Annotated in this window: 126 protein-coding genes and 1 other RNA gene (2 of these 127 only partly in view); 62 read left to right on the plus strand and 65 right to left on the minus strand. The window is 65.8% G+C overall.

The genetic code is table 11. The features are described 5' to 3' along the window. Positions 1-181 carry the end of an S-methyl-5'-thioadenosine phosphorylase gene (locus tag BM075_RS10715; protein ID WP_093360674.1) on the plus strand. The gene continues 689 nt to the left of window position 1, outside the view, so only the last 181 of its 870 coding nucleotides appear in the window; its start codon lies beyond the left edge, outside the window; its stop codon occupies positions 179-181. A 137-nt stretch (positions 182-318) separates the two neighbouring features. On the opposite strand, the gene BM075_RS10720 is transcribed toward BM075_RS10715, so the two are convergent. The 3 genes from BM075_RS10720 to mgtE form a co-directional block, all read right to left on the minus strand. Further along, positions 319-1,131 carry a TIGR00282 family metallophosphoesterase gene (locus BM075_RS10720; RefSeq protein ID WP_093360675.1) on the minus strand — a complete coding sequence of 271 codons (813 nt, stop codon included), beginning with the start codon at positions 1,129-1,131 and terminating at the stop codon, positions 319-321. A gap of 72 nt (positions 1,132-1,203) precedes the next feature. Then, positions 1,204-1,770 (minus strand): 5-formyltetrahydrofolate cyclo-ligase, encoded by a 567-nt coding sequence (locus BM075_RS10725; RefSeq protein WP_093360676.1) that lies wholly within the window; start codon positions 1,768-1,770, stop codon positions 1,204-1,206. After that, positions 1,767-3,155, minus strand: a complete 1,389-nt coding sequence (gene mgtE / locus BM075_RS10730) for a magnesium transporter (RefSeq protein WP_093360677.1) — start codon at positions 3,153-3,155, stop codon at positions 1,767-1,769. Before mgtE ends, BM075_RS10725 begins: the two co-directional genes overlap by 4 nt. Before the next feature lie 107 nt (positions 3,156-3,262). Between mgtE and guaD the strand changes: the two genes are divergently transcribed. Continuing rightward, on the plus strand, positions 3,263-4,630 hold the full coding sequence (gene guaD, locus BM075_RS10735) for a guanine deaminase (RefSeq protein WP_093360678.1): 1,368 nt from the start codon (positions 3,263-3,265) through the stop codon (positions 4,628-4,630). A 150-nt stretch (positions 4,631-4,780) separates the two neighbouring features. On the opposite strand, the gene BM075_RS10740 is transcribed toward guaD, so the two are convergent. The 3 genes from BM075_RS10740 to BM075_RS10750 all read right to left on the minus strand — a co-directional run bounded on the left by BM075_RS10740 (position 4,781) and on the right by BM075_RS10750 (position 7,391). Beyond that, entirely contained in the window at positions 4,781-6,118 is a 1,338-nt protein-coding gene (locus BM075_RS10740; protein WP_093360679.1) for an 8-oxoguanine deaminase, read from the minus strand. 1 nt (position 6,119) lies between these two features. After that, positions 6,120-6,959, minus strand: a complete 840-nt coding sequence (locus BM075_RS10745) for an inositol monophosphatase family protein (protein ID WP_093360680.1) — start codon at positions 6,957-6,959, stop codon at positions 6,120-6,122. Positions 6,960-7,031: 72 nt separating this feature from the next. Continuing rightward, on the minus strand, positions 7,032-7,391 hold the full coding sequence (locus BM075_RS10750; RefSeq protein WP_093360681.1) for a helix-turn-helix domain-containing protein: 360 nt from the start codon (positions 7,389-7,391) through the stop codon (positions 7,032-7,034). A gap of 327 nt (positions 7,392-7,718) precedes the next feature. Between BM075_RS10750 and BM075_RS10755 the strand changes: the two genes are divergently transcribed. After that, positions 7,719-8,681: an NADPH:quinone oxidoreductase family protein gene (locus tag BM075_RS10755; RefSeq protein ID WP_093360682.1), complete on the plus strand. Its 963-nt coding sequence runs from the start codon at positions 7,719-7,721 to the stop codon at positions 8,679-8,681. Here BM075_RS10755 and BM075_RS10760 read toward each other — a convergent pair. Next, positions 8,635-9,537 carry a LysR family transcriptional regulator gene (locus BM075_RS10760; protein ID WP_093360683.1) on the minus strand — a complete coding sequence of 301 codons (903 nt, stop codon included), beginning with the start codon at positions 9,535-9,537 and terminating at the stop codon, positions 8,635-8,637. The two genes, BM075_RS10755 and BM075_RS10760, sit on opposite strands and share 47 nt — an antisense overlap. A gap of 125 nt (positions 9,538-9,662) precedes the next feature. Between BM075_RS10760 and BM075_RS10765 the strand changes: the two genes are divergently transcribed. Together BM075_RS10765 and BM075_RS10770 are read left to right on the plus strand one after the other, a co-directional pair. Next, a complete protein-coding gene (locus BM075_RS10765) occupies positions 9,663-9,878 on the plus strand; it encodes a DUF1127 domain-containing protein (RefSeq protein ID WP_093360684.1) in 216 nt (71 codons plus the stop codon). A 128-nt stretch (positions 9,879-10,006) separates the two neighbouring features. Beyond that, positions 10,007-10,786, plus strand: coding sequence for a Bax inhibitor-1/YccA family protein (locus BM075_RS10770; protein ID WP_093360685.1), 780 nt, complete (start codon positions 10,007-10,009; stop codon positions 10,784-10,786). 127 nt (positions 10,787-10,913) lie between these two features. Here BM075_RS10770 and BM075_RS10775 read toward each other — a convergent pair whose 3' ends face one another. After that, a complete protein-coding gene (locus BM075_RS10775) occupies positions 10,914-11,285 on the minus strand; it encodes a hypothetical protein (protein ID WP_093360686.1) in 372 nt (123 codons plus the stop codon). A gap of 175 nt (positions 11,286-11,460) precedes the next feature. On the opposite strand from BM075_RS10775, the gene BM075_RS10780 reads away from it, so the two are divergent. Then, positions 11,461-12,111: a Crp/Fnr family transcriptional regulator gene (locus tag BM075_RS10780; protein ID WP_245758817.1), complete on the plus strand. Its 651-nt coding sequence runs from the start codon at positions 11,461-11,463 to the stop codon at positions 12,109-12,111. 40 nt (positions 12,112-12,151) lie between these two features. On the opposite strand, the gene BM075_RS10785 is transcribed toward BM075_RS10780, so the two are convergent. From BM075_RS10785 to BM075_RS10825, 9 genes are all read right to left on the minus strand, one after another. Beyond that, the gene (locus tag BM075_RS10785) at positions 12,152-12,646 is read right to left on the minus strand and encodes a GNAT family N-acetyltransferase (RefSeq protein ID WP_093360688.1); all 495 of its coding nucleotides are present in this window, start codon (positions 12,644-12,646) and stop codon (positions 12,152-12,154) included. An 85-nt stretch (positions 12,647-12,731) separates the two neighbouring features. Further along, positions 12,732-12,899, minus strand: coding sequence for a 50S ribosomal protein L33 (gene rpmG, locus BM075_RS10790; protein WP_093360689.1), 168 nt, complete (start codon positions 12,897-12,899; stop codon positions 12,732-12,734). A 182-nt stretch (positions 12,900-13,081) separates the two neighbouring features. Beyond that, complete coding sequence (locus BM075_RS10795; protein WP_093360690.1) at positions 13,082-13,798, minus strand: DUF533 domain-containing protein; 717 nt, start codon at positions 13,796-13,798, stop codon at positions 13,082-13,084. Positions 13,799-13,894: 96 nt separating this feature from the next. Next, positions 13,895-14,277, minus strand: an RNA gene (gene rnpB, locus BM075_RS10800) — RNase P RNA component class A. An 11-nt stretch (positions 14,278-14,288) separates the two neighbouring features. After that, on the minus strand, positions 14,289-14,927 hold the full coding sequence (locus BM075_RS10805; RefSeq protein WP_342741245.1) for an N-acetylmuramoyl-L-alanine amidase: 639 nt from the start codon (positions 14,925-14,927) through the stop codon (positions 14,289-14,291). Positions 14,928-14,993: 66 nt separating this feature from the next. Beyond that, positions 14,994-15,710 (minus strand): hypothetical protein, encoded by a 717-nt coding sequence (locus BM075_RS10810; protein WP_093360692.1) that lies wholly within the window; start codon positions 15,708-15,710, stop codon positions 14,994-14,996. 34 nt (positions 15,711-15,744) lie between these two features. After that, positions 15,745-17,232 (minus strand): Asp-tRNA(Asn)/Glu-tRNA(Gln) amidotransferase subunit GatA, encoded by a 1,488-nt coding sequence (gene gatA / locus BM075_RS10815; RefSeq protein WP_093360814.1) that lies wholly within the window; start codon positions 17,230-17,232, stop codon positions 15,745-15,747. Continuing rightward, a complete protein-coding gene (gene gatC / locus BM075_RS10820) occupies positions 17,232-17,519 on the minus strand; it encodes an Asp-tRNA(Asn)/Glu-tRNA(Gln) amidotransferase subunit GatC (RefSeq protein WP_093360693.1) in 288 nt (95 codons plus the stop codon). Before gatC ends, gatA begins: the two co-directional genes overlap by 1 nt. A 98-nt stretch (positions 17,520-17,617) precedes the next feature. Continuing rightward, positions 17,618-18,130, minus strand: a complete 513-nt coding sequence (locus tag BM075_RS10825; RefSeq protein ID WP_093360694.1) for a DUF1697 domain-containing protein — start codon at positions 18,128-18,130, stop codon at positions 17,618-17,620. A 114-nt stretch (positions 18,131-18,244) separates the two neighbouring features. Between BM075_RS10825 and BM075_RS10830 the strand changes: the two genes are divergently transcribed. After that, positions 18,245-19,564, plus strand: a complete 1,320-nt coding sequence (locus BM075_RS10830) for an MFS transporter (protein WP_093360695.1) — start codon at positions 18,245-18,247, stop codon at positions 19,562-19,564. A 22-nt stretch (positions 19,565-19,586) separates the two neighbouring features. Here the strand turns inward: BM075_RS10830 and BM075_RS10835 are convergent, their stop codons facing one another. Then, positions 19,587-20,243, minus strand: a complete 657-nt coding sequence (locus BM075_RS10835) for a ceramidase domain-containing protein (RefSeq protein WP_093360696.1) — start codon at positions 20,241-20,243, stop codon at positions 19,587-19,589. A 59-nt stretch (positions 20,244-20,302) separates the two neighbouring features. On the opposite strand from BM075_RS10835, the gene BM075_RS10840 reads away from it, so the two are divergent. Continuing rightward, on the plus strand, positions 20,303-20,995 hold the full coding sequence (locus BM075_RS10840) for a metal-dependent hydrolase (RefSeq protein ID WP_093360697.1): 693 nt from the start codon (positions 20,303-20,305) through the stop codon (positions 20,993-20,995). A gap of 8 nt (positions 20,996-21,003) precedes the next feature. Here BM075_RS10840 and BM075_RS10845 read toward each other — a convergent pair whose 3' ends face one another. After that, positions 21,004-21,453, minus strand: coding sequence for a nucleoside deaminase (locus tag BM075_RS10845; RefSeq protein ID WP_093360698.1), 450 nt, complete (start codon positions 21,451-21,453; stop codon positions 21,004-21,006). A gap of 62 nt (positions 21,454-21,515) precedes the next feature. Between BM075_RS10845 and BM075_RS10850 the strand changes: the two genes are divergently transcribed. Then, positions 21,516-22,310, plus strand: a complete 795-nt coding sequence (locus BM075_RS10850; RefSeq protein WP_093360699.1) for a pseudouridine synthase — start codon at positions 21,516-21,518, stop codon at positions 22,308-22,310. 81 nt (positions 22,311-22,391) lie between these two features. Here the strand turns inward: BM075_RS10850 and BM075_RS10855 are convergent, their stop codons facing one another. Both BM075_RS10855 and BM075_RS10860 read right to left on the minus strand, forming a co-directional pair. After that, positions 22,392-23,147, minus strand: a complete 756-nt coding sequence (locus BM075_RS10855) for a hypothetical protein (protein WP_093360700.1) — start codon at positions 23,145-23,147, stop codon at positions 22,392-22,394. Beyond that, on the minus strand, positions 23,147-23,470 hold the full coding sequence (locus BM075_RS10860) for a 2Fe-2S iron-sulfur cluster-binding protein (RefSeq protein ID WP_093360701.1): 324 nt from the start codon (positions 23,468-23,470) through the stop codon (positions 23,147-23,149). The genes BM075_RS10855 and BM075_RS10860 overlap by 1 nt, the downstream gene beginning before the upstream one ends. 123 nt (positions 23,471-23,593) lie before the next feature. Between BM075_RS10860 and BM075_RS10865 the strand changes: the two genes are divergently transcribed. From BM075_RS10865 to BM075_RS10875, 3 genes are all read left to right on the plus strand, one after another. Then, positions 23,594-23,986 (plus strand): OB-fold nucleic acid binding domain-containing protein, encoded by a 393-nt coding sequence (locus tag BM075_RS10865; protein ID WP_093360702.1) that lies wholly within the window; start codon positions 23,594-23,596, stop codon positions 23,984-23,986. 66 nt (positions 23,987-24,052) lie between these two features. Continuing rightward, positions 24,053-24,550: a peptidoglycan-binding domain-containing protein gene (locus BM075_RS10870; RefSeq protein ID WP_245758818.1), complete on the plus strand. Its 498-nt coding sequence runs from the start codon at positions 24,053-24,055 to the stop codon at positions 24,548-24,550. A 244-nt stretch (positions 24,551-24,794) separates the two neighbouring features. Further along, complete coding sequence (locus BM075_RS10875; protein ID WP_093360704.1) at positions 24,795-25,337, plus strand: hypothetical protein; 543 nt, start codon at positions 24,795-24,797, stop codon at positions 25,335-25,337. Between the two features lie 88 nt (positions 25,338-25,425). Here BM075_RS10875 and BM075_RS10880 read toward each other — a convergent pair whose 3' ends face one another. From BM075_RS10880 to rpiA, 6 genes are all read right to left on the minus strand, one after another. Beyond that, positions 25,426-26,919 carry a DegQ family serine endoprotease gene (locus BM075_RS10880; protein WP_093360705.1) on the minus strand — a complete coding sequence of 498 codons (1,494 nt, stop codon included), beginning with the start codon at positions 26,917-26,919 and terminating at the stop codon, positions 25,426-25,428. A 388-nt stretch (positions 26,920-27,307) separates the two neighbouring features. Next, positions 27,308-27,502: a DUF2065 family protein gene (locus tag BM075_RS10885; RefSeq protein WP_093360706.1), complete on the minus strand. Its 195-nt coding sequence runs from the start codon at positions 27,500-27,502 to the stop codon at positions 27,308-27,310. After that, entirely contained in the window at positions 27,502-28,728 is a 1,227-nt protein-coding gene (gene hflC / locus BM075_RS10890) for a protease modulator HflC (RefSeq protein ID WP_093360707.1), read from the minus strand. The genes BM075_RS10885 and hflC overlap by 1 nt, the downstream gene beginning before the upstream one ends. A gap of 1 nt (position 28,729) precedes the next feature. Beyond that, entirely contained in the window at positions 28,730-29,875 is a 1,146-nt protein-coding gene (gene hflK / locus BM075_RS10895) for an FtsH protease activity modulator HflK (RefSeq protein WP_093360708.1), read from the minus strand. An 88-nt stretch (positions 29,876-29,963) separates the two neighbouring features. Then, complete coding sequence (gor, locus tag BM075_RS10900; protein ID WP_093360709.1) at positions 29,964-31,322, minus strand: glutathione-disulfide reductase; 1,359 nt, start codon at positions 31,320-31,322, stop codon at positions 29,964-29,966. Between the two features lie 29 nt (positions 31,323-31,351). Beyond that, positions 31,352-32,140: a ribose-5-phosphate isomerase RpiA gene (gene rpiA / locus BM075_RS10905; protein WP_093360710.1), complete on the minus strand. Its 789-nt coding sequence runs from the start codon at positions 32,138-32,140 to the stop codon at positions 31,352-31,354. Between the two features lie 244 nt (positions 32,141-32,384). Between rpiA and BM075_RS10910 the strand changes: the two genes are divergently transcribed. Continuing rightward, positions 32,385-33,758, plus strand: a complete 1,374-nt coding sequence (locus tag BM075_RS10910; protein ID WP_093360711.1) for an L-serine ammonia-lyase — start codon at positions 32,385-32,387, stop codon at positions 33,756-33,758. Positions 33,759-33,926: 168 nt separating this feature from the next. On the opposite strand, the gene BM075_RS10915 is transcribed toward BM075_RS10910, so the two are convergent. Then, the gene (locus BM075_RS10915; RefSeq protein ID WP_093360712.1) at positions 33,927-34,607 is read right to left on the minus strand and encodes a thiamine diphosphokinase; all 681 of its coding nucleotides are present in this window, start codon (positions 34,605-34,607) and stop codon (positions 33,927-33,929) included. A gap of 146 nt (positions 34,608-34,753) precedes the next feature. Between BM075_RS10915 and BM075_RS10935 the strand changes: the two genes are divergently transcribed. Then, positions 34,754-38,692, plus strand: a complete 3,939-nt coding sequence (locus tag BM075_RS10935) for a hypothetical protein (RefSeq protein ID WP_143089860.1) — start codon at positions 34,754-34,756, stop codon at positions 38,690-38,692. Between the two features lie 442 nt (positions 38,693-39,134). Here BM075_RS10935 and BM075_RS10940 read toward each other — a convergent pair whose 3' ends face one another. Together BM075_RS10940 and BM075_RS10945 are read right to left on the minus strand one after the other, a co-directional pair. Then, positions 39,135-39,410 (minus strand): DUF2842 domain-containing protein, encoded by a 276-nt coding sequence (locus BM075_RS10940; RefSeq protein WP_093360717.1) that lies wholly within the window; start codon positions 39,408-39,410, stop codon positions 39,135-39,137. Between the two features lie 10 nt (positions 39,411-39,420). Then, entirely contained in the window at positions 39,421-40,713 is a 1,293-nt protein-coding gene (locus BM075_RS10945; protein WP_093360718.1) for an adenylosuccinate synthase, read from the minus strand. Between the two features lie 170 nt (positions 40,714-40,883). On the opposite strand from BM075_RS10945, the gene secG reads away from it, so the two are divergent. The 13 genes from secG (at position 40,884) to BM075_RS11010 (ending at position 52,105) form a co-directional block, all read left to right on the plus strand. Further along, positions 40,884-41,243 (plus strand): preprotein translocase subunit SecG, encoded by a 360-nt coding sequence (secG, locus tag BM075_RS10950; protein WP_093360719.1) that lies wholly within the window; start codon positions 40,884-40,886, stop codon positions 41,241-41,243. A 197-nt stretch (positions 41,244-41,440) separates the two neighbouring features. After that, positions 41,441-43,084 (plus strand): CTP synthase, encoded by a 1,644-nt coding sequence (locus BM075_RS10955; RefSeq protein WP_093360720.1) that lies wholly within the window; start codon positions 41,441-41,443, stop codon positions 43,082-43,084. A gap of 118 nt (positions 43,085-43,202) precedes the next feature. Next, entirely contained in the window at positions 43,203-43,508 is a 306-nt protein-coding gene (locus tag BM075_RS10960) for a DUF1330 domain-containing protein (protein WP_093360721.1), read from the plus strand. Positions 43,509-43,550: 42 nt separating this feature from the next. Next, positions 43,551-44,012, plus strand: coding sequence for a tellurite resistance TerB family protein (locus BM075_RS10965; protein ID WP_177208314.1), 462 nt, complete (start codon positions 43,551-43,553; stop codon positions 44,010-44,012). A 57-nt stretch (positions 44,013-44,069) separates the two neighbouring features. Further along, a complete protein-coding gene (locus BM075_RS10970; RefSeq protein WP_093360815.1) occupies positions 44,070-44,510 on the plus strand; it encodes a tellurite resistance TerB family protein in 441 nt (146 codons plus the stop codon). Position 44,511: 1 nt separating this feature from the next. Further along, positions 44,512-45,261, plus strand: a complete 750-nt coding sequence (locus tag BM075_RS10975; protein WP_093360723.1) for a phosphate/phosphite/phosphonate ABC transporter substrate-binding protein — start codon at positions 44,512-44,514, stop codon at positions 45,259-45,261. A 108-nt stretch (positions 45,262-45,369) separates the two neighbouring features. Then, on the plus strand, positions 45,370-46,149 hold the full coding sequence (locus BM075_RS10980) for an ABC transporter ATP-binding protein (RefSeq protein ID WP_143089861.1): 780 nt from the start codon (positions 45,370-45,372) through the stop codon (positions 46,147-46,149). Positions 46,150-46,196: 47 nt separating this feature from the next. Continuing rightward, a complete protein-coding gene (locus BM075_RS10985; RefSeq protein WP_093360724.1) occupies positions 46,197-46,919 on the plus strand; it encodes a transporter substrate-binding domain-containing protein in 723 nt (240 codons plus the stop codon). A 43-nt stretch (positions 46,920-46,962) separates the two neighbouring features. Continuing rightward, a complete protein-coding gene (locus BM075_RS10990) occupies positions 46,963-47,841 on the plus strand; it encodes an ABC transporter permease (RefSeq protein ID WP_093360725.1) in 879 nt (292 codons plus the stop codon). Continuing rightward, positions 47,838-48,677: an ABC transporter permease gene (locus BM075_RS10995; RefSeq protein WP_093360726.1), complete on the plus strand. Its 840-nt coding sequence runs from the start codon at positions 47,838-47,840 to the stop codon at positions 48,675-48,677. The genes BM075_RS10990 and BM075_RS10995 overlap by 4 nt, the downstream gene beginning before the upstream one ends. Before the next feature lie 45 nt (positions 48,678-48,722). Beyond that, complete coding sequence (locus tag BM075_RS11000) at positions 48,723-50,057, plus strand: glutamine synthetase family protein (protein WP_093360727.1); 1,335 nt, start codon at positions 48,723-48,725, stop codon at positions 50,055-50,057. Between the two features lie 43 nt (positions 50,058-50,100). Beyond that, a complete protein-coding gene (locus tag BM075_RS11005; protein ID WP_093360728.1) occupies positions 50,101-50,778 on the plus strand; it encodes a type 1 glutamine amidotransferase in 678 nt (225 codons plus the stop codon). 124 nt (positions 50,779-50,902) lie between these two features. After that, entirely contained in the window at positions 50,903-52,105 is a 1,203-nt protein-coding gene (locus BM075_RS11010) for a DegT/DnrJ/EryC1/StrS family aminotransferase (protein ID WP_093360729.1), read from the plus strand. Positions 52,106-52,110: 5 nt separating this feature from the next. Here the strand turns inward: BM075_RS11010 and BM075_RS11015 are convergent, their stop codons facing one another. The 4 genes from BM075_RS11015 to phaC form a co-directional block, all read right to left on the minus strand. After that, complete coding sequence (locus BM075_RS11015; protein ID WP_093360730.1) at positions 52,111-53,079, minus strand: LysR family transcriptional regulator; 969 nt, start codon at positions 53,077-53,079, stop codon at positions 52,111-52,113. Between the two features lie 69 nt (positions 53,080-53,148). Beyond that, entirely contained in the window at positions 53,149-53,697 is a 549-nt protein-coding gene (gene phaR, locus BM075_RS11020; protein WP_093360731.1) for a polyhydroxyalkanoate synthesis repressor PhaR, read from the minus strand. A 178-nt stretch (positions 53,698-53,875) separates the two neighbouring features. Beyond that, entirely contained in the window at positions 53,876-54,325 is a 450-nt protein-coding gene (locus tag BM075_RS11025) for a phasin, PhaP (protein ID WP_093360732.1), read from the minus strand. Between the two features lie 149 nt (positions 54,326-54,474). Next, positions 54,475-56,274, minus strand: coding sequence for a class I poly(R)-hydroxyalkanoic acid synthase (phaC, locus tag BM075_RS11030; RefSeq protein WP_093360733.1), 1,800 nt, complete (start codon positions 56,272-56,274; stop codon positions 54,475-54,477). Between the two features lie 115 nt (positions 56,275-56,389). On the opposite strand from phaC, the gene phaZ reads away from it, so the two are divergent. Further along, positions 56,390-57,673 carry a polyhydroxyalkanoate depolymerase gene (phaZ, locus tag BM075_RS11035; protein WP_093360734.1) on the plus strand — a complete coding sequence of 428 codons (1,284 nt, stop codon included), beginning with the start codon at positions 56,390-56,392 and terminating at the stop codon, positions 57,671-57,673. A gap of 47 nt (positions 57,674-57,720) precedes the next feature. On the opposite strand, the gene BM075_RS11040 is transcribed toward phaZ, so the two are convergent. Beyond that, positions 57,721-58,722 carry an SLAC1 anion channel family protein gene (locus tag BM075_RS11040; protein ID WP_093360735.1) on the minus strand — a complete coding sequence of 334 codons (1,002 nt, stop codon included), beginning with the start codon at positions 58,720-58,722 and terminating at the stop codon, positions 57,721-57,723. Between the two features lie 281 nt (positions 58,723-59,003). Between BM075_RS11040 and BM075_RS11045 the strand changes: the two genes are divergently transcribed. Both BM075_RS11045 and BM075_RS11050 read left to right on the plus strand, forming a co-directional pair. Further along, the gene (locus BM075_RS11045; RefSeq protein ID WP_093360817.1) at positions 59,004-59,444 is read left to right on the plus strand and encodes an Rrf2 family transcriptional regulator; all 441 of its coding nucleotides are present in this window, start codon (positions 59,004-59,006) and stop codon (positions 59,442-59,444) included. Positions 59,445-59,529: 85 nt separating this feature from the next. After that, positions 59,530-60,288 carry a YbaY family lipoprotein gene (locus tag BM075_RS11050; RefSeq protein WP_093360736.1) on the plus strand — a complete coding sequence of 253 codons (759 nt, stop codon included), beginning with the start codon at positions 59,530-59,532 and terminating at the stop codon, positions 60,286-60,288. On the opposite strand, the gene BM075_RS11055 is transcribed toward BM075_RS11050, so the two are convergent. From BM075_RS11055 to BM075_RS11090, 8 genes are all read right to left on the minus strand, one after another. Next, positions 60,279-60,995: an HAD-IA family hydrolase gene (locus BM075_RS11055; protein WP_093360737.1), complete on the minus strand. Its 717-nt coding sequence runs from the start codon at positions 60,993-60,995 to the stop codon at positions 60,279-60,281. The genes BM075_RS11050 and BM075_RS11055 overlap by 10 nt on opposite strands. Beyond that, a complete protein-coding gene (gph, locus tag BM075_RS11060; RefSeq protein ID WP_093360738.1) occupies positions 60,992-61,660 on the minus strand; it encodes a phosphoglycolate phosphatase in 669 nt (222 codons plus the stop codon). The genes BM075_RS11055 and gph overlap by 4 nt, the downstream gene beginning before the upstream one ends. Next, complete coding sequence (locus tag BM075_RS11065) at positions 61,657-62,211, minus strand: thioredoxin family protein (RefSeq protein WP_093360739.1); 555 nt, start codon at positions 62,209-62,211, stop codon at positions 61,657-61,659. Before BM075_RS11065 ends, gph begins: the two co-directional genes overlap by 4 nt. A gap of 68 nt (positions 62,212-62,279) precedes the next feature. Beyond that, the gene (locus BM075_RS11070; protein ID WP_093360740.1) at positions 62,280-63,203 is read right to left on the minus strand and encodes an MBL fold metallo-hydrolase; all 924 of its coding nucleotides are present in this window, start codon (positions 63,201-63,203) and stop codon (positions 62,280-62,282) included. Positions 63,204-63,308: 105 nt separating this feature from the next. After that, positions 63,309-63,644 (minus strand): response regulator, encoded by a 336-nt coding sequence (locus BM075_RS11075; RefSeq protein WP_093360741.1) that lies wholly within the window; start codon positions 63,642-63,644, stop codon positions 63,309-63,311. A 128-nt stretch (positions 63,645-63,772) separates the two neighbouring features. Further along, a complete protein-coding gene (gene rpe, locus BM075_RS11080; RefSeq protein WP_093360818.1) occupies positions 63,773-64,471 on the minus strand; it encodes a ribulose-phosphate 3-epimerase in 699 nt (232 codons plus the stop codon). Between the two features lie 105 nt (positions 64,472-64,576). Continuing rightward, positions 64,577-65,578 carry a type I glyceraldehyde-3-phosphate dehydrogenase gene (gap, locus tag BM075_RS11085; RefSeq protein ID WP_093360742.1) on the minus strand — a complete coding sequence of 334 codons (1,002 nt, stop codon included), beginning with the start codon at positions 65,576-65,578 and terminating at the stop codon, positions 64,577-64,579. Between the two features lie 722 nt (positions 65,579-66,300). Continuing rightward, complete coding sequence (locus BM075_RS11090; RefSeq protein WP_093360743.1) at positions 66,301-66,651, minus strand: phasin family protein; 351 nt, start codon at positions 66,649-66,651, stop codon at positions 66,301-66,303. A 226-nt stretch (positions 66,652-66,877) separates the two neighbouring features. Between BM075_RS11090 and BM075_RS11095 the strand changes: the two genes are divergently transcribed. After that, on the plus strand, positions 66,878-67,504 hold the full coding sequence (locus BM075_RS11095; RefSeq protein ID WP_093360744.1) for a 50S ribosomal protein L25/general stress protein Ctc: 627 nt from the start codon (positions 66,878-66,880) through the stop codon (positions 67,502-67,504). Positions 67,505-67,621: 117 nt separating this feature from the next. Here the strand turns inward: BM075_RS11095 and BM075_RS11100 are convergent, their stop codons facing one another. The 4 genes from BM075_RS11100 to hmuQ all read right to left on the minus strand — a co-directional run bounded on the left by BM075_RS11100 (position 67,622) and on the right by hmuQ (position 69,662). Beyond that, positions 67,622-67,861 carry a thioredoxin family protein gene (locus tag BM075_RS11100; protein ID WP_093360745.1) on the minus strand — a complete coding sequence of 80 codons (240 nt, stop codon included), beginning with the start codon at positions 67,859-67,861 and terminating at the stop codon, positions 67,622-67,624. A gap of 12 nt (positions 67,862-67,873) precedes the next feature. Continuing rightward, on the minus strand, positions 67,874-68,935 hold the full coding sequence (locus BM075_RS11105) for a permease (protein ID WP_093360746.1): 1,062 nt from the start codon (positions 68,933-68,935) through the stop codon (positions 67,874-67,876). Continuing rightward, positions 68,932-69,222, minus strand: a complete 291-nt coding sequence (locus BM075_RS11110; protein ID WP_093360747.1) for an ArsR/SmtB family transcription factor — start codon at positions 69,220-69,222, stop codon at positions 68,932-68,934. Before BM075_RS11110 ends, BM075_RS11105 begins: the two co-directional genes overlap by 4 nt. 128 nt (positions 69,223-69,350) lie before the next feature. Next, positions 69,351-69,662, minus strand: a complete 312-nt coding sequence (gene hmuQ / locus BM075_RS11115) for a heme-degrading protein HmuQ (protein WP_093360748.1) — start codon at positions 69,660-69,662, stop codon at positions 69,351-69,353. 105 nt (positions 69,663-69,767) lie between these two features. Here hmuQ and pth point away from each other — a divergent pair, with 105 nt between their 5' ends. The 3 genes from pth to BM075_RS11130 all read left to right on the plus strand — a co-directional run bounded on the left by pth (position 69,768) and on the right by BM075_RS11130 (position 71,895). Continuing rightward, entirely contained in the window at positions 69,768-70,448 is a 681-nt protein-coding gene (gene pth / locus BM075_RS11120) for an aminoacyl-tRNA hydrolase (protein WP_093360749.1), read from the plus strand. A gap of 86 nt (positions 70,449-70,534) precedes the next feature. After that, positions 70,535-70,918, plus strand: coding sequence for a DUF2237 family protein (locus tag BM075_RS11125; protein ID WP_093360819.1), 384 nt, complete (start codon positions 70,535-70,537; stop codon positions 70,916-70,918). A gap of 92 nt (positions 70,919-71,010) precedes the next feature. Continuing rightward, on the plus strand, positions 71,011-71,895 hold the full coding sequence (locus BM075_RS11130) for a mechanosensitive ion channel family protein (RefSeq protein ID WP_245758819.1): 885 nt from the start codon (positions 71,011-71,013) through the stop codon (positions 71,893-71,895). Positions 71,896-71,905: 10 nt separating this feature from the next. Here the strand turns inward: BM075_RS11130 and trpB are convergent, their stop codons facing one another. Beyond that, positions 71,906-73,138, minus strand: a complete 1,233-nt coding sequence (trpB, locus tag BM075_RS11135) for a tryptophan synthase subunit beta (protein WP_093360750.1) — start codon at positions 73,136-73,138, stop codon at positions 71,906-71,908. Positions 73,139-73,279: 141 nt separating this feature from the next. Between trpB and BM075_RS11140 the strand changes: the two genes are divergently transcribed. After that, positions 73,280-74,932, plus strand: a complete 1,653-nt coding sequence (locus BM075_RS11140) for a tannase/feruloyl esterase family alpha/beta hydrolase (protein ID WP_093360751.1) — start codon at positions 73,280-73,282, stop codon at positions 74,930-74,932. Between the two features lie 21 nt (positions 74,933-74,953). On the opposite strand, the gene BM075_RS11145 is transcribed toward BM075_RS11140, so the two are convergent. The 9 genes from BM075_RS11145 to aroA form a co-directional block, all read right to left on the minus strand. Further along, positions 74,954-75,403, minus strand: coding sequence for a GNAT family N-acetyltransferase (locus tag BM075_RS11145; RefSeq protein WP_281244939.1), 450 nt, complete (start codon positions 75,401-75,403; stop codon positions 74,954-74,956). Further along, positions 75,400-76,044: a phosphoribosylanthranilate isomerase gene (locus BM075_RS11150; RefSeq protein ID WP_093360752.1), complete on the minus strand. Its 645-nt coding sequence runs from the start codon at positions 76,042-76,044 to the stop codon at positions 75,400-75,402. The genes BM075_RS11145 and BM075_RS11150 overlap by 4 nt, the downstream gene beginning before the upstream one ends. A 6-nt stretch (positions 76,045-76,050) precedes the next feature. Continuing rightward, positions 76,051-76,419 (minus strand): LapA family protein, encoded by a 369-nt coding sequence (locus tag BM075_RS11155; RefSeq protein WP_245758820.1) that lies wholly within the window; start codon positions 76,417-76,419, stop codon positions 76,051-76,053. A gap of 11 nt (positions 76,420-76,430) precedes the next feature. Further along, positions 76,431-76,718 (minus strand): integration host factor subunit beta, encoded by a 288-nt coding sequence (ihfB, locus tag BM075_RS11160; RefSeq protein ID WP_093360753.1) that lies wholly within the window; start codon positions 76,716-76,718, stop codon positions 76,431-76,433. Between the two features lie 323 nt (positions 76,719-77,041). Beyond that, positions 77,042-78,721 (minus strand): 30S ribosomal protein S1, encoded by a 1,680-nt coding sequence (gene rpsA / locus BM075_RS11165; RefSeq protein ID WP_093360754.1) that lies wholly within the window; start codon positions 78,719-78,721, stop codon positions 77,042-77,044. A gap of 229 nt (positions 78,722-78,950) precedes the next feature. After that, positions 78,951-79,163, minus strand: a complete 213-nt coding sequence (locus BM075_RS11170) for a GNAT family N-acetyltransferase (protein ID WP_093360755.1) — start codon at positions 79,161-79,163, stop codon at positions 78,951-78,953. 1,077 nt (positions 79,164-80,240) lie between these two features. Further along, entirely contained in the window at positions 80,241-81,251 is a 1,011-nt protein-coding gene (locus BM075_RS11175; RefSeq protein WP_093360756.1) for an aldo/keto reductase, read from the minus strand. Positions 81,252-81,260: 9 nt separating this feature from the next. After that, positions 81,261-81,881, minus strand: coding sequence for a (d)CMP kinase (locus BM075_RS11180; protein ID WP_093360757.1), 621 nt, complete (start codon positions 81,879-81,881; stop codon positions 81,261-81,263). A 115-nt stretch (positions 81,882-81,996) separates the two neighbouring features. Beyond that, a complete protein-coding gene (gene aroA, locus BM075_RS11185) occupies positions 81,997-83,349 on the minus strand; it encodes a 3-phosphoshikimate 1-carboxyvinyltransferase (protein ID WP_093360758.1) in 1,353 nt (450 codons plus the stop codon). Between the two features lie 195 nt (positions 83,350-83,544). Between aroA and BM075_RS11190 the strand changes: the two genes are divergently transcribed. Continuing rightward, entirely contained in the window at positions 83,545-84,375 is an 831-nt protein-coding gene (locus BM075_RS11190; protein WP_093360759.1) for an aldo/keto reductase, read from the plus strand. A gap of 98 nt (positions 84,376-84,473) precedes the next feature. Next, positions 84,474-84,737, plus strand: a complete 264-nt coding sequence (locus BM075_RS11195) for a hypothetical protein (RefSeq protein WP_093360760.1) — start codon at positions 84,474-84,476, stop codon at positions 84,735-84,737. 123 nt (positions 84,738-84,860) lie between these two features. On the opposite strand, the gene BM075_RS11200 is transcribed toward BM075_RS11195, so the two are convergent. The 5 genes from BM075_RS11200 to BM075_RS11220 form a co-directional block, all read right to left on the minus strand. Next, positions 84,861-85,424: a F0F1 ATP synthase subunit B gene (locus BM075_RS11200; RefSeq protein WP_093360761.1), complete on the minus strand. Its 564-nt coding sequence runs from the start codon at positions 85,422-85,424 to the stop codon at positions 84,861-84,863. Then, positions 85,424-86,095 (minus strand): F0F1 ATP synthase subunit B', encoded by a 672-nt coding sequence (locus BM075_RS11205; protein WP_245758821.1) that lies wholly within the window; start codon positions 86,093-86,095, stop codon positions 85,424-85,426. Before BM075_RS11205 ends, BM075_RS11200 begins: the two co-directional genes overlap by 1 nt. Before the next feature lie 41 nt (positions 86,096-86,136). Beyond that, positions 86,137-86,373, minus strand: coding sequence for a F0F1 ATP synthase subunit C (locus tag BM075_RS11210; protein ID WP_093360762.1), 237 nt, complete (start codon positions 86,371-86,373; stop codon positions 86,137-86,139). 61 nt (positions 86,374-86,434) lie between these two features. Continuing rightward, on the minus strand, positions 86,435-87,184 hold the full coding sequence (locus BM075_RS11215) for a F0F1 ATP synthase subunit A (RefSeq protein WP_093360763.1): 750 nt from the start codon (positions 87,182-87,184) through the stop codon (positions 86,435-86,437). Positions 87,185-87,187: 3 nt separating this feature from the next. Beyond that, on the minus strand, positions 87,188-87,568 hold the full coding sequence (locus BM075_RS11220; protein ID WP_093360764.1) for an AtpZ/AtpI family protein: 381 nt from the start codon (positions 87,566-87,568) through the stop codon (positions 87,188-87,190). A 331-nt stretch (positions 87,569-87,899) separates the two neighbouring features. On the opposite strand from BM075_RS11220, the gene BM075_RS11225 reads away from it, so the two are divergent. The 3 genes from BM075_RS11225 (at position 87,900) to BM075_RS11235 (ending at position 89,528) form a co-directional block, all read left to right on the plus strand. Further along, on the plus strand, positions 87,900-88,667 hold the full coding sequence (locus BM075_RS11225; RefSeq protein ID WP_093360765.1) for an SDR family oxidoreductase: 768 nt from the start codon (positions 87,900-87,902) through the stop codon (positions 88,665-88,667). Between the two features lie 238 nt (positions 88,668-88,905). After that, entirely contained in the window at positions 88,906-89,103 is a 198-nt protein-coding gene (locus tag BM075_RS11230; protein ID WP_093360766.1) for an RSP_7527 family protein, read from the plus strand. Between the two features lie 83 nt (positions 89,104-89,186). Beyond that, the gene (locus BM075_RS11235; RefSeq protein WP_093360767.1) at positions 89,187-89,528 is read left to right on the plus strand and encodes an ArsR/SmtB family transcription factor; all 342 of its coding nucleotides are present in this window, start codon (positions 89,187-89,189) and stop codon (positions 89,526-89,528) included. Between the two features lie 84 nt (positions 89,529-89,612). Here BM075_RS11235 and BM075_RS11240 read toward each other — a convergent pair whose 3' ends face one another. Both BM075_RS11240 and BM075_RS11245 read right to left on the minus strand, forming a co-directional pair. Continuing rightward, on the minus strand, positions 89,613-90,461 hold the full coding sequence (locus tag BM075_RS11240; protein ID WP_093360768.1) for a DMT family transporter: 849 nt from the start codon (positions 90,459-90,461) through the stop codon (positions 89,613-89,615). A 50-nt stretch (positions 90,462-90,511) separates the two neighbouring features. After that, a complete protein-coding gene (locus tag BM075_RS11245; protein WP_093360769.1) occupies positions 90,512-91,390 on the minus strand; it encodes a LysR family transcriptional regulator in 879 nt (292 codons plus the stop codon). 205 nt (positions 91,391-91,595) lie between these two features. Here BM075_RS11245 and BM075_RS11250 point away from each other — a divergent pair, with 205 nt between their 5' ends. From BM075_RS11250 to BM075_RS24645, 5 genes are all read left to right on the plus strand, one after another. Continuing rightward, positions 91,596-92,474 (plus strand): EF-hand domain-containing protein, encoded by an 879-nt coding sequence (locus BM075_RS11250; protein ID WP_177208315.1) that lies wholly within the window; start codon positions 91,596-91,598, stop codon positions 92,472-92,474. Between the two features lie 321 nt (positions 92,475-92,795). Then, positions 92,796-93,386 (plus strand): FMN-dependent NADH-azoreductase, encoded by a 591-nt coding sequence (locus tag BM075_RS11255; RefSeq protein WP_093360771.1) that lies wholly within the window; start codon positions 92,796-92,798, stop codon positions 93,384-93,386. Positions 93,387-93,699: 313 nt separating this feature from the next. After that, on the plus strand, positions 93,700-95,304 hold the full coding sequence (locus BM075_RS11260) for a GMC oxidoreductase (RefSeq protein WP_093360772.1): 1,605 nt from the start codon (positions 93,700-93,702) through the stop codon (positions 95,302-95,304). 13 nt (positions 95,305-95,317) lie between these two features. Continuing rightward, positions 95,318-95,638: a hypothetical protein gene (locus tag BM075_RS11265; protein ID WP_093360773.1), complete on the plus strand. Its 321-nt coding sequence runs from the start codon at positions 95,318-95,320 to the stop codon at positions 95,636-95,638. Further along, a complete protein-coding gene (locus BM075_RS24645; protein WP_093360774.1) occupies positions 95,635-95,847 on the plus strand; it encodes a hypothetical protein in 213 nt (70 codons plus the stop codon). Before BM075_RS11265 ends, BM075_RS24645 begins: the two co-directional genes overlap by 4 nt. Before the next feature lie 154 nt (positions 95,848-96,001). Here BM075_RS24645 and BM075_RS11275 read toward each other — a convergent pair whose 3' ends face one another. Beyond that, positions 96,002-96,688, minus strand: coding sequence for a lysozyme inhibitor LprI family protein (locus BM075_RS11275; RefSeq protein WP_093360775.1), 687 nt, complete (start codon positions 96,686-96,688; stop codon positions 96,002-96,004). Positions 96,689-97,543: 855 nt separating this feature from the next. On the opposite strand from BM075_RS11275, the gene ffh reads away from it, so the two are divergent. From ffh to BM075_RS11360, 17 genes are all read left to right on the plus strand, one after another. Continuing rightward, positions 97,544-99,052, plus strand: a complete 1,509-nt coding sequence (gene ffh / locus BM075_RS11285) for a signal recognition particle protein (protein WP_093360777.1) — start codon at positions 97,544-97,546, stop codon at positions 99,050-99,052. 4 nt (positions 99,053-99,056) lie between these two features. After that, positions 99,057-99,584: a GNAT family N-acetyltransferase gene (locus tag BM075_RS11290; protein WP_093360778.1), complete on the plus strand. Its 528-nt coding sequence runs from the start codon at positions 99,057-99,059 to the stop codon at positions 99,582-99,584. Between the two features lie 132 nt (positions 99,585-99,716). Then, complete coding sequence (locus BM075_RS11295; protein ID WP_093360779.1) at positions 99,717-100,232, plus strand: GNAT family N-acetyltransferase; 516 nt, start codon at positions 99,717-99,719, stop codon at positions 100,230-100,232. Further along, on the plus strand, positions 100,229-100,762 hold the full coding sequence (locus BM075_RS11300; protein ID WP_093360780.1) for a GNAT family N-acetyltransferase: 534 nt from the start codon (positions 100,229-100,231) through the stop codon (positions 100,760-100,762). Before BM075_RS11295 ends, BM075_RS11300 begins: the two co-directional genes overlap by 4 nt. After that, positions 100,759-101,841: a GNAT family N-acetyltransferase gene (locus tag BM075_RS11305; protein ID WP_093360781.1), complete on the plus strand. Its 1,083-nt coding sequence runs from the start codon at positions 100,759-100,761 to the stop codon at positions 101,839-101,841. The genes BM075_RS11300 and BM075_RS11305 overlap by 4 nt, the downstream gene beginning before the upstream one ends. Beyond that, complete coding sequence (locus BM075_RS11310) at positions 101,838-102,377, plus strand: GNAT family N-acetyltransferase (protein ID WP_093360782.1); 540 nt, start codon at positions 101,838-101,840, stop codon at positions 102,375-102,377. The genes BM075_RS11305 and BM075_RS11310 overlap by 4 nt, the downstream gene beginning before the upstream one ends. 37 nt (positions 102,378-102,414) lie before the next feature. After that, the gene (locus BM075_RS11315; protein WP_093360783.1) at positions 102,415-103,020 is read left to right on the plus strand and encodes a GNAT family N-acetyltransferase; all 606 of its coding nucleotides are present in this window, start codon (positions 102,415-102,417) and stop codon (positions 103,018-103,020) included. A 66-nt stretch (positions 103,021-103,086) separates the two neighbouring features. Further along, complete coding sequence (locus BM075_RS11320; protein WP_093360784.1) at positions 103,087-103,383, plus strand: chorismate mutase; 297 nt, start codon at positions 103,087-103,089, stop codon at positions 103,381-103,383. Between the two features lie 48 nt (positions 103,384-103,431). Then, positions 103,432-103,815 carry a 30S ribosomal protein S16 gene (rpsP, locus tag BM075_RS11325; protein WP_093360785.1) on the plus strand — a complete coding sequence of 128 codons (384 nt, stop codon included), beginning with the start codon at positions 103,432-103,434 and terminating at the stop codon, positions 103,813-103,815. A gap of 23 nt (positions 103,816-103,838) precedes the next feature. After that, entirely contained in the window at positions 103,839-103,991 is a 153-nt protein-coding gene (locus BM075_RS24420; RefSeq protein ID WP_177208312.1) for a hypothetical protein, read from the plus strand. Next, the gene (gene rimM, locus BM075_RS11330) at positions 103,984-104,487 is read left to right on the plus strand and encodes a ribosome maturation factor RimM (protein WP_425445191.1); all 504 of its coding nucleotides are present in this window, start codon (positions 103,984-103,986) and stop codon (positions 104,485-104,487) included. Before BM075_RS24420 ends, rimM begins: the two co-directional genes overlap by 8 nt. Further along, entirely contained in the window at positions 104,487-105,419 is a 933-nt protein-coding gene (locus BM075_RS11335; protein ID WP_093360786.1) for a hypothetical protein, read from the plus strand. The genes rimM and BM075_RS11335 overlap by 1 nt, the downstream gene beginning before the upstream one ends. Continuing rightward, positions 105,412-106,221: a tRNA (guanosine(37)-N1)-methyltransferase TrmD gene (gene trmD, locus BM075_RS11340; RefSeq protein ID WP_093360787.1), complete on the plus strand. Its 810-nt coding sequence runs from the start codon at positions 105,412-105,414 to the stop codon at positions 106,219-106,221. The genes BM075_RS11335 and trmD overlap by 8 nt, the downstream gene beginning before the upstream one ends. A gap of 360 nt (positions 106,222-106,581) precedes the next feature. Then, positions 106,582-106,953: a 50S ribosomal protein L19 gene (gene rplS / locus BM075_RS11345; RefSeq protein WP_093360788.1), complete on the plus strand. Its 372-nt coding sequence runs from the start codon at positions 106,582-106,584 to the stop codon at positions 106,951-106,953. Between the two features lie 11 nt (positions 106,954-106,964). Then, positions 106,965-107,186, plus strand: coding sequence for a 50S ribosomal protein L31 (rpmE, locus tag BM075_RS11350; protein ID WP_093360789.1), 222 nt, complete (start codon positions 106,965-106,967; stop codon positions 107,184-107,186). A gap of 228 nt (positions 107,187-107,414) precedes the next feature. Further along, positions 107,415-107,624 carry a hypothetical protein gene (locus tag BM075_RS11355; RefSeq protein ID WP_093360790.1) on the plus strand — a complete coding sequence of 70 codons (210 nt, stop codon included), beginning with the start codon at positions 107,415-107,417 and terminating at the stop codon, positions 107,622-107,624. Continuing rightward, on the plus strand, positions 107,624-108,449 hold the 5' portion of the coding sequence (locus BM075_RS11360; RefSeq protein WP_093360791.1) for a 5-bromo-4-chloroindolyl phosphate hydrolysis family protein. 62 nt of this gene lie beyond the right edge of the window; 826 of the gene's 888 nt are visible here — the first part of the coding sequence; its start codon is at positions 107,624-107,626; its stop codon lies off the right edge, out of view. Before BM075_RS11355 ends, BM075_RS11360 begins: the two co-directional genes overlap by 1 nt.

A 108,449-nucleotide genomic window follows, 5' to 3' on the forward strand; every position in this document is an offset into this window, starting at 1 on the left:
GGGCAACTCGGAGAACGCACGTGGCCTGATTGCACGCCTGCCCGCCCTGCTGAAAACGACGGAGGACCCCTGCCCCCACGGCTGCGATCGTGCGCTGGAATACGCGCTGATGACGGCACCGGAAAAGCGCGACCCGGTTCTGGTGGAAAAGCTCGACGCGATCGCCGGAAGGCTGCTCTGACCCGGGCGGGGGCGCTCCCGCCCGTCGTCAGGGCATCTGCCGATGCCCCTCCTCCCGTTGGGCGTGGCCGCGCGCTTTGCGCGCGGCGGGCGCGCAGGCCGACTGGCCCCGAATCAACTCCAAGTCGAAAAATGTGGCTAGGGCGCGTTGCCCTGAAGCCGCCCGCCCTGGCGAACCATCTCGACGCGTATCGCCTTGCCTGTGGCATCATCCGTTTCCACGTAGAGACCCGCGAGCGTCGCGTCCCCAAGCGCGGGACTGAACCGGCCCTTCGGCATGCCCGTCACGAATCGGCGCATGGGTTCGGTCTTTTCCATGCCGATGACGCTGTTGTAGTCGCCGCACATGCCGGCGTCGCTCTGGAACGCGGTGCCGCCCGGCAGGATCTGCGCATCGGCCGTGGGTACGTGGGTATGGGTGCCGACGACGACGCTGGCGCGGCCGTCGCAGAAATGGCCGATGCCCATCTTCTCGCTCGTCGCTTCGCAATGGATGTCGATCAGGCTTGCCGAAACCATGCCGCCGCGCGGATGGGCGCGCAGGACCTGGTCGAGGGCCGAAAACGGATCGTCGAAGGGGCGTTTCATAAAGATCTGCCCAAGAACCTGCGCGACCAGAACCTTCTTTCCGTTCGCCGCCTGGAAAATCGCTGCGCCGCGGCCCGGCGCGCCCTTGGCGAAGTTGAGCGGCCGTAGCACGCGCGGTTCGGAGCCGATGAACTGGAGCATGTCCTTCTGGTCAAAGGCATGATCGCCGAGGGTCACACAGTCGGCGCCGGCATCGAGCAACGCTCGGGCATGCGCTCCCGACAGCCCCACGCCGGAGGTCGCGTTCTCGCCATTCACGACGACGAAGTCGAGCTTCCAGTCCTGCCGCATGGCAGGCAGGCGGTCCGCCACGGCTGCGCGCCCGGCGCGCCCCATCACATCACCTAAAAAAAGTATCCGCATACGACTTCCCTAGGCGCGTTCCGCCACGTCCACAAGGCCCGGGTTCCGGAAGGCCACTCCGATCCGCCGGGGTCAGTCTTCTGCGGAAAAGGCGCCGCGTTCGGTGACCAGCACATCCAGCCGCTCATCGGTCCGCTCGCGCGGCAGCGCGTCGTCCCGCTGGCCAGAATAGGCAAAGCCGATCGCCTGCACCGGACCCGCGGTCCGAAACAATGAGAGGGTGCGGTCGTAAAACCCGCCTCCATAGCCGAGGCGGAACAGACGCCCGTCAAACGCCACCAGCGGAACGATGACCACCTGGGGGCGGATCGTCTCGCCGCTGATCGGCACCATCACCCGGAACGGCCCCTCTTCGAGCGCGCATCCCGGCGTCCATTCCCGGAATGACAACGGCCGCCCCGGCGCGTCGATGACGGGCACGCATATACGGTTTCGGACCGCCAGCGCGTTCATCGCCGGGAGCGGATCCGCCTCCGTGCGGATCGGAAGGTATCCTGCGACGACCTTGCCGGAAAGGTCAGCCATATACGATTGCAGCACAGAGGACGCGGCCTGCCGATGAACCGCGTGAGCCTCTGCCCGCCGTGTCAGCGCCGCCTTCCGCGCCTCGGCCTTCCGCTCGGACAGCGATTGCGTCACAGAAGAACCATCGAGGCGGTTCCGAGGAACGCAAAGAAGCCCACGACGTCGGTCACGGTCGTCACGAATGTGCCCGAGGCAAGCGCAGGATCAACGCCCAGTCGCTCCATGGTCACTGGCACCAGGATGCCCGCAAGGGCCGCAACCGCGAGATTGACCACCATAGCCAGAGCAATCACGAGACCGATCTGCGCCGATCCGAACCACGCCAGCGCGACAACACCCATGACGATCGCGAAAACCACCCCATTCAGCATCCCAACGAGCAGTTCCCGGCCAACGACCCGCCAGAGGTTCGAGACTGTCAGGTCCTTCGTCGCGATTGCACGCACCGCGACGGTCAGCGACTGAGTTCCCGCATTGCCCCCCATGGAGGCAACGATTGGCATCAGCACCGCCAGCGCGACAACCTGCGCGATCACGTCTTCGAACAGCGCAATGACAAGCGACGCTAGGATTGCCGTGCAGAGGTTCACTGCAAGCCACGGCAGGCGCAGCCTCGTCGTCTCGATGGCGCTGTCGCTCAGGCTGCTTTCCTCGGTCACACCGGCGAGGCGAAGCATGTCTTCCCCGTGCTCCTCGTCCAGCACAGCCATGGCGTCATCGATCGTGATGACACCGACGAGTCGGTCGTCCTTGTCGACAACCGGCACGGAGATCAGGTGATACTGGTTGAAGATGTAAGCGACATCGCCCTCGTACATCTCCACCGGCACCGTGCGGAAGGAATGCTCGGTGATGGATTTCAAAGCTGTCGCGCGCGCCGAGGACAGGAGCTTGCCCAGCGTCACGTACCCCGTCGGCGTCATGGTCGGGTCGACAAGAATGACGTGGTAGAACTGCTCCGGCAGGTGCCGATCCTCGCGGCGTAGGTGATCGATGGTTTGTCCGACGGTCCAGTGCTCGGGTGCGGTCACAACCTCGCGCTGCATCAATCGGCCGGCGGAGTACTCTGGCCAGTTCAGCGCCTGTTCGACCGCAACCCGGTCGGCCGCCGGCAGCGCATCCAGCACCGCGTCCTTCCGGTCGTCTTCGAGGTTTTCGACGAGATCGACGATGTCATCCGATTCGAGATCCAGAACGGCCTCGCTGAGCACCGAATCAGGCAGCGCCTCGATCACCTCGGCGCGCACGCCCTCGTCCAGCTCCGAGAGGATCTCGCCGCCGATGTCACGGCCCCAGAACCGCAAGAGCAACTGCCGCGTCCGATCCCCCACCTGTTCCATCAGGTCGGCAACGTCCGCAGGGTGCATCTCGTCGAGCAGGCGTCCAAGCCGGTGCTCGTCGGCCGCGTTTATGGCGAGCAGGACTTCCTGAATCCGTTGCTGGCGGAGGGCTTCGGCGTCGTCTTCGCGACCTGCCGCTTCTTCCTGTTCTTCGGCCATCGCACGCCCCGTTTCTTCTCGTTCGGCGCCAGAATAGGCCGCCCGCCGTCCGGTGCAACCGAACGATGGCCGTTGCGGGGGTGCAGACGCGCGCCTAGGCTGACGCCATGAGTGAAGACAGCCTTCTCCTGCTCGGCCAGGTGCTCGACATCCGGTCCAACCCGTTCGACGCCCCGCCGGACACGGCCGCGGTTCACCTGAGCCGGGGCGGCTTGCTGGTGGCCGGCGGCCGGATCGTGCGAGTTGGCGACGCTGACGCCCTGCGCGCTGACGCGCCGCGGGCCCGCGTGGTCGACCACGGCGAGGGGCTGATCCTGCCGGGTTTCGTCGACTCCCATGCGCATTATCCCCAGACGGCCATCATCGCCTCCTGGGGTAAGCGCCTAATCGACTGGCTCCAAAGCTACACCTTTCCCGAAGAGATGCGCTTCGGCGACCCGGCCTATGCCGCGGAGATCGCCGAGAGATACCTCGACCTGCTGCTCGCGCACGGCACCACGTCCGTCGCGAGTTTCTGCACCATTCATCCGGCCTCCGTCTCGGCGTTCTTCACCGCTGCCGAAGCGCGGAACATGGCGGTGGCCGCAGGGCGCACCTGCATGGATCGCAACGCACCGGACGGTCTCAGGGACGACGCCCAGGCGGCGTACGACGAGAGCAAGGCGCTACTCGACGCATGGCATGGCAAGGGCCGCGCGACCTATGCCATCACGCCGCGCTTCTCACCGACGTCGACGCCCGAACAGCTCGAGGCGCTCGGGGCGCTCTGGGCCGAGCACCCGGACTGCCCCATGCAAACCCACCTCAGTGAACAAACGGACGAGGTGGCTTGGGTCCGCGATCTCTATCCGCATCGGAAGGACTATCTCGACACCTACGAATCCCACGGTCTGCTGCGCGAAGGGGCCATGTTCGGCCACGCGATCTGGCTGACCGACAGCGAACGCGCCCGGCTGCGGGAGGCCGGTGCGGCGCTGATCCACTGCCCGACGTCGAATACCTTCATCGGCTCGGGCCTGTTCGACACGGCCCGAGCCATGGCGGAACGTCAGACCGTCGGCCTCGCGACGGATACTGGCGGCGGGTCCTCCTTCTCCATGCTCCACACGATGGCCTCCGCCTACGAGATCGGCCAGCTCACCGGCACCGCGCTCCATCCCGCCCAGCTGCTCTGGCTCGCCACGGCCGGATCGGCACGTGCCATGCGCCTGCAGGACCGGATCGGCACCCTCGCCCCGGGATCGGACGCCGACCTGGTCGTTCTCGACCTCGCGTCCACGCCCGCCATAGCGCAGCGCCATGCCCACGCCGAAACGATTTGGGAAGCCGTTTTCCCGACGATCATGATGGGCGATGACCGCGCAATCGACTCCGTCTACGTCGCTGGCCAGCGCGTCGCGCGAGGCGGCGCAGGGAGCGATACCTCCCACAACCGCCCGGTCAACCCCTTGATCGCCGACACCCTGGGCCTCTGACCCCGCAGCTGGGCGGGTCGGCCGCCGGAAGGCGTGATCGCGCTTCTTGTGTCCGAAAATATCCTCGCCGAAGGCGCCGCGCGCCTTGGCGCGCGGCCCGGCCCAACGGGAGGAGTGGCATCTGCGATGCCGCGACGACGGGCGGAAGCCTTACCCGGCCAAGTCGCGGGTCAATCGGTTCGCTTCCCCGGCGATCGCCCCTTCATCCGCCGTGGCGAGCCGACCATCTGCCACGACACGCCGCCCCTCGACGATCAGGTCGCGAACACGACGCGGCCCCGCCAGCAACAGTGCAACCGGGTCCCAAGAGCCTGCCGCGTCGAGGCCGGCAAGATCCCAGATCGCGATGTCGGCCCGCCTCCCGGGCTCAAGCGCGCCGCAATCGGGGCGGCCAAGCACCTCCGCCCCGCCGAGAGTGGCGATCTCCAAGGCCTCCCGTGCGGACATCGCGTCCGCCCCTCGTGCCACGCGCTGCAACAGCATCGCCTGCCGCGCCTCTCCCACCAGATCCCCGGTATCGTTGCTCGCAGAGCCGTCCACGCCCAGCCCGACCGGCACGCCCGCGTCCCGGAGGGCCCGCACGGGCGCGATGCCCGATCCCAGCCTGCAATTCGAGCAGGGGCAATGGGCCACGCCCGTTCGCGTGCGGGCAAAGAGATCCACCTCATGGCCGTCGAGCTTCACGCAATGAGCGTGCCAGACGTCGTTCCCCGTCCAGCCGAGGTCTTCGGCATATTGGCCGGGTCGGCAGCCGAAGCGGTGCAGGGAATAGGCCACGTCTTCGTCGTTCTCGGCCAGGTGGGTGTGAAGCCGTACGCCCTTTTCCCGCGCTAGAACGGCGGTGTCGCGCATCAGTTCCCGGCTGACCGAAAACGGCGAACAGGGCGCAAGGCCCACCCGCACCATCGCGCCCTCCGCAGGGTCGTGGAATGCGTCCACCACCCGTTCGCAGTCGGCCAGGATCGCCGCTTCACGCTCGACGAGGCCGTCCGGCGGCAGACCGCCATCGCTCTCCCCGATCGACATGGCGCCACGGGTCGGGTGAAACCGCAGGCCGATCTCCGCCGCGGCTTCGATCGTGTCCTCCAGCCGCGCCCCATTCGGGAACAGGTAAAGGTGGTCGGAAGACATGGTGCATCCGGACAATGCCAGTTCGGCCAGCCCCAGCCGCGCGGAGGCGCGGATGTGCGCCGGACCCATCCGCGCCCAGATAGGATAGAGGGTCTTGAGCCAGCCAAAGAGCAGCGCGTCCTGCGCGGCAGGTACGGCGCGTGTCAGGGTCTGGAAAAGGTGGTGGTGGGTATTCACAAGGCCCGGCGTGACGAGACATCCCGAGGCGTCCACCACCTCGGCGCCGTCTACCGCCAGCCTTAGGCCGATGTCGCGGATCACCCCGTCCCTCACATGCAAATCCGCCCCGCGCAATTCGCGCCGGGTGGCATCCATTGTCACCAGATGGTCCGCGCCACGGATCAACAGGTCGCCCACGTCAGTCCCTTTGCAGCAGCGCCAGGGCGTCGGCGTGGATTTGCGGGTTGGCCGCGGCGAGGATTCGCCCGCCGCCGTGAGCCGGCCGCCCCTCCCAGTCGGTGACAATCCCGCCGGCTGCCTCGATCACCGCAATCGGCGCGCAGACATCGTAGGCATGAAGCCCTGCCTCGATCACGAGATCGATCTGCCCGAGCGCGAGCAGCCCATATGCGTAGCAGTCCATCCCGAACCGGGTAAGCCGGGCTTGGGCCGATACGCGTTCGAAAGCCGCCCGCTCCTGCGGGCCGCCGACCTCGGGAAAGGTTGAGAACAAGACCGCCTCCGCCAGCGGCCTCGGGGAACGCGTCTTCAGATCGGCCGCGCCATGCGGCGTCTCGATCCGGGAATGTCCCAATCCCCCCTCCCACCGCTCTGCGGTGTAGGGCTGATCGATCACACCGAAGATCGGCCCGTCAGAGGCCGCAACAGCGATCAGGACACCCCATGTGGGCGCACCGGACAGGAAAGCCCGCGTGCCGTCGATGGGATCGAGCACCCACGTCAGGCCACTGGTTCCGGGCTTGTCCTGCAATTCCTCGCCGAGGATGCCGTCATCCGGCCGCAGGTCTGCGAGGATCTCACGCATGGCCTCCTCGGCGGCACGGTCGGCCTGCGTGACAGGATCGAACCCGCCCGCAGCCTTGTTTTCGGCCACCAATTCAGACGCCCGGAACAGGGGCAGCGTGACCCGTCGGGCGGCATCGGCCAGCGCATGGGCGGTGTCACGCAATTGGCGGGCAAGGTGCTCGTCCACCTCGCCCTGCCAATTGAACGCGGAGGTCTGGCTGTTTTCGATCATGACGTGCTCTGTTGCGGGTCCATTATGCGGGGCAGTCCCCGCAACCCGCGGTAGCGGCGCGTCAGTGGCCGGTCAAGCCGCCTCGCTGAGAACCCGCGCCAGGTCGAACAGGCGGCGTCGCTGGTTTTCAGGAATGGCGTAGTAGGACCGCAGAAGCTCCAGCGCCTCCTTGTCGGGCACCAGATCCGAGACTGCACCATCCGGCATGCCATCCCCACCGAGACCTTCGAAAAAGAAGGCGACGGGCACGCCGAGCGCAGCTGCGATCTCCCAGAGCCGCGATGCACTCACCCGGTTTGCCCCCGTCTCGTATTTCTGGATTTGCTGGAACTTGATACCCACCTGCTCCGCGAGTTGCTGCTGGGTCATCCCCGCGATCCACCGCCTTTGGCGAATTCGGGTTCCGACATGAGTGTCCACCGGGTGTGTCATCGCGCACCCCTCCGCAGAGGATATGCCCGATCCGGGCCGGCCCCTTTTACGGGACCCATCCGTCCGTGCCGCACCATTCTCTATTCCTTTTCAAAATGCGGAAGCATCAAAGACTTCCGTGCATTGGGGGAGTATTCGTCGGCCTAAATTCGTTGCAAGTATCGAATACCCTACGTATTGATTTCGGACGCCTGCGTTTGATCCGCGCAACAGCGACGAAATGCCTATCCGAACGTACATTGTTGCCTTTTTAAGCGGCTTGCGGTTGCCAGATCAGCGCAATCCAATACGCTGGCCGGCGCGCCGAATTAATTCCGGGAGTCTCCAATGCGCGCCTTTCGCATCGCGGCCTACGACGCCCCCCCAGAACTCGTCGAATTTGACCTCCCTCCACCGGGTCCGGGAGAAATCCGGCTGAAAATCGAGGCATGCGGCCTGAACTTCGCCGATCTCCTGATGGCGCGCGGGCGCTATCAGGAGCGCCCGGAGCCGCCCGTCACCCTCGGCATGGAGATGGCGGGAACGGTTTCGGCCCTCGGGGAGGGCGTGACCGGCCTGACGGTGGGTGACCGCGTTGCCGCTCAGAATTCCCACGGCGGGCTGGCGGAAGAGGCAAATGTGCGCGCCGACTGGTGCGTTCGACTACCCGACGACATGCCGGCGAGCGACGCCGCGGCCTTCCAGATCGCCTATGGCACGTCTCACGTCGCGCTCGATTACAGGGCGCGACTGCAGCCGGGCGAACGCTTGGTCGTGACGGGCGCGGCAGGGGGCGTCGGGCTGACGGCGGTGGAGATCGGCGCCCTGATGGGCGCGGAGGTCGTTGCCATCGCACGTGGTGAAGAGAAACTGGAGGTTGCGCGTCAGGCCGGCGCCACCCACCTGATAGACGCCCGGAGCCTCGATATCCGAGAGCAGATCAAGGCGCTCGGCGGCGCGGATGTCGTCTACGAGGCCGTCGGCGGCGATCTTTTCACCCAGTGCTTTCGCGCAACCAATCCCGACGGCCGCATCCTTGCGATCGGATTTGCCAGCGGGGAGGTGCCTCAGATCCCCGCCAATCACCTTCTGGTCAAGAACCTCACGGTCATCGGGCTTTACTGGGGCGGCTACCGCGTCCACCGGCCAAAGGTGCTGACAGACTCCCTCGCCCAGCTATTCCGCTGGTACGAGGAGGGCCGCCTTCATCCCAGGATCAGCCAGCAGTTTCCCCTGGATCGGGCGGCCGACGGGCTCGAGATGCTCAGGCTGAGGAAATCGACGGGGAAGGTCGTTGTGACGGTGCCATGACCCCACCGCCTCGATAGGAGTCCCGAACCAGTTCCACCAAGGCATCTTCCGCCCGCCCCCGCGTCAGATCGGAGACGTAGAGGTTGATCGAATAGGTGGGCAACTCCGGCAGTGCGCCGTTGTGGGCGATCCGTTCCAGGAACGGCGGCTCTGTCCCCTCCAACATCAGCGACACCGCAAGGTCGGCACGAACCGTCGCCTCTATGGTGCGGTCAGAGTCCGACTCCACGGCCATTTCCCAGCTGATTGCGCATCGCTCCATCGCGCGAATCCCGGCGGCGCGGAACATGCACTGCCGGCCCGAACTGAACCGCAACGGCCGCTGGCGCCAGCACGTGCCACCCTGCGCACCAATCCACGTCAGGGCCATTTCCGACAGCACCTCGGCCCCCTCGCCATGCCCCTGCTCCGTCGTCAGGATAAGGGCGTATTCGCCGCGCGCGAACTCGTCCAGCAACTGGCGGGAGTACGAGGACACGAGGTTCACCCGGACCCGTGGGAAGGCGGCATTGAACCGCCGGAGGATCTCCGGAACATAAGGATAGACGATGTCATGAGGGACGCCGATCTTGATCTCGCCGCCGTAGTCGTGGGCAGTCAGGCGGTCCACGACCTCATCATTCATCGACAGCATTCTGCGGGCATAGGACAATAACTGCTCGCCGGAGGAGGTGAGCGAGACGCCGCGGCCCGACCTGTCGAGCAGCGATACGTCGAGGGCTTCTTCCAGCCGCTTGAGCTGCATCGACACCGCCGACTGGGTCAGGTTCAACGCCCCCGCGGCCCGGGTAACCCCGCCGCGGTCCGCGACCGCCACAAAAGACCGAAGGGCGGTCAGATCCAGATTACGCGCCATTCATCACCCACCTTGATGCTAATGTTCAAAAACATTCGTTTTACGAATGAACCACAGGCTGCCATATAGATCAAGAGAATTGATAGCATGCAGTGTCCTGTTCACAGAACGTTAAGGGAAGCACGATGAGTACGCATACTACAAACGTCCCCGCCTTTGCCGCCCTGCGTCCTGCGGGCCTTTTCCGCCATCTGCGGGCCATGGTGGCCTTGCACAAGCAGCGCCGCGATCTTTCGAAGCTGGACGACGCCGCCCTGAGGGACATCGGGATCAGCCGTTACGAGGCGCATATCGAGTCCAGCCGCCCGGCGTGGGATGTTCCCCACCACTGGCAGCTGTAGGTTTCGCGCCGACTCCCGCCCAATTGGGCGCGGAAACTCTTGAAAAGCGCTTCTCAGCCCCCGATATTCTTCGCAATTGGCACGTTCTGTAAGGCGCGTGCTTTGAGGGAACGCACACGGAGGTATCAATGGCTGACTATCGCACGATCCGGGCTACGACCGGCATGGCCGGCACACGCACGGCCCAGATCGACGAGGGTCTTCGCGCCCACATGAACCAGGTCTACGGAACGATGTCCGTGGGCATGCTGATCACTGCGCTCGCCGCTTGGGCGATCTCGGGGCTCGCCGTCACGACGGAGCCGACCGCCTACCAGATCAGCGCCAACCAGTACCTGACCCAATTCGGCTACGCGATCTATGGTTCGCCGCTGAAGTGGCTGATCATGTTCGCGCCGCTCCTCTTCGTCTTCGGCTTCTCCGCCGGTCTCAACCGCATGTCGGCCGCGACCGCACAGGTCGTTTTTTATGCCTTCGCCGCAGTGATGGGCATGTCGATCAGCTCGATCTTCCTAGTCTATACCTCCATGTCGATCGCGCAGGTCTTCCTGGTGACCGCCATTGCCTTCGCCGGCCTCTCCCTCTGGGGGTACACCACCAAGAAGGACATTTCCGGCTGGGGCAGCTTCCTCATCATGGGTGTGATCGGCTTGATCGTGGCGTCGATCGTGAACATCTTCATCGGCTCGCCCGCAATCATGTTCGCCATCTCGGCACTCGGTGTTCTCATCTTCGCCGGTCTGACGGCCTATGATACGCAGAACATCAAGAACACCTACATCCAGATGGCCGTTCACGGGGATCAGGAATGGCTCGGTAAAGCTGCCATCATGGGCGCGCTGAACCTCTACCTGGACTTCATCAACATGTTCATGATGCTGCTGTCGCTCTTCGGTCAGCGCGAGTAAGCGTCCGGCTCTGGATCGCAAACACAGAAAAGCCGGGCGAACGCCCGGCTTTTTTTGTTGCGATCGCCCGCGCCAGCGCGCGTGGCCCTTGGGCTGACCCACCTCCGGACCGAGGGTATGCGACCGCTCAGTCTGCACGAATGGCCGCAATGATCGGTTCAAGTTCCGAGGCGCCAAATGGTCGCATCAAGTGCAGCGCGCCAACCCTATGCGCCTCCTCCGGCTCGCCATCTATCAGAACCAGCCGTGTGCCGCGCTCACGCAGGATCTTGGCGGAGCGTTCTACGTTCTCCGGGCCGACGGACCAGCCTGCGAGGAATGCGCCATCAGGCGAAAAAGCGGGGTTTTTCGCGAGCGCCAGCAACTCCGCAACCGTTGGGATATGGGTCACATGAGCAGGCCCGACAGCATTCAACGCTTCCGTCAGATCGATGGCTTCGATGAAATGCTGTGTCAGGATGACAAATGATTTGACCGCGCCCGTTAGTTGTCGGTTCATAGGGCGTCCCTCCGAGTACCTCCGAATAATGGGTGTGCAACTGATGCTGCCTGATGTAAGGACCTCGCAATAAAGTATGACGTACGGCAGCGAAAAAATTCCCCTCCACTGCTCCAAATGCCCGCTTCGGCGCTTGGATCTCTTCCTCCCGTTCGACGAGGAAGAGATCAAGTTCATGGAATCCTTCAAGTCCGGCGACATGATCGTCGAACCCGGCACGCACCTGTTCATCGAGGGGGCGGAAGCTGCGCAGCTGTACACCGTTCTGTCGGGCCTCGGCATTCGGTACAAGACGTTGGAGAACGGGCGCCGCCAGGTGGTCAACTTCGTCATGCCGGGAGACTTCCTCGGTCTGCAGGCCGGCGTCATGCAGAAGATGTCTCACTCCATCGAGGTCACCACGAAGATGCGGCTCTGCGTCTTCGAGCGTTCGCGGTTCTACGAACTCTACAAAAATCAACCCGATCGCGGCTATTCGCTGACCTATCTTGCGGCGTTGGAGGAATACTTCCTTGCCGAAGCCCTGACGACCGTCGGGCAACGCGGCGCTCTGGAGAAGGTAAGCTGGGGCCTCCACCGCTTCCGCATCCGGGGAGAGGCTCTGGGACTTCTCAAGAACGGAAAGGTCCCATTGCCCTTCAAACAGCAGGATCTGGCAGATGCCCTCGGCCTGTCGCTCGTGCATACGAACAAGACCCTTGCCAAGCTGCGGAGCGATGGCATCGCCAACTGGCAGGACGGGGAACTCGAAGTGAAGGACTTTCAGGCGCTCACCAAGCTGGCGATGGTGGAGGATTTCGAGCTTCCCAAGCGTCCGCTGATCTGACCCCTGAGCCAGGCCAGGGAACCGGCACGCCGCTTCGGTCTCAGTCTGCCTTGCGCATCTCTATCGCCGGAAAGCCGATCCCAGGCGCCAGCAGGACGTCAACTGGCCCAAGCACGGCAAATCCGAGCGCCTGGTAGAACGGAACCGCTGTGCGGGTGGCCAGACAGTGGTAGCTGGTCATACCCGCTCGGGAGGCATCCGCAAAAATCCGGTCGAAGATCGCGCGCCCAATTCCCTGCCGCGCATGGCGGTGGTGCGTGACCACGTGTCGAATCTCCGCCTCGCCCGGCCTGTTTCGTCGCGGCGTCCATCCGCCGGCGCCGACAACCGCGCGCGCGGACGTTTCGGCCAGGTAGTATGTCCCACAGGTCACCAGTTCTGGACGAGCGCGGGATATGATCGGAAGGGCCGTCACCAATACAGACGGTGGGTAATTCGCCTTCAGCAGTGCCGGGTACGACTGCGCCAGCAGGGCGTCCACGGCGGCGATATCCGACGCCCGTGTCGCGCGTATTGTCAGGCCCTGTGCGAGCATGGTCCCGCCTCCCTCGCGCCTGCCCAAACGTGAAAAGCCGCGCGGTTTCCCGCACGGCTGAGCGAACCCAATGGATGGGAAGATCTTACTTGATCTTGCCTTCCTTGTAGTCGACGTGCTTGCGCGCGACCGGGTCGTACTTCCGAACGGTCATCTTCTCGGTCATCGTGCGGGCGTTCTTCTTGGTCACGTAGAAGTGGCCAGTACCGGCGGTGGAATTCAGCCGGATCTTGATCGTGGTGGGCTTCGCCATCTCTTCGGTCTCCTGTGACGGACGGTGCCGCCCGTGAATTCTGAAATTGGCCTTTTAAGCCGTAGGGCCAGTGTGTCAAGCCGAATCGCCGGGATGGCAAGCGGCCCCTGGCCCTCATTCGCGACCCGGGGCCAAGGGGCGCGGATGGGCGGCACGGCGGCGTCGCCGAACCGCCCCGCGTGTCACGCCGCGGACAAGGGCGGTATGCCGAGCTGGGCGTGGATCGCATCGCGTTTCTCGTCACTCAGCCGCAAGGCAGCCGCGAGTTGACGCAGATAGGCCTGCTCGGCCTTGGTGTCCACGCTGATCGCAGAAAGCGATGCGGAGTAGACGGTCTCTCGCGCCGCCTCCGAGGTCGAAGAGGCGAGGCTCGCAATGTCGATCGGCCGCTTCAGTTCCTCCAGCACAAATTCCCGCTCCTCCGGTGAGGCGTCCTTCACGTGCTCCATGATCGCCGCTCGCTCCTCGGAGGTGATCTGCCCGTCCGCCTTTGCCGCCATGATCATGGCGCGCAGGACCAACTTCGCCTGTTCCTCCATCATCGGCCCGGCCGGCGTGGTACCGAAGATGGCCGACATCAGCTCGGCCGACTGCAAGGAGCCGGCCTCGGCCGCGCTCCGCATGGAATTCATCAGGCTCCCCAAGCCAGCGGTCGTCGCCTCGGTGGCCGATGCGGTGGCGCTGCCCATCTGGTTCAGCATCTCCCTGACCCGGGTCGATCCGCCCGGGATGCCGAACTGGTCTGCCATCCGAGCGAGCTGCTCCGCGGCCGGACTGTCCCCGGCACCCTTCAGCATGTCCTGCATTCCGGCCATGCCACCCGATTTCTGATACTTTTGATAGCCCTTCGTGGCGGCGACGCCTATGGCGACCGCGGCAAGCGTCTTGATGAAACTCATCCCGATTCCTCCCTTAAATAGTAGGGAAAGCTTATCACCGAAGCGGCACGCGCCAAGAGCGGGCGACGGGCTGAGAGATGGAAACGGGAAATAAAATTGCGCGGACGGCCTGTAAGCCGGATTCTGTCCGGGGGCCGAAGCCCCCTGGATGACCATTCATCTAGGCCCGCCGTTGCCGACGCGCTCTAGCTGCCTACCCGACCTGCCTGGGGCTGAAGCGGCCCTGGGGACGTGCCCCGCGGAGGTCCTATGTGGCATTGCTCCCGGTGGGGCTTGCCGTGCCGGAACTGTTGCCAGCCCCGCGGTGGGCTCTTACCCCACCGTTTCACCGTGACCCCGCCGTAGCAGGGCCGTCTGTTCTCTGTGGCGCTTTCCGTCGGGTTTCCCCGCCCGGGCGTTACCCGGCACCGTTGCTTCAGGGAGTCCGGACTTTCCTCGCCCCCCGCTTGCGCCGGGGCCGCGGCCATCCGGCCATCCGCGCCCGGCAGACCTATGCAGTCGCGCGTCCCCGGTCAATGGGGAAGCGGCGGGCCAGGTCCGTGGCAAGCGCCATATCCGCCTGCTCAAGCGGTCCGGCAGCCCATGGTCGGAAACGACTGCGGAAAGCCAGGAGCAGTGCGTCGTGCGGGACGTTCGTGGGGTAGCCGAAGGCCTCCAGATGCGCCGTGAACGCTGTTGGTCCTCCTGCCGTGGCGTCGTCCGCCCCGCAGGGCCAACAGGACAGCCCGCAAAGCGCCAGGCGCCGCCAATCGAAGCGGGGCCCGGGGTCGCTCTTGCGGCCGGGGGCCATGTCGGAATGGGCGATCACCCGACAGGGCGGGATGTCCCACCGCGCGAGAATGCCGGGCAAAATTCGCTCCAGCGCCGTCATCAAGCGCTCCGAAAAGGGCTCCGCCCCCCTGTTGTCCAGCTCGATACCGATGGAATGACTGTTGACGTCGTCCCGCCCGCCCCAGCTCCCGGCCCCAGCGTGCCAGGCGCGCTCGGCCTCCTCGACCAGATGCCAGCAGCGACCGTCCCGCCCGATGAGGTAGTGGCAGGAAACCTCCGCCTCCGGGTCGCACAGCCGCTCCAACGCAGCCTCGGCAGTGTCCATGGCAGTAAAGTGCAGCACCACGAGATCCGGCACAGCACCTCCCCGACGGGGACCGAAGTTTGGCGAGGGGCAGGAGATCAGGTCCAAGACCCGGGCGCCTCAGCGGCCGACGGCGCGCCGAAACGGCTCCGGCGACCAGCCGCAGACGAATCCGTCGCCGTCCGGATCGATGCCATAGCGGTCCCGCTGCGGTCCACCACCGGACAGGAACGCTCTCTGAGCCAGATCCGGCGAGGGATAATTCGCGCAGTTGCGCTGCGCCTTGGCCTGGCTCGGCATGGACCGGCTGTAGACTTGTTGACCGACCGCATTTGAGGTCTGCAGCGCAAAGGCCACGATGTCCGGCCCCGTGCTGCTCGGCCGATTGGGCACGGGCTGGGCCTGCAACCGTTCTCCCGCAGGAGCCGCGGCGACGGGTTGCCCCCCGATGAATGCGGCGCCCTCCGCGGTTGCGGCGAGCGGCGTTCCGGGCGCCGGCGTGATGAGCCCCGGCTGCGCCACAGCTCCGGCGGCGGGCGGGGCAGATGGCGCCGGCGCGGCGGGTGTGGGCGCGGGTCCGATCCCCGCCTGAGCCAGTTCGGCAGACGAAATCCCGGAGGGCGAGGTCGCTTTTGCGGATGGCGCGCCGGTCCGCTCAGGCGGCAAGATTGTCGAGCGTCCAGACAGTTGCGCCTCCCGCGCGGCACGAATACGCGCCTGTTCGGTGCGATATTCGGTGTAGTCTCCGAACCCAACCCCCGAAGCGCTGTCCGGCACCGTCGGCTCGCAAGCCGAAACCGCGAGAAGCGAGATCAGCGAAACTGTCAATCGACGCATCTGTCTGCCCTGCCCCCTTCGCGTTGCGGTCAGGCTACCACCAGCGGGACGGTTTGGCCACAAATCCGGCGGCGTTCTCAACCGTTTGGGCAATGTTGAGCAGATCGCCCTCTTCCCACGGGCGGCCAATGAGTTGCAGACCGAGCGGCAATCCCTGCCCGTCCAGCCCCGCGGGGACGGAGATGCCGGGGAGCCCTGCGAGGTTGACCGTCACGGTGAAGACGTCGTTGAGGTACATCTGCACCGGGTCGGCATCGGCCATCTCACCCAAGCCGAAGGCGGCCGACGGGGTAGCGGGTGTCAGGATGGCATCCACGCCGTCGTCGAACGCGTCCTCGAAGTCGCGCTTGATCAAGGTGCGGACCTTGCGGGCGCGGTTGTAGTAGGCGTCATAGAACCCGGCCGACAGGACGTAGGTGCCGATCATCACGCGGCGCTGGACCTCGGCGCCGAAGCCCTCGGCGCGGGTCTTCTCGTACATCTCGGTGATGCCGTCGCCTTCTGCCAGTTTCGCCCGGCGGCCGAAGCGGACACCGTCATAGCGGGCCAGGTTGGAGGAGGCCTCGGCGGGCGCAATCACGTAGTAGGCCGGCAGCGCGTACTTCGTATGCGGCAGCGAGATATCCACGATCTTCGCGCCTGCGTCGCGCAGCATATCGGCGCCGTCGCTCCAAAGCTTCTCGATCTCGGCGGGCATGCCCTCCATGCGGTATTCCTTGGGAATGCCGATGGTGCGGCCGCGGATGTCGCCGGTGATCGCCGCCTCGAAGTCCGGCACGGGCAGGTCGGCCGAGGTGCTGTCCTTCGGGTCGTGCCCCGCCATGGCGCGCAGCATGATCGCCGCATCGCGCACCGTCTTGGTCATTGGGCCCGCCTGATCGAGCGATGAGGCGAAGGCGACGATGCCCCAGCGGGAGCAGCGGCCGTAGGTGGGCTTCAGCCCCGTGATGCCGGTGAATGCCGCAGGCTGGCGGATCGAGCCGCCGGTATCGGTCCCCGTGGCGGCAAGGCAGAGGTCCGCCGCGACGGCCGAGGCCGAGCCGCCGGAGGAGCCGCCGGGCGTCAGTTGGGTCTCGTCATTGCCCCGGCGCCAAGGGTTCACCACATTGCCATAGCAGGAGGTCTCGTTCGAGGACCCCATGGCGAACTCATCCATGTTGAGCTTGCCCAGCATGATGGCGCCCGCCTGCCAGAGCTGCGTCGTGACGGTGGATTCGTATTCCGGCTTGAACCCCTCAAGGATGCGGGAGGCAGCCTGGCTCGGCACCCCTTGTGTGCAGAACAGGTCCTTGATGCCGATGGGCACGCCGCACATCGGGTTTTCCGCCCCGCCCTGAATGCGGGCGTCCGCCGCGGCGGCCTGCTGGAGCGCGATTTCCGGCGTCTTGTGGACGAAGGCGCCCAGGGCATCAGCGCGGTCGATCTCGGACAGGCATGCCTGGGTCAGTTCGGTCGACGTGACGTCTCCCGCGCGCAGCTTGTCCCGGGCCTCGGCGATCGTGAATTTGGTAAGCTCGGACATCATTCAACAACCTTTGGCACGGCAAAGAAGCCTTCGCGGGCATCGGGCGCGTTGGACAGCACCTTGTCCTGGTATCCACCGTCGGTGACGACGTCGGCGCGGCGTTTCAGGCGCATCGGTGTGACGGAGGTCATCGGCTCCACGCCCTCCACGTCGACCTCGTTCAATTGCTCGATGAAGCCGAGGATGGCGTTGAATTCGCCGGCGAGCGCAGGCAGGGCCGGGTCCTCGACCTTGATGCGGGCGAGTTGGGCCACGCGGCGCGCGGTACTTTCGTCGATCGACATGGGGCCTCCGGGGTCGGGCGGATGATCGGGTCGGGTTTATCGCCCACCTGCGCGGGCCGCAAGCGGGTGCAGCGGCAACCCTGCCGGGCAAACGTCGATCAGTCGGGAGCCGCCATCGCGGCCAGCTTTGCCACCGTGTTCATGTTGCGCGCAGTACCGACGGCGGCCCCGGGAATGCGCAGCTTCGATCTGCCCTGCCCCAGAGGATAATAAACGTAGATCTCCCGCCGCCCCAGTTTCATCTCCTCCCCGGCATGGCCGGTAACTGCGTCCAGCGCATCATGCGCCGGCGGCGTGTCGAGAAAGATCACATGTGTGAACGTTGGCTGCCGAACGGAGAAGGGATTGGCCGCGACAACCGCCGACATCTCACTGGCGTCGCGCAGGGCAACCGAAACGGGGTTGCCAAGATGCTCCTGGAGCCGCCGCTCCAGCGCGGCCTTCGTCTCCCCTGGCCCGACACGGGAGGAAAAGACCGCATTGCCGCTCTGGATGTAGGTGCGGATCTCGGAAAACCCGACCTCCTCGCAGAGTTGGACAAGTTCGGCCATTGGCAGGCGGCCCGTGCCACCGACATTCACCGCGCGCAGAAGGGCAACGTATCGCGTCATCCCTCCACCCTAGGGTGCCGGGCGCGTAATGCCCATGGCCTTGCCAGAGCCCCGCTTGCGGGCGGCAGCGGCCAGGCGCTAGCTTGTGTCCGACGCACCCGAGGGGAGCCGGCGATGATTTCCATCCTGTCCAACCGAACCTACCGCCACCTGTTCGCCGCCCAGGTCGTGGCGCTTCTGGGGACGGGCCTTGCGACGGTCGCGCTCGGCCTGCTGGCCTTCGATCTGGCAGGAAGCGACGCGGCGATGGTTCTCGGCACCGCCCTGACGATCAAGATGGTGGCCTATGTGACCATCTCCCCGGTCGCGGGGGCGCTGGCGTCCCGCTGGCCACGGCGGAGAATGCTCGTGGCGCTGGACGTTCTGCGCGCGGCTGTTGCGCTGTTGCTCCCCTTCGTAACGGAGGTCTGGCACATTTACGCGCTCGTCTTCGTGCTGCAGTCGGCATCCGCCGCGTTCACCCCCACGTTCCAGGCCACTATCCCGGACGTGCTGCCGGAGGAGTCCGAGTATACCCGCGCCCTCTCGCTGTCGCGGCTGGCCTATGACCTGGAATCTCTCGTCTCGCCGATGCTCGCGGCGCTGCTGCTGGCGGTCGTCAGTTCCTCCACCCTGTTCCTCGGTACCTGCCTTGGCTTCATCGGCTCCGCGCTGCTGGTGGTATCCGTGCTGCTGCCGTCTCCAGCGCCATCCAAACCGCGGGGCTTTTACGACGCGACGCTGCGAGGGCTCGTCATCTACCTTCGGACGCCACGCCTGCGAGGCCTCCTCGCGCTCAGCTTCTCCGCCGCCGCGGCGGGCGCCATGGTCATCGTCAACACGGTGGTTCTCGTGCGGGGCGGGCTCGGTCAGGGAGACAGGTCGGTCGCCCTCACCCTCGCGGCCTTCGGGGCCGGGTCAATGCTGGCGGCACTGGCCCTGCCCCGCGTGCTGGACCGCCTCCCCGACCGACGGGTGATGGTCGCCGGAGCTGGCGTGATGGCCGCCGTGCTGCTGACGCTGGCCCTCGTCATAGCGGCATCGGGGCTCCATTGGCCAGGGCTGCTGACCGCCTGGTTGTTCCTCGGGCTTGGCTACTCGGCCGTGCTGACCCCCTCCGGGCGGCTCCTGCGCCGGTCTGCCCACCCGGAGGATCGCCCCGCGGTCTTCGCGGCGCAATTTGCGCTGTCGCATGCCTGCTGGCTGCTGGCCTATCCGCTCTCCGCCTGGGTGCAGACCCGCTTCGGTGCCGTCCCGGCGCTGACCGTCCTTGGGCTTCTGACGGTGGCGGGGCTGGCGACCGCCTTGCGGATCTGGCGCGCCGACATGCCGCGCGAGCTGGAGCACCGCCACGACGACCTGTCGCCCGACCACCCGCACCTGTCCGGCGCCGGTCACCATCGCCATGTCTATGTGATCGACGATCTCCACCGGCACTGGCCCCACATGGGCTGACCCAAGGGCTGGTCCGATCCGATCAACCTTCCGCCCGACGCCTGTGACGGCGGTAGACCTCGATCATCCAGCCAAGCATGAGCGCATTGAGCAGGTGCCACAGGAAATGCGTGCCAAGTGGGATCTGTCCGCACACGACCATGTCGGCCGAGCGGAAGGCCAGCGACACAACGAGCACGCCGGCGCCTACCGCCAGACCGCGGCTGGTGGCGGACGCGCGCCGCCGCAGGGCCAAAGCGTAGATGGCGATCAGCAGCGGGACGGGCCAATAGGCCGCCGAGATTGCGGTGAAGGGGTGGCGCAGGAACAGCGGGATGGTCACCGCGGCGAAAGGAACGAAGGCGGCCGTCGCAACCAGTGCCCACCCCAGTGGCAGGCCGAGGAAGTGCCGGTTCGCGGCAAAGAGGTAGAGCAGAATGAAAAGGCCGATCGGCACAGTGTCCGCCAAGCTGGCCCAGATCGCCGCGTGGGTGTGGAAGAGGTAGGAGCCGACACCGATGGCCGCCAATACGGCCACCATCGCGCGGGCCAGCGGCAACCGGTCCTCCCCCACCCTGCGCCACATCACCCAGGCCGCGAGCAGGAAAGCGAAGTTGGTCAGCGCGTTCACCGGCTCCGACCAGTAGGTAAAGTCGGTCCGCTCGCAATAGCCGTCCACCTGGCGCAGCAATCCTTCCATTTTCATCTCCCCGGACTAGGCTTTCCCCGGGAAATGACGCGCAGATCGGGGAGAATCAAATGAAGATCACGTGGCTCGGCCATTCCGGCTTCCGCATCGAAATCGCAGATCAGGTCTTGCTGGTCGATCCGTGGCTCACTGGCAATCCCGCCTTTCCCGAAGACCGCCGTGACGAGGCGGTGACGGGGGCGACGCACATTCTGCTGACCCATGGCCACGGGGATCATTCGGGCGACACGGTGGCGCTCGCTTCGGACCTTGGCATTCCCGTCGTCGGCATCTTCGACCTCATGTCCTACTGGGCCGAGCAGCGGGACCTGGAGACCATCGGCTTCAACAAGGGCGGCACGGTGCGGCTCGGCGATGTCGAGGTGACCATGGTGAACGCGGTACATTCCTCGTCCATCAGCACCGATCACGGGCCGCTCTACTGTGGCGCGGAGGCCGGGTTCATGATCGCGGGCGAGGGCCATACGATCTATATCTCGGGCGACACCGACGTGATCGCCGACATGGGTGTGTTCAACGATCTCCATTCGCCGGATATCGGCATCCTTTGCGCCGGCGGCCATTTCACGATGGACATGAAGCGCGCCGCCTATGCCGCGAAGACGTTCTTCGACTTCAAGGTCGTGATTCCCTGCCATTACAAGACGTTCCCGGTGCTGGAGCAATCGGCGGACGCACTGGTCGAGGCACTGCCGGGCGTGGACGTTAAGGCGCCGGAGGTTCTGGAGACGATCGAGATCTGAGCCCCCGCTCAACGCCGTTCGGCAAAGAAGCCTTTCAACAGCCGCTCCGCCTCCGCGGCGCCGATTCCGTCGTAGACCTCCGGAACGTGGTGGGCCTGCGGGTGGCAGTATATCCGCGGCCCGCGCTCCACGCCGCCGGACTTGGGATCGGACGCGCCATAGTAGAGGCGCGCGATGCGGGCGGCGGAGATGATGGCCGCGCAGGCCGGGCACGGCTCTAGGGTGACGTAGAGTGAGTGGCCCGGAAGCCGCTCCGACCCGGCGGCAGCGCAGGCCGCCCGGATCGCCAGCACCTCGGCGTGCGCGGAAGGATCGCACAGCTCCCGCGTCCGGTTGCCGGCCCGCGCCACCACACGGCCACTCGGATCGACCACCACCGCACCCACCGGCACCTCGCCGCGCAGGGCGGCGGCGCGGGCCTCGGCAAGGGCTGTCTCCATGTGGCTGTTGAAGGTCATGGGTCTCCCCTGCCCCGCGCGGGCGGGCTTGTCCAGTCCGCTGCGGCAGCGTATCGGGGGCCATGACAGAGACATCCCAACCCCGCAAGGACGGCGAGCGCATCGCCAAGGTGATCGCCCGCGCCGGCCGCGCGTCCCGGCGCGAGGCGGAGAAGCTGATCGAGGCCGGCCGCGTAGCGGTGAACGGCAAGGTGATCGCGAGCCCCGCGCTCAATGTCACCCCGGCGGATCGGATCACCGTGGACGGCACCCCCCTTGCCGAGGCCGAGCCGCCGCGCCTGTGGCTCTACCACAAGCCCGCTGGCCTCGTGACGACGATGAAGGACGAGAAGGGTCGCCCCACCGTTTTCGATGCCCTCCCCGACGACATGCCGCGCGTTGTCTCGGTGGGCCGGTTGGACCTCAACTCCGAGGGGCTGCTGCTGCTGACCAACGACGGCGCGATCAAGCGGCGGCTGGAGCTGCCGTCGACGGGCTGGGTGCGCAAGTACCGGGTCCGGATGAAGGGCGCGCCGCAAGACGCCACGTTTGAGCCATTGCGCAAGGGGCTTGAGATCGAGGGCGAGCGGTTCCAGCCGATGCAGGTGACACTCGACCGCCAGCAAGGCGCGAACGCCTGGGCGACGGTTGCGCTGCGCGAGGGCCGCAACCGCGAGATCCGCCGCGCAATGGAGGCCGTGGGGATGGCAGTCAACCGCCTGATCCGCGTGAGCTATGGCCCGTTTCAGCTGGGCGACTTGAAACAGGGAGCGGTCGAGGAGATCAAGGGCCGGGTCTTGAGGGACCAGCTCGGCCTCGACAAGGACTTCCAGCCTGCGGCTGAAGAGAAAAAACGCCCCAAACGCCGCCGCCGCTAAACGACCTCCAGTCTGTAATATCACTGCCGGCTGCGCCACGATTTTTCGGCCTGAAAATCGCCTGCGCGGGTGGAGTGCGCACTATCGGCAGGTCAGCGCGTCTTGAAATGCGCCCGGACCGGCCGGACCCAAATCGCGGGCGATGAGCTGGCCGCCCCGCAGGCGGACTGCCAGGACCCGCGACCAGTCTGCCGAGGCGAGGACCATTTCCGGCCCGGTGTCACACGTCCGCAAACCGCCTGAAATCTCGCGCTCCCCGATCCTGTGGTTGGTGAACCCGTCCGCTGCCGCCACCTGCACCAGCTGCCCGTCCCGGTAGCGCCACACCCGCAGCACCTTTGCCAGGTGCGGCCGGTCAATGTAGGCGAGTTCGACCCAGCCGTCGCCGTCCAGATCCGCCGCGCCGACTGGCGCCAGCCAGCGGTGGCGCCGCCCGATGAAGGGCGTCCCCACCACGCGTCCGTCCGAAAGATCGAAGACCGCCAGTTGCGCCCCATGTTGCGCGTCGGAGATCACCAGAACGATCTCCGGCGGCCCGTCCCCGTCGAGGTGCACGACCCGCGGCGCGATATCCTCGATGATCCGCCCGGCCGGCATCGCCAGCACGACCGCGTCGTCCGTATGGCCGAGCCGCTCCTGCCCCACCGGCCCCAGAACGACCCGCAACCTGTTCCACTCCGGCGTGCCGCCAAGCACGTCATGTCCGTAGGAGGGACGCGTGGGCGAATGGCGCTCGAAGCAGGCCCGCTTCACCCAGTTGCCGTCCCCCGGCGCGCACGCATCGGCCACTGCCTCTGTCGCCATCAGCGCCAGCAGACAGAGTGCCGCGCGCCACATCAGATCTGCTTTTCGGGCAACTGAACGATCAGCCCATCCATCCCATCGGTGACCTTGATCTGGCAGGTCAGGCGCGAGAAGCCCGGCTTCGTCTCGTAGGCGAAGTCCAGCATGTCTTCTTCCATCGGCTCGACCGACGGCAGGCGATCCACCCACTCGGGATCGATATAGGCATGGCACGTGGAACAGGCACAGGCGCCGCCGCAATCTGCGTCGATTCCCGGCACGCCGTTGTCGCGCGCCCCTTCCATCACGGTCAGGCCGCTGGGCACATCCACGACATGTTGCTTCCCCGAATGCTCGACATAGGTGATCTTTGGCACGGAACCGGTCCTTCTTATTGCAGTCCGCTGGCGGTTGTACGCCGCTGACATAGGCGATCCGTCGCGACAATGCCAGCAATCGGACAACTGGACAGGGTGGGCGCGTGTTCCGTATATGTTCTTATGCACACCCCAACTGCCCCCCTTCCCCCACCCGGCCGCTGGCCTCGCCCGCCCGCTGCCATCCCCGCCGCCGAGCTTGACCAGCCGCCGGATGGCGCGCGCGTCACCGTGGCCGGTCTGGTGCTGGTGCGCCAACGCCCCGGCACCGCAAAGGGCGTGATCTTCCTTACGCTGGAGGACGAGACGGGAACCTGCAACGTCGTGGTCTGGGCGAAGCTCTACGAACGCTACCGGCGGGCGGTAATCGCGGGGCGGCTGCTGCGCGTCACCGGGCGCCTGCAGCGCGAACAATCGGTGGTGCATGTGGTTGCGGAGCACATCGAGGATATCTCCCCCATGCTGGATACCCTGCTCCACCCGGACTTCGATCCACTGGCGCCTGTGGCCCGCTAAGGCCCGCCACGGAAGGTCTTGCTCCTGCGCCAGAGCACGATAGCCTGCCGCGCGAACGCTTCGCCCATGCCGACACGCCACCACCCCATGCACGCGCCTCAACACCTCCTGATCCTCGCCACCGCTCTGGCGGCGGCCTGCGGGCAGACCGGGCCGGCGGACGTTCCACGCCTCCACCCCCTGACGACCATCGACACGCGCGGCGCGGACGGCCCCCCAGACGCAGCTCCCGGCACCTGCTGGGGCCGGGACGAAACGCCCGCAGTGCTGGAAACCGCGACGGAAGCCGCCGCTCCGCAGACCATCACCCGCCAGAGGATCGGGGAGCCACGGCGTGAGATCTGGTTCGAAACGCCCTGCCCCCAGGACCTGACGCCGGATACGCTCGCGTCCCTGCAGCGGGCACTGGCCGCGCGCGGGCTCTATGACGGCGCCGTCACAGGCGATCTCGACTCGTCCACGCGCATGGCCATTCGCCGGTTCCAGCGCCCATACGGCCTCGACAGCGATGTGCTCTCACTGGAAGCCGCCCGCCGCCTGGGCCTGGCAGCGGTCGCCCCTTAGGCACGATCCCGGCCGCCCGTCAGGGGAACCGCCAGCCAACTCCGTGCCGGTGCCGCCCCGTTAAGACCCGCAGCCCGTCACGGCAACCAGACTCCCAAAAGAGTGTTGTTCAAAAACGCACACGTAAGAGGTCATTTTCAGTTCATTGATGATTTCTCGCACATGGCCATTTTCTCTTTCACACACGGCGCAAGACGCCAAAGAGAAAACGAAAGTCCTTGGAACTTTCTGGAAAGGTTAAGAAATGAAACGCTTTGCTCTCACCACCGCCATCGTTCTCGGCCTTGCGGCCCCCGCTCTGGCAAACGAGCAACTGGCCAACAATGCGGGCGTCGAGCCCGGGGTCTATTCCACCAGCGAACTCGTGCAGATCATCGACGCGCAACGGCACGGCAACTGGTCCCGCGTCCACGCTGTCGAGAACCGCACAGCCGCTGCCTACGACGATAACGATCGGACCTCTGCCGGCCATCTTCAACTGGCGCGTTCGGCTGGCGTGAGCCCTTCGGACTACGCGACGTCCGACGTCGTCAAGCTTCGTTCGGCCCGTGCCAACGGCGACTACAGCACTGCCCGGTTCATCGAGACGTCGTCCGACGACAGCGTTGCCGGCTCGACCATGTCTTCGAAAGGTGCACGCCAATCCCAGGGCCACGTGCAACTGGCGCGCTCGCTCGGCGTAAACCCGGCGGACTTCACGACCAACGAACTGGCCCTGCTCCGTGCCGCGGTCGAGGACAACAACCAGTCCCGCATCGACCTCATCCTGGCCCGGGCGGGCTCGTGATCGAGGCCGACATGGCTTAGGCTCAATATGAAAGGGCGCCGGTGATCTCCACCGGCGCCCCTTTTCCGACACGGTTGATCAGGTGCCGTTATTCTTCGACGTTCAACGCAACGAAGCGCGGCTCGCCGGCACGACGGATCAGCATCAGGATCGACTTCCGACCCGCGTCCCGCGCCTCGGAAATGCGGTCTTCCAGATCCTCGACGGTCGCCACTTCGGCCTGCCCGGCCTGGGTAATGACATCACCGGACCGAAGGCCCTTCTCAAACGCTTCGCTGGCCTCGTCGACTTCCTTGACGACCAAACCGGTGGCGCCGTCGCCAAGGTTCATCTGTTCGGCCAGGTCCGGCGTCACGGCGGTCACGGTCAAGCCGAGGATGTCGGCGTCCTGAGGCTCTTCGGCGTCCTTCTGGATCGTCGCCGGAACGGCGCCTTCGGCAACTTCACGGCGGCCGAGCGTCACGAGCAGCGTTTCCGTTTTGCCATCGCGGAATACGGTCATACGCACCGACTTGCCGACCTCGGAATTGCCAACCTGCCGAACGAGGCTGCGCGTGTCTTCGACTTCCGTACCGTCGAAGCTCAGGATCACGTCACCGGACTGGACTCCGGCTTCCTCCGCCGGGCCCTCGGGCACATCGGTCACCAGCGCGCCACGTGCCTCCTCCATGCCGATGGCATCGGCAACATCGTCGGTCACGTCCTGGATGCGCACACCAAGCCAGCCGCGACGCGTTTCACCGTATTCCTTGAGCTGGCCGATCACGTTCTGGGCCACCCGGCTCGACATGGCGAAGCCGATACCGATGGAGCCGCCGTTGGGCGACAGGATCGCGGTGTTGATACCGATAACCTGGCCGTCCATGTTGAACAGCGGGCCGCCGGAATTGCCGCGGTTGATGGCGGCGTCGGTCTGGATGTAGTCGTCGTAGCTGCCCGACAGAGCCCGCCCGCGGGCGGACACGATCCCGGCCGAGATCGAGAAGCCCTGGCCTAGCGGGTTGCCCATCGCGAGAACCCAGTCGCCCACCTTGGACTCATCGGAGTTGCCCCACGGAACGAAGGGGAGGGGTTCGTCGGACTCGACCTTCAGCAGGGCAAGGTCCGTGTTCGGGTCGGTTCCGACCACCTCCGCAACCAGCTCTTCGCCAGAGTAGAACTCGATGGTGATCTCGTCGGCCTTTTCAATCACGTGGTTGTTCGTGACGATGAAGCCGTCCTCGGAGATCACGAACCCCGAGCCGAGCGCCGAAGACCGGCGCGGACGCTGCGGCGCCTCGCCTGGGCCGTTGCGCTCCATGAAGTCACGGAAGAAGTCCTCGAACGGCGAGCCCTCGGGCACGATCGGCCCCTCGCCGTGCGGATCGCCCACCGTGGCAACCATGGTCGAGGTGGTGATGTTCACGACGGCCGGGCTGACCTTCTCAGCCAGGTCGGAAAAACTCTCTGGCGCAGCACGGGCGTGAGCGCCGAGCGTCTGGGCGATCAACATCGCCAATCCAAGCAGGGCCGCCGCAGCGACGCGGTGAAGAGACGCCCGCCGATGGTCCTGATAAGGAAGGGAAATTGCTTGCGAAGTCACTCGATATTCCTTCTTTTCCTGGTGACCCGCCCCGGTAATGGGCGGCTTGCACAGAGCGGCGCAGGGGGCGCTCCTCCTGGCGCATAAATTTCTAGATCGGGAACGGAACAGCAACTCAAAGTCCCGTCGCGATCCGTCACGAGCGTGTGACGCGGTGCGTGATCGAAACTTCGGCGCCGTTACGCCCCCCGGTACAGGTCAAGTGTCTCAGTGTGCGGACGCGTGCGCAAGGGTAAGCTAATGGGGCGGCTGCACGTCTACTGCCCCGCCTTCGCGGGCTCGCGCCGCACGGCACAGTGGCACGATAGGTTTGAACGGTAAGTGAATGGATACCGGTCCCGTGCGGGCTCCGCAACGGAAGCAGGCATGTCGCGGGGTCGGTGGCCGGTCAGGCGCCCAGCATCGCGGCAAGCCAAAGGAGTATGGCGCCCGTGGTGACCGCCAGCCCCCCCAGAAGTCGCCGTGTTTCCACCGGAAATTCCTCAAGCAGCCTCAGGATGTCCTCGAGCCGCGAAGGGGCCAGCACAAGTACCAGCCCCTCCAGAATGCATACCAGCCCGAGCGCCAGGATAAGCATCGCCATCACTCGGTCACGGGCGCAGTCTGGTCGCTGGTGGCCGGCGGCTGCGACGCCGCCTGTGCACCCGTTTCGCCCGACGCATCTGTGCCGGACCTGGCGTCCGTTGCGTCCGTCGTCTCAGCGGGTGCCGCAGCCTCCGCTGGATCGGACGGCGCGGCGCTTGCCGGCTCATCGGCGGTCGCCGCACCAGTCGACTCAGAAGACACGTCCGCCGATGCAGGGTCTGCCGGTTCGGACGGATCAGCCATGTCCGAAGCTCCCATGTCTTCATTCGACGCGGAACCCTCGGTGGACTCGGGGCTGCTCTGGGTGTCCGGCACGCCGGCGGCACTCGGCACCAGCGCCGTCCCGGACCCGAGCGCTCCGCCGAAGTACTCGAAGAACTCGCTATCCGGCGCGATGACGAGCGAAGAGTTTTCCCCCTTCAGCGCAGCTTCGTAGGCCGAAAGCGACCGGAAGAAGGCGAAGAAGTTGGGGTCCGCCCCGAAGGCGTCTGCGTAGATCGTGGTACGTGTGGCGTCAGCCTCACCACGGACGATCTCGGCTTCCTTGCGGGCGTCGGAAACAAGCTCCACAACCGTCCGGTCGGCCTGGGCGCGAACCCGCTGCGCGGCCTCGTTACCGCGGGCGATCTCGTCCGCCGCTTCCCGCTCCCGCTCCGCGCGCATCCGCTCGAAGGTGGCGTTCAGGTTCTGCTCCGGCAGGTTGGTCTGCTTGAGCCGCACGTCCACCACATCAAGCCCCAGCGACAGCGCCTCAGCGCGGCTCTGGTCACGGATGCGGTTCATCAAGATGCGACGATCTTCGGAGAGGATCGTGTCGGATGTCACCTGATCGGCACCCAGAACTTCACGGATCTGCGCATTCAGGATGCCCGACAACCGGCTTTCGGCTTGCGGCAGCCCGCCGCCTCCGACGGCCTGACGGAACCGAACCACGTCAGCGATCCGGTACCGGGCGAAGGCGTCGACCACGAGTCGGCGGTCATCCGACGGCGTTACCTCGATCGTGTCCGTATCGAGCGCCAGGATCCGGTCGTCATACCGCACCACTTCCTGAATCAGCGGCACTTTAAAGGCGAGCCCCGGCTCTTCCTTGACCCGCTTGATCTGACCGAACTGTAGGACAAGCGCCTTCTCGCGTTCGTCGACGATGAAGATCGAACTCATCAGAAGGACCAGAGCGATGACGGCCGCGATCAGCGGCACAACGTAGGATGGCCTGTTCATCTCAGTTCGCCTCCTGCTGCGTGTCGCCGGAGCGGCGCAGTTCGTTCAGGGGCAGATAGGGAACAACGCCCTGCCCGCCCCCGGTGTCCTCGATGATGACCTTGTCAACATCGCCCAGCACCTTTTCCATCGTTTCGAGGTAGAGCCGCTTGCGCGTGACTTCCGGCGCTTTGCGGTATTCTTCCAGAACCGCGCTGAATCGACTGGCGGAACCCTCGGCCTCGTTCACGACGCGGGCGCGATACCCCTCGGCTTCTTCCAGCACCTGCGCAGCCTCACCGCGCGCACCGGCGAGAACCCGGTTGGCATAGGCGTCAGCCTGCCGTTCCAGCCGGTCGCGTTCCTGTTCGGCGGCCTGCACTTCGCGGAAGGCGTCGATCACCTCGCGCGGCGGGTCGGCCTTGTCCAAGTTGACGCGAACGATGTTGATGCCGCTGTTGTAGGTGTCCAGCGTGCCCTGGATGGATGCCTTCACCCCCTCGGCAATGACCCCCCGGTCACGGTTCAGGATCGGCGCCAGGTCGGAGGCCGCGATAATCTCGCGCATGGCGGATTCAGACACAGCGCGAACGGTGTCGCGCCCATCGCGCAGGTTGAACAGAAACTTGGCCGGATCGGAGATATTCCACACCACCTGGAAGTCGATATCCACGATGTTCGCATCGGTCGTCAGCATCAGCCCGGCATCGCCGTCGCGGGAAGAGAAGGCCTCGCCGATGTCTTCGGTGCGTTCGGTGGTGGTCGCGATGACCTCCTTGCTTACCAGCGGCCACCAGGCGAAATGCGGTCCGTCGTCGGTGGTCCGGTAGTAGCTGCCAAGAAACAGCTCCACGCCCTGCTCTTCCGGCTTGACGGTGTAGAACGACACCCAGAGCCACAGAAGGATCAGAACCCCGCCGCCGATCAGAAACGTGCTGCGGTTAAACTGGAAGCCTCCGCCCCCCGGCCGGCCGGGTTCCTTTGGGCCGCCGCGCCCGCCCATGAGCACCCGGAGCTGCTCCTGACCCTTCTTTACGATTTCGTCGATTTCGGGAATCTGGCCGCCGCCCTCGCCCGGGCGTCTCCCGCCCCCGCCGCGATTGCCGCCGCCCTGCTGGCCGCCGCCTCCGGAGCCACCGCCCCAGGGTCCGCCGCTGTTTCCTGCCATCTAGTTCCCTTCCCTATCGCGTCTCGTCGGTCGGTCCCTCTGCCACATGGTTACGCCGCCGCGCAATTCAAGCGAGCCGGCGGCCAGCTCAGGCCGTGCGGACCGGTGTTTTCAGGGTCACCAGTTCCTCCGACATCGTCGGATGAACGGCAACGGTTCTGTCGAAATCCTCTTTGGTGGCACCCATTTTTACGGCCACCCCGGCAAGCTGGATCATCTCGCCGGCCTTGTCGGAAACTATATGCACGCCAAGCACCTTGCGCGTCTCCTGGCTGACGATCAGCTTCATCAGCACCCGGTCGTCCCGCCCGATGAAGGCCTTGTGCATCGGCCGGAAGCTGGTGGCATAGACGTCGATCGGCTCCTGCTCCCGGGCATCCTCCTCGCTCAGCCCGACGCTGCCGTATTCCGGCTGCGTGAACACGGCCGACGGGATCAGCGCGTGATCCACCGGAGTCGGGTTGCCCTTGAAGACCGTCTCCACGAAGGCCATGCCCTCCCGAATGGCGACCGGCGTGAGCTGCACCCGATTGGTCACGTCGCCAATGGCGTAGATGGAGGGGACCGCCGTCTGGCTGTAGTCGTCCACGACGACCTCGCCCCGCCGTCCGAGCTCCACTCCGACGTCCTCCAGCCCGAGACCCGCCGTATTGGGGGTGCGCCCGGTGGCGAACAGGACCTGGTCGAAGGTGAAAGTATCGCCCGTCGTGGAGCGCACTTCGATCCCGTCGTCCGTCTTTTCGAGGGAGAGGATATTGGTGCCGCAATGGATTCCGATGCCGTGGCGCTGCATGTGCTCCGCGATGTGCCCGCGCGCCTCGCCATCGAAGCCGCGCAGAATCTGCGCGCCGCGGTAGAACTGGGTCACGTCCGTTCCCAGCCCATTGAAGATGCAGGCCATCTCGCACGCGATGTAGCCGCCGCCGACAACGAGCAGCCGCCGTGGCAGCTCGTCCAGGTGAAAGACGTCGTTGGAACTGATCGCCAGCTCGATATTCTCGAACTCCGGCATCGACGGCCGCCCGCCGGCGGCAATGAGGATGTGCTTGGCCGTCTTGGTGGAGCCGTCCGCCAGCCGCACGGTATGGGCGTCGGCAACCGTCGCCCGCTGTGCAAAGATCGTGACGCCGGACCCTTCCAACAGGCTGTTGTAGACTCCCTCCAGCCGGTCCAGTTCCGTCTCCAGCCGGGTCCGAAACTTTGGCCAGTCGAACCCGCCGATGCGCACGTCCCAGCCGTAATCAGCCGCCTCGTGCATCCCTTCGGCATACTCGGATGCAAAGACCATCAACTTCTTGGGCACGCAGCCGCGGATTACGCAGGTGCCGCCCATCCGGCTCTCTTCAGCCAGCCCCACGCGAGCCCCCGCCTCCCCGGCCGCCACACGCGCGGCGCGCACGCCGCCGGACCCGCCACCGATAACGAAGAGATCGAAATCGAAATCCATCAGCTGCCCTTCGTTTGCACGGCCAACGATCAGTCCGTTTTTTCAGCGAAGATGTTGTCGCTGTCGAGCACATCGAGATGTTCCCGCGCCACCGTACCGGCCGTCAGATCCCGCACTTCGACCGACCCGTCGGAGCGACCGATCACGACCGCGTCGCAGATGTCGATGAAGAGGCCGTTCTCCACCACGCCGGGGATCTGGTTCAGCACCAGGGCCACTTGCCGGGCATTCCCGATCCGTTTCAGGTGCAGGTCGATGATGTAATTACCTTCGTCCGTCACGTAAGGCACGTCGTCGTTCATCCGCAGCGTGGTCTCGCGGTTCAGCACGTCCATGTTGACGAGCGTCTCCTCGATCAGCGCCTTGGTGGTCTGCCAGCCGAAGGGGATCGTCTCGACCGGCAGCGGGAAGGCGCCGAGCGTCCGCACTTCCTTCTCCACATCGGCGATCACGACCATGCGGTCGGAGGCGGTTGCCACGATCTTTTCCTGCAGCAGAGCTCCGCCACCGCCCTTGATGAGGTTGAGCGTTTCGTCGAACTCATCGGCCCCGTCGATGGTGATGTCGAGCCACTTCACCTCGTCGAGGGTGGAGACCGGAATCCCGAGCTGGCGGGCGAGATCCGCCGTGCGGGTCGAGGTCGGCACACCGACGATCTCCAGACCCTCGTCGCGGATCCGCTCGCCCAGGCGCCGCACCATCCACGCGGCGGTGGAGCCCGTTCCCAACCCGACCCGCATTCCGCTCTCGACGAAGTCGCACGAGCGGCGGGCGGCGATGTACTTTGCACGGTCGATGGGCGAAAGTTCTGGTGACATACGGCATACTCCACGGTTCGGGGGCGGTTATAGTTCAAGGACTTTCCGGCTGCGAGGGCTTTCTCACCAGCCCGAAAGGGGCGCTGGAATACCTCGGCGACCCGCTGCAGAGTGGAACGGCGGCGCGGAAGCTGGCGCCGCACCTCCGGCACCGGAAAGCGCGGGTTTCTGACCGGATCTGTCGCGAACGAGCGATCCGCCCGCCCTCTCGGCCGGTAGTCCGAGTATACAGACCGGAGGTTCGATGTTTCTGAGCGTCTTCGACATCTTCAAGATCGGCATCGGCCCGTCGTCCTCCCATACGATGGGACCGATGGTGGCGGCGGCACGGTTCCTGGACCTGTTGCGTGGCTCCCGCTTTCATGCCCACGGGCTGCGCGCCCGGCTGCATGGATCACTCGCCTTCACCGGCGTCGGCCACGCGACGGACCGAGCGGTGATCCTCGGCTTCGACGGGTTCGAGCCGGAAAGCTACGAGGCGGACGCGGCGGAGGCGGCGCTGGAACGGATCCGCGCGGAGCATAAGGTGACGCCGGACGGCCTCGGCACGCTCGCCTTCGACCCGGAGCAGGATCTGGTCTTCGACTATGGTGCGCCGTTGCCCGGCCACAGCAACGGCCTTGTCCTGATGGCCACGGACGCGCAAGGGGACGTGATCCTGCAGGAGACGTATTATTCCGTCGGCGGCGGCTTCGTGGCGACGGAAGCGGAGTTGAGCGACGACGCCCCTTCGGCCCCGCAGCACCCCCTGCCGTACCCCTTCAACAGCGCGGCTGCGCTGCTCGAAACGACCCGCGCGACCGGAAAGACCATTGCCGAGATCCAGCGGGCGAACGAGTTGGTCCACCGCTCCGCCGCGGAGATCGACCGTGGGATCGACCGCCTGTGGCATGTCATGGCCGAGTGCATTGATCGCGGGCTGGAAACGACCGGCACCCTGCCCGGCGGCCTCAATGTGCGGCGACGGGCGCCGGGGCTCTACGCGGCGCTGCAGAACGAGCGCGGACTGAACCTCGGCCCGCCGCATACCGTGAACGACTGGATCAGCGCCTATGCAATGGCCGTCAACGAGGAGAACGCCGCCGGCGGGCAAGTGGTGACCGCTCCCACCAACGGCGCGTCTGGGGTCGTTCCCGCGGTAATCCGGTACTGGCTGGACCAGGTTCCCAGCGCCACCCGTGCCCGCCTACCCGATCTGTTCCTGACCGCCGCTGCCATTGGCGGACTGATCAAGACCAACGCCTCGATCTCCGGGGCCGAGGCTGGCTGCCAGGCGGAGGTCGGCAGCGCGTCTGCCATGGCGGCGGCGGGACTGGCATCGGTGATGGGCGGCACGCCCGCGCAGGTGGAGAACGCCGCCGAGATCGCGCTGGAGCACCACCTGGGCATGACCTGCGACCCGGTCAAGGGGCTCGTGCAGGTGCCCTGCATCGAACGCAACGGTCTCGGGGCCATCAAGGCGATCAGCGCGGCCTCCCTCTCCCTGCGCGGTGACGGCCACCACCTGGTGCCGCTCGACGCCTGCATCGAAACGCTCCGCCAGACCGGGCATGACATGTCGGAGAAGTACAAGGAGACATCGCTGGGCGGTCTCGCGGTCAACGTTCCGAACTGCTGAGGCCGGACGCCGTCCGAAGCGGGTGCCCTCCCGCCCGGCCCTGACCCATCGAAGATGGGCCATGCCCAGTTGGGCCACGCCGCGCGCTCCGCGCGCGGCGGTTGCGCCCAAACGGAGCCTTCAAAATGAGTGCAAAACCGGTCAGACACTGCGCCGGCGCGCCAGGATTCAGGCGTCGGGCTTCAGGGCGGCCAGGACAGCTCCCAGCGCGGCTCTTGGAAGGATGATCAGCATTCCGGGCGCAAAGAATGTTAGCTCGACCCTACCCGAATGGCTCTCCGCCACGCGGTTCGATGTTCCGATGACACCCCCCGGCGCCATCTTCAACCCATCGATGGGCCAATGCAGACCCCGCGACGTGCCCTCAACGGGAGCGAGCGGAAAGAGCGACACACGGGACCCTGGAGCAAGCTCCAGCGCGATCTCAGGCGGGGCAGCCAGAACGACATCGTGGGCACCAATCAGCACACAACGCCGCTCCGCCCGCCGGACCAGCACGTTGAAATTCGCAAGCTGGTGGTCGACGCGGCGCCCCATAAAGCCCACCCCCAGGACGAAGGGCGCCGCCACCGAGCGCAGGGCCTTGTCGAAATCGGTGGAGTGCTGGTCGGCGATGGGGTGGAAACGGTCAGCGGGAATGTGATCCCGGATCTCCGCCTCCAGCGAGTCCATATCGCCCAGAACGGCCTGTGGACTAAGGCCCGCCCGCACCACGGGCGCGGCCCCGCCGTCGGCGGCGACAAGAACGGGCGCATGGCGCAGCGCAACCTCCAGATCGTCCGCCCCGACATCGCCGCCACCCACGAGCGTTATGGCGTCCACCGCGCGGACAATGATAGGCTCATTCACGCCACTGTTCCCTTTTTCACAGGAAGACCACAATTCCGCCCGGAAATGATACCTAAAATTTTTAATTGTCGTTCCCGTGAGGGAACCAGTGCGCCCAAGACGCAAGGCCCCGCGAAGGCAGGATAAGTAAGAGAAGCGAGACGACGATGTTAGGTTCCAACAAGATTCTGACGGTGTCCTACGGGACCTTCTCGTGCACGCTGGAAGGGTTCGAAGATTCTTTCGGCACGATGAAGGCCGTCGCGGAGTATTTCCGGGACCTCGCAGCAGAAGATCGCTACTTCGGCGCGGAACCGCCGACGCCGGATGCCGAGATGCTGCAACGCATCGTGGAAAAGGAGATCCAGCGCCGGGTCGAGGCGCGGGTTGGCGCGAACGGCGTGCGACTGCACGCAATGGAAGAACCTGCCGCGGAGCCCGTCTCACCTGCGCCGCAGGAGCCGCAAGCCACATCGTACGAACCGCCAGCCGCCGAACAGCCTGTCGCGACGCCTGCGCCAGAATCCATGGACGAACCCGAGGCCGTTGCCGAAGCCCCGGAGCCGCAGGCCGATGCCGTCCAGCCAGGCGAGGCCGAAGCGCCGGCGGAGAGCATTGCCGCGAAGTTGGCGCGCATCCGCGCCGCCGTTGCGCTCTCCTACCCGGAGGAAGCGCCCGAGATTCCTTCTGCGCCCAGGGAAAGCACCCCTGCAGATGCGGCGCTCGCGATCCTCGACGAAGAGCAGGGCCCGATGGATTGGCAGCCGGAAGCGGAACCCGAGGTTGCGCAAGAGGCTGAGGCGGAAGCACCCATTGCCGATGTAGAGCCGGACGTCGAACCCGAGGCTGCGCAGATCTGGACTGAAACTTCGGATGAAACCGAGGTGGAGACCCCATCTGCCGACTTGGAACCCGAGGGCGAGTTCGAAGCCAAACAACTTGTAGAAGAAGTCGAAGCGGAAGCGCCCACGACCGAAGTCGAGCCGGAAGTTGAGCCCGAGGCCGCCGAAGCCATCGCTGAGGTCATGGAAGAGGCCGAGGAACAAGCACCCACAGCCGAGGTGGAGCCGGAAGCCGATGTGGCGGAGGCGATGCCTGAGGCTACGGAAGAGGCCGCGGCAGTCGCGCCCCAAGCCGAAGTCGCGGCGGAGGCCGAGCAGGGCTGGACCGAGGGTCCGCAAGAGGTCGAAGCGGAAGCGGCCTTGGCCGACCTCGAGCCTGAAGCCGGGCGGCAAGTCGCACAGGCTTGGGCCGAAGCTTCCGAAAAAACCGAGGTCAAGACGCCATTTGCCGACGCGGAACCTGAGGCCGCGTTCGACTCCGCCCCTGAGTTGCCCGAGCGCATGGAAGTGGCGGAGGCCGAAGCGCCTTTGGTCGACGCAGAATTGCAGGCGGAGCCCGACGTTACGGACGCTTTGCCTGAAGTCGTAGAAGAGGCCGAAGCGCAAGCGCCCGTGGCCGACGTGGAGCCGGAAGCGGAGCCTGAGGTTTCGGAGGATCATCCCGAGGACGTGGCAGCGGTTGAGGTGACAGAGGTCGAGGCGGAAGCGCCCTTGGCTGACGTCGAGCCCGAGCTTGCCGCAGCCCTGCCCGAAGACCTGGCGGAGATGGAAGAAGCGCCCGCGGCTGACGTTGAGCCGGAAGCCGAGCCCGAGGCGGTGCAGGCCGGGTTCGAGACCGAAGAAGACACCGACGCAGAAGCGCTATTGGCCACATCCGAGCCAGAGGCAGAGCCTGAGGTTTTGGAAGCGCACGTCGAGGAGGCGGCAGAAGACGAAGGTGTTGCCCCGCTGGCCGAAATGGAGCCGGAGCACGAAGCCGCGCAGGCCGTGCAGGAAATCGAAGCGGAAGCGCCTTCGGTCGAAGTCGAGCCGGAGGCCGAACCTGAGGTAACCGACGCCCTGTTCGAGGATGTGGCGGAGGCCGACGCGGAGCCGGAATCCGAGCCGGAAGTTGCCGAGGTCTGGACCGAGACTGGGGACGACGTCGAAGCGGAAGCTGCGCTTGGCGAAGCCGAGCCCGAGGCGGCCCACGTGTGGACCGAGGCTGTCGACGAGGTCGAGGAGGAAGCGGCTTTCGCTGAGGCGGAGCCGGAAACGGCCGAGGCGGCGGAGTTCGTTTCGGAGCCCGAATCCCTCATCTCCGATACGGACGAGGAGGCGGGCGAGAGCGACCAGCCGGAGGCGGCCGAGTCGCTTGAGGAACCCCAAGGCATTGACTGGGCGGAAGTCTTTGCAGGAATCAGCGCCGGGCAGGATGCCGCTGAGGCTCGGCTGCTGGCTGAAGAGATGGCCAGCGAAGAGGAAGAAGCCACGGTCGAGGCCGAGTTCCTGTCCAGCGAAGACACCTTCGCGGAGCAGGAGGCGGACGTTTCGGCCTCCGACAGCGAAATTGCCACTGCCGAGACCGTCGTCGAAACGCCGGAAATCGCGACCGTCGAAACGGAAGTGCTGAGCGAAGAGTCCGAGCCTGCCTCGGCGGAGGCGGAGGCCGAGGCGCCTGTTGCCGAGGATGCCACCGTCGCGCCAGCCGAAGAGCCGGTGGTACGCCGCCGTCATTCGTTGATCGCCTCCCTCAGGGCGGCGCTGTTGGGCGGGCATCGCACCGAGGCGGACGACGAGCACGGCCCCGCCCCCGCCACGTCGGATGAGGCGGCCACCGATGCCATCGAGGAGCCCTCCGACAACGTGGCGGCTGCGACGAGCCTGGTCGCCGACGAGACGGATGACCGCTTGACCGCGCAGGACGGCGACGACGGCCCGCACCTGTTGCACGCGCATCCCGACGACGACGAGGATTTCGATGAGGGCGCACGAAACATAAGCGTGGAATTCGTCGAGGTATCGGAGGTCGTGGAAGTCACCACCGTGGAGGTCCACGGCGAGGACGAGACCGAAGAACTCGTCACTGAAGCCACCGTCGAAACCGAGGAAACGGTCGCCCTGATGCTCAGCGACTCCGATCGGGTCGCGGAATCGGAGCCGGCCTCGGTGGACGAGACGGCCGAGCAACCGGTCCAGGTCGAAGAGGTGGACCACCTTGCGGTCGCGGTTGCGGAACTTGCGCGGCAGAGCCAGCAAAGCTCCCGTGCGGAAGCGGCAGCGGAGCGCCGCGCCAAGGCTCTCGATCAGAACGGCGAGGAGAGCAGCAAGATCGAGCGGCTCATGGACGAGGCGAACTCCAAGCTGGAGGGCGCGGAACTGCGCCGTCGCCGGTCCGCGATCGAACACCTCAAGGCCGCGGTGGCCGCCACCAAGGCAGAGGGCCCGGCGAGCCGGAATTCCGAAGCAGAAGAGGCGGAACCCTATCGCAAGGACCTTGCCGAAGTGGTTCGTCCGCACAAGTCGGAGGACGGTGAGGACTCCGAGCTGCGTCCCTCGACCCGCCCGTCAACGCGCCCGAAGACACGTCCGTTCACGCGGCCGCTGACACGCCCGCGGACTCGTCCGGTCGAAGTGACCACGGACCGCGCGGAGGTGCCCGAAGCCGAGGCTACGCCTCAGCGCCCGGTCGAGCCTGCCGAGCGCACCGGCCCGGTGCGTCCGCGCCGTCCGGTCAGCGACCGGCCGGCCGCGGCCTCTGCCGAGATCCGCGAACGGCGGCGGCTGGCGCCGCTGATGCTGGTGTCCGAACAGCGGGTCGACACCCCGGAAGCGGCAAAGCCGTCCGAGAGCCGCCCAACGACGCCGGTTCGCCCGCGCCGCGTGAGCGCCAACCGGGAGGACGAGACCCCCGCTCAGGAGCCTGCCACACTGTCGGGCGAACGGCCTCTTTCGGCGCGCAGCAAGGAGGCCGAGGACCATCTGGCCGAAAGCACGACCTTTGACGAATTTGCCGAGCGCATGGGCGCGGCCGGTCTGGAGGAGCTTCTGGAATGCGCCGCCGCCTACACCTCGTACGTCGAGGGACGCCCGCATTTCTCGCATCCGCAGATCATGAACGTTGTGCGCCAGTTGGACGGGCAGGAAGAACTCCGCCGCGAGGACAGCCTGCGGACCTTTGGTCAACTGCTGCGCCAGGGCAAGATTCAGAAACTCGACCGTGGCCAGTTCACTCTTTCTCAAAGCTCTCGATATAAACCGGACGAGCGCAGGGCAGTTCTCTGACCGGTCCCGCGCAATCGGTCGTAATGAGTTCGGGGCGGGTCTTCTAATACCGGCAGGCTCCTGCCCCTGTTCTCAAAGCCGGAACGGCCGGCAGTTCGCCGTGACCGTACCGCTCCAGTGGACCAAATTTCGCTCAAGAACGCGGGCAGCTCCCAGGAGCTGCCCGCACCCTTTTCGGGCTCGCGTCTGGTGAAGATCCAAGCGTTTTCCGGCGAGCGCACGCAGAACTGCGTCCGCGCCAATTCGTGACTGGGGTCATTGCATTGGGCGCATTACCAGATTGCGGACGGCCGTTTTACTTGGGGAGATTCCGGCCCGTCGTGCACGCAGTCAGACTCCGATCAGAATCCGTGCACCCGACACCCCGAAACGACCAAGGCGAGCCTGTCGAACCTATCGCGATAAATGCTCCGCCCCGTAGGTCAACCTGTCGCCCGCGCGCTCAGCCTTCGCTGCGATCGGAGGGAGCACCCCGCCGATCCTCGGGCGTGGTTAACGCGGCGTCCTCCGTTGGGGCCGCCTTGCCCACGCCGCGGAAGACGAAGCGGAACGGCAGGGCCCAGGCAATCCCGAGAATGATGTAAACCAGCAGTTCCACCAGGACCGATGGCCGGTCGAGCCAGCTCAGCACCACCCAGGCCACCACGATATAGGCAGGCAGGCCCACCAACAGGATGACGAGCGACCAGCGCCGGCGGGCCTTGTAGCTGAGCGCCATCGCCGCGCCCTCAGTCCGCGAAGGGGTCGGTGACGAGAATCGTGTCATCCCGCTCGGGCGACGTCGACAGCAGCGCCACCGGGCATTCGATCAGCTCCTCGATCCGGCGGACGTACTTGACCGCCGCTCCGGGAAGGTCCGCCCAGCTGCGCGCGCCCGCCGTGCTCTCGCTCCACCCCTCCATGGTCTCGTAGACCGGGGTCACGCGGGCCTGTTGGTCCGCTGCGGTCGGAAGGTAGTCCAGCTTTTCACCGTCGAGCTCGTAGCCGGTGCAGATCTTCAGCTCCTCCAGTCCGTCCAGCACGTCCATCTTGGTCAGCGCGATGCCGTTCACGCCCGAGAGCGCGCAGGTCTGCCGCACCAGCACCGCGTCGAACCAACCGCAGCGGCGGGAGCGGCCGGTGACCGTCCCCTTCTCGTGACCCACCCGTGCAAGATGTTCGCCCACCTCGTCGAACAACTCGCAGGGGAACGGCCCCTCGCCGACACGGGTGGTGTAGGCCTTCACGATCCCCAGAACGAAATCGATGGAGCCCGGCCCCATGCCGGTGCCCGCGGCGGCGGACCCGGAGATGGTGGTGGAGGAGGTCACGAACGGATATGTGCCGAAATCCACGTCCAGCAGGCTGCCCTGCGCGCCCTCGAACAGGATGCGCTTGCCCGCCCTGCGGGCGATGTTCATCTCTCGCCAGACGGGTTTGGCATAGGGCAGCACCTTCGGCGCCACCTCCCGCAGACCGGCGAGCAGCGCGTCGGCGTCCACCGGCGGCAGGCCCAGCCCCTTGCGCAAGGCGTCGTGGTGGACGAGCAGCCGGCCGATGCGGGTCTGCAGCGTCGCCTCGTCGGCCAGGTCGGCCACCCGGATAACCCGCCGTCCCACCTTGTCCTCGTAGGCCGGGCCGATCCCGCGCCCCGTTGTGCCGATCTTGGCCACCGAATTCTGCGCCTCGCGCCCGCGATCCAGTTCGCCATGCAGCGGCAGGATGAGCGGCGTGTTCTCGGCGATCATCAGGTTGTCGGGCGAGATTTCCACGCCCTGCCCGCGCAGCTTCTCGATCTCCTCGACCAGCGCCCAGGGGTCGAGCACCACGCCGTTGCCGATCACGCTGATCTTGCCGCCGCGAACGATACCGGAGGGCAGCAGCGACAGCTTGAACACCTTGCCCTCGATCACCAGCGTATGGCCCGCGTTGTGCCCGCCCTGGAAGCGCGCGATGACGTCGGCGCGCTCCGAGAGCCAATCGACGATCTTGCCCTTCCCTTCGTCGCCCCACTGGGCGCCGACCACGACGACATTGGCCATTTCGCTCTCCTCGGCTGGCTGAAAAACCCGCGCCGGTATAGCGGTCCGCGTCCGGGGCGCAAACCACTATTCTGACGCATGGGTCGGCGGCGGCATCTGCCTGTCCCGGGGGGTTGCGGGCCGAAGGGCTACCCTTTAGATACCGCGCATCCGAAGTCGAGGCTCCGCGCATGCAAAACGTCATCCTGATCGTCCACCTGATCCTGGCCCTGAGCCTGATCGGCATCGTGTTGCTGCAGCGCTCCGAAGGGGGTGGGCTCGGAATGGGCGGCGGCGGGGTCATGACCGGCCGCGCGGCAGCGACCGCCCTGGGCAAGATCACCTGGTTGCTGGCCATCGGCTTCATCGTCACGTCCATGACGCTGACAATCCTCGCCGCGGCGAATTCCGAGAATACCTCGGTCGTCGACAGGCTTACCTCGCAACCGGCGCCTGCGGAAACGTCTGAACCGGCGCCCGCGTCCGACGACAACCTGCTGCCCCCCGCACCGGAGGGAGACGCCCCGCTCGTGCCGCGGGCCGCCGAGTGAGGTGCGGCGGAGAAGCTACAAGGCCTTGCATATCCACAGGTTTCGACAACAGCATCTAGAGGTGCTGTTGCTTCATCGCGGCGAATCCTTTAGACTCTGAGTCCCGTGATGGTGCGTTCGCGAACGCACATCTGCTGCTGAAACAGCCGATTCCCCCGGTACGGGAATCCGCAAAATATCACGGGGGTCGGCCGCACATGGCACGGTTCATCTTCATCACCGGCGGCGTGGTGTCGTCCTTGGGCAAGGGGCTGGCGTCCGCCGCTCTTGGTGCGTTGTTGCAGGCGCGCGGGTTCTCCGTCCGGCTGCGCAAGCTTGATCCGTACCTGAACGTCGATCCCGGCACGATGAGCCCGTTCGAACACGGCGAGGTCTTCGTCACCGACGATGGCGCGGAAACCGACCTGGACCTCGGCCACTACGAGCGGTTCACCGGCGTGGCGGCGCGCAGCACCGACTCGGTCTCCTCCGGGCGCATCTATTCGAACGTGTTGGAAAAAGAGCGCCGCGGCGACTACCTCGGCAAGACGATCCAGGTGATTCCGCACGTCACGAACGAGATCAAGGACTTCATCGCCATCGGCGAGGACGAGGTCGATTTCATGCTCTGCGAGATCGGCGGCACCGTGGGCGACATTGAGGGCCTGCCGTTCTTCGAGGCGATCCGCCAGTTCGCGCAGGACAAGGCGCGCGGCCAGTGCATCTTCATGCACCTGACCCTGCTGCCCTTCATCAAGGCGTCCGGCGAGCTGAAGACCAAGCCCACGCAGCACTCGGTCAAGGAACTGCGCTCCATCGGCTTGGCGCCGGACCTGCTGGTCTGCCGCTCCGAGATGCCGATTCCGCAGAAGGAGCGCGACAAGCTGGCGCTGTTCTGCAACGTTCGCCCGGAGGCAGTGATCGCCGCGCAGGATCTGAAGTCGATTTACGACGCGCCACTTGCCTACCACCGCGAGGGCCTGGACCAGGCAGTGCTGGATGCGTTCAACATCAGCCCCGCGCCACGCCCGAACCTGGCCCGGTGGGAAGACGTCTCCGACCGCATTCACAACTCCGACGGCGAGGTCCGTGTGGCCATCGTCGGCAAGTACACGCAACTCGAAGACGCCTACAAATCCATCGCCGAGGCGCTGACCCATGGCGGCATGGCCAACCGTGTGAAGGTGCGGGCCGAGTGGATCGACGCCGAGATCTTCGAAAAGGAAGACCCGGTTCCGCATCTGGAGCCCTTCCACGCGATCATCGTTCCCGGCGGCTTCGGCGAGCGGGGCACCGAGGGCAAGATCCGCGCTGCGGAATTCGCCCGGACCCGAAAGGTGCCCTACCTGGGCATCTGTCTCGGGATGCAGATGGCGGTGATCGAAGCCGCGCGGCACCTGACCGAGCTGACCGACGCCGGCTCCGAGGAGTTCGACCACGAGGCCGGCAAGAAGCGGTTCACGCCGGTTGTCTATCACCTGAAGGAATGGGTGCAGGGCAACGCCAAGGTGGAGCGCAAGGTGGACGACGACAAGGGCGGCACGATGCGGCTTGGCTCCTACGATGCGGTGCTGACCCCCGGCAGCCGGGTCGCGGAAATATATGGCAGGACCGATATCGAGGAGCGCCACCGGCACCGCTACGAGGTCGACATCCGCTACAAGGACCTGCTGGAGCAGAAGGGGCTGAAATTCTCCGGCATGTCGCCGGACGGCCGCCTGCCCGAAATCGTCGAGGTGCCGGACCACCCCTGGTTCATCGGCGTCCAGTTCCACCCGGAGTTGAAGTCCAAGCCCTTCGCCCCGCACCCCCTGTTCCGCGACTTCATCCGCGCGGCCAAGGACAACAGCCGCCTCGTCTGACCGCGCCATCGGAGCAAACACCTTTCGCCTTGCCGCCGGGGAATGATCTCGGCGGCGGCCATAGCCTTTGCCAACGGCGCGCCTCGGGAGTAGCGTTTTATCGTTGGGGAGGAAGACGATGCTCAAGGGATACTGGGTCGCGCATGTCGACGTGAAGGATCAGGCGGCCTTCGAGGAATACAAGGCCGCCGCGGCGAAGCCTTTCGCCCGCTACGGCGCAAGGTTCCTCGTGCGGGCCGGGCAGTACGACGTCCGCGAGGGATCGCTGCATCCCCGTACCGTCGTGATCGAGTTTCCGACCTTCGCCGACGCGCTGGCCTGCTACGACGATCCTGACCACCTCGCCGCCAAGGCGATCCGCGATCCGATTGCCTCTGGCGACCTCGTGATCGTCGAAGGCTACAACGATCAGCGCGACGGTTAGTGGAGGCTTGATGGCGCCCCCGCTGTTGTGCATATGGGGCCGATGTTCACCGACCTTCTGAATCGCCTCTTTGCGTCCGACGAGACGCCGCTTCCCGAACTCGACGGCCGCCACGCGATGGCGGGCATGCTCGTTCGCATGGCCAAGCTCGACAACCTCTATGCGGTGGAGGAAATTCAGCGCATCGACCGGATCCTCGGCGCATCCTACGGGCTGAACCCGGTAGAAGCCGCGCGCCTGCGGGCCGAGGCCGAGAAGTTGGAGGCGCAGGCCCCCGAAGACGGCCGGTTTGCCACCGCGGTGCGGGACCGGCTGGACCGTGCCCACCGGGAAGCCGTTCTGGTGGCCATGTGGCGCATCGCCCTTGCCGACGGAACCGGCACGCAGACCGAGTTCGCCTATCTGGAGCGGGCGGCCGCGCGGCTCGGGCTGGACGGGGACGCGGCGGTTCGCGCCCGCATGGCGGCGGCCGGTGCCGAGCCGCTCGAGGACAGTGCCCCCTGACCCGCTACCGCGTGGTCCGTATTGGACGCCGTCCGCGAACGCGCCTATATCTCTGACATGTTTGCCGATCTCCTGCGCCGACTCACGGACCCGACACCGCAGACGCTGCCCGATCCGGACGCCCGACTGGCGCTGACGGCCCTTCTGGTGCGCGTTGCCCGCTCCGATGGCGACTATGCCGAGGCGGAGGTGGCCCGGATCGACCGGATCGTCGCCCACCGCTACAGCCTGTCTCCCTTCGAGGCCGCGCGTCTGCGTACGGAGGCCGAGACGCTGGAGGCTGAGGCGCCCGACACCGTGCGCTTCACCCGCGCGATCAAGGATGCGGTTCCCTACGAACACCGCACGGCCGTCGTGGAGGCGCTCTGGGCCGTTGTTCTCGCCGACGGCGTTCGGGACGACGAGGAGGATGCGCTGATCCGTCTCGTGGCCAACCTGCTCGGCATCAACGATCGGGACAGCGCGCTGGCGCGGCAGCGCGTCGAATCAAAGGACTGACATGTTCGCAGCCTTGCCGATGTACGATCACCCGGGCGTCCGGGTGGCGACGGACGCGTTCTGGGCAGAGGTGCGGGACCGCCTCAGGGCAACCGGCATAGCCGCGCCCGACAGCCTGACGCGGAGCGACGACCTGTTTGCCCAATGGCGCAGCCGGGACCTGTTGCTCGGCCAGGTCTGCGGCCTGCCATTCCGGACCGAGATGCATGAAAAGGTCACGCTGCTCGGCGCCATCGACTACGACCTGCCGGACACGCCGCCGGGATACTATCACTCGCATTTCGTCGCCCGGAAGAATGACGCCCGCGGGACGCTGGCGGAGTTCGAGGGCGCCCTGCTGGCCTTTAACGAGGCCGCCTCCCATTCCGGCTGGGCCACGGCGGCCTTCGCCCCGGTTCGGTTCCGCCTTGGCCCGGAGACCGGAAGTCACCGCGAAAGCGTCCGCGCTGTTGCCGAGGGCCGCGTGGACATCGCCGCGATCGACGCGATCAGCTGGCGCCTGCTCGCGGCCCATACCGACCTGACCGACGGCTTGAAGATCGTCGGCCGTAGCGCCGCCTCCCCCGGACAGGCGCTCATCACCGCGTTCCCGGAGGCGGCCCCTGCCTTGCGCGCCGCCATCGCCGAGGGAATCGCCCACCTCGCGCCGGAGCATCGCGCCGCCCTCGGCATGGCCGGACTCGTGGCGCTAACGCCGGAGGAATACCTCGCCGTTCCCAATCCGCCCACTCCGGAGGCATATGGCGCATGAGTACCCTGATTGGAGAGCGTCCCGCAGGGTCAATCTGCCTTTCCGCGTTGCATTTGCCTCCTAATTGCGCCCTACTCCGCCACTGACACCAACAACTGCGACCGACACGTGACCCAGACCCAACCGCCCGTCATCGAGATCCACGACCTGCACAAGGCCTATGGCGCACTCGAAGTCCTGAAGGGCGTGGACATGGTTGCCGAGAAAGGCGAGGTCGTGTCGCTCATCGGCTCCTCCGGCTCCGGCAAATCGACGCTCCTGCGCTGCGCAAACCTTTTGGAGGACAGCCAGCAGGGCGAGATCCGCTTCGAAGGGGAGCCGGTCAAGTGGCATGGCACGGGCATGTCCCGCCGCCCGGGCGACCGCAAGCAGCTTATCCGCATCCGCACGAACCTCTCCATGGTCTTCCAGCAGTTCAACCTCTGGGCGCATATGACCATCCTCGAAAACGTGGTCGAGGCGCCGATCACCGTGCTCAAGCGCAACCGGCACGAAGTGGAGGCGCTCGGCCGCGACCTGCTGGCCAAGGTCGGCATCGGCGACAAGTGCGACGCCTATCCCGCCCAGCTGTCCGGCGGCCAGCAACAGCGCGCGGCGATTGCCCGGGCGCTGGCGATGGAGCCGAAGGCGCTGCTGTTCGACGAGCCCACCTCCGCGCTCGACCCTGAGCTTGAGCAGGAGGTCGTGAAGGTCATCAAGCAACTGGCCCAGGAGGGCCGGACGATGCTTCTGGTGACCCACGACATGCGGCTCGCCGCCGACGTCTCGGACCACGTCGTCTTCCTCCACCGAGGGAAGATCGAGGAGGAGGGTCCGCCCGAAACGCTTTTCGGCAGTCCACAAACGGACCGCCTGCGACAGTTCCTGTCGCATTCGCAGGGCCACTGAAAGCCCTCAAAAAACACAAAAAACTCAGTCAACCGGGAGTTCACCAAATGAAGAGACTGATCCTTTCCACCGCCGCCTTGGCACTTACCACCGGGTTCGCGATGGCGCAGGATGTGGTGCGTATGGGCACCGAGGGCGCCTACCCTCCGTACAACTTCATCAACGACAGCGGCGAGGTCGACGGCTTCGAGCGCGAAGTGGGCGACGAGCTGTGCAAGCGGGCCGAACTGACCTGCGAGTGGGTGACCAACGACTGGGATTCCATCATCCCCAACCTGACCTCGGGCAACTACGACACGATCATCGCCGGCATGTCGATCACCGACGAGCGCGACCAGGTGATCGACTTCACGCAGCCCTACTTCCCGCCGGATCCCTCGATCTACGTGGCCGCGTCCGAGGACGTCGATCTTGAGGGCGGCGTGGTCGCCGCGCAAACCGGCACCATTCAGGCCAGCCACGTCGCCTCGACCGGCGCGACACTTGTGGAATTCGCCACGCCCGACGAAACCGTCGCCGCCGTCCGCAACGGCGAAGTCGATGCGGCTCTGGCCGACAAGGGCTTTCTCCTGCCGATCGCGAACGCCGAGTCGGATCTCTACGTCGTCTCCGACGACGTCTACCTGGGCGACGGCATCGGCGTCGGCGTGCGGGAGAGCGATGCCGAGCTGAAGGAAAAGCTCGACGCGGCCATCACCTCCATGAAGGAAGACGGCTCGCTCAACACGCTGATCGAGAAATGGTTCGAAGGCATGAAGGGCCCGTACTGATCCATGATATTGCGCGGCCCCTCGCGGGCCGCGCGCTACTCAGATGTTCGCGTCCTGCGCCGATCCCTCATCGCTTGAAGGCCTCGCCTGGCTTGCCTGTTACCTGACCAACGGCAAGCACTTGCTGTTCTATGGCTCGTTTGGAACGGTGCTGCTTTTGCTGGCGGTCACAGCGCCTGTCTCGCTCGCCTTCGGCTTCGCAGGGGCCATGGCCTCCCGGTCCCGGTTTCTGCCGCTCGCCTGGGCCGGCAAGATCTATACCTCGGTCGTGCGCGGCGTGCCGGATATCGTCTTCTTCCTGTTCTTCGTGATTGCGCTCGACCAGGGCATAGAGTGGCTGCGGCACCAGGCGCTCTGCCCTGGCTGGACGGAGCCGGTGCGGCAGGGCAGCGACTTCATCGTCTGCCCCGAAGCCAAGATGCCCCTCTCGACCGCGCCGCAGACGGTGCATGAGATCTACAATTTCAGCCTCGCCGTCGTCACCTTCGCCATCGTCTTCGGCGCCTTCGCGGCGAACGTGCTCTACGGCGCAATGAACGCCGTGCCGCGGGCGCAGCTCGAGACCGCCCACGCCTACGGCATGAACGACCGGCAGACCTTCTGGCGGATCCTGGTGCCGCAGATGTGGGTCTATGCGCTGCCGGGTCTCGGCAACCTCTGGATGATCCTCATCAAGGCCACGCCGCTGCTGTTCCTCCTCGGCGTGCGCGACATCGTCTACTGGGCGCGAGAGCTCGGCGGGTCAAAGACGGCCATCTACGCCTACCCCCACCCGGACTGGCGGCTCTACTACTTCCTGTTCCTGCTGGTCTTCTACCTCGCCTTCACGCGGGTCTCGGAGATCGTTTTCGAACGGCTCAGCCGCAAGCTCTCCCACGGGCAGGCCACCGCGGCCGGCGAAGCACAAAGGCGCCAGGCATGAGCTGCTGGGAAACTTTCAGCGCCTACGCCTTCCGTTCCCTCGGCATCGGCGAGCGGCTCCTGCCCAAGGCGGACATTACGCTCTGCGAGCAGGTGGTGCTCATCGGCTCCGGGCTGATCTGGAACATCTACTTTGCGGCCTTCGCGCTCCTGCTGGGCTTCTTCCTCGCAACCGCCCTCGCGGTGGCCAAGGACACGCCCTCGCCGTGGGTGCGCAAGCCCGCGGAGTGGTTCATCTTCCTCTTCCGCGGCTCGCCGCTCTTCATCCAGTTCTTCCTCGCCTACGAGGCCTTCGTCCTGCTGCCCAAGGCGGGGATCGAGTTCACCCTCTTCGGCATCGAGTTTGGCGCCACGACCCGCTGGCTCACCCGCGCTTGGCTAGGCGCGACGATCGTGCTGTTCCTGAACACCGCCGCCTATACGGGCGAGATCTTCTATGGCGCGCTCCGCTCTATCCCCAAGGGCGATCTGGAGGCGGCGGACGCCTACGGCCTGACGGGCTGGCACAAGTTCCGCCGCGTCGTCTGGCCCACCATGCTCCGCCTCGCGTGGCCGGCCTATACCAACGAGGCGATCTTTCTGTTTCACGCCACGACGCTGGTGTTCTTTTCCGGCTTTCCGGCTTGGAAACAGATGGGCGACGCGCTCTACTATGCGAATTATTTCGCGGACGCGACGTTCAACCCCTTCATCCCCTACCCGATCGTGGCAGGCTTCTTCGTGTGCATGACGCTCGTGATCATTTCCCTGTTCGGGGCGATCAACAAGCGCCTCAACCGGCACCTGCCACAGGCCCGGCGCAGGAAGATCGCCTTGCGCCTGAACCTGATCCGGTAGCGTGATCCTTTCTCGGAGACGACAGTGATACGCGACCAACTGCTCATGAAGAATTGGCTTCGGAAGAATCCGAACGTCACCGCGATCCGCGTGGCGGCAGCGGACCTGAACGGCCAGCCGCGCGGCAAACGGGTGCCCGTGCGCTTCGCCGACAAGGTGATCGAGGGCGGCACGCGCTTCCCCATGTCCGTGCTGAACCTCGACATCTGGGGCGAAGACATCGACGACAGCCCGCTCGTTCTGGCCACCGGCGACCGCGACGGCGTTCTGGAGCCGACCGAACGCGGGTTCATGCCGATGCCATGGCTGGACACCCCGACCGGCCTGCTGCCGATCTGGATGTTCCACGAGGACGGCCGCCCCTACGACGGCGACCCCCGGCACGCGCTGGCCAGCGTGGTCGCCCGCTATGCCGAACGCGGGCTGACCCCCGTGGTCGCCGTCGAACTGGAGTTCTTCCTGATCGACGACAGCGGCAAGCAACTCCGCGTTCCGGCCTCTCCGCGCACCGGCAAGCGGCGGATGATGGGCGAGATCCTGTCGTTGCGTGCGCTCGACGTCTTCGACCGGTTCTTCACCGAGCTTTATGACGCCTGCGAAGCGATGGACATTCCGGCCGACACCGCCATTTCGGAATCCGGCATCGGGCAGTTCGAGATCAACCTGATCCACCAGGAGGACGCCCTGCGCGCCGCCGACGACGCGTGGCTCTTCAAGATGCTGGTGAAGGGGCTCGCCCGCCGCCACGGCTTCGCCGCGAGCTTCATGGCCAAGCCTTACGACGATTACGCGGGGTCCGGCCTGCACATGCACTTCTCCGTGCTGGACAAGAACGGCGCCAACATCTTCGACGACGGCACTGACCGGGGCAGCAACCTTTTGTTGCACGCCGTGGATGGCTGCCTGAAGGCGATGCCGGGCAGCACGCTCGTCTTTGCTCCGCACGCGAACAGCTACGAACGGATGGTGCCGGGCGCCCACGCCCCCACGGGCATCGGTTGGGCCTACGAGAACCGCACCGTCGCCGTGCGCGTCCCGAGCGGCGATCACCGGGCGCGCCGGATCGAGCATCGGCTCTCGGGCGGGGACGTGAACCCTTACCTGACCATCGCGGCAGTTCTGGGCGCCGCGCTCAACGGGATCGAGGACGGCCAGATGCCGCCGAAGCCGATCACCGGCAACGCCTACACGCTGGATCTCCCGAAGATCCCGACGGATTGGAAAAGCGCCATCGACGCCTTCGAAAGCTGCGAAGAGACGGCGCGGATCTTTGCGCCGGACCTCATTCGCAACTATGTCATGACGAAGCGACAGGAATTGCACTACATGGCGGAGACCTCCAAGGAAGAGCAGACGGACCTTTACCTGGACACCGTCTGAGCGCCCCAAACCACACCCGCCAATTCGGAGACCGACGACCGCAATGCAGATCGGCATTCTTCAAACCGGCCACGCCCCCGACGAGCTTCAACCGGAGCACGGCGACTACAACGACATGTTCGAGCGCCTGCTGGACGGGCACGGTTTCACCTTCCGGACCTGGCGCGTGGTCGACGGCGACCTGCCCGAAGCCGTGACGCAGGCGGACGGCTGGCTCATTACCGGCTCCCGCTTCGGTGCCTACGAAGACCACCCCTGGATACCGCCACTGGAGGCGTTCATCCGGGCGGTCCACGCGGACGGCCGCCCGATGGTGGGCATCTGCTTTGGGCACCAGATCATCGCCAAGGCACTCGGCGGCAAGGTGGAGAAGTTCGAAGGCGGCTGGTCCGTCGGGCGGCAGACCTACACGATCGAGGGCCAGGACATGGCGTTGAACGCCTGGCACCAGGACCAGGTGACCGAGCCGCCCGCCGGCGCGACCACGGTCGGCTCGTCGGATTTCTGCCGCCATGCCGCGTTGGCCTACGGCGACAGTATCTTCACCGTGCAGCCGCACCCGGAGTTCGATTCCGCGATGATCGAAGGCCTGATCGAGGCCCGCGGCCGCGCCGTCCCGCCGGAGCGTGTGGACGCAGCGATGCAGTCGCTCTCCATGCCCAACTCCAGTGGAGAGATGGCCGCGCGCCTCGCCAGCGTGCTCCTCAAGGCATCCCGCTAAACAAACCCGCACGTCAGAACTGAACCGCGACCGGCGCGCCTCCGCGCGTCGCGTCGTTTTTTCTTTCGCATAATCTGAAAGCCGCCTACATATTTTCTGAAAGTCGAACAGAAAAGGCCGCACGATGCCCAAGGCGCCCGCCCCCAATGTCTACGACGCAGAACCGATCCCCGAGGCCGCCCGGGCCGAGATCGACCGGCTGATGCAATCGGGCGATCTGTTCCGCTACACCGCCCCCGAAGACGCCCCTGTCAGCCTGCTGGAACGCGAATTCGCCGCGATGATGGGCACCCGCTACGCGCTTGCCGTCTCTTCATGTTCGGCCGCGCTGTTCCTGTCGCTGAAGGCCTTGAGGTTGCCGCGCGGGGCGAAGGTGCTGATCCCCGCCTTCACCTTCGCCGCCGTTCCCTCCGCCGTCGTCCATGCGGACTGCCAGCCAGTCCTCGTCGAGGTCGGCCCGAACTACCGCGTGGACATGGCGGATTTCGAGGCCAAGCTGACCGACGACATCGGCGCCGTCCTCATCAGCCACATGCGCGGCCACACCTCGGACATGGACGCCATCATGGCCCTGGCCGACGCGCGCGGTATTCCGGTGATCGAGGACGCGGCGCATTCGCTCGGCACCCTGTGGAACGGGCAAAAGATCGGCACCATCGGGCGGGCGGGGTGCTTTTCCTTCCAGTCCTACAAGCTGGTGAACGCGGGCGAAGGCGGCATCCTGATTTCGGACGACGCCGACCTGATGGCCCAGGCGATCATCATGTCCGGGGCCTATGAGCACAATTGGAAGAAGCACGACGTTCTGGCCGACGCCGTGGCGCGCTGGCAGAACCGCCTGCCGCTCTACAACCTGCGGCTACAAAACCTGTCCGCCGCCGTGATCCGGCCGCAACTCGCCGAGGTGCCCCGTCGCGTGGCCGACGGACGGGCGAACCACGATTGCGTCGCCGCCCAACTCAATGCCTCGCCCTGGCTGGACGTGCCGCCGCCGTTGCCGCAGGAGCAGCGGGCGCCGGACTCGATCCAGTTCAACCTAATGGGCATGACCGACGCGCAAGTGACCGCCTTTGCCGACGCCGCGCAGGCTGGCGGGGTGAAGGTGCAGGTCTTCGGGATGAGCGCCGACAACGCGCGCGCCTTCTGGAACTGGCAGTTCATCGAAGGCGGCGTGCCGGACCTGCCGAAGACACGGGCGATGCTGATGCGAGCCTGCGACGTGCGCCTGCCCGCCCGGTTGCGGCAGGCGGACCTCGATTTCGTGGCCGGCGTCCTGCTGGGCGCCGCCGAAGAGGTCGCGACCGACGCCCGCGCCTACGGAACCTAGCGCCTCTAGAGGACCCGCAGCTCCCCGGCCAGCCAGGGAAGGTGGGCGAATGCCGGCTCCACGATCATCTCCTGCAGCAGCGGCTTCAGCCGGTCCACGATCAACCCGGGCATCTCCTGCAGCGCTTCGGCGCGCGTGGTGAGGTGGATGCGGCGCGACAGGGGCGCCATCGGCAGGGGAAGCACGTCCACCTCCTCCCGGAACCGCCCCGCCCGCAGGTAGCCGAGCGGCGTGAGGATGGTCCAACCGGCCCCCGAGGCCACCATCGCCATGATCGCATGATAGGAATCGAGCTCGAACCGATGGCTGAGCGCCACGCGGTGATGCGCCAGATGGGCCGCGATCTGCCGGCCCATGAGGTGCCTCTGGGTGTACTGGATCAGCGGCAGTTCCTGCAGCCCGTCCAGCCCCTGCGCGCCGGCGCCGCGTGGTGCCGCGGCCACGTAAGGCTCCTCTAGAAGCGGGTGCACCTGCATCCACTCCGCGGCGCCTTCGATCTCCGCCGCGACCACGACATCCAGCGCGTCGCTCTCCAACTGGTCCAGCAGTCGGTGGCTCGGGCCGGTCTCCAGCAGGAACTTGCAGTGGGTGAGGGTGCCCGCGATGTCCGACAGCAGGCGCGGCGTCACGTCAGCCTCGAAGTCCTCGATCATGCCGAGGCGCAGGTCGGTCATCCCGCTCAGATCGCCCGACAGCAATTCCGCGCGCGCCTGCATGGCTTCGTTCCAGATCCGCTGCGCCCTGCGGCGGAACATGTTTCCTGCCGGGGTCAGGCGTGCCGGTCGGCGCGTGCGGTCGATGAGCTGGCGCCCCAGCGCCGCTTCGAGGTTGGTGAGTTGCTGGCTGACCCCCGACGGGCTCGCCCCCAGCCGCCGCGCCGCCGCGGAGACCGATCCCTCCTCCGCCATCGCCAGGAACACCTCGATGCCCCAGAGCGTCACGCGGCCGGCGCTGTCGGTCTGACGTAGGATCATGCCCCTGTCCCTGCCGGCTCGGCGTCGGATCGCATGCGGCGGACGGTCAGCACCGCCGCCGGCGCCCCGTCACTTGTTCATGCGCGCAAGCTTGTCCTGAAGGTTCGCGAGCTGGCTCTTGATCTCTTCAAGTTCCTGCTTGCCATCGCCAAAGTCCGGCTCCGGCCCGGTTCCGGGCCAGCCCCCAATTCCCCCGGTCATGGCCTTCATAAAGGCGGCCTGCTGGGCCTTCATCGCCTCAAACCCCGGCATCGAGGACATCGGGTTCATCTTTTCCATGTTTTCCAGCATCTTCGACTGCCCGTTCTGGAGCATCTCGAAGGACATGGCCAGGAACTGCGGAACGACCGATGTGGCGGAGGTGGAGTAGCTGCGCACCAGGTCCGTCAACACGTTGATCGGCAAAACGCTTTCGCCCTTGCTCTCGTGTTCGGCAATGATCTGCAGGAGGTACTGCCGGGTCAGATCGTCCCCCGATTTCAGGTCGACGATCTTGACCTCGCGGCCGGCGCGAATGAACCCCGCGATATCTTCAAGGGTGACGTAATCGCTTGTCTCGGTGTTGTAGAGACGCCTGCTGGCGTAGCGCTTGATCAGCAGCTTCGTTTCTTCGGCCACGCAGAAACCTCCCTGTTGCGGTGCAGAAAAGCGTAGACGAGGCGAATTCAAAAGAAAAGGGCGGGCTCGCAGAAGCAAGCCCGCCCAACAGTCCACGCCGTTTAGGGAGGAGGACAACGGCGCAGAACCGGTTACACCAACCCCACTCGCTACTCACACGCTGGCAAATTGCCCCTCGTTACTTCGCGGTGCTGGTCGCTTTCTTGGCGGCCGCGGTCGCGTCGGAAGTGGCTTTCTTGACGGCAGCGGTGGCGTCTTCGGAGAAGTCCTTGCCGGCCGCCAGCATCAGCTCGACAGTTTCCATCTGGACTTTCTTGGCAACCTCGGCAAAGGCGGCCATGGTTTCGGCGGTCATCTCGGCTTGCGCGGAGGCGTAGTCGGTGACGGCTTTCTGGTAGTCGGCCGGCTCTTCTTTCAGCTTGGTGACTTCGGCAAGCTTGGATAGCGTGTCCTTCGTCCACTTGGACGAAATCTCCGTCGACTTCTCGGCCGCCTCGATGGCAACCTTCGAAAGCTTCTCACCGAGCGCCGCCTGCGTTTTGAAGGCGTCCTGGATGGCGGAACCGTCCACGGGGAACGCGGACATCATGTCTTGCATCATCTTGGTCAGGTCGTCGGTCTTGGTCATTTTACATTCCCTCTTCGTGTAGCCCGGCACATCGGGGCGTCGTGAATTTCTATGGCAGAGATATACATGCTGCACCGCAGCATTTCAAGTATTTTTCTGCACTGCAGAAAAAGCCCGAAAGTGCAGGACCTTACGTCAACGTAAGCGACTCAGAGGCTCATTTCGGGCTTCACGTAGCTGCCCGGAGCGGGTGCGAGCGGGGGGTGTTTTGCGTCGCCGGGCTGGCGTGCCGGCACCTGTGCGCCAGACCGCCGCTTCAGCCATTCGTCCCAACGCGGCCACCAGGATCCCTCGTGAAAATCCGCCCCTTCGCGCCAGTCCTCGGGCGTAAGCTTCACGTTGTCGTTGGTGTAGTGGCCGTACTTCTTCTTGGCGGGCGGATTGACGATTCCCGCAATATGTCCGGATTGCGAGAGGATGAACGTCTTCTGCCGCGACCCCATCTTCTGAATTCCGCGGTAGGAGGATTTCCACGCCGCAATATGGTCGGTCTCGCAGGCAATCGCGCAAATCGGAACGTCCACGTCCCTGACCGACAGAACCTCGCCACAGGTCTCAAACCCCGGCCCGCCCGCGAATTCGTCGGACTGGCACAGCCCGCGCAGGTATTCCACCGCCATGCGCGCCGGCAGGTTGGTGCTGTCCCCGTTCCAATAGAGCAGGTCGAAAGCCGGGGGCGCTTCGCCCATCATGTAGCTGCGAATTGCCGGCGCATAGATCAGGTCGTTGCTGCGCAGGAACGAGAAGGTGCGCGTCATGAAGAAACTGTCGAGATAGCCAGACCGCGCCACCTCCTCCTCGATCCCGTCCACGAAATCGTCCGACAGGAACACGCCCACCTCGCCCTGATCGGAAAAGTCCACGAGCGTGGTGAAGAACGTGGCAGAGCGGACCGACGTGTCGCCCCGTTTCTTCATCAGCGCCAGCGTCAGCGACAGTGTCGTGCCGGCGATGCAGTAGCCGACCGTGTTCACCTTGTCCTCGCCGCAGATCTGCTTGACCTGCTCGATCGCCGTCAGGAACCCCTCCTCGATGTAGGTATCGAGCCCCGCATCGGCATAGGACGCGTCCGGATTGACCCAGGAGACGACGAACAGCGTGTAGCCCTGCTCCACGATCCACTTGATCATGGAGTTCCGGGCGGACAGGTCGAGAATGTAGAACTTGTTGATCCACGGCGGGAAGATCAGCAGCGGCGTCCGGTGGACCGTCTCCGTCGCCGGGGCATACTGGATCAGCTCGAACATGCGGTTGCGGAACACCACCTCGCCCGGCGTCGTGGCGAGGTTGCCACCCACCCGGAACGCGTCCTTGTCCGTCAGCGTCACCACAAGGTCGCCGCCGTGCTCCTCGAGATCCCGGACCAGGTTCTCCAGCCCGTCCACGAGGGACTGCCCCTCCGTCTCCACCGCCTTTTTCAAAGCCTCGGGATTGGTCGCGAGGTAATTGGCCGGGCTCATCATGTCGACGATCTGGCGGGAGAAGTATTCGAGTCGCTTCTTGTCTTTGGGCGCAAGGAAATCGAGGTCCGCCACCGCCTTTTCGATCGCGTCGCTGGTCAGCAGGTATTGCTGTTTGATGTAATTGAAATACGGATGCGTCTGCCACAGCTCCCCCGCGAAACGGCGGTCCTTTGGCGTCTTGTCCTCCGGCGGCTGGAGCTTGCCGGTGGTCAGCATGTGCTGGGCTTCGATGTAATGCTTGAGCGTCTTGCCCCAGTACCCGATCTGATGCTCGAACACCTTCGAGGGATTCTTCATCAGTTCCGACACATAGGCCGAGGCCGCCTTCATGTAGAGGTCGTGGCCGGGCCCCTGCAATGCCGGATCGATCTGGCGTTGCCGCGACAGGGCGGCGACCAGCCTTTGCGACAGAGACTCGATTTTCGCCAGGTTTGCGGCAAGCACATCCGGCTCCAGCGCATCAGGTTTATCATGATCGGTTGTCATGGAGGGGCCTTTTACTTTACTTTCGCCGAAATGAATACAATTTGACGTTTAACACGGGCAAAGCGAACTTTTGATCCGATTCGTTCTGTAGCCCGCTTGGAGGAGACTTGGTTAAATGAAGTACATGGTGACGTACGACCTCATGGAGAGCCTCCGAATTACGAATGAATGGCTCGGGTCCACGGCCAAGGCAGTGTGTTCCTATCCATCCTTCGGGCTCACGGTGAACCCGCTTTTCCAGATGACCGCCGCCTGGGGCGAGGTTACCGAACGAAGCTTCCGCCGCATGGTCGCAAAACCTGACTGGAACATCAATTCCGTCGTCGGGGTCGATGGCCGCGATCACCTGGTGGACGTCGTAACCGAGATCAAGAAACCCTTCGGCGACCTGATCCACTTCCAGGTCCAGGGCCGCCCCGAACAGCCGCGCAAGGTGCTGCTCGTCGCGCCGATGTCCGGCCACTATGCCACGCTCCTGCGCTCCACCGTGATCTCGCTCTTGCCCGACTGCGAGATCTACATCACGGACTGGCACAACGCGCGTGACATTCCGGTCTCCGCCGGCAAGTTCGACATCGAGGACTACACCCTCTATCTCGTTGAATTCATGCGCCATATGGGTCCGGACACGCACGTGATCGCGGTGTGCCAGCCGGCCCCCATCGCGCTCGTCGCGACCGCCTATCTCGCGGCACAGGACCCGGCCGCCCAGCCCAACTCGCTGACGCTGATCGGCGGCCCGATCGACCCCGGCGCGGCACCGACCGAGGTGACCGATTTCGGCCGGACCGTCACCATGGGCCAACTGGAGCGGCACGTCCTCCAGCGCGTCGGCTTCAAGCACGCCGGCGCCGGCCGCATGGTCTATCCGGGGCTCCAGCAGCTCGCCTCCTTCATGGCGATGAACTCCGAAATCCACGCCACCGCCTTCTTCGACCAGATCGTCCGCGTGGCCCGCAACGAGGCGGGAGAATTCGACCGCCACAACCGCTTCTACGACGAATACCTCGCGGTCATGGACATGACGGCGGAATTCTATCTCTCCACCGTCGAGCGGGTCTTCAAGAAACGCGAGATCGCGCGGGACGTGTTCGAGGTAAACGGCGAACGGGTGCATATCGGTGCGATCACCGACGTCGCCGTGAAGACCGTCGAGGGTGCGAAGGACGATATCTCCGCACCGGGCCAGTGCGTCGCCGCGCTCGACCTGCTGACCGGCCTCGACCCGAGCAAGAAGGCCAGCCACCTGGAGCCGGACGCGGGCCACTATGGCATTTTCGCCGGCAAGTCCTGGCGCAACAACATCCGGCCTCTGGTGCTGGAGTTCATCGACGCCAACATGACCCACGAGCGGCGGCGGATGAAGTTCGCAGATATCAAGACGCTGCACGCCCGCTGAGAACGTCGGGACGGCCCCTGTGCCGTCCCCCCTATCGCGACGGGCCGTCACTCCGGCGCGCAAATCTCCTTCCGCCGGATCGCGCCAGCGGTGCGCATCACCAGCGCCACCATGATCGCCAACAGCACCACGTAGAGGGCCCACCCAAGCACGAGGTGCATCGCCGATCCGGTCAGGCTCGCGAAACGGAACGTGGCGAGGGTCAGCGCCGCCGTCGGGAAGCTCAGCGCCCACCAGCTCAGGGCAAAGGGACTTTTCCGGATCTTCGGGGCCTGCACGATGACGATGGCCGCGAAGACGTACCCCAGGTTCACCAAAATCCGCGCCGTGGCATCGACCTGCCCACCGTTAAGTTGAAGCCATGCCAGAAACCCGACCGCAGGCGGCGCGATCAGGATGGCGAGGGTCGGCAGCAATTTCCCCGGCAACGGATCGTGGAAGATCAGGCGGTTCATGACCAGCGTGAGCAGTACCAACCAGAACAGAAGCCCCGCGCAGAAGAACAGCCAAGACACCTCCACGAAGCCGAACGTGACCCCGGCCACCGGGGCGACCACATTGCCGACTGCCGGGATGAACCACGCGGGCGATATGTGCATCGGCTGAAACGGCCGGTGCCCGATCCAGCCGGAGACGACCGCCAGCATCAGTACGGCCTGCAAAGCCGCCCCGAAGACCCAGATCACCCGCCCCACGCCGGGCAACACATGCGCCAGGGCCGTGGCGATCAGCAGCATCGAAATGGAAATCGCCGGGAAGAAGGCCTTCTTTACCGGATGCATCCATTCCGCGATGAAATTGGCCTTGTACCGCCGGTGTTTCAGTCCGAATGCCACCGAAATCAGAGCGAAAGCGGCGACGGTGACTGCGAGAAAGACATTGGAAAGCACCGGCCACACGCCCAGGTTCTGCTCGGCCAGTCTGGTGGCCAGCGTCAGGCCGGCCAGTCCCATGACCACCGCGTAGAAGGTGACCGGAAATTGTGCGAGGCGCGCGGTCACCTCGCCCGTTGGCACATCCCGGATACTCGGCAGGACTGACTCAGGCATCGTCTCTGTCCCTTTCTGGCTCGCGTCACGGGCGGCAGGTCCGCGATTTCGCGGTGATTTGATACATACACTTTCCTGAATGTGATATCCATACAAAGCTGTCCGACCAGCCCCCCGGACAATTTCACTCGGATTTCTGCGCCGCCTCGGCCATACATCTTCCCATTGGCACATTCCGGATGCATTTTACGCCGAATTCGCGTCCCGAACGTGACCTAGATCAAGGCCCAGAGTGCAATTTCCCGCCAAGCTCCCGGGCATTCGAAAGGATGGGCACCGATATGCGTTTGACCGTACGCACCAATCTCGCCATGCGCGCACTCATGTTCTGCGCGATCAATGCGGACCGTACCGTCCGGAAGGCCGAGATCGCGGAGGCGTGCAACTCGTCGGAGAACCACCTCGGCGTCGTCATCAACATGTTGGGCCAGACCGGATTCATCGAAACGACCCGAGGCCGCAACGGCGGCGTCCGCCTGAAGGTCGCGCCGGAAGCCCTGAGCGTCGGGCAGGTGTTCCGCGTGTTCGAAGCGAACGTCCCCTTCGCGGAATGCTTCGCCGGGTCGGAAAACCACTGCCCCCTCACCGCAAGCTGCCGACTGCGCGGTCACCTGTCGGTCGCGCTGGAGGCCTTTTACAGCGCACTCGACGGCGTCACGCTGGCTGATCTGGTCCGGGACAATTCCGGCCTGCGCACCCTGCTGGAACTCGAAACCGCCTGATCGCCCGCCGCCGCGCGCGCATTCCCACGCCCCCACGCGAGCGCTCCCGTGATACCGTCCGGCCAAACAGCACCGGAGACCGATCATGAATCGCCTGTTCCTCGCCAGCCTGGCCTGTCTGCTGGCCCCGGCCGCGGTCGCCGCCCAGACGATCACCGGCAGCGTCACCTACCTCCAGCGCATGATGCTGCCCCCTGACGCCGTGGTGGAGATCGCCTTCGAGGACGTGTCGCTGGCCGATGCCCCCGCCAGAACGCTGGCGGTCTACCGCATCCCCGAGCCGCAGGCGCCCCCCTACCCCTTCGCCTTCGCTTACACGCCATCGCAGATCGACCCGGCCAACCGCTACGGCCTGCGCGCCACCGTCCGCGTCGGCGAGAAGCTCCTGATGACGACGGACACCGCCTATCCCGTCCTGACCCACGATGGCGGGACCGAGGTCGAGATGCTGCTCAAGATGGTGTCCTCGCCCGATCCCACGCCACCACCACCGGACGCCGATTTCGTCAACACGTACTGGAAACTGCTGACCCTCGCCGGCGCCCCCGTGCCGGTGGTGGAGGGCAAGCGGGAGGCGCATCTGATCCTGCACGAAGACGGCAGCTACACCGCGACCGTCGGCTGCAACATGCTGCGCGGCGGCTACGAGCTGAGCGGCGACACCGTTGCCTTCCTGGCCGGAATCACCACGCTGATGGCCTGCCCCCCGCCTCTGGATGCGCAGGAGCGGGCGCTGGTGTCCCTGCTGGAGACCGCCACGCGTCCCGCCATTTCAGGCGACGACATGACCCTGCTGGATGATGAGGGCGAGACGCTCGCGACCTTCCGCGCCGTCTATTTCTGAACGGCCGCAACCGCGCTCGCCGACGGCGGAAACCCGAACCGCGCCCAATGCACCGGCTCCAGTGACGGCACCACGGCAAGCGCGCCGGAAAAGTCCGCATCGCGCGGCCCGAAGTCGGACGGGCACACGACCACAGGAATCCCGGCAGCCCGCGCGGCGGCGAACCCGACCGGGCTGTCCTCGAAAACCAGCGCCTCCTCGGCGCGCACGTCGAGCCGCGCCAGCGCCGTCAGATACCCTTCCGGATCGGGCTTCTTGGCCGAGACGTCGCTGCCGGTAATCACCACGTCGAACATTGCCTCGGCCGGCTCCGGCAGGCACGTCCGCGCCACCTCGTCAAAGCTCGGCCGTCGCGCCGCAGTGACGATGGCGCTGAGCAGCCCTGCCTCGCGCCCCGCGGAGATCAGCGGGCCCACGCCCGCCCGCAGGGTCAGCTTGCCAGCCGAAAGGATGCGCGCGAAGTGGCTGCGCTTGCTCTGATACACCGCGTGCAGCGTTTCCAGCTCCACCCGCTCCGCTTCCGGCAGGCGGCTCTGGAAGAACGACATCCGCTCGATGCCGCCGGAAACCGTCAGCAGCAGCCGGTTCAACTCCCCGTCCCAATGCCAGGGCAGGCCCGCGTCGGCAAAGGCCGCGTTGAAGGCCCGGCGGTGGAGGTCTTCGGTCTCCGCCAACGTGCCGTCCACGTCGAAGATCAACGCCTTCATTGCGCCGCCGTCTGCCGGGCCTGTGCCTCCTTCACGATCTCCTGCAACCGGTCGAAGTGGTCGAACAGCCAGTCGTGCGGCAGGTCCTCTACCGGGGACTTGCGGTAGCCCTCGGTGTAAAGCGCGAACGGCACCCCGGCGCGCCGGGCCGTCTCCGCATCGGTCTCGCTGTCACCGACGTAGAGCGTCGCGCCGCCGCCCAGATCCTCGATCGTGCGCAGCAGCATGTCCGGCTCCGGCTTGTGGCTGTCGATCATGCCGCCGGAGATGACGGCATCGAAGACCGGTTCCATCCCCATGTGGCGCAGAACCGCCCGCGCCGGCTCCTGCGGCTTGTTGGTGCACAGGCCGAGCTTGTGGCCCGACGCCTTGAGCACCGCGAAGGCATCGACCACCCCGGGATAGAACACCGCCTTGTCGACGGCGAACTGGTACTCCGCAAGGAAATCGCCGTAGATCTTCGCATGGGCGTCCGGCGTCTCCTCGATGCCGCGCGCGGCCATCATGCGGCTGACGAGCACCTTCGCCCCCTCGCCCACGAAGCTGCGCACCTCCTCCAGCGTCAGCGGCGGCTTGCCCAGCTTTTGAAGAATGCTGGCCGAAACGGCCTGGATGTCCGGCGCGCTGTCGATCAGCGTGCCGTCGAGGTCGAAGACGATGTTCATGCGGCTTTCCATTTGATCGAGCACCCCATGGAGGGCACCTGCTCTCTCGGACCGAGCCCGGTCTCGGTCACCTGCTTCATGGCCTCGTACAGGTCCCGCCGCAAGTCGTCCGGCCCCGCCTCCCGGCGGGATGCGTCAAGACGCCCGCGATATTGCAACTCCAGATCGGAATTGAAACCGAAGAAGTCCGGCGTGCACGCGGCATCGTAGGCCCGCGCCACCGACTGGTCCTCATCCCGCAGATAGGGGAACGGCAGCCCCCATTCCTCCGCCTTCACCTTCATGTTGTCAAAGCTGTCGGCGGGATGGGACGTGGCATCGTTGGCGCAGATGGCCGCCACGCCGATCCCGAGCTCTTGCAGGTCCCTGCCGTCCCGCACGATCCGGTCGATCACCGCCAGGACGTAGGGGCAGTGGTTGCAGATGAAAATCACCAGCGTGCCCTTCGGCCCGGCGATATCGGACAGGGAATAGGTCTTTCCGTCAGTGGCGGGCAGGGAAAAATCCGGCGCTTTCCAGCCGAAATCGCAAACCGGGGGAACGGCAGCCATGGTCGGGTCTCCTGTGATCGGTCGTCCGGCAGGGCCAGCCCGGCCCCGCGCTCATCCGGGCAAGGGACTCACCCCTCGCCCTCCACGAAACGATAAAACGAACCGTCCCGCTCTGCACGCCCGAACCCGCCCGGCAGGTGGAACCCCACGAAGCGCATCTGCTCGGACGCCAACCGGTCCATCAACGCGACGCGCGTCGCAGCGGCCATGGACTCGTCCTGATCGGAGCCCGACGGCCAGTCCGGCCGGGCGAAGGCGACGTGATGGTTGGAGATCGCATCCCCGATCACCAACAGGCTCTCGTTGCCCGAGCGGATCTCAAAAGACATGTGCCCCGGCGTGTGTCCCGGCGTCATGTAAGCGGCGACGCCCGGCAGGATTTCCTCGCCGTCGCTGAAGAAGGTCATGGCGTCCTCCATCGCCTCCAGCCGCCGCTGCGCCCCGACGGCAAAGGCCGTCCGGCCAGCGCCGATGCTGTCGACCGTATTCGGGTCCATCCAGTAGTCCCGCTCCGCCTTGCCGAACAGGTGCTGGGCCTCGGAGAAAAACGGCTCGTCAAAATCGTCGAGCACGCCCCACAGGTGGTCCGGGTGCCCATGGGTGAAGACCACGTGCGTCACATCCTCCGGTGCCAGTCCGGCAGCGTCGAGCGCCTCCGCAATCTTGCCCGCCGTGTCCTGGAACGTGGACCCGGCGCCGGCGTCGAACAGCACCACCATGTCGTCCTTGCGCAGAAGGGTCACGTTGCATTCCGGGGTCAGCGGCGCGTTTGGCCCAATCCCATAGGGCTCCAGCACCGCACCCAGTTCGTCCGGCGGCATGGGGGCAAAGATGAAATCGGCGGGCAGCGTAAGGTGGCCGTCGCTCAGCACCTCCACCGTCGCCTCGCCGAGGTCGATCGCCGCGCGAGACCAGCCGGCCCGCAGGCCGAACGTCCCGGCGGCGGCGACCGCCAGTGCGCCCTTCAACATGCCGCGTCGTGTCAGTTCCATCGGGTGTCCTCCCCAGTTCCCATTCGCGCCATGCTCGCATTCAAATTCGTGAATAGCAACGGCACGGAACTGCGACTTCACCCCACGCGCGATCTGCTGCCGGGGTCAGGCAACGTTGGCCCCCTCCCAGTGATGGAGTTCCGCTTCGATGATGCGGCGGGCAAAGGGAGCCATACCAGCCGGGCCCGACGCCCGGTCCTTCACATGGATACACAGGTCAGGACGGCGGGACGCGATCACGCCGATCAGATCGCCGCGGATCGTATCGTCCAGCCCCGCCCCCATGACCACGCTTCGGATGTTTGGCTCGGCCTCCAGTTGCGCGATCACCTCGTCGCGGTTGTGCGCGCCGAGCCACTGGATCGGCAGGTCCTCCAACTCCTTCGCCACATTGCGGATGACGTCCGGCAGGCGACCGACGAGAAGCACGACGGGTTTCATCTCCCCCCTCCTTTCCGTGACACACGGCGGAGCGCCGCCCTGCGCGGCGGTCCGGGGACAAGTCTACCACGATTCGCAGCACCCCCGCGCTCCCGTGCCGGATCGACGCGCGGGAACAGGGCGTCAGGTCAGGCCGATTGCAGCCCGCTCTGCGCCGCGTCCCGAATGGCCCGGATATTCTCCCCGTAGGGCGCCGGATTCTCGACCGACCCGCCCTTGAAGACCGCCGAGCCCGCCACCAGCACGTCCGCGCCCGCCTTGGCCACCAGCGGGGCCGTCTCCGGGGTGATGCCGCCGTCGACCTGGATGTGGATCGGCCGGTCGCCGATCATTTGCCGCAGCCGCCGCACCTTGTCCACCTGCGAGGCGATGAACTTCTGCCCGCCGAAGCCGGGGTTGACGGTCATCACCAGCACCATGTCCACAAGGTCCAGCAGGTACGCCACGTCCTCCAGCCCCGTCCCGGGATTGAGCGACAGCCCCGCCTTGCAGCCCGCCGCGCGAATGGCCTGCAACGTGCGGTGGATGTGCGGGCCGGCCTCCAGATGGGCGGTGATGATATCGCTGCCCGCCTCGGCGAAGGCGTCGATGTAGGGGTCCACCGGCGCGATCATCAGGTGCACGTCCATCACCGTCGACACATGCGGCCGGAACGCCTTCACCGCCGGCGGGCCGAAGGTGATGTTGGGGACGAAATGGCCGTCCATCACGTCCACATGCACCCAGTCGGCGCCCTGCGCCTCGATGGCCCGGATCTCCTGCCCGAAGTTGGCGAAATCCGCCGACAGGATCGACGGGGCGATTTTGATGGACCGGTCGAAGGCCACGGCCACCCTCCCTTCAAACAAAAAGCAGGGTGCGTGATACCACGCACCCTGCCACATTCAATCGGGCATCCTGTCCGCGGGCGTACCGGCGGACAGGGCGCCGCATCAGATGAGCTTGCCCATCGCAACGGCGGTGTCGGCCATGCGGTTGGAGAAGCCCCATTCGTTGTCGTACCAGCTCAGCACGGAGCAGAGCGTGCCGTCCATGACCTTCGTCTGGTCGAGGTGGAAGATCGACGAATGCGGGTCGTGGTTAAAGTCCGACGACACGTTCTTGTACTCAGTGTAGCCCAGAACGCCTTTCATCGGGCCGTCCGCGGCCGCCTTGACGGCTTCGTTGATCTCTTCGACCGACGTGGCGCGCTTGGCGATGAACTTCAGGTCCACGACCGACACGTTCGGCGTCGGCACGCGGATGGCGAAGCCGTCCAGCTTGCCGTTCAGGTCCGGCAGAACCAGACCCACGGCTTTCGCGGCGCCGGTGGAGGTCGGGATCATGGAGAGCGCCGCGGCGCGGGCGCGGTAGAGATCCTTGTGCAGCGTGTCGAGCGTCGGCTGGTCACCGGTGTAGGAGTGGATGGTGGTCATCATCCCCTTCTCGATGCCGATGGCGTCATTGATCGCCTTGGCGAACGGCGACAGGCAGTTCGTAGTGCAGGACGCGTTGGACACGACCAGGTCTTCGGCGGTCAGGGTGTCGTCGTTCACGCCGTAGACGATCGTCTTGTCGGCATTGGCGCCGGGGGCCGAGATCAGCACGCGCTTGGAGCCGTTCTCAAGGTGCAGCGCAGCCTTGTCGCGGGCGGTGAAGATGCCGGTGCATTCGAGCGCCACGTCCACGTCGCCCCAGGGCAGTTCCTTGGGGTCGCGCAGGGCGGTCACCTTGATCGGGCCACGGCCGACGTCGATGGAGTCTTCGGTGGTTTTCACCTCTCCCGGGAAACGTCCGTGCACCGAGTCGAACCGGATGAGGTGCGCGTTGGTCTCGACCGGACCCAGGTCGTTGATCGCCACGACTTCGATATCGTCACGCCCGTTCTCGACGATCGCGCGGAGAACGTTGCGTCCGATACGGCCGAAACCATTGATGGCTACTTTGACTGTCATGGTCAGTTCCTCATTTCACAAATGTGACATTGCGGCAGCGACGACAGGTTCGGCCGGAATGCCGGAATGCGGGTGAAGTTTCCGCGCCGTTGCGCGGTCCCCACGCGTGGTCATACTCATTGAGACCGCTTTGTCACCCGGCAATTCCGCCCACCCAGCTTGGCCGGGCCGCAACACTGGCGCCTTGTATCGCTCCCCGCACCGATTGACCATGCCCCGCCGCGTAGGACCGCTCCCGCCCGCCGCGACCGCCCCACCGGGCACACGGCAAAGAGCCCGTCGCCTCAAGGGCTTCCGGCAGGCCAATATTGCTTGGGGTTACGGGGCACGCTCAGCCGCAGCCGGCCCCTCTGCTAGCCGCATCGCCGCCCGCTGGCGCCCTGCCGCTCGCGCAAAGAAACCCCACTTGGCGGGGCAAAAGACCGCCGCGAGAGGCGGAAACGGACGGCGGTAGCGCTCGCATTGGCGTCAATCTGCCACGCCTCGGAGCGGCCGGATACGCGCGGCAAACCGGCGGGTTGCCGGTCTGCGCCCCCCGTGCGGGTGACATGGGTCTGCTCCCGCCCCATCTGAGTCGCCGTCGCCTTGGTGGAATGACCGCGCAAAAAACTGCCGCCTTGCCGGTTAGGGCAAGGCGGCAGCCAGGGCCTCGGCTCATCTTCCGGATCTGCGCGCGCGCCGCCCCTTTCGGGTCCTCCCCGGCTCGCGCACCGGTCGGTAGCTCAACTACCGTCGGACCTGCCCGTCAACTGGTCCAGCACCTCCTGGTTCAGGCGGATGAGCCTGCCCGTTTCGGCGCTGTACTGGTCGAAGGCGGTCTTGAGATACCGGCCCTGAATCTCCCTCAACTCGATCGGGTCCCGACACTGCAAGATCTCCTGCTGGGTCTCTATGTCCGCCCGTATCCTTTCACTCACGAACTGCGTCACCTCGGCGGAAATATCGGACATCGCACTCACCCATACAGGACTCATCCACGCCAGGGCGCCGCCACCGGCCAGCGGCCAGCCCTCGAACATGCCCTTGACCCACTCCGCGTCGGTCGCAGGGGAACTCTTCGCATGCGCTGTCATCTCGCGCCCTCCCCGGCCACGATTTCCAGTGCGCCTGTCCCGAGCTGCTCCCGCACCATGACGCAGGGGAAATGGCCGCGCATTGATTGAAATCAATGTCCCTCCCACAGTTCGCCACCAGCCCCGATTAGACCTTTCCAAAAAGGCGAATCCCGCCTATAGGGCACGTTCGAAAACAACCTGGGCATACACCCTTGGAGGATGCCCGCAATTCAGGAGACGACCAATGGCTGGTGAGATTCCAGATCTTCACGCCACGGTGCGCACGGGGACAGGCAAGGGGGCCGCTCGTCAAGCACGCCGTGAGGGGCTTGTGCCCGGCATCGTGTATGGCGGGGGCGAAGACCCCGTGGCAATCAACCTTCCCTTCAACGCCCTGCTGAAGCGCCTCAAGGCGGGCCGCTTCCTTTCGACCCTCTTCAACATGAAGGTCGACGGAATGGACGACGTCCGCGTCATCTGCCGCAGCGTGCAGCGCGACGTGGTGAAGGACCTGCCGACCCACGTCGATTTCATGCGCCTGCGCCGGACCTCGAAGGTCAACCTCTTCATTCCCGTCGAGTTCACCGACGAGAAGGACTGCCCCGGCCTGAAGCGCGGCGGCGTGCTCACCGTGGTGCGCCCGGAAGTCGAACTGGTGGTGACCGCCGGCGACATCCCCGAAAAGGTGGAGATCTCCCTGGCCGGGCTCGAGATCAACGACCACCTGTCGATTTCGATGGCGAACCTGCCCGAAGGCAGCAAACCCACGATCGACCGCGACTTCATCATCGCATCGATCTCCGCGCCCTCCGGCCTTGCGGCCAGCAGCAGCGGCGGAGAGGACGAGGACGAGGGCTCCGAAGAGGAGTGATCGGCCCCGCGGCAGCGGCCCGGTTTCAGGGCGCGCCGCATCTCGGTTCAATTCGGCTCCGGCGATCAGGCATCGCCGGGGCCGTTTTCTTTTCTCGCCGCCCCTACGCGCCGGCGCTTACGCCGCCAGCCACCGCTCCAGCGCCGCGGCGTCCGGCAGCCCGCCGGTGTGAACCAGCGTGCCGTCCACCGCGATGCCAGGGGTAGAGACGACGCCCGCCATCGCGATCTCGGCAAGATCGGTCACCTTGGAGACGGTAACCTCCACTCCCACCCGGTCGGCCGCGTCCTTCACCATCTGCACCGTCGTCTCGCACCGCTTGCATCCCGGTCCATAGACTTTCACGTCCTTCGCCATCTGGATGTCCTTTCAGAACAGGATATTGAACAGGAACCCCACCGCCAGGATGCCGCTGCCCACGACGCCGATGAACACGCCGATCAGGCGCAACGTCAGGACCTTGCGCAGGATGATCATCTCCGGCAGCGACAGCGCGATCACCGACATCATGAAGGCCAGCGTCGTTCCGAGCGCCGCCCCCTTGCCGAGCAGCGCCTCGACGATGGGGATGACGCCCGCGGCATTGGTGTACATCGGAATGCCCAGCACCACCGCCGCCGGAACGGACCACCAGGCCTCCGCCCCCATGATCCGCACCATCAGGTCTGCCGGCACATAGCCGTGGATCAGCGCGCCAACGGCGATCCCCAGCAAGATCCAGGCCCAGACCTTGCCGACGATGTCCGTCACCGCCACCCAACCGAGGCGATAGCGGTCCGCCAGCGTGAGCGCCTCGTCCGGCGGGGCCGCCGCCGTCCCGGCGTGGATCTCCCGCACCCACGCCTGCAGCCACTCTTCAAGCCTGAGCCGCCCGATCACCCAGCCCGCGACGATCGCGATGGCGAGGCCGAAAAGCAGATAGGTCGCCGCGACCTGCCACCCGACCAGCCCGAACAGCAGCCCCAGCGCCACCTCGTTGACCATGGGCGCGGCGATCAGGAAGGAGAAGGTGACCCCGAGCGGCACGCCCGCCGAAACGAAGCCGATGAAAAGCGGCACCGCCGAGCAGGAGCAGAAGGGCGTGAGCACCCCCAGCCCCGCCGCCATGACGTTGCCCACCCCCTCCCGACGCCCGGACAGCACGGCGCGGGTCTTTTCGGGGCTGAAGAAGCTGCGCACCACCCCCATGGCAAAGACGATGCCCGTCAACAGCATCATCACCTTCGGCACGTCGTAGAGGAAGAACGCCAGCGCCTCGCCCGTGTGGCTGTGCCGGTCCAGCGGCAGCATCGCGACCAGCCATTCCGAGAGCGGCGCCAACTGCCGGTAGACGAGCCACCAGAGCGCCGCCGCAACGATCAGACCGGCGGTCCAGACCAGTCCGCCATGGGGCGGCGCCGTCGCCGGTTCGGGAGTGATATGACTGCTCATGCTGCCCTCCCTGCCCGCGCCGCTTCCGCTGCGAGCACCGCCTCCAAGATGGGGCGGGCCTCCGGGCTCATGTCGGGGTTCATCCGGTAGCGGACCCATTGGGCGTCCCGCCGATCGGTCACGAGGCCCGCGTCGCGCAGCACCGCCATGTGGCGCGACATGCGGGACTGGCTGACTCCGAGCAGCGCCATCAGCTCGCAGACGCAATGCTCCCCGCCGTCGCCAAGCACGCCAAGGGCGGCGAGTCGCGTGGGTTCGGCCAACGCCGTGAGAACCCTCAGCACCATGGGCTGCCTCATTCGCTTATGCGCCTACACGCATATACCGCAAGCTGCGCCGAAAGAAGTGCTGAATCCCCAGGGGGGGCAACCGGCGGGTGCATGGCTGTCCCCTCCGCCCGGCAAGGGGGCCGGGATCAGCCGATCGCCTGAACGGACTCGAACACCTCCAGCTCCGGCGGGCCGAGGTAGATGTCCCTCTGCGCCCCGGCCCCGGCATGGGCCTTGCGGAACGCTTCGGACGTCGTCCAGTCCATGAACGCCTGCTCGCTCTCCCACGTGGTGTGCGAGGCATAGAGGCGATAGCCGTCCTTCTCCGGCCCCTTCATCAGGTGAAACGCGACAAACCCCGGCACGCCGGGCAGGTGCGAGTCCCGCCCTGTCCAGATCTCCTCGAACGTCTCTTCGCACCCCGGCTTCACCCGGAAACGGTTCATGGTCAGGTACATCGAATTCTCCTGCTGGATGGGCGCGCCGGGGCGGGCTGGCATTGCGCGGCAGTTCACGGCATGAGAGGTACAAGGTCAACCGGATCGGAACAGGACACGCCCCCCGTGCAACTCTTCGTCGGCCTCGGAAACCCCGGCGCGCAGTACGCCCGCAACCGCCACAACATCGGCTTCATGGCCGTGGACCGCATTGCCGAGGACCACGGCTTCGCCCCGTGGCGCGGCAAGTTCCAGGGCGCCCTGTCGGAAGGCCGCCTCGGAACCGACAAGGTGCTGCTGCTGAAGCCGGAGGCATTCATGAACCGCTCCGGCCAGTCGGTGGGCGAGGCGATGCGCTTCTTCAAGCTGGAGCCGGGCGACGTCACTGTCTTTCATGACGAGCTGGACCTGGCCCCCGGCAAAGTGCGCGTCAAACAGGGCGGCGGGCACGCGGGCCACAACGGCCTGCGCTCCATCCACGCCGCCATCGGGCCGGACTACCGCCGCGTGCGGCTGGGGATCGGCCACCCGGGCCACAAGGACGCAGTATCCGGCTACGTCCTCCACGACTTCGCCAAGGCGGACGCGGACTGGCTCGACGACCTCCTGCGGGGAATCGCCGACGGCGCCCCGGCCCTGGCCGACGGCGACGGCGGCCGTTTCATGAACGCCATCGCGCTCCGCATGACGCCGCCCCGTGCGTCCCGCCCGGCAGAGGCATCCGCCGCGCCGAAGACCACCCGGGAGCCCCCGAAAGAGGACGACAAACGCTCCCCAATGCAAAGGCTCATGGACCGCTTCCGCTAGTCCCTAGCGCGCACCCCGCCCCGGGCGCCCTCGACAGTCTGCCCTGTGGGGCTATGCTGGGGGAGCTTGCAGACTGGGAGGGCGCGATGAAAATGGATGCATCCGTAAACGTGTTGGGAGGGAAACTCGCTCCCTGCTCCGGCAATCCCGTCACCGGCTACTTCCGCGACGGCGCCTGCAACACCTGCATTCAGGATCGCGGCAGCCACACAGTCTGCGCGGTCATGACGGACGAGTTCCTCGCCTACTCCAAGTACGTGGGCAACGACCTCTCGACGCCCCGGCCGGAGTTCCAGTTCCCCGGCCTCAAGGCCGGAGACCAGTGGTGCCTCTGCGCCGGCCGCTTCCTCCAGGCGCATGACGAGGGCTGCGCGCCGCAGGTGAAACTCGCGGCAACCCACCAGCGCGCCCTGGATATCGTCCCGCTGGAAGTACTCTACGAACACGCCCTGCCGGAATCTACGGGCTGACGCCTCCGCTGGTCGTACCGGGCTAAAACGCTATTTGATGGGGCGTCGGCCATGGGAACGCGCCGGCGCGAGCGCCGCGTGGGAGGATTGCCATGGACCAGATCGTGTCTGACCTGAACCCGATCGAGATCGTCCTGGCCCAGGTGCACGGGCTGGCGAAGTCCGCCATCGCCCTGTTGCCCAGCCTCGCCGCCGCAGTGTTCGTCCTTCTGCTGACGGCCCTCGTCGCCGGCGTCCTTTCCCGCATCGTCCGCGCCCTGCTGCGCCGGTCCGGCCGGCGCCCGTCGCTGGTGACGGCGGCGGCAACGCTGGCGCGACTGGGTATCTGGGTCGTCGGGCTCCTCACCGCCGCGACCATCCTCTTTCCAAATCTCACGCCGACCAAAATGCTGGCCGGCCTTGGCATCGGCTCCATCGCCGTCGGCCTCGCTTTTCAGGACATCTTCGAGAACTTTCTCGCCGGCTTCCTGATCCTTCTGCGCAAGCCGATGCGGATCGGCGACGACATCGAATGCGGCGAAGTCTCCGGCCGGGTGGAGGAAATCACCATCCGCGACAGCTTCATCCGCCAGCGGTCGGGCGAACTGCTGCTGGTGCCGAACTCGTTCCTCTACAAGAATCCCGTCAAGGTGGTGACCGACCAATCCACGCGGCGCGTCACGCTCGTGGTTGGCGTGGCCTACAGCGAGGACGTGGACGCCTCCCGCGAGGTGATCCGCGCTGCGGTCGAAGGCATCTCTACCCGCGTGACGGACAAGGAGGTGCAGGTCTTCGCCCGCGAGTTCAACAGCTCCTCGGTCGATTTCCTGGTCCGGTGGTGGTGCGACAGCGCCCCGCCGATGGAGCACCGCTCCCGCGACGAGGCCGTGGCCGCCATCAAGCGCGCGCTCGACGAGAACGACATCGAGATCCCGTTCCCCTACCGCACGCTCACCTTCAACGAGCCCATCCCGGTCGCCCTGCCGGACGCGGGCTGACGCTCCGTCGTCAGCCGGCCTTACCCATGTCGAAGCCCAGCGCCCGGGCGACGGTGAAGATGTCCTTGTCGCCCCGTCCGCACATGTTCATGCAGATAAGATGGTCTGCTGGAAGCTCCGGCGCGATCTTGATCACATGGGCCAGCGCATGGGCGGGCTCGAGCGCCGGAATGATGCCCTCCAACTCGCAGCAGAGCTGGAACGCCTCCAGCGCCTCCTTGTCGGTGATGGAGACATATTCCGCCCGCCCCGTGTCGTGCAGCCACGAATGCTCCGGCCCGATCCCCGGGTAGTCCAGACCCGCGGAGATGGAATGCCCCTCCAGGATCTGCCCGTCCTCGTCTTGCAGCAGGTAGGTCCGGTTGCCGTGCAGCACCCCCGGCCGCCCGCCAGTGAGCGACGCGCAATGCTCCATCTTCTCGTCCACGCCCTTGCCGCCGGCCTCCACGCCGATGATCCGCACCGTCGTGTCGTCCAGGAACGTGTGGAACAGCCCCATCGCGTTCGACCCGCCACCGATGCAGGCGATGATCGTGTCGGGCAGGCGCCCCTCCCGCTCCTGCATCTGCGCCTTGGCCTCCTTGCCGATGATCGACTGGAAGTCGCGCACCATCGCCGGGTACGGGTGCGGCCCCGCCACCGTGCCGATGCAGTAGAACGTGTCGCGCACGTTCGTCACCCAGTCGCGCAGCGCGTCGTTCATCGCGTCCTTCAGCGTGCCGCGCCCCGACGTCACCGGCACCACTTCCGCCCCAAGCAGCTTCATGCGGAAGACGTTCGGCGCTTGCCGCTCCACGTCCGTCGCGCCCATGTAGACCACGCACTTCAGCCCGAACTTGGCGCAAACCGTGGCCGTCGCCACCCCGTGCTGCCCCGCGCCCGTCTCCGCGATGATCCGCGTCTTGCCCATGCGGCGGGCGAGGATGATCTGCCCCAGCACGTTGTTGATCTTGTGCGCGCCGGTGTGGTTCAACTCGTCGCGCTTGAAATAGATCTTCGCCCCGCCGAGCTGCTCCGTCAGCCGGCTCGCGAAATAGAGCGGCGAGGGCCGGCCGACGTAATGCGTCCACAGGTCGTCCATCTCGGCCCAGAACGTCGCGTCGGTCTTCGCGTTCTCGTACTCCGCCTCCAGGTCGAGGATCAGCGGCATCAGCGTCTCCGACACGAACCGTCCGCCATAGATGCCGAACCGCCCCCGCTCGTCAGGGACGTTCACAAAGGAATTGAGCTGATCGTTCGCCATTGGGTCCGCCTTTCGTTTGGGCCGTCCGTTGATCTAAGGCGATTGGACGCGGGCGTAAAGCGGCGCGGCGCCCGAATCCGTTTGCCAGCGCCGCCGATCACGCGGACACTGGGGTCGGGGATCGCAGGATGGGAGGGAGCAATGGGGAACCGTGTGGGAACCGTCGTGCTGGCGGGGGCTGTTTTGCTGTGCGCCACGCAATCCGCCTTGGCCGCAGGCGAATGCGCCGCGCTGGCGAAGGCCGCGCCAGAGGGCGTGACGATCACCGAGGCGGTGCAGACCCCGGCGAGCGACGAAGTCCCGGTCGACCACTGCCTCGTGCGCGGACGCATGGCGGAGCGCACCGGCAGCGACGGCACCCCCTACGCCATCTCCTTCGAGCTTCGCCTGCCGGACACCTGGCAGCACCGCTTTCTGCACCAGTTCAACGGCGGCAACGACGGCAAGGTCGTTCCCGCGCTGGGGGAAGGAACCGGCATCGCAACCGGCAACTCGGCGTTGGCGCGCGGCTTCGCGGTCGTCTCCTCGGATGCCGGTCATGATGGCACCGCCCATCCCGAAGCCGGCCTGACCGCGGGCAATCTCTTCGGCTTCGATTTCGAAGCGCGGCGCGACTATGGCTACGCGGCGGTGGTGAAGCTCCACCCCGTCGCCCTTGCCCTTGTGGAACGCCATTACGGCCGCCCGCCGGACTACGTCTACGGTTATGGCCGTTCGAACGGCGGGCGACACGCGATGGTGGCGGCCGAACGGATGCCGGCGGCCTTCGACGGCCTTCTGGCGGGCTACCCCGGTTTCAACCTGCCGAAAGCTGCGATCCAGCACGCCTGGGACGTACAGACGCTTCGATCCGTCGGCGACACGCTGGCGGAAGCGTTCAGTCGCGACGAGATGACCCTCGTCTCGCAAGCGATCTCCGAGGCCTGCGACGGGTTGGACGGGCTAGAGGACGGCGCGGTCTTCGCCACCTACGCCTGCCAGGACGCCTTCGACCCCGCGTCCCTCGCCTGCGCCGACGGGCAGGACGGCGCGTGCCTCCCGGCGGACAAGGTGGCGGCGCTGGAACGCCTCCACGCCGGCCCCTCCGACAGCACGGGCACCCCGCTCTACAACAGCTGGTACTGGGACCCGGGCCTCAACAGCGGCAACTGGCGCTTCTGGAAACTGGAGAGCACCGTGCCGCCCTGGGGCATGAAACCCATCATCGCCGTCATGGGCGCAGGCTCGCTCGCGGAGATCTTCACGACCCCGCCGACGGAGGTCGAAGGCACCCCCGAAGCGCTCGAAGCCTATCTCATGGGGTTCGACTTCGACACCGACGCCCCGAAGATCCATGCCATGACAGACGCGTTTCCCGAAAGCGCGATGGAACTGATGACCCCGCCCGCCGTGGACGCCCCCACGCTCTCCGCCTTTAAGGACGCCGGCGGCAAGCTGATCCTCTTCCACGGCACGTCGGACCCGGTCTTCTCCTTCAAGGACACCGCCGATTGGTACGACCGGCTGAGCGCAAACAATCCGGAGGCGGAGGCCTTCACCCGCTTCTACGCCATCCCCGGAATGCCCCACGGCCAGGGCGGCAACGCCCCCGACGAGGTCGACCTGCTCGGCGCGCTCGTCGACTGGGTGGAAGGCGGGGCGCAACCCGGCGCCGTCCCCGCACAGTTCCGCACCGATTCCAAGGAGGTCCGGGAGGCGAATGCCGGCGCGCACCGCCCGCTCTGCCCCTATCCCGCCTATGCCGTTTTCACCGGAGAAGACCCGCGAAGCGCCGACAGCTTCGAGTGCCGCTAGCGCGCGCAGCAGCCGCGTCGATCACTCCAGCGGTCGCTTAAACCCGATATGGGAGGGCGTGAACCCCAACCGCTCGTAAAAGGCATGGGCGCGGTCCCGCGTCTTGTTGGAGGTGAACTGGAGCAACTTGCATCCAGCGGCGCGCGCCCGCGCTTCGGCATCGGCCATCAGCGCCGCGCCCAGCCCCTCGCCGCGCCGGTCCGACGCCACGCGCACGCCCTCGATCTGCGCCCGGCGTGCTGCGGTCAGGGAAAGCCCGGAGATCACCGTCAACTGATAGGTCGCCAGAACCCGGCCATCGTCCTCGCCAACGATGAGCCGATTGGACGCCTCCGCCTGCATCGCGTCAAAGGCGGCGAGATACGGGCCGAGGTCGGCGCTCTCCCGCCCCTGCCCCAATACATCGTCGGCCAGCATGGAGACGACGGCCGGAACGTCCTCCCGACGCGCTTCGCGCCAGCGCAGGCTCACGCGAACGCGGCGGCGGCAAAGGCCGCGATCGTCTCGGCGTCCTTTTCACCGGGCGCGGATTCCACACCCGACGACACGTCCACCTGCCGCGCGCCGGTCAGATGGATCGCCTCGGCCACGTTCTCCGGCGTCAGCCCGCCCGCGAGCATCCACGGCACTGGCCACCGCCGCCCCGCGATCAGCCGCCAGTCGAAGGCCAGCCCATTGCCGCCCGGCAGCGCGGCGCCCTCGGCCGGCTTCGCGTCCACGAGCAACTGGTCCGCCACCCGACCATACTCCGCCAGCGCCGGCAGGTCCGCTTCCGTCGCGACGCCCACCGCCTTCATCACCGGCAGGCCGAACCGCGCCTTCACCTCCGCCACCCGCTCCGGGCTCTCACTCCCGTGGAGTTGCAGCATGTCGATTGGGACCGTTTCCAGAATTCGCTCCAGCAGCGCGTCCTCGGCATTCACCGTCAGCGCCACCTTGGCCAGGCCCGGCGGCACCTCCAGCGCCAGCGCGCGGGCCGCCTCCGGTTCCAGATGGCGCGGCGATTTCGGAAAGAAGACGAAGCCGGCATAGGCCGCGCCCGCATCGGCCACGGCCTGCACGTCCTGCGGCCGGGTCAGGCCGCAGATCTTCACACGAATGGTGTCAGGCATTGTCCGTCAGCTCGCCTTTCGCGCGGCGGACTGGTCGAGGATGGCCAGCACTTCGTCGGACGTGTCGTTCGGCCCGCCTCTCAGGCGCGTCACTTCGCGGTTCAGCGCCCGCACCTGCTTCTGCCGCTTCGCGACCTCTGAGCGGTGTTTGCTCTCGCGCATCCACTCCAGGAAGAAGCCCACCAGCAACCCGACCGCCACGCCGCCGAGCGCCACCAGGAACAACGGCAACTCCACGGACGCATTCCAGGCCGCAACCTCGGCCAGCCCGGTCGGCAGTGCGGTGAGAACCACCATCTCCCTGTTCGCCATCGACACGATGACCAGCACGGCCACGATCACGGCCAGGATCAGGTAGCGAATGATACGCAGCATGATCGAATTCCTTAGCTTTCCAGTCCATTCAGCCGGTCGCGCAGCAGCTTCCCGGTCTTGAAGAACGGAACATGTTTCTCTTCCACGTCCACCGCTTCGCCGGTGCGCGGATTGCGCCCCGTCCTCGCATCTCTCTTCTTCACCGAAAAGGCGCCGAAACCGCGCAGTTCCACCCTGTCGCCCCGCGCCATGGCGCCGATGATCTCCTCGAAGACCGTATTCACGATCCGCTCGACGTCACGCTGGTACAGATGCGGATTTTCCTCGGCGAGAATTTGAATGAGTTCCGATCGGATCATGTGCTTCCCCTCCAGCGCCCGTGCCCGGGCTACATCACTCTTCTCGCTTCACGAACTATACGTCATTTTTTGTTGCGCGGAACGGAAAAGGCAGCCTGGACCGGCCGAAATTTCGGACTAAAGGCCGGAAATCCTGTGGAAAATCGTGCGGCCCAGGTCAGCGTGGGCGGCAGCCCGCCGACCGGAGCGGCGGAGGTGCCCCGCGCCGGGGCGCGATTCGGCCCGCGACAGCGGCCCTCGCGGCAGGTGGTGCCGCAAACAAAAGACCCCCGCGGCGCGGGCCGCAGGGGTCGGGATCACTTTATCGCGGCTGCGCTGCCGACTTATTCGTCGCCCTTCAGCGCAGCGCCGAGGATGTCGCCCAGCGACGCCCCCGAATCGGAGGAGCCGAACTGCTCGACCGCTTCGCGCTCTTCGGCGATCTCGCGCGCCTTGATCGACAGGCCCAGACGGCGGGTCTTGCTGTCGATGTTGGTCACGCGCACGTCCACGTGGTCGCCCACCTGGAACCGCTCGGGGCGTTGCTCGGAACGGTCACGCGACAGGTCGGAGCGGCGGATGAAGGACTTCATGCCCTCGTATTCCACCTCGATGCCGCCATCCTCGATCGCCGTCACCTCGACGGTGATGACCGAGCCGCGCTTCACGCCGCCCGTCGCCTCGGCGAACTTGTCGCCACCCAGCGCCTTGATCGAGAGCGAGATGCGCTCCTTCTCGACGTCCACCTCGGTGACCACGGCCTTGACCACGTCGCCCTTGCGGTACTGCTGGATGGCTTCCTCGCCCCGCATGTCCCAGCTCAGGTCGCTGAGGTGCACCATGCCGTCGATGTCGCCGTCCAGCCCGATGAACAGACCGAACTCGGTAATGTTCTTCACCTCGCCCTCGACGACCGTGCCTTCCGGATGGGTCTCGGCGAAGATGTCCCACGGGTTGCGCATGGTCTGCTTGAGGCCGAGCGACACGCGACGCTTCGCGGTGTCGATCTCCAGCACCATGACCTCGACCTCTTGCGACGTCGAAACGATCTTGCCCGGATGGACGTTCTTCTTCGTCCAGGACATTTCGGAGACGTGGACCAGCCCCTCGACCCCCGGTTCCAGCTCCACGAAGGCGCCGTAGTCGGTGATGTTGGTGACGCGGCCGGTGTGCACCGATTCCAGCGGGAACTTGGCTTCCACCGTATCCCACGGATCGTCCTGAAGCTGCTTCATGCCCAGGCTGATGCGGTGGGTCTCCTTGTTGATCTTGATGACCTGGACCTTGATGGTCTCGCCGATCGACAGGATCTCGGAGGGGTGGTTGACGCGGCGCCAGGCCATGTCGGTCACGTGCAGCAGGCCGTCCACGCCACCGAGATCGACGAAGGCGCCGTATTCGGTGATGTTCTTGACCACGCCGTCGACGGCTTGACCCTCGGTCAGGCGGGCGATGACCTCAGCACGCTGTTCGGCACGCGACTCTTCGAGGATCGCACGACGCGACACCACGATGTTGCCACGGCGGCGATCCATCTTGAGGATCTGGAACGGCTGCTTCAGGCCCATGAGCGGGCCGGCGTCGCGCACGGGGCGCACGTCCACCTGGCTGCCCGGCAGGAACGCCACGGCGCCGCCCAGGTCGACGGTGAAGCCGCCCTTGACCCGGCCGAAGATCGCGCCCTCGACGCGCGCCTCGTCGGCATAGGCTTTTTCCAGACGGTCCCAGGCTTCCTCGCGGCGGGCCTTGTCGCGGCTGATGACCGCTTCGCCACGCGCGTTCTCGACGCGGTCGAGGTACACTTCGACCTCGTCACCGACGGTGATTTCGGGCGCTTCGCCGGGATTTGCGAATTCTTTCAGGTCGACGCGGCCTTCCATCTTGTAGCCCACATCGACGATGGCCTGGCCCGCCTCGATGGCGATCACCCGGCCCTTGACCACGCTGCCTTCTGACGGCGTGTCGATCTCGAAGCTTTCTTGCAGGAGGGCTTCGAATTCCTCCATGGATGTATCAGCTGACATACAGTCGTTTTTCCTTACGTTTCGATTTCTCTGGCCGGGCGGTTGTCTCCGCCGGTCTTTGGATTGGTCTGAGGCGTCCGGGAATAAACAATCAGGGCCGGAAACCGTCCCGACCCTGCCCGTATTCCCGGCGTTGACCGCCTTTTGTGTGACAGCGCGCTCTATAGCCGCATCGCGCCGCTGGGGCAAGAGAAAGACGCCGCGTCACGCAGGCGCCCGCCGCCGTCGCTCACCCCGCCGAACCCTTGCGGTCGGACGCGTCAGACGGGGCACGGGCATGCTCGTGCGACAGAATCCCCATGATCCAGTCGTCGTGCCATTCACCATCGATGAAAGCCGCCTCCCGTTCGGTGCCCTCATGCACGAACCCGCACGCCCGATAGCAGGCGATGGCGCGCGTGTTGAAGCTCAGAACCCGCAGATCGACGCGATGCAGCCCCATGGCGCCGAAGGCGTGGTCCAGCGTCCTGCGACCCGCGCCCCGCCCGGAATCCCGTACCCAGGAACGCGCTCGAAAACAGCCCCATAGCCAACCGCGCCCTGCGATCTTCGGCAGACAGACAGAGAATGAAGCCGCACATGCCCGACTGGCTGGCCACGAACCTCGATAATCTTGGCAAAGGGATGCGTTCTCAGCCAATCGACCCAGTCCAGCGATCGCTCCAGGCTTCGCTGCGGCGCGTCGCCAAGCACCCCGCCATACATCCGAACGATCTCCGCCTCTGGCGGCTAGGAGGCATGAACGGCCGCGTCCGCCTTCACCGGGTCGCGCAGCGTCAAGTCGTCCTTCTGCCCGTCTGCCATCGCTCGTCCCTTACTCGTCCCTGCCGGACGTGGCCGTCCCGCAACCAACCCGAAAGCCGCCCGCCCCCAACAGTGCACCAAAGCGCTGTTCTGGGACCGCCCCAAACACCGGCGGGCCCGGCATCCCACGCGCCACAGCAGGGCCAGGCGACCCCGCCGCCCTGGCACAAGCGGGCCGCGCCAGTTTCCAACCAGTCATGCCATTGGCAAGCGTGGCCGCCTTTCCGAATGGGGGAGCACCAAGGCCACCGGGCGCCCACCACCGTTCGCACTCGGAGTCTCTATAGCTGCTCTGTTTAGATTCGATGAACGGACCAACTCGATCCTGAAATCTCGGTCTCAAAGCGCCGGGAACGTCATCGGCCTCAAGCCATCCCGCCTCAGTCCAATTGGCCCCGCCGTCCGACCTCTGCCGAAACGCCACCCCATGCTCCCTCAAGCCGCGCGGGCCGCTTCACGCAGAGAAACGGACGGCTTTGTCGTTGGTGTCTCGGGGGTGGAACGCGCTCATCCCAGCGCCGGTCTCGGTGGATCAGGGCGGGTCGCGACGCTCACACCGCGTCTCGCCCCCCATCCAGAATCCAGCCTGAGGCCACGGCATCCCCCCCGGAGATCAGGAGGACGTCCCACCCATTTTCCTAACGAACCGTGAATCCGCGCCCGCAAGTCATTGAAAAATATGCGCCGGACGTCTGTCCCACGCCGGGGACATGGCTCAGCAGTACCGCTCCGGCCCAACCCACTGGCTGACGTTGTAGCGGTCCCCATGGGCCCACCCCACAGGCAGCGCCTCCTCGATCCGCCGCAGATCCTCCGGCGAGAGCGGAATCTGCACCCCCAGGACCAGCTCTTCGAAATGGCCGACCGAGCGGGTGCCCGGAATCGGCAGCACGTGGTCCCCACGCGACAGCAGCCACGCAATCGCCAAAGCCGCCGCAGGGTGTCCCATCTCCGCGGCCAAGCGGCGGAACCCGTCCGTGGCCGCGATATTCGCGCTGAAATTCGGCTCCTGAAAGCGCGGATTGGCCTCCAGGAACGGCACCCTTTCGACGGCCGCCTCGGTCGGAGGCCTATCGGTCAGCAGCCCTCGCCCGACCGGTGAGAAGGCCACGAGGGTCGTTCCCAGCTCCGCGCAAGCCTGCACCAGCCCCAGTTCTGGCGCCCGTGTGGACAGCGAATACTCGGACTGCACCGCCGCCAACGGATGAACGGACGCCGCGCGCCGCAGCGAAGATGGTGCGATCTCCGAGAAGCCGAACGCGCGCGTCTTGCCCGCCCGCACCAGCTCGACGAGGCTCTCCGTCACCTCCTCGATCGGCCTCTCCGCCTCCCGCCGGTGAACGTAAAAGAGGTCGACGCAGTCTACCCCAAGCCGCTTCAGGCTCGCCTCCAGTTCCGCCGCAAGGTAGGCCTTTGAGTTGTCGATCCTCCGCTCCCCGCTGCCACCGCCGGCCCCCGCCGCGATGCCGGCCTTTGTCGCGATATGAAAGAACTCCCGCGCCTCGGACCCACGCGCCGCCAGGAAGCTGCCGATCACGCGCTCCGACGTGCCCGATCCATAGACGTTGGAGGTGTCGATGTGGCTCACCCCGTGCTCCATCGCCGCCTCGAGGATCGCATGCGAGGTGGCCTCGTCTGTCGGGCCGTAGAAATCCGAAAAGGACATCGCACCGACCCCGAGAGCCGACACGTCCGGGCCATCGCGGCCGATCCTGCGGGTCTTCATCGTTCTCTCCTAACCGAGCTCGGGTTGCACCGCGCGGATGGCGTCCAGCGCGGTCCGCACGGCCGTCTCGATGCTCATCGCGCTCGTATCTATCAGCACCGCATCCTTGGCCGGGACGAGCGGCGCAGTCGCGCGGGCCGCGTCGCGGCGGTCGCGTTCGGCAAGGTCGGCCGTCACCTCGTCGAGAGTCACGTCGTGCCCCTTGCCGAGAAGTTCCTTGTGCCGCCGCGCCGCCCGGACGGCGTCCGTCGCTGTCACGAAGAGCTTCACGTCCGCGTCCGGGCAGATCACGGTTCCAATGTCCCGCCCGTCGAGCACTGCCCCTCCCATCCGCTGTGCGAAGGCGCGCTGGAACCCGATCAGCGCGGCGCGCACCTCAGGCATGGCGGCCACCCGGCTCGCCGCACGGGCCACGTCAGGCGCGCGCAGCGCGTCCGCATCCGCCACGTCGCTGGCACTCAGGGACTGGGCCGCCTCAAGTGGCGCCATGCCTTCCAGCGTCTTGCGGCCGACAGCCCGGTAGAGCAGCCCCGTGTCGAGGTGCGCATAGCCAAGCCTTTGAGCCAAAGCGCGTGCGACGGTGCCCTTGCCCGACGCCGCCGGGCCATCGATTGCAATTGTCAGCGACACGTCAAACGCCCCCGCATGTCCCTCTCCGGCTTCCCAAGCTTCATCGGTCTTTCAATCAAACCCGGGCGCGGATTACCAGCACGATACCTCCCGGCGACAGCCCCGGATGCACGGCTCAGGCGTCCTCCCGCTCCAGGGTGGCGCCGAGTGCGCCCATCAGTCGTTCGAAGTCCGGGAACGAGGTAGAGATCGGCGCGGCATCGTCAACGCTCACCGGCGACTTTGCCGCCATGCCGCAGATCAGGAAGGACATCGCGATCCGGTGATCCAGACGTGCCGCAGCTTCGGCTCCGCCCGGCACCCCGCCGGGGCCGCAGCCGTGGACGGTTAAACTGTCCTCCGTCTCGTCCACCGTCACGCCACAAGCCCGCAAGCCCACGGCCATTGCGTCGATCCGGTCGCTTTCCTTGACCCGCAGTTCGTGGACGCCGGACATGACCGTCTCTCCCTCTGCGAAGGCGGCGACGACGGACAAGATTGGGTATTCGTCAATCATCGAGGCCGCCCGTTCCGGCGGCACGGCGATGCCCTTCATGTCCGGCGAGAACCGCGCCCGCAAGTCGGCCACCGGCTCGCCGCCTTCCTCGCGCAGGTTCTCGTAGATCAGATCCGCGCCCATTTCCTGCAGTGTGCCGAAGAGGCCTGCCCGCGTGGGGTTTAGGCCGATGTTCGGGACCAGAACGTCGGAACCCGGCACGATCAGCGCTGCACAGACGGGGAACGCCGCCGACGATGGATCGCGCGGCACCGCGATGGTCTGCGGGCGAAGCTCCGACTGACCGGTGAGGGTGATGCGGAAGCCGTCGTCGGTGCGAATTGTCTCCACCTCTGCCCCGAAGCCGCGCAGCATCCGCTCGGTGTGATCGCGCGTGCCGGTCCGCTCCGTGACGACCGTCTGACCTGGAGCATTCAGCCCTGCAAGCAGCACCGCCGATTTCACCTGGGCCGAGGCCATGGGCGTTGCATAATCCACCGGCACGGGCGCCTCCGCCCCCACCAGCGTCAACGGCAGGCGGCCGCCGGCGCGCCCGACGGTCCGCGCGCCAAAGAGCGCCAAGGGGTCAGTGACCCGCCCCATGGGCCGCGACCGGAGCGAGGCGTCGCCGGTGAAGGTCACGGCGATGGGAGAGGTCGCCACCGCCCCCATAATGAGCCGCACGCCGGTACCGGAGTTGCCGCAGTCGATCACGTCCTCCGGCTCGGCAAAGCCGCCGACACCCACGCCATGCACGGACCACGCGCCATCGTCCAGCCGCGTCACCTCTGCCCCGAGGGCGGCCATCGCCTTGGCGGTGTCCAGCACGTCCTGCCCTTCGAGCAGGCCGGAGACACGCGTCTCGCCGACCGCCATCGCGCCGAGGATCAGGGACCTGTGCGAGATCGACTTGTCGCCCGGGACCTGGGCCGTGCCCGTGAGCGGCCCGCCAGGGCGGGCGGTCATCTTCCGGGCGGGTCCGTGTGCTGCCATGCTCGGCGCCTCCTCTGTTCGCACAGCCGGTTACCCCAGCCCGCCGCCTGCGTCCAGCCGCCGGTGGCAGCCCTTTGCAGCGCCTCAGGTTCTCCGATACTGCTTGTCGCGGGAGGAATAGCCGAGGGCGCGGTGCCGCGCCTCATGGCGCTGGCACCCCTCCCCCGCCCGCTTGGGCATACGCAGGAGAACGATATGACCGCCACGCCCACCATCACCCTGAACGACGGCCACGCCCTTCCCCAGATCGGGTTCGGCATGTGGCAGGTGCCTGCTGACAGCGCCGGCGAGGCCGTCCGCAGCGCGCTGCACGCAGGCTATCGCCTGATCGACGGCGCCCATCTCTACGGCAACGAGGCCGGGATGGGCGAGGGGCTGCACAGTTCCGGCCTTCCGCGCGAGGAGGTCTTTCTGACGACCAAGGTCTGGAATTCAGATCACGGTCGGGAGCGGACGCGGATCTCGGTGGAGCGCAGTCTTTTGACGATCGGAGTGGACTGGCTCGATCTGGTGCTCATCCACTGGCCGGTGCCGAGCCGTGACCTCTACGTGGAAACATGGCAGACCCTGATCGATTTGCAAAACGAGGGGCTGGTGCGGTCCATCGGCGTGTCCAATTTCAACGCCGATCATCTGGAGCGGATCATCGCGGAAACGGGCGTCGTGCCGGTCCTGAACCAGATCGAGGTGAGCCCCAAGCTCCAGCAACCGGAGCTGCGCGCGGTCAACGCGAGACACGACATCGTCACCCAGGCGTGGACGCCCCTCGGTGGTGGCCGCTCCTTTGATGCCGAACCGATCACGGCCGCAGCGGCACGCACGGGCAAGAGCCCGCCGCAGGTCATCCTGCGATGGCACATCCAGTCCGGCAACGCGCCCATTCCCCGGTCCGTCAAGCCCGCCCGTCAGGCGGAGAACCTGGATGTTTTCGACTTCGATCTGTCCGACGCCGAGATGGAGGCTATCGCCAGCCTGGACACCGGGCAACGCACCGGCCCCGATCCGTCGGTCTTCAAGATGATGTAGATCCAAGTGCTGCGCGGGCCGTGTCCTATGGCCTGCTACGGAGTATCCACGCCTCAGGCGTCCGTGCCCGGGGCAACCCTAGTTCACAGGCAAGGCCCATGACCCACAGCGACATTCGAGAGGCCCTCGATCTTCTCAAGGCAGGTGCATTCCGGCGCGGCAGAGAGTTGGATGCGGCGCACCAGATCTGCCAGCGGCATGAGGGCCAGCCGCTGTTCGACTGGCTGCACGCGCTGGTGCATCGGATCGAAGGGGACGATGGGAACGCGGATTACTGGTATCGTCGCGCAAGCCGATCCCGCCACCCGGGCAGCGCGGAAGAGGAATGGCAGGAAATTCTGAACGTCGTGCAAGGCACCTGACCTGCGACCGGCGCGACGTGCTCGTCCGAAAATGGAAAAGGCCCGCCGCGTCTCCCACGGCGGGCCGTCTCAAATCTTGATCCGTCCACTCTCGGGCGGTGTCTTACGGCCCGCTCGGCAGGATCAGTGCAGCTTGGCGTCGACGGTCTTGATGCTTTCGTCGATCATCTGCGACGCGTCCTGATCGCTCATGTTTTTGGCGATCACGTCGGCGGCAGCCGCGATTGCAACGTTGACTGCCTTGTTCTTCACTTCCGCGACGGCGTTGGCTTCGGCGGAGGCGATCTGGTCTTCCGCTGCCTGAATGCGCCGTTCGATCGACGCGGCGAGATCCGCCTTGGCCTGCTCAGCGGCCGCTTCTGCGTCCCGCTTGGCCTGCTCAACGATCAGTTCTGCCTGCTCAGCGACGTCTTTCTGCTTGCGTTCGAACTCCGCCAGAACGGTCTGGGCTTCTTCGCGCAGCGCGCGGGCCTCGTCCAGATCGGAGCGGATGGTCTCGGCGCGCTTGTCGAGCATGCCCGTCAGAGTCGCCGGAACCTTGAAGTAAAGCAGGATCGCGACGAAGACGAGGAAGGCGATCAATACCACGAAGTTCGTATTACCAAGGCTGAAGAACGGCCCGGTGGCGGCGAGCGCCGGTCCGGCCGCAAGCGCGGCACCGGCGGCGGTGAGCAATAGCCTCGACATCAGGCGCCCCCTTTCATCTGCGCATCGACCGCATTCGCGACAGTGTCCGCATCGGCGGAACGGCCGAAGGCAGCCACGATTTCCACCGCGGTCTCCTTGGCGACGGCCTCGACGCTTGCCATCGCACTGTCGCGGATCTCCGCGATGCGTGCCGTGGACTCGGCCGATTTCGCGGCGATCTCGGCGTCGGCCTTCGCTGTGGCCTCCTCTAGATCCTCCTGGATCGCCTTGCGCGCTTCGGCAGCGATTTTCTGGGCCTCGGAGCGGGCCTCGGCCAGCGCTTTGTCGTAGGCCTTCTCCGCCTCGACCGCCTTGAGCTTCAGCTCCTCGGCCGCGGCGATGTCGTTGGTAATCGTTCCCTTCCGCTCCGCCAGAACGCTGGCAATGCGCGGCAGGGCGACCTTGGTCAAAATGAAATAGATCACGACGATCGTGACGATCAGCCAGAAGATCTGGTTCGGAAAGGTCGAGAAGTCCAGCTGCGGAATGCCCTGGGCTTCGGCCCCATGCGCGGCGTCCACCGCCCCGTGCGCGGCATCCGCGGCACCGTGTACGGCGTCCGCAGCCCCGTGAGCGGCCTCAGCGGCGTGTTCCGTGGATTCTTGTGCGACGGCTTCGCCCGCCATGCTGTCCTCCTGCGTCTTGACGGTCACCGTGGGGGCGGGGCGCATTCGCCCGCCCCCACGGAGGCAAGGATCTCAATAGCGGTCGATCAGACCGCGAACATCAGCAGGATGGCGACCAGGAACGAGAAGATGCCGAGCGCTTCGGCAAACGCGATGCCGATGAAGAGCGTGGCGGTCTGGCCGGCGGCAGCCGACGGATTGCGCAGTGCGCCGTTCAGGAAGTTGCCGGCCACGTTGCCGACCCCGAGGGCCGAGAGGCCAGAGCCAAGGCCAGCCAGGCCAGCACCGATGAATGCACCGAGGTTTGCGATATCGCCTTCCATGTTCGTATCTCCTTGCGATCGGAAGTGGATGTTGCTCGTTGAATGGTTCGGACCTGCCCCGTCAGTGCGACGGATGCAGTGCGTCACGAAGGTAGACGCAGGTCAGGATGGTGAAGACATAGGCCTGCACGACGGCGACCAGCAGCTCCAGCCCGTACATGGCGACCAACGCCAGGATGGAGAACGGCGCCACCACGGCTACGCCGGCGAAGCCCGCGAACACCTTCATCACCGCGTGGCCGGCCATCATGTTGCCGCCAAGTCGGATGGAGTGGCTCACCGGGCGCACGAAGTAGGATATGATCTCGATCACCGCCAGCACCGGCCGCAGCGGCAGAGGTGCGCTCTTGACCCAGAACAGCTCCAGGAATTTCGGGCCGTTCTTGATGAAACCAATTGCCGTGACCGTGACGAACACCGCCAGCGCCAGCACCGCCGTTACCGCGATATGGGACGTGGTGGTGAAGGCCATCGGAAGGAGGCCCAACAGATTGGAGAAGACGATGAACATGAAGAGCGTGAGGATGTACGGGAAGTACTTCAGGCCGTCCCGTCCGGCGACGTCCTCCACCATCTTGTAGACGAAGCCGTAGGCCAGTTCGGCCAGCGACTGCCCGCGCGTCGGGATGATGGCCCGACCCCGAGAGCCGACGACCAGCAACAGCGTGATCACCAGCACCGTGATTGCCATCCACAACGTGACGTTCGTGGGCGTGTACCAATGAACCGTGTCGCCCCCGAACAGGGGTTTGACCACGAACTGATCCATCGGGTGAATCTGGATGCCGCCGCCGTGCGCTTCCTCTGCCACGTTTCAGTCCCTCTCGTCCCGTGCGGCGCCAGCCGCCTGCTTCTCGTCCGCGGCATCCGCCGCTTGAATGTCTTCCCCGGCGCCCGTCGCCCCGGATTTCTGGATCTCGTTCGCGGTCCGCATCATCGTCTTGATGCCCGCGACCAGCCCCAGCAGTATGAACAGCACCAGCAGGAAGGGCTTCGTGCCTAATAGCGCGTCCAGCCCCAATCCTATGCCGAGGCCGATCACGATGCCGGCCACCAGCTCTGTCACCATCCGCCAGGCGACGTTCGCCTGGTTGTATTTGTCCGCCGCCGGTGAGCCGGTCGCTTCCTCACCCCGAGCCGCCGCGATCCGCTCCTCGAGCCGCCGCAGCCGCTCGCTGTCGCTGTCCTCCGCCACGGCAGCCGCCCTCCGACAATTGATGCGGACACTAGGCAATAGGAGGGGCCAGAGTCAATCTCTTCCTGTGCAATTGTATACTGTCTTAAGATATTGTTTTTAAATAGAAAAATTTATCACCGCCGCCAAGGTTTCTGCGTTGCAGCGCAGGCCGGCTACAAATCTCAAATTCAACCAACCGGTTGACGATCCTTGGTCCGAACGGCCCCGCAACCATGCTCCGAAGCGCCTGCAGGGGAGAGGCGCTGGCGCAACTCGACCTTAAACGGCCCGTGCGGCTAGGATAATCGAGCGGCCTCTCACGCAGGACGCCTGATAAGCGGAGCACTCAATGAATCCCGACCGCAAACGCGTTGCACTGGTTACGAATGCTAGCGGCTTTGCCGGCCCCGGCGCCGTCACCGGCCTACTGGCAGGCGGGTTTCGTGTGTACGCGCAGGACCTGTCGTTCTCCGACGCCGAGGCATGGGACGCGTTCGCCCAGGGCCGCGCCGCCCTCGAAGCGGTGACCTCGGACGATCCGACCGAGGTTATTGGTCATGTTGCGGCGCGCGAGTCGCTGCTCGACGCCATTGTGAGCAACGACCACTACCCTGCCCCGAGCGCGTTACCCGACTGCGCGGATCTGACGGAGTTCGATGCCAACTACCGGGCTCTGGCCCGGGCGCCCTTCGCCTTGATCCAGCAGGCGCTTCCGATCCTGACACGGCAGGAGAGGGCAAACATCGTCATGGTCACCTCGAACCGCACCCGCCTTCCGCTGTCCGGCGGCGCCTTTCCCGATGCCGCACGCGCGGCGGCAAATGCCCTAGTCAAATCGCTCGCTGTCGACCTTGCGTCGCACGGCATCGCCGTCAACGCTGTTGCGCCGAACTTCCTTTATAGCGAGGCCTACTATCCCAAGGCCGTTTTCGAGCAGACCGAGGCAGGCCGCGCGCACGTCCGGAACAGCGTCCCCGCCGGCCGCCTGGCTGCTCCTGAGGAGATCGGCGAGGTGATCCTGTTTCTAGCCAGCCTCAGGACGCGGTTTCTTACCGGCGCGGTGCTGGACTTCTCTGGCGGTTGGCCCTTCGGACAGCCCCGGCCGGATATCGGCTGACACCATTCCCCTGAGACCGGTCAGCGTGAGAACCGCCCTTTTCGGCTGCCTCGATCGTATGCACCGAAAGACGCGCAATTCGGGGGCCGAATGCCGAGGGGTTTGCACGGTCTTTCGGCGCACCCGGACTGCGGCATGTCGTTTCTGCAATGCGGCAATGCGGGGCTGAAGGGTGGAAGGGTTAGCGGTAACGGCCTAGGTTCGTGAGCAGGGAAGGAAACGCGAAAGGACTGATAACATGAAAGACTATCCTCAGCAGTACATCGCTGGCGTTCACCTCCAGAGCGCCGACCGTATCGACATTCAGCAGATCGAGAGAGAAGCCGCGCGGCTCCGCGCCGAGTTCATCGCCGACAACGCTCGTGCGGCGTGGCGCGGTCTGGCCGGCCTGTTCCGGTCCGGCAAGGTCGGTGGCAAGGCCCAGACGGCGGCCTGACGTCAGAATTCCGGCGCGCGGCCCTGCGGGGCTGCGCGCCACCCTCCCTTTCCCACGGGAACCGGTCGTCGTAGGCTCTTTTCATGCAGCCCTCGCTCGACCAGATCTTCGCAGCCCTTTCGGACCCGACTCGCCGACGGATCCTGACCATGCTGCTCGAAGACGACATGGCGGTAACGGATGTCGCCTCGCCTTTCGACATGTCCCTAGCGGCGATCTCCAAACATCTCACCATCCTCACCCGCGCCGGCCTCATCAGCCAGGAAAAACGTGGTCGCGTGAAGTGGTGCAAGCTCGAACCCCATGCTCTCAGGGACGCATCTGTCTGGATGCAGGGCTTCGGGCAGTTCGAACCCGTCAATCTCGACGCATTCGAGCGATTCCTTGCACAGGAACTGGCGGCCTTACAGCAGCGGGCAGAGTAGCTTCTTGCGACGACCGCGGAGGCCGCAATTTTTCAGACGAAAGATCGTCAAGAATTATTGGAAATACGCGGCGCCCGGCGATGCTCAGTCGCCCTCGAGCAAGAGAACAAGAGCCAGAACCGTCAGCCCCGCCCCCGCCGCCACGAGAACGGGCGGTGCCGGCTGGCCAAGCGCCACTTCCCAGCCGATGACCCAGGTCGGAACAAGATAGGTATAGGCCATGACCTTCGCCGCCGGCAGACGCATCGCGGCGTATTGCACGAGGACAAACGTGACCGCCGAGGCAACGACCGACACATATGCGAGCGTAATCCACACAATTGCGGGAAGCGCGGCCCAGTCGGTCGCTGATATGTCCCGCCAGCCGTAGGCAAACAGGATCAGGGTCGCCGCGACGAGCATCCCGAAGGTGAAAACAAGCGGCGATTCCCCCCGGTTGAGCCTTGGCACCATGGGCGCATAGGCTGCATGCGCCACGCAGCCCCAGAAGAAAATGGCCTCTCCGCGCCCGATCTCGAAGGTCAGCAGCGCCGCAAGGTCTGCACGAAAAATGACCCACAGCGCCCCTGCCGCACCGATGGCCAGCGCAACCGCGATCCGCCCCGTCATCCGCTGACGTTCCAGCAGCCAGCCAAAGCCCGCCGCCATCAGTGGCGTCAGGGTGAAAACCGCCGCGGCGGACACGGGCGGCGCGGTTTTCAAGCCCTCGAACATGGTCACGAAGTAAATTGCGAAGAGCCCGCCGAGCACAAAGTACCGCCAAGGCGCGGCAAGTGCGGCGCGCGGAAGTCCCGTCACCGCCGCCGAGGCCACGCCGATGATCACTGCAGCGATCAGGAACCGAACGGCGTTCAGCGCGGCCGGCGCGATCAGGCCGGCCGACAGGGCGCCAAGCGAAAACGACCCCGCCACCAATGCGGAGAACAGCAGCATCGCCGCATGGCCGCGACGGCCCTGCCCCGGAATCCTGACACGGCTTGCGTTCACGCCAGGTCCGCCGCCTTCTGCTTCAGAAATGCCACGAGCGTCTGGACCTTTGCCGTGCGATGCAGGTCCACGTGCGTCACGAGCCAAAGGTTCGAGTGCCATTCCTCGCGGGGCGGCAGCATTTCGACGAGATTCTCGTCGGCGTGCCCGTCGCCCACCGCCATGAAGCCGATTCCTGCGCCAGCCCGGATCGCATCGATCACGGACCGGAACTGCGATGCGCGATAGAAGATCCGATCCGCAGGAATGGTCTCAAGCATCCACCGAAGAAAGGGCGCCCTGGGGCTCATTTCATCCGGTGCCACGTAGCGATGCGCCTCCCACTCGCCGTCGATCAGTGGTCCGTACCGTTCGATGTATCGGCGCGCGGCATAAAGCGTCTGACGCTCGACCGCGAGGGGTTGCACCACGTTGTCGGGTTGATCGGGACGCATCCCCGCCCGGATGGCCACGTGCGCCTCGCCATATTCAAGTTTGAAAAGGCGGTTATCGGTCAAGAAGCGAACCCTGATATCGGGATGGATTTCCATGAACTCCACCAGCAGCGGCGCAAGGCGGGCGGAGAGCGAGGGCAGAGAGGTCACGATCACCTCGCCCGCCACATCTGAGCCCCGCCCACGAATCCGGCCCACAAGTTGCGTGAACTGATCGTCCGTGGTGCCCGCGACTTGCAACAGATCCAGCCCCGCCTCGGTCGGAGTGTAGCCCCGGGCATGCCTCTGGAACAACTTTGTGCCGAGCCGCGCCTCCAGAGCATCGACGTGGCGAATGACGGTTGCGTGATGCACGCCAAGGGCCTCTGCCGCGCCGGAGACGGTCCCCAGCTTGGCCACGAAGTAGGACGTCCGAATCTCATCCCACGCTTCGACTGTCATAAAGTTCAACCCGCCTCGCCAGAAAGGGAATTCGCTGTGCGCAGGTGAACAGAAAATGCGGGGAGATCAAAGACTCTTTTTCCGGCCACTCCCAGGATTGTTGGGGCGTGCGCACCCTCATCGCGGTTTTTGGGCAGGAGGGCGACGGAATGTGCATCCTGCCGCGTTGGTAGAACATCGCAGACATGGACAAGGACATACTCCCATGACACGCAGTTTCATTTCCGGCCTCGCCCTCGCCGCCTTTATTGCGGCCCCGGCGATGGCCCAGCAGGCCGCGCCCTCACAACCGTCGCCGGGTCAGAATTTCCTGAGCATCTGGGACGAGGACGGCGACGGCAAGGTAACGCTCGAAGAGCTGCAAGCCCGCCGCGGAGACGCTTTCCTGAGCTTCGACGACGATGAGGATGGCACCTTGAGCCGGGAGGAGTTCGATGCCCTCGCGGCGGCGCGCCAGAGCGGAATGCAACGTCCCGACGGGCGCGGCATGCGTAACCCGCAGGGCCGGAGGGCCCTCCGGTTCGAGACGATGGACGCCGACGGCGACGGCAGCCTGAGCCAGGACGAGTACCTTGCTGCCGCCGAAGCTTGGCTGCAAGCGATGGACGCCGATGCCGACGGGGCGCTCACGGAGTCCGATTTCGGCCCGGGCGCGCGCCGCGCCGCGCCGGGGACCGGTATGGCCCAAGGCCCAGGACAGGGTCGGGGCGGCCAGAGTCAGGGCTGGGGCATGGATCAGGCGCCCAGTCAGATGATGGGACAAGGCCGCGGCATGGGGCAGCGCCAATCCCGTGGGTACGGCTGCGATCGCGATGGGTACGGCAAAGGCCAAGGCCGGATGCAGCACGGCATGATGGATGATGACGGCAGCCGGATGGGTCATGGCGCAATGGGCCGACACGGCAGGGGCCAGAACGGAATGGGTCACGCCGGGATGGGGCAAGACGGCATGGCTGCGCCCTTCCAAGCTTTCGTCACTGGCGACGGCGCGCTCTGGGTGGTCGATGGCAGGACGGGCGATGTCCTGCTGTGCACGCCGGGCGGCGCGGACGGCACGCCGACATGCCAGAAGGCCAGCAATTAGGCAGAGTCGCGCAGGGGCGGGGCGCCATAGTCGGCCCGCCCATTGGTACGAACGGCCTCCACTACACGCTGTGCAGACAACGCGAATCCACATTTGCGAGCCGCTCTGCCCGCCGTGAATCTGGCGACGTCCTCGGTGGCAACCACGGCCGCAGGGCCGCGAGCACCTGACCCGAACGTGCGGTCCAGCATGTTCCACGTCGCGACTGCGCAAATTCGCACAGTAAGGACGCAATTCCTCAAGATTGATTGCAAATACGAAGAGCGCAAATTGTCGGGCAAGGAACAACCACAGCCATATGCCCCGAGAGGAGCTTTCGACATGACCACGAACACCATTCTCCGCATCGACACCTCTGCACGCCGCGCGAACTCCGTGAGCCGGACCCTGACCGACGCCATTGTGGCCCGGTTTCCTGAGGCGAGCGTCACCACCCGCGACTTGGCCGCAGCCCCTCTGCCGCACATCAATGAGGGCTTCGTCACCGTCACGAAGGGCAGCGCGCAGGACACGCTGAGCGACACCCAACGCGACATGATCGCCCTGTCCGACGCGCTGATCGAAGAACTGCGGGCCGCGGACACCATCGTCATCGGCCTGCCCGTCTACAACTTTGCCGTGCCCTCCGGCCTGAAGGCCTGGATCGACCTCGTCGCGCGGGCCGGTGAGACGTTCCGCTATTCCGAGGCCGGTCCCGAGGGCCTGCTGAAAGGCAAACGCGCGATCATCGCTATGGCCTCCGGTGGCACCGAGGCGGGATCCGAGATCGATTTCGCCACGCCCTACCTGCGCCACGTGCTGGGCTTCATCGGGATCACCGATATCGAATTGGTGAAGGCCGACCGTCTCGCGTTCGACCCCGAGGGCACCATGAAGGCGGCTCAAGAACAGGTTGCGACGCTCGCGGCCTGATCCACTACCAATACGTTCCTCCCGCGAAAGGCGGCGCCGCAGGGCGCCGCTTTTTTGTTCGGACGACTAGCCAACAGCCCGACGCGCGTTGCCCGACAATCCGCTCCGATCCCGCACCCCGCACCATTTTTAAGCGGGGGGCGCCGCTCCTAACATTGTTTCCAAAACTGGGAGCTTTATTGCCCCGAAAGCCCTTGCCGCAGGTGTTCAATTCGCGGATGCTCCAATCGGGGCAAGAGCAGTGGAGACAAGTCGTGGCGGCGGGTCGTCCCGGATCGCATGATCTGTGCCCGTGCCTTCGGTGATACAGGCAATGATTTCTGATGCGAGAGACTTGGAAGATGGCGCCCTGCTCGAGGCCGCCATCTGTATCGTGGGTGCAGGACCAGCAGGCATCACTGCCGCATTGGAACTCGCGAAATCGTCAAGCCTGAAGATTCTTCTGCTGGAAAGCGGCGGCCGGGATTACGACGACGAGATCCAGGAACTCAACGACGGTCCCATACTCGGCGACCCCTACCCCCCGCTGGTGGATTCGCGCCTGCGCTTCCTCGGCGGTGCCAGCAACCACTGGGCCGGCAACTGCATGCGCCTCACGCCGGTCGACTTCGAAAAACGCGACTGGATGCCGGAAACGGTCTGGCCGATCACGTACGACGAGATCCTGCCGTACTATGATCTCGCGGCGCCCTATGTGGAGATCCAGGAAGACCGTCCGTTCGATTTCGACTACTGGATGAAGAAGCTCGGCGGCAAGCCGATCCAGTGGACCGAGGGCATCTTCGAAAACGTCGTTTCCTGCCCCAGCCCGCCCACGGCATTCGGCTATGTCTATGAAGACGCGCTCGCGGCCGCGACAAACCTGACGGTGATGCTGCACGCCAATGTGCTGGAGATCGAAACGACCGAAAATGCCGCCGACGTTACAGCGCTGCGCGTGTCGAGCCTCGACGGTCCGAATTTCCGCGTGCGCGCAAAATCCTACGTGTTGGCCCAGGGTGGCATCGAGATTCCCAGGCTCCTGCTGCTCTCCGATAGCGTCGCCCAGACCGGTCTCGGGAACCAGTACGACCAGGTCGGCCGGTACTTCGCGGACCATTTCAGCATCCGCCCGGCGCTTTGGCTCTGGCCGAACATCCCCGAAGAGCAACTCCGATTCTACAGCGACTACACCTACTTCGACACTGGCGGGTTCTGGGCCGTGGCCGGAGCATCGGACGAACTGCGCCGTCGCGAACAGGTGGGCGGGTTCATGTTTCACCTTATGCAGACGAGCATTGGCCCAGGGCGGGTGTCGACGGAGACATTGGCCCGCTCCCTGCGGCATGGTGAGCTTCCGTCCTACCTCTCGTCGGAAGTGGTGAACATCTTCACCGATCTCGACGACGCGGCAGACGCTATCTTCACGCGCGTCAGCGGAGGCAAGCACCTGTTCGAGCGAGACTGGATCGCGCCGTGGCTCAACTTCGAGTCGAGTCCCAACGCCGACAGCCGGGTGAAGCTCGTGGAGGACCGCGACAGCTTCGGTCAACGCAAAGTCGGTCTCGACGTGACGATGACCGAACAGGACATGCACACCGTCAGGCGTGCCGTCAGCCTGCTCATCGGTGAAATCGGCCGCCTGGGCTATGGCCGGGTTTGGACCGACGTTCTGCGGGAAGACTATGAATGGCCCACCATCGGGTATTGGGAGGGCCACAGCTACCTCGGCGAGGGCAAGCACGCCTGCAGCACGACCCGGATGTCGGAGTCGCCGCGGAAGGGCGTCGTCGACAAGAATTGCCGCGTGCACGGCATGTCGAACCTCTACATCGCCGGCAGCTCCGTTTTCTCGACCAGCAGCTACGCGCAGCCGACATTCTCGATCGTCGCCTTCTCGATCCGCTTGGCCGATCATCTCAAGAAGGTCCACGCGTGATGAGGAAATTCGTATGAAACGCCGTGACGTCCTCTCCGCTTGTGCCGCCGCCACCGTTTTGAGCGCCGCCGGCCCCCTGCGCGCGGACGCGCCATCCGGGGCCGCCGCAGAGATCGGCCGTTGGCTGCTGGCGCACGGCGTTTTGCCCCGCAACCCGACGCGGCTGAGGGAAGGCCTGCCGGAGAGCCGCTCCTCAACCGCCTTGCAGACTGCCATGCGCGAAGATTTCGCCGCGCTCCGCATCGTCTCCGTGAACGATTGGTACATCAGTGAAACCGAAGCCCGCCTGTGTGCGCTCGCCGCACTCGGCATGCCTGAGTCTGGAGTGTTATGAAGCGTATCCTAATGATTGCCGCCGCAGTTGTCGTTCTCTCCGCGGCCACCCTGATCCTACTTCCCCTCAGCTTTTATACCCTGACGGTGATTTATATCCTCGCCGGCGCGACCGTCGCATTGATGAGCGCGCGCCAGCGGACGCCGCGCGACCGTAGGGTGGCCCAATCCGTCGAGCCCGCGCAGAGAAGAAATGCCCCTCTCCACTGACCCCTGAGCCACTTTGCTCTGACGGTTTACGGGGCGGCGATCGTCCGCAACGCTGGTGTCAGCTACGGCTGGATATGGCCACGTATCCTGATCTCCGGCTGCAGGCGCCGCCTGCGACGTCCGAAACGTCCTCAGCTGGCCTCGGATTTCGGAGCTAGCAGCCTCCTGATTCCCCGGCCGTCGTCCATTCTGGGGGCGCTGAGCGACGTGTGGAGAACGGGAAGATATGGGTACCGAACGACGCGCGCGCACCGCAGAACTGCCGGCACTCCGGTTCCCCGCCTGATGTGAAGACAATGCGATCATCCGCAACCGTGAGGCGAAAGCTGCACCCGTCCGCTTGCCCAACGTATTCGGGACCGGACTGCGTGGCCCGCACCCGCCCAGTTCCGCAACTATGCCCGCCACCCTGGAAGCTCGAGATGCTGAATTCGACCGATCCGCCGTCATCTTCGACGAGCAGAAGGTCCGCGCCCGCGCAATAGGCGCCCGACAGTCCACTGTCCGCCAAGCCGTTCGCAAGCAGCGACTGCAGTTGCCGCAGGCGCGCCTCCATTCGGTCTTCGATGCATCCCGCGTCGCCCCCGCAGGCATCGCGCCGCGCAATCCAGGCGACCTGATCGGCCCGGATCTGCGCCACACCGGTCTCGCCCGCACCGGCCCGCGCCGCTCGGTAGGCCTCCGCCAGGTGCCGGTCCAGACCGGCGAGCACATCGGAAGCGCAGATGGCGTGTTCCGTCGCGGTACCGGCCTTGGCGCAGTCGAAGCTTGGGGAAGCAGCCTGCACAGGTGCGGCCAGCAGGGCCAGGCCGACCGCAATTCCGCAAGAAAAGGATGTCATGATGTGACCCCGGCGACAGTTACCCCGATTGATCGGAGGCTAGCACGCCAGTGCACCTCGCGCGACTGTCCCGAATGTATCGGGGTCGCCCCCGTCAAACTTCCTCGAGCTCGACCCCCGCGGCCATACGAGCAAACGTCTCAGCCATCGCCGTCGCCGGCTGCGACCGCGTCCATTCGCCTGTCAGAGCGACGGGACGCCCCCCATCATCAGGGATCAAAACGGCTCGAATTCTCTTAAATCCGACGTACCAGAGACCACCTCGCCAGGTGCCGCCGGGACCTTTGAAATCACTTTTCATGGCGAAAATCCGTGCCCCGGTAGGCACGACTTCAAACGCCTGAACGGATTTCTCAAGGCTCTTCACAACGCACATACTAAACCTCATCTACCAAAAACGAGACACCCAATACCAATTACGGGCATCCAACACATTCTCTAATTATGTCGAACCGGGATTGCCAATTCACCCTGAACAAATCGGCAGGCCGTTCGCTGCTTGTGCGCACAGTCACCGCGGGTAAGGGTGAATTGTTTCCGTCAGACCGTGAGGGCCAGAAAGCCGCCCCACGCACGCCGGGAATGTGCCAACCCTTGATTCGCGGGGTGTAACCTCGTCTCCGGCTGCCACATATCCACAGACACGCTAAGCTCTTGTCGGAACGGACTTGACTCAAAACGCACCGACGCGTACCGACCGGCCCACACACCCGGGAGTGCAAGCTTCCGGTCCCCCTTCCGTGGGGGATCGCCACCAGTCAGCGCGTCGCGCCCACTGGTGCGTTTGTGGTTTGGGAACCGGCTCCTTACATGAGGGCCAGACGCGGAAATCAAGGGCCGAAGGAGGGCCGGGGCATGTTCGAGAATCTATCAGAGCGCCTCTCCGGCGTCTTTGACCGCCTGACCAAGCAGGGCGCGCTGTCCGAGGACGACGTTCGCACGGCACTGCGCGAGGTTCGCGTGGCCCTGCTTGAGGCGGACGTCTCGCTGCCAGTGGCCCGCTCCTTCATCAAGGCCGTCGAGAGCAAGGCGACCGGCCAGGCAGTGACGAAGTCGGTGACCCCCGGCCAGCAGGTCGTCAAGATTGTCCACGACGAGCTGGTGAATTTCCTTGCCGGCGACAACGAGACCCCCGGCGAACTGAAGGTGGACAGCCCGCCCGCGCCGATCCTGATGGTAGGCCTGCAGGGCTCCGGCAAGACGACGACGACAGCCAAGCTTGCCAAGCGGCTCAAGGAGAAGAACGGCAAGCGAGTTCTCATGGCCTCGCTTGACGTCAACCGCCCCGCCGCTATGGAGCAACTCGCCATCCTCGGCACGCAGGTCGGCGTCGACACTCTTCCCATCGTCAAGGGCCAGACCCCAGTCCAGATCGCACAGCGGGCGAAGCAGCAGGCCACGCTCGGCGGGTATGACGTCTACATGCTCGACACCGCTGGACGGCTCTCCATCGACGACGCACTGATGGCCGAAGTCGAGTCCGTCCGCGATGTAACCAAACCCCGCGAGACACTGCTGGTGGTCGACGGCCTGACCGGCCAGGACGCGGTGCACACGGCGGAAAACTTCGACAGCCGCATTGGCATCTCCGGCGTGGTGCTGACCCGGATGGACGGCGACGGCCGTGGCGGTGCGGCGCTGTCCATGCGCTATGTCACCGGCCAGCCGATCAAGTTCGTGGGCCTCGGCGAGAAGATGGACGCGCTGGAGGAGTTCCACCCCGAGCGTATCGCAGGCCGAATTCTGGGCATGGGCGACATCGTCTCCCTCGTCGAGAAGGCGCAGGAAACGCTAGAGATCGAACAGGCCGAGCGCATGATGAAGCGCTTCCAGAAAGGCCAGTTCTCCATGAACGACCTGCGGGCCCAGCTTGAGCAGATGATCAAGATGGGCGGCATGGAAGGCGTAATGGGCATGATGCCCGGCATGGGCAAGATGAAGGCCCAGGTCGCCGAGGCGGGCTTCGACGACAAGATCCTTAAGCACCAGATCGCCCTTATCAATTCCATGACCAAGAAGGAACGCGCCGCACCGCAGGTCCTTCAGGCCTCCCGCAAGAAGCGGATCGCCGCCGGAGCGGGGCTGGAGGTGTCGGACCTCAACAAGCTTCTGAAGATGCACCGCCAGATGGCCGACATGATGAAGAAGATGGGCAAGAAAGGCCTGTTGAAGCAGGCGATGTCCGGAATGTTCGGCAAGGGCGGGATGCCCAAGGAGATGGCGGACATGAACCCGGCCGACGTGGAAAAGGCCGCAAAGGCGCTTGGGCGGATGCCCGGCGGCGGCGCGCCCGGCGGCTTCCCCGGCATGGGGGGCGGCATGGCCCTTCCCCCCGGCCTCTCCGGCTTCGGAAAGAAGAAGTAGATCCATGCGCGCACCCGTCCTCGAAACCACCCGCCTGTTCCTGCGCCGTCCGACCCAGTCGGATATCGGTAGCCTCCTCGCGCGCCTTCGGGCAGGGGCGCCTCGCCTCTCTACAGCCCCGCTGTGCGGCCCTCGGGCGTTGGCACAGACCGTGCCGATCGTCTGCCAGTGGGACCTTTGCGGCACGGGCCTTTTCGCCGTGTTGGCCAAGGGCTGCGACGAGCCGCTCGGCCTCGCCGGTCCGTGGCACGCGACCGGCTGGCAGGAGCCCGAACTGGGATGGCTCTTCTGGGACACCGCCGATGCCGACACGCTCGCCCCGGAGGCCGTCCATGCGGCGCGTGACTTCGCCGCGCGCGGTCTTGGCTGGCGCGAGATCGTGAGCCTGGTGGACGCCGAAGACCGTCGCAGCGCCGCGCTCGCCCGGAGTTGCGGCGCCATCGGCGACCCGTTTTGCGATGACGGGACCGAAGCGCTCGTGTTCCGGCACCCCGTACCCGCCCGCTCGGGTGGCTGGCGGCGCGCGGCGTGATCCTCGGAAAGCAGCATATCCCAGCCGCACCGGCTGCGCGCAGAGCTTCACGCCTGGCGCCGACGGAGGTTGCCGGCCACTGGCTGCTTTTGCCGCGCAGGGAACCCGTGCACACTGCAGCGGAGGCACGCGATGCCTGACGCCCCCACCCTCACGACCGACCGGCTGACCCTCCGCGCGCAGCGCGTCGAGGATTTCGAGCCCTTTGCCGCCATGATGGCCACCGACCGCGCCGTCCACATGGGCGGCCCCTTCACGCGCAAGCAGGCGTGGCTGTGGTTCGCCGCCGATTCCGGAAGCTGGTCGCTCACCAATTCCGGCGGCTGGACGGTCGAACGCCGCGCCGATGGCGCCATTCTGGGTCAGGTCGGCTGCAACAAGCCCGACTTCTTTCCCGAGTTCGAGCTGGGATGGATGCTGTACGACGAACACGAGGGCCAGGGCTACGCCGCCGAGGCCGCCTCCGCCGCGCGCGACTGGGCCTTCGGCCCGCGTGGTCTTCGAACGCTCGTCAGCTACGTCTCGCCCGAGAACGCCCCCTCCGTCCGTCTGGCCGAACGCCTTGGCGCCACCCGCGACGAGGCCGCCGCCCGCCCGGACCCGGAGGACCTGGTCTTTCGCCACCCCCACCCCGGAGGTTCGGCATGACACGAATCGTGATCGACGTGCCGGTGCTGGAGACCGACCGCCTCCTGCTCCGCGCGCCCTGCCCGGCGGACTACCCGGCCTACCGCGCCTTCCTCGCCACCGAACGCTCCCGCTTCACCGGCGGGCCGCTCGAAGAGCGCCACGCGTGGCGCGCCTTCGCGGCGATGATCGGCCACTGGACGATGCAGGGCTTTGGCATGTGGACGATCACCCTCAAGGGCTCCGACGCCCCCGCGGGCCATGCCGGCCTGTGGTATCCGGGCACGTGGCCCGAGCCCGAGATCGGCTGGACGGTCTACGAGGGCTACGAAGGCAAGGGCATCGCTTTCGAGGCTGCCTGTGCCGTGCGAGACCACACCTTCGGCCCAATGGGCTGGACCACCGCCGTCAGCTACATCGCCGCTGGCAACGATCGTTCAGTTGCCCTGGCGCGTCGGCTCGGTGCCGTGCCCGACGCGTCCGCCACGCGGCCGCCGCACGCGCCGGACTGCCACGTCTTCCGCCACCCGCAGCCGGGAGGCACCAGATGACCGAACGTCTCGAAACCGAACGGCTGATCCTGCGCCGGCCTCTGCCCTCCGACATGGCCGCTTACCAGAGCTATTACGGCTCCGACTGGCGCGCCACACACGGTCCCATCGTCGGCACGCGGCAATCGCGGGGCCGTTTCGAAGCGATCCTTGCCCACTGGCAGACAAAGGGTTTCGGCCGCTTCGTCGTCGAACGCAATGACCTGCCGGGGGCCATCGGCCTGATCGGGCCGCACTATCCGGACTCCTTCATCGAACCGGAGGTCACCTGGCAACTCTGGTCCGGCGATTTCGCGGGTCATGGCTATGCCTACGAGGCTGCCATGGAGGCCCGGCGCCACGCGTTCGAAACGCTGGGCTGGTCCACCGCCGTGACCTACATCCATTCCGAGAACCGCAGCGCCATTGCCCTGGCCCGACGCATGGGCGCCACGCTCGACCTGGAAGCGATCTATCCCGCCTCCATCGGCCCGCATGACGTGTACCGCCACCCGGGGCCCGTCCGGTCTCAACGCGTCACGGTTCCCGCCTCCCGCCGCAGGAAGGAGGGGGCACAGCCTCCCACCCTTCGGACCCTGCGGCTGGTTTTGCGCCCCTACCGGGCGGAAGATTTCGAATCCTACGCGACCTTTCTCGCCTCGCCCCGGGCGTCGGGTCTGCATGGCCCCTACTCCCGCGCCGATGCCTGGAGCCGTTTCACCAACGAAGTCGCCCACTGGCCGCTCTACGGGTACGGCGGGCTCATGATCGAGGTCGGCGGGGAGCCCGCCGGGTTCGTTGCGGTTACCCGCCCGCCGCACTTCCCCGAGCCGGAGCTGGGGTGGTCGCTGTTCGACGGCTACGAGGGGCGCGGCTTCGCGACCGAAGCCGCGATGACCCTGCGCGAGCACATCGTGACCCATTGCGGGATCAAAGGCCTCGTGAGCTATTTCACCCGCGAAAACCTGGCGTCCATCAGTATCGCCGAACGTCTTGGCTGCCGCCTGGACGAGCAGGCGGCGCGTCCTCAGGGCGTTGACTGCCTGGTCTACCGCCACCCGGCGGCTGACGAGGACGGCAGCGTGGAGGCGTACGCGTGAGCCCGCAGCCTCCCATCCCAACCCTTCTGACGTCCCGGCTTGTCCTGCGTGCGCCGCGGGTCGAGGACTTTCCGGCTTTCGCCGATTTCCTCGCATCCGAGCGTACGCACTACATGGGCGGGCCGGTCGCCGACCACATGCAGGCATCCCGCGCCTTCGGCAACCTGGCCGGCCTCTGGGTGCTGCGCGGGTACGGCATGTTCGTTTTGGAACGGCGGGACACCGGCGAACCCGTGGGCCATGCCGGCGCCAGGCATCCGATGCCCTGGCCGGAACTGGAACTCGGCTGGTGCCTTTGGTCCGCGGCAGGAGAGGGCGAGGGGTTCATGACCGAGGCGATGCGTCAGATTCACGGATGGGTCTTCGACGGGCTCGGATGGGAGACCTGCGTTTCCTACATGGGTGCGCGCAACGCCCGCTCCGCCGCCCTCGCCCGCCGGATGGGTGCCGTGATTGACCCAGATGCGGCGCGTCCGGAGGGGGACAATCGCGACGATGTGACCGTTTGGCGGCACCGGAAGGGTGGCCTCGAGTGATGGCGCGCAGTTGGACAGCAGAGCGGAGGGTCGCCTGATGGGACACCGCGACATCCCCGTTCTTGAGACGGAGCGGCTGGTCCTGCGCGGGCCGGAGCCGCAGGACTATCCGAATTTCAAGGCGACCTTCGCCTCCTACCGTTCGCGGTTCATGGGCGGGCCGCTGAACCCCTACGAAATCTGGATGCTCTACGCCGCCGAGATCGGCCATTGGGAAATCCGCGGTTTCGGCATGTGGATGATCCACCTGCGCGAGACGGGCGAGACACTGGGCATGGCGGGCGGATGGTTTCCGCCCAAGTGGCCCGAGCGCGAGATCGCCTGGTTCATCTGGCCGGAAAAGACAGGCCATGGGTTCGCGCTGGAGGCGACCCACCGGGCACGTCGGTACTTCTACGACGTCGCCGGCTGGGAAACCGCCGTCTCCTACCTCGACCCGAAGGACCTCGACTCGATCCGTCTGGCCGAACGGCTGGGCGCCGTGAAGGACAAGGAAGCGGCCTCCGTCGACGGCAACGATGTCGTCTACCGCCACCCGTCCCCCGCCCGGCTGCGCGACGGCCAGCTTCGCGACGGGATCGAGATGGAAATCCGGTCCTACCACGATCCTCTGTTCCGCCCGAAAGGATACGCCATTGACTGAATTCGCCGCCCTTTCGGTCCCGTCGTCCGCCCGCTTCAACCGACCGGCCTCCCGGAGGACCGCGCGATGACCGATCCCGTTTCCAAAGCCGCGGAACTGCTCAAGGAGCACCGCGCGAGCATCGACCGGCTCGATGCAATCCTCGTCTACACCCTGGCCGAGCGCTTCGCCCACACCCAGTCCGTGGGCCGGCTCAAGGCCGAACACGACCTTCCCCCGTCCGATTCCGCGCGCGAGGCGCAGCAGATCGCACGGCTCGAAGACCTGGCGGACCGGGCCGGCCTGGACCCCGAATTCGCCAAGGCTTTCCTGAGTTTCATCATTCAGGAAGTCATCCGACACCACAAGAAACACCAGGAATGACAGGCGCCTAGACGTCTGCACCAACGCCATTCGAAGGAGAGATACACAATGGCCATGAAGATCCGCCTCGCCCGTGGGGGCTCCAAGAAACGCCCCTTCTACTCGATCGTCGCCGCCGACAGCCGCATGCCGCGCGACGGCCGCTTCATCGAAAAGCTGGGCACCTATAACCCGCTGCTGCCGAAGGACTCCGAGCACCGCGTCAAGATGGACATGGAGCGCGTGAAGTACTGGCTCGACCAGGGCGCCCAGCCGACCGACCGCATCAGCCGGATGCTGGAAGCCGCCGGTGTGAAAGAGAAGTCCGAGCGTTCCAACCCGCAGAAGGCGAAGCCCGGCAAGAAGGCGCAGGAGCGTGCCGAGGAGAAAGCTGCGAAGGCCGCCGAAGCTGCGCAAGCCGACGCTCCCGCCGAAGACGCGAGCGCTGAGTAAGCCTTGCCACTCAGAGCGGTGCCATGCTTCGCCTGATCCTTCTGGCCGCTGCCTTCGGCGGCGGCCTGTTCGCCGGGCTTTCGTTGCAGCAGTCGGCCCTCGATGGGCTGTGCCGCGACGCCGGCGGACGTGTTGGAACTTCGGGCATTTGCGAGGGAGTGCCTGCCAGTGACTGACCGTGTCTGCGTCGGCGCCATCGCGGGCGCGTTCGGGGTGCAGGGCGAAGTGCGCCTCAAGAGCTTCTGCGCCATCCCGGAGGACATTGCCGCCTATGGCCTGCTTCATACCGAGGATGGCCGGCGTAGTTTTTCGGTAACGCTCACGCGACCGGTCAAGAACGGCTTGGCGGCTCGGCTAACGGATATTTCCACAAAGGAACAAGCGGATAGCCTGAAGGGCGCTCGCCTGTACGCGGACCGGGACCGGATGCCACCCCTGCCGGAAGACGAGTTCTACCACGCCGACCTGATCGGACTGGAGGTGCGCGACACGGGCGGCAACCTGCTCGGCACAGTGCGCGCTGTGCAGGCATTCGGGGCAGGCGACATGTTGGAAATCCACGGCCCCGGCCTGAAAACAACCGTCCTTCTGCCCTTCACCCGCGAGGCGGTGCCAACCGTGGACATCGCCGCGGGCCGGATTGTTGCGGACCCGCCCGAAGGGCTCTTTTGATGAAGCGCTCCGCGCTCTGGCTCGTCGCCGCGCTGTTCTATGCCGCGCCCGTCGGCGCCGGAGCCACCGGGGCGTCCTACTTTGCCGTCGTGCCCTTCGCCGGCTTGTTCCTTCTGTGGGTCGCCGTCATGCGGGTGGAGCCGTTCCGGGACGGCGCTGCGTTCATCCTGCCAACCGTAGTCCTGCAATTCGCGCTTTCCTCCATGTGCCTTGGGCTTGGAGCGATGTTGCGGATCCTGCTCGGGATCGAGGTGACTGCGCCACTTATGGCATGGCTTGTCATGGGGCTTGGCGCGCTGGCGCTTGGCCGGCTCATCTGGGAACCGAAGCGAGAGGCCGAGGCGGAGGCGCTTTTGGAAACCGCTCTGCGGAAGCTGAACGCGTTCGCGGACGACGCGGAGGAGATCCTCGAACAGGATCCGGACCTGCCATTGAAGCACCCCACCGGGTCCGAAGCCGCGGCTCTGGCCGTGGCCTACGGCGACCTGGATGCCCTGCCCGCCGACGGCGCGTCGGAGGACCAGATGCGGGCGATCCTGATTCCGCTCGATGGCGAGGTCCGCAGTAGCATCCTGCTCGACGCCTTCCTGCACCGCGCGGAGCGGACCGGCACTCGTCGCGATCGCCACGCGGCGCTGATACTGGCCTCCGACGGCGCGCTGGCCTGGCAGGAAATCGGATCGGGTCGCATGGCCGAGGCGTTCGAGTTGATCGTCGCGGCCGCCGACACGGTGACGCTGGCGCATTTCCTGCGGCTGGCAGGTGCATTGTTGGACGATTTTCCCACCACGCACGCCGACCTTCCCACCGTCGCGCGGCTGCTCGACATCGCCAACCAGATCGAGGGCGGCCATCCGGAGCTCGCCGAGGCGCTGGTCAGCCTCGCGCAACGAGTCGAGGACATCCATCAGGACCTGAGCGAGAATGGCTGATACCCCCAGATCCCACGGCAGACTGTCGATCACGGCATCGCTTGTCCCCCGCGACCTGATGGGGGAGACGCCACGGCTCGCAGGCGCGTGGACGGCGCGGATCGTCACCCTGTTCCCGGATGCCTTCCCGGGTGTTTTAGGGGAGTCTCTGACCGGCAAGGCACTGCAGGAGGGGCTTTGGGCGCTGGAGGCGATCGACCTGCGCCGCTTCGGCGAGGGACGGCACCGGAACGTGGACGATACGCCCACAGGCGGCGGCGCAGGCATGGTGCTGCGCCCCGACGTTGTGGCGCGCGCTCTGGACGAGGCGCTGAGGGGCGCACCTGTGGACCCGGGCCGATGGCCACGGGTGTACTTGTCCCCGCGTGGGCGTCGGTTCGATCAGGCGACGGCGCGGCGGTGGTCGCAGGCCGACGGCGTGACCATGCTCTGCGGCCGGTTCGAAGGCGTCGACCAGCGAGTGATCGACACTTATGGACTCCAGGAGGTGAGCCTGGGGGATTTCGTCCTGACCGGCGGAGAAATTGCCGCGCAGGCGATGCTCGACGCCACGGTACGGCTGTTGCCAGGGGTTCTCGGCAACCAGGCGTCGGCGGAGGAAGAGAGTTTCTCCGAGGGGCTGCTGGAGCATCCGCAATACACCCGCCCGACCGAATGGCGCGGACAATCGGTGCCGGAGGTGCTGCTTTCCGGACATCACGCCAGGATTGCCGAATGGCGGCGCGCGCAGGCGGAGGCACTCACACGGGCACGGCGGCCGGACCTGTGGGAGGCCTGGGTAGCCCGCAATCCCAAGGGGTGAGGCGGGGGGCTGTCTGCCCCCCAACGCGCCCCGGTCCGGGGCGCTCCCCCCGAGGGTATTTTGCCAACAAGAAGCCGGCGGATCGCGGTTGGCGCGCTTGCAATGGCGCGCCGCTTCGCTTATGGACGCTGCCATCCCGAGCGGGCAGCCGACTCGGGTGGTTTTGTTTTTTGGGCGGGTCCATCGTGCCGGTCTTCTTCGACCGGGCACGCCGCCCTGCAGCAGAACCGATTAAGCAATGACGACCTGACCTCCCGCGGGCGCGGTGCCACTGGCACGGACGGACCCGATGAAGACGCGGAGCTCCGGGGCGCAGGAAACCTTTGCGGGGCAACCGCAAGCAGTCAGAGGAGCGTTCAGATGGACCTGATCGCGGAACTGGAGGCCGAACAGATCGCCTCCCTCGGGAACGAGATTCCCGACTTCAAGGCCGGCGATACTGTGCGCGTCGGCTACAAGGTGACGGAAGGCTCGCGGAGCCGGGTGCAGAACTACGAAGGCGTCTGCATCTCCCGCAAGAATGGCGAGGGCATCGCTGGCTCCTTCACAGTGCGCAAGATCTCTTTCGGCGAGGGCGTGGAACGCGTGTTCCCGCTGCATTCGACGAACATTGAGAGCATCACCGTCGTGCGGCGCGGCCGCGTTCGCCGGGCGAAGCTCTACTACCTGCGGTCCCGACGGGGCAAATCGGCCCGGATCGCCGAAGATTCCAACTACAAATCCAAGTCGTAAGGATTGGCGCGATGAAAAAGGATCTGCATCCGGACTACCACGTCATCGACGTCAAGATGACCGACGGCACCGTGGTCCAAATGAAATCGACCTGGGGCAAGGAAGGCGACCAGCTGTCGCTGGATATCGACCCCTCCTCGCACCCGGCCTGGACTGGCGGCTCGCAGAAGCTGATGGACACCGGCGGACGGGTGTCGAAGTTCAAAAAGAAATACGAGGGCCTCGGCTTCTGAACCGACGGCAACATGGACAGTGCGGAACGCCGCGCCCCCGGGCGCGGCGTTTTTTATTGCTAGCGGCTTATGTATATCCGCTGGGCCGTGACGGCACGCCCTGCGGCTACCGGCAAGCCAGGATTGGTTGGGCGGCAGAAGAAGTCCGTCGGTCCCGCGCCTTGACGCTGGCCGGTGTCAAGACCATGTCGTATAACCAAGATCAGGTGCGGCCAAAGGGGCAACCCCATGCGAATCCTCGTTTCTCTCGTACTGGCGTTCGCTGTCATGGCGGCGCTGGTAATCGGTATCACTTTCGCCGGGATGGCCGTTGCCGGCTCGGCTGGTAAGGCCTTCGATCAAGGCCCCATGAAAAGCGGCCTCGTCCCGCGGATTTCCTTCATTCTCCTCTGGGTCCTGGTGTTCGGCGTCTCGTTCGGCCTGATCGGAGCGGACTGATGGCGCAGCGGTTCGGCGGCAAGTATTCTCCCGACTCTGACGAGGCGGATACATCGAGCGCGGCGCCGCTCGCGCCGAAGGCTGAGCGCGCACGTGGCGCGGCACGGGTGAACCTGTTGTATCTCGCACCAATCCCATTGCTTTTTAGTGCGTTCGGCCACGGTGCGACGGGCATGGCCCTCGACCTGGGTGCCGCCGCGGTGCTCGTTTTCGGCGTTTACACGCTCTCCGAGGGGCTGAAGGCGGAGGCCGCCTACGAGGCGCGCAAGGTCGCGCGGCGGCCCGCCCTTCCGCGCAAGATCCTCGCGGCGGCGCTGGCCGGCTTCGGCGTTTTTCTCGCTTCATTTTCTCATCAGACGGGCGGGATCCTTGAACCGTTGATTTATGGCGCGGTTGCCGTGGCGCTCCACCTTACTGCGTTTGGCATCGACCCCCTGGCGAACAAGAACGTGGATGGGGTCGACGATTTCCAGCGAGATCGCGTGGCGCGCGTGGTTGACGAGGCCGAAGAGCAGCTTGCCCGCATGGGTCAGGCGATTGCCAAAGCCGGCGACCGGAAGCTGGAGCGCCGCGTGGAGGGCTTCCAGGCGACGGCGCGGCACATGTGCCGGACGGTCGAGGAAGACCCGCGGGACCTGACCGCGGCCCGCAAGTTCCTGGTTGTCTACCTTCAGGGCGCCGCGGAGGCCACGGTCAAGTTTGCCGATATTTATTCCCGCAGGCGCGATCCGGAAGCCCGGGCGAACTACATCGCTCTGCTGGACGATCTGGAGCGGAATTTCAGCGCCAAGACCGAAACGCTTCTCGTGTCCGACCGGGCGGCCC

The sequence above is a fragment of the Tropicimonas isoalkanivorans genome, assembly GCF_900112335.1.
In the GTDB taxonomy this organism is placed as follows: domain Bacteria; phylum Pseudomonadota; class Alphaproteobacteria; order Rhodobacterales; family Rhodobacteraceae; genus Tropicimonas; species Tropicimonas isoalkanivorans.

Bases quoted from the DNA above. Each gene is read 5' to 3' on its own strand.
- BM075_RS11005 (WP_093360728.1), top strand. From the start codon at position 50,101: ATGCAGATCGGCATTCTTCAAACCGGCCACGCCCCCGACGAGCTTCAA.
- BM075_RS11155 (WP_245758820.1), bottom strand. From the start codon at position 76,419: ATGCTGCGTATCATTCGCTACCTGATCCTGGCCGTGATCGTGGCCGTG.
- BM075_RS10830 (WP_093360695.1), top strand. From the start codon at position 18,245: ATGATTTCCATCCTGTCCAACCGAACCTACCGCCACCTGTTCGCCGCC.
- BM075_RS11275 (WP_093360775.1), bottom strand. From the start codon at position 96,688: ATGACATCCTTTTCTTGCGGAATTGCGGTCGGCCTGGCCCTGCTGGCC.
- BM075_RS10810 (WP_093360692.1), bottom strand. From the start codon at position 15,710: ATGCGTCGATTGACAGTTTCGCTGATCTCGCTTCTCGCGGTTTCGGCT.
- gph (WP_093360738.1), bottom strand. From the start codon at position 61,660: ATGAACATCGTCTTCGACCTCGACGGCACGCTGATCGACAGCGCGCCG.
- BM075_RS11265 (WP_093360773.1), top strand. From the start codon at position 95,318: ATGAAACGCCGTGACGTCCTCTCCGCTTGTGCCGCCGCCACCGTTTTG.
- BM075_RS10825 (WP_093360694.1), bottom strand. From the start codon at position 18,130: ATGACGCGATACGTTGCCCTTCTGCGCGCGGTGAATGTCGGTGGCACG.
- BM075_RS11070 (WP_093360740.1), bottom strand. From the start codon at position 63,203: ATGGAACTGACACGACGCGGCATGTTGAAGGGCGCACTGGCGGTCGCC.
- BM075_RS11170 (WP_093360755.1), bottom strand. From the start codon at position 79,163: ATGGGGCTGCATCGCGTCGATCTGCGGGTTCTGAGCTTCAACACGCGC.
- BM075_RS11050 (WP_093360736.1), top strand. From the start codon at position 59,530: ATGAATCGCCTGTTCCTCGCCAGCCTGGCCTGTCTGCTGGCCCCGGCC.
- ihfB (WP_093360753.1), bottom strand. From the start codon at position 76,718: ATGATCCGATCGGAACTCATTCAAATTCTCGCCGAGGAAAATCCGCAT.
- BM075_RS11040 (WP_093360735.1), bottom strand. From the start codon at position 58,722: ATGCCTGAGTCAGTCCTGCCGAGTATCCGGGATGTGCCAACGGGCGAG.
- BM075_RS11255 (WP_093360771.1), top strand. From the start codon at position 92,796: ATGACCACGAACACCATTCTCCGCATCGACACCTCTGCACGCCGCGCG.
- BM075_RS10780 (WP_245758817.1), top strand. From the start codon at position 11,461: ATGGAATCCTTCAAGTCCGGCGACATGATCGTCGAACCCGGCACGCAC.
- BM075_RS11140 (WP_093360751.1), top strand. From the start codon at position 73,280: ATGGGGAACCGTGTGGGAACCGTCGTGCTGGCGGGGGCTGTTTTGCTG.
- BM075_RS10940 (WP_093360717.1), bottom strand. From the start codon at position 39,410: ATGGCGCTCAGCTACAAGGCCCGCCGGCGCTGGTCGCTCGTCATCCTG.
- BM075_RS11250 (WP_177208315.1), top strand. From the start codon at position 91,596: ATGACACGCAGTTTCATTTCCGGCCTCGCCCTCGCCGCCTTTATTGCG.
- BM075_RS11010 (WP_093360729.1), top strand. From the start codon at position 50,903: ATGCCCAAGGCGCCCGCCCCCAATGTCTACGACGCAGAACCGATCCCC.
- BM075_RS10970 (WP_093360815.1), top strand. From the start codon at position 44,070: ATGTTTGCCGATCTCCTGCGCCGACTCACGGACCCGACACCGCAGACG.
- BM075_RS10835 (WP_093360696.1), bottom strand. From the start codon at position 20,243: ATGGAAGGATTGCTGCGCCAGGTGGACGGCTATTGCGAGCGGACCGAC.
- BM075_RS11175 (WP_093360756.1), bottom strand. From the start codon at position 81,251: ATGAAGACCCGCAGGATCGGCCGCGATGGCCCGGACGTGTCGGCTCTC.
- BM075_RS11150 (WP_093360752.1), bottom strand. From the start codon at position 76,044: ATGCCTGACACCATTCGTGTGAAGATCTGCGGCCTGACCCGGCCGCAG.
- BM075_RS10720 (WP_093360675.1), bottom strand. From the start codon at position 1,131: ATGCGGATACTTTTTTTAGGTGATGTGATGGGGCGCGCCGGGCGCGCA.
- hflK (WP_093360708.1), bottom strand. From the start codon at position 29,875: ATGGCAGGAAACAGCGGCGGACCCTGGGGCGGTGGCTCCGGAGGCGGC.
- BM075_RS10760 (WP_093360683.1), bottom strand. From the start codon at position 9,537: ATGGCGCGTAATCTGGATCTGACCGCCCTTCGGTCTTTTGTGGCGGTC.
- trmD (WP_093360787.1), top strand. From the start codon at position 105,412: ATGGCTGATACCCCCAGATCCCACGGCAGACTGTCGATCACGGCATCG.
- mgtE (WP_093360677.1), bottom strand. From the start codon at position 3,155: ATGGCCGAAGAACAGGAAGAAGCGGCAGGTCGCGAAGACGACGCCGAA.
- BM075_RS11235 (WP_093360767.1), top strand. From the start codon at position 89,187: ATGCAGCCCTCGCTCGACCAGATCTTCGCAGCCCTTTCGGACCCGACT.
- BM075_RS10775 (WP_093360686.1), bottom strand. From the start codon at position 11,285: ATGAACCGACAACTAACGGGCGCGGTCAAATCATTTGTCATCCTGACA.
- BM075_RS11210 (WP_093360762.1), bottom strand. From the start codon at position 86,373: ATGGAAGGCGATATCGCAAACCTCGGTGCATTCATCGGTGCTGGCCTG.
- BM075_RS10975 (WP_093360723.1), top strand. From the start codon at position 44,512: ATGTTCGCAGCCTTGCCGATGTACGATCACCCGGGCGTCCGGGTGGCG.
- BM075_RS11205 (WP_245758821.1), bottom strand. From the start codon at position 86,095: ATGCGCCCCGCCCCCACGGTGACCGTCAAGACGCAGGAGGACAGCATG.
- BM075_RS11075 (WP_093360741.1), bottom strand. From the start codon at position 63,644: ATGAAACCCGTCGTGCTTCTCGTCGGTCGCCTGCCGGACGTCATCCGC.
- BM075_RS24420 (WP_177208312.1), top strand. From the start codon at position 103,839: ATGCTTCGCCTGATCCTTCTGGCCGCTGCCTTCGGCGGCGGCCTGTTC.
- BM075_RS11110 (WP_093360747.1), bottom strand. From the start codon at position 69,222: ATGGTGCTGAGGGTTCTCACGGCGTTGGCCGAACCCACGCGACTCGCC.
- BM075_RS10845 (WP_093360698.1), bottom strand. From the start codon at position 21,453: ATGACCTTCAACAGCCACATGGAGACAGCCCTTGCCGAGGCCCGCGCC.
- BM075_RS11335 (WP_093360786.1), top strand. From the start codon at position 104,487: ATGAAGCGCTCCGCGCTCTGGCTCGTCGCCGCGCTGTTCTATGCCGCG.
- BM075_RS11290 (WP_093360778.1), top strand. From the start codon at position 99,057: ATGCGCGCACCCGTCCTCGAAACCACCCGCCTGTTCCTGCGCCGTCCG.
- BM075_RS11090 (WP_093360743.1), bottom strand. From the start codon at position 66,651: ATGACAGCGCATGCGAAGAGTTCCCCTGCGACCGACGCGGAGTGGGTC.
- BM075_RS10960 (WP_093360721.1), top strand. From the start codon at position 43,203: ATGCTCAAGGGATACTGGGTCGCGCATGTCGACGTGAAGGATCAGGCG.
- BM075_RS10995 (WP_093360726.1), top strand. From the start codon at position 47,838: ATGAGCTGCTGGGAAACTTTCAGCGCCTACGCCTTCCGTTCCCTCGGC.
- BM075_RS11025 (WP_093360732.1), bottom strand. From the start codon at position 54,325: ATGACCAAGACCGACGACCTGACCAAGATGATGCAAGACATGATGTCC.
- BM075_RS10855 (WP_093360700.1), bottom strand. From the start codon at position 23,147: ATGTGGCGCGCGGCACTCTGTCTGCTGGCGCTGATGGCGACAGAGGCA.
- BM075_RS11190 (WP_093360759.1), top strand. From the start codon at position 83,545: ATGACCGCCACGCCCACCATCACCCTGAACGACGGCCACGCCCTTCCC.
- guaD (WP_093360678.1), top strand. From the start codon at position 3,263: ATGAGTGAAGACAGCCTTCTCCTGCTCGGCCAGGTGCTCGACATCCGG.
- rpmE (WP_093360789.1), top strand. From the start codon at position 106,965: ATGAAAAAGGATCTGCATCCGGACTACCACGTCATCGACGTCAAGATG.
- BM075_RS24645 (WP_093360774.1), top strand. From the start codon at position 95,635: ATGAAGCGTATCCTAATGATTGCCGCCGCAGTTGTCGTTCTCTCCGCG.
- gap (WP_093360742.1), bottom strand. From the start codon at position 65,578: ATGACAGTCAAAGTAGCCATCAATGGTTTCGGCCGTATCGGACGCAAC.
- BM075_RS11225 (WP_093360765.1), top strand. From the start codon at position 87,900: ATGAATCCCGACCGCAAACGCGTTGCACTGGTTACGAATGCTAGCGGC.
- rpsP (WP_093360785.1), top strand. From the start codon at position 103,432: ATGGCCATGAAGATCCGCCTCGCCCGTGGGGGCTCCAAGAAACGCCCC.
- hflC (WP_093360707.1), bottom strand. From the start codon at position 28,728: ATGAACAGGCCATCCTACGTTGTGCCGCTGATCGCGGCCGTCATCGCT.
- BM075_RS11315 (WP_093360783.1), top strand. From the start codon at position 102,415: ATGGGACACCGCGACATCCCCGTTCTTGAGACGGAGCGGCTGGTCCTG.
- BM075_RS11095 (WP_093360744.1), top strand. From the start codon at position 66,878: ATGGCTGGTGAGATTCCAGATCTTCACGCCACGGTGCGCACGGGGACA.
- BM075_RS11195 (WP_093360760.1), top strand. From the start codon at position 84,474: ATGACCCACAGCGACATTCGAGAGGCCCTCGATCTTCTCAAGGCAGGT.
- gatC (WP_093360693.1), bottom strand. From the start codon at position 17,519: ATGTCGATCGACGAAAGTACCGCGCGCCGCGTGGCCCAACTCGCCCGC.
- BM075_RS11055 (WP_093360737.1), bottom strand. From the start codon at position 60,995: ATGAAGGCGTTGATCTTCGACGTGGACGGCACGTTGGCGGAGACCGAA.
- BM075_RS10745 (WP_093360680.1), bottom strand. From the start codon at position 6,959: ATGATCGAAAACAGCCAGACCTCCGCGTTCAATTGGCAGGGCGAGGTG.
- BM075_RS11130 (WP_245758819.1), top strand. From the start codon at position 71,011: ATGGACCAGATCGTGTCTGACCTGAACCCGATCGAGATCGTCCTGGCC.
- trpB (WP_093360750.1), bottom strand. From the start codon at position 73,138: ATGGCGAACGATCAGCTCAATTCCTTTGTGAACGTCCCTGACGAGCGG.
- BM075_RS11260 (WP_093360772.1), top strand. From the start codon at position 93,700: ATGATTTCTGATGCGAGAGACTTGGAAGATGGCGCCCTGCTCGAGGCC.
- BM075_RS11200 (WP_093360761.1), bottom strand. From the start codon at position 85,424: ATGTCGAGGCTATTGCTCACCGCCGCCGGTGCCGCGCTTGCGGCCGGA.
- BM075_RS10885 (WP_093360706.1), bottom strand. From the start codon at position 27,502: ATGGCGATGCTTATCCTGGCGCTCGGGCTGGTATGCATTCTGGAGGGG.
- BM075_RS11045 (WP_093360817.1), top strand. From the start codon at position 59,004: ATGCGTTTGACCGTACGCACCAATCTCGCCATGCGCGCACTCATGTTC.
- aroA (WP_093360758.1), bottom strand. From the start codon at position 83,349: ATGGCAGCACACGGACCCGCCCGGAAGATGACCGCCCGCCCTGGCGGG.
- BM075_RS10755 (WP_093360682.1), top strand. From the start codon at position 7,719: ATGCGCGCCTTTCGCATCGCGGCCTACGACGCCCCCCCAGAACTCGTC.
- BM075_RS10750 (WP_093360681.1), bottom strand. From the start codon at position 7,391: ATGACACACCCGGTGGACACTCATGTCGGAACCCGAATTCGCCAAAGG.
- BM075_RS11300 (WP_093360780.1), top strand. From the start codon at position 100,229: ATGACACGAATCGTGATCGACGTGCCGGTGCTGGAGACCGACCGCCTC.
- rpmG (WP_093360689.1), bottom strand. From the start codon at position 12,899: ATGGCGAAGCCCACCACGATCAAGATCCGGCTGAATTCCACCGCCGGT.
- secG (WP_093360719.1), top strand. From the start codon at position 40,884: ATGCAAAACGTCATCCTGATCGTCCACCTGATCCTGGCCCTGAGCCTG.
- BM075_RS10945 (WP_093360718.1), bottom strand. From the start codon at position 40,713: ATGGCCAATGTCGTCGTGGTCGGCGCCCAGTGGGGCGACGAAGGGAAG.
- BM075_RS10840 (WP_093360697.1), top strand. From the start codon at position 20,303: ATGAAGATCACGTGGCTCGGCCATTCCGGCTTCCGCATCGAAATCGCA.
- BM075_RS11320 (WP_093360784.1), top strand. From the start codon at position 103,087: ATGACCGATCCCGTTTCCAAAGCCGCGGAACTGCTCAAGGAGCACCGC.
- BM075_RS10965 (WP_177208314.1), top strand. From the start codon at position 43,551: ATGTTCACCGACCTTCTGAATCGCCTCTTTGCGTCCGACGAGACGCCG.
- BM075_RS11000 (WP_093360727.1), top strand. From the start codon at position 48,723: ATGAAGAATTGGCTTCGGAAGAATCCGAACGTCACCGCGATCCGCGTG.
- hmuQ (WP_093360748.1), bottom strand. From the start codon at position 69,662: ATGTACCTGACCATGAACCGTTTCCGGGTGAAGCCGGGGTGCGAAGAG.
- BM075_RS11305 (WP_093360781.1), top strand. From the start codon at position 100,759: ATGACCGAACGTCTCGAAACCGAACGGCTGATCCTGCGCCGGCCTCTG.
- BM075_RS10785 (WP_093360688.1), bottom strand. From the start codon at position 12,646: ATGCTCGCACAGGGCCTGACAATACGCGCGACACGGGCGTCGGATATC.
- BM075_RS10765 (WP_093360684.1), top strand. From the start codon at position 9,663: ATGAGTACGCATACTACAAACGTCCCCGCCTTTGCCGCCCTGCGTCCT.
- BM075_RS10955 (WP_093360720.1), top strand. From the start codon at position 41,441: ATGGCACGGTTCATCTTCATCACCGGCGGCGTGGTGTCGTCCTTGGGC.
- BM075_RS11355 (WP_093360790.1), top strand. From the start codon at position 107,415: ATGCGAATCCTCGTTTCTCTCGTACTGGCGTTCGCTGTCATGGCGGCG.
- BM075_RS10865 (WP_093360702.1), top strand. From the start codon at position 23,594: ATGCACACCCCAACTGCCCCCCTTCCCCCACCCGGCCGCTGGCCTCGC.
- phaC (WP_093360733.1), bottom strand. From the start codon at position 56,274: ATGACAACCGATCATGATAAACCTGATGCGCTGGAGCCGGATGTGCTT.
- BM075_RS11295 (WP_093360779.1), top strand. From the start codon at position 99,717: ATGCCTGACGCCCCCACCCTCACGACCGACCGGCTGACCCTCCGCGCG.
- BM075_RS11065 (WP_093360739.1), bottom strand. From the start codon at position 62,211: ATGGCTGCCGTTCCCCCGGTTTGCGATTTCGGCTGGAAAGCGCCGGAT.
- BM075_RS11230 (WP_093360766.1), top strand. From the start codon at position 88,906: ATGAAAGACTATCCTCAGCAGTACATCGCTGGCGTTCACCTCCAGAGC.
- BM075_RS10935 (WP_143089860.1), top strand. From the start codon at position 34,754: ATGTTAGGTTCCAACAAGATTCTGACGGTGTCCTACGGGACCTTCTCG.
- BM075_RS10910 (WP_093360711.1), top strand. From the start codon at position 32,385: ATGTTTCTGAGCGTCTTCGACATCTTCAAGATCGGCATCGGCCCGTCG.
- BM075_RS11240 (WP_093360768.1), bottom strand. From the start codon at position 90,461: ATGCTGCTGTTCTCCGCATTGGTGGCGGGGTCGTTTTCGCTTGGCGCC.
- BM075_RS10985 (WP_093360724.1), top strand. From the start codon at position 46,197: ATGAAGAGACTGATCCTTTCCACCGCCGCCTTGGCACTTACCACCGGG.
- gor (WP_093360709.1), bottom strand. From the start codon at position 31,322: ATGGATTTCGATTTCGATCTCTTCGTTATCGGTGGCGGGTCCGGCGGC.
- BM075_RS10870 (WP_245758818.1), top strand. From the start codon at position 24,053: ATGCCGACACGCCACCACCCCATGCACGCGCCTCAACACCTCCTGATC.
- rpiA (WP_093360710.1), bottom strand. From the start codon at position 32,140: ATGTCACCAGAACTTTCGCCCATCGACCGTGCAAAGTACATCGCCGCC.
- BM075_RS10770 (WP_093360685.1), top strand. From the start codon at position 10,007: ATGGCTGACTATCGCACGATCCGGGCTACGACCGGCATGGCCGGCACA.
- BM075_RS10875 (WP_093360704.1), top strand. From the start codon at position 24,795: ATGAAACGCTTTGCTCTCACCACCGCCATCGTTCTCGGCCTTGCGGCC.
- rpsA (WP_093360754.1), bottom strand. From the start codon at position 78,721: ATGTCAGCTGATACATCCATGGAGGAATTCGAAGCCCTCCTGCAAGAA.
- BM075_RS10990 (WP_093360725.1), top strand. From the start codon at position 46,963: ATGTTCGCGTCCTGCGCCGATCCCTCATCGCTTGAAGGCCTCGCCTGG.
- BM075_RS10795 (WP_093360690.1), bottom strand. From the start codon at position 13,798: ATGAGTTTCATCAAGACGCTTGCCGCGGTCGCCATAGGCGTCGCCGCC.
- BM075_RS11245 (WP_093360769.1), bottom strand. From the start codon at position 91,390: ATGACAGTCGAAGCGTGGGATGAGATTCGGACGTCCTACTTCGTGGCC.
- BM075_RS11125 (WP_093360819.1), top strand. From the start codon at position 70,535: ATGAAAATGGATGCATCCGTAAACGTGTTGGGAGGGAAACTCGCTCCC.
- BM075_RS10850 (WP_093360699.1), top strand. From the start codon at position 21,516: ATGACAGAGACATCCCAACCCCGCAAGGACGGCGAGCGCATCGCCAAG.
- BM075_RS11100 (WP_093360745.1), bottom strand. From the start codon at position 67,861: ATGGCGAAGGACGTGAAAGTCTATGGACCGGGATGCAAGCGGTGCGAG.
- ffh (WP_093360777.1), top strand. From the start codon at position 97,544: ATGTTCGAGAATCTATCAGAGCGCCTCTCCGGCGTCTTTGACCGCCTG.
- rplS (WP_093360788.1), top strand. From the start codon at position 106,582: ATGGACCTGATCGCGGAACTGGAGGCCGAACAGATCGCCTCCCTCGGG.
- BM075_RS11015 (WP_093360730.1), bottom strand. From the start codon at position 53,079: ATGATCCTACGTCAGACCGACAGCGCCGGCCGCGTGACGCTCTGGGGC.
- BM075_RS11105 (WP_093360746.1), bottom strand. From the start codon at position 68,935: ATGAGCAGTCATATCACTCCCGAACCGGCGACGGCGCCGCCCCATGGC.
- gatA (WP_093360814.1), bottom strand. From the start codon at position 17,232: ATGTCCGAGCTTACCAAATTCACGATCGCCGAGGCCCGGGACAAGCTG.
- phaZ (WP_093360734.1), top strand. From the start codon at position 56,390: ATGAAGTACATGGTGACGTACGACCTCATGGAGAGCCTCCGAATTACG.